This window comes from Micromonospora sp. NBC_00389 (assembly GCF_036059255.1).
GTDB lineage: Bacteria > Actinomycetota > Actinomycetes > Mycobacteriales > Micromonosporaceae > Micromonospora.
Map to the genome: position 1 here is coordinate 6,439,524 of NZ_CP107947.1, position 113,156 is coordinate 6,552,679.

At 69.8% G+C, this 113,156-nt stretch carries 109 protein-coding genes and 1 pseudogene (2 of these 110 cut by a window edge); 47 read left to right on the plus strand and 63 right to left on the minus strand.

Annotated elements, in window-relative coordinates:
* On the minus strand, positions 1–228 hold the start of the coding sequence (gene pdxR / locus OG470_RS30470; protein WP_328417843.1) for a MocR-like pyridoxine biosynthesis transcription factor PdxR. The gene continues 1,215 nt to the left of window position 1, outside the view; only the first 228 of its 1,443 coding nucleotides appear in the window; it begins with the start codon at positions 226–228; its stop codon lies off the left edge, out of view.
* A gap of 47 nt (positions 229–275) precedes the next feature.
* Here pdxR and OG470_RS30475 point away from each other — a divergent pair, with 47 nt between their 5' ends.
* From OG470_RS30475 to OG470_RS30490, 4 genes are all read left to right on the plus strand, one after another.
* Complete coding sequence (locus OG470_RS30475; RefSeq protein ID WP_328417845.1) at positions 276–1,628, plus strand: FAD-binding oxidoreductase; 1,353 nt, start codon at positions 276–278, stop codon at positions 1,626–1,628.
* 117 nt (positions 1,629–1,745) lie between these two features.
* Positions 1,746–2,747: an RNA polymerase subunit sigma-70 gene (locus OG470_RS30480; RefSeq protein ID WP_442931003.1), complete on the plus strand. Its 1,002-nt coding sequence runs from the start codon at positions 1,746–1,748 to the stop codon at positions 2,745–2,747.
* 5 nt (positions 2,748–2,752) lie between these two features.
* Positions 2,753–3,034 carry a hypothetical protein gene (locus tag OG470_RS30485; RefSeq protein WP_328417848.1) on the plus strand — a complete coding sequence of 94 codons (282 nt, stop codon included), beginning with the start codon at positions 2,753–2,755 and terminating at the stop codon, positions 3,032–3,034.
* 12 nt (positions 3,035–3,046) lie between these two features.
* Positions 3,047–3,502, plus strand: a complete 456-nt coding sequence (locus OG470_RS30490) for a DUF6069 family protein (RefSeq protein ID WP_328417850.1) — start codon at positions 3,047–3,049, stop codon at positions 3,500–3,502.
* A 167-nt stretch (positions 3,503–3,669) separates the two neighbouring features.
* Here OG470_RS30490 and OG470_RS30495 read toward each other — a convergent pair whose 3' ends face one another.
* Entirely contained in the window at positions 3,670–4,179 is a 510-nt protein-coding gene (locus OG470_RS30495) for a hypothetical protein (protein WP_328417852.1), read from the minus strand.
* A gap of 518 nt (positions 4,180–4,697) precedes the next feature.
* On the opposite strand from OG470_RS30495, the gene OG470_RS30500 reads away from it, so the two are divergent.
* Positions 4,698–5,939 carry an IS110 family transposase gene (locus OG470_RS30500; RefSeq protein WP_328414295.1) on the plus strand — a complete coding sequence of 414 codons (1,242 nt, stop codon included), beginning with the start codon at positions 4,698–4,700 and terminating at the stop codon, positions 5,937–5,939.
* A gap of 109 nt (positions 5,940–6,048) precedes the next feature.
* On the opposite strand, the gene OG470_RS30505 is transcribed toward OG470_RS30500, so the two are convergent.
* The 4 genes from OG470_RS30505 to OG470_RS30520 all read right to left on the minus strand — a co-directional run bounded on the left by OG470_RS30505 (position 6,049) and on the right by OG470_RS30520 (position 10,396).
* A complete protein-coding gene (locus OG470_RS30505) occupies positions 6,049–7,056 on the minus strand; it encodes an NAD(+)/NADH kinase (protein WP_328417854.1) in 1,008 nt (335 codons plus the stop codon).
* Between the two features lie 133 nt (positions 7,057–7,189).
* Entirely contained in the window at positions 7,190–7,819 is a 630-nt protein-coding gene (locus OG470_RS30510; protein ID WP_328417856.1) for a VOC family protein, read from the minus strand.
* A gap of 169 nt (positions 7,820–7,988) precedes the next feature.
* On the minus strand, positions 7,989–10,022 hold the full coding sequence (locus OG470_RS30515) for an amylo-alpha-1,6-glucosidase (RefSeq protein ID WP_328417857.1): 2,034 nt from the start codon (positions 10,020–10,022) through the stop codon (positions 7,989–7,991).
* Complete coding sequence (locus tag OG470_RS30520) at positions 10,019–10,396, minus strand: SCP2 sterol-binding domain-containing protein (protein WP_328417859.1); 378 nt, start codon at positions 10,394–10,396, stop codon at positions 10,019–10,021. The genes OG470_RS30515 and OG470_RS30520 overlap by 4 nt, the downstream gene beginning before the upstream one ends.
* Before the next feature lie 190 nt (positions 10,397–10,586).
* Between OG470_RS30520 and OG470_RS30525 the strand changes: the two genes are divergently transcribed.
* Positions 10,587–10,964: an SCP2 sterol-binding domain-containing protein gene (locus OG470_RS30525; RefSeq protein WP_328417861.1), complete on the plus strand. Its 378-nt coding sequence runs from the start codon at positions 10,587–10,589 to the stop codon at positions 10,962–10,964.
* Positions 10,961–12,994, plus strand: coding sequence for an amylo-alpha-1,6-glucosidase (locus tag OG470_RS30530; protein WP_328417863.1), 2,034 nt, complete (start codon positions 10,961–10,963; stop codon positions 12,992–12,994). Before OG470_RS30525 ends, OG470_RS30530 begins: the two co-directional genes overlap by 4 nt.
* A 198-nt stretch (positions 12,995–13,192) precedes the next feature.
* Here OG470_RS30530 and OG470_RS37400 read toward each other — a convergent pair.
* Positions 13,193–13,369 (minus strand): annotated as a pseudogene (locus OG470_RS37400) (transposase); the annotation flags it as partial.
* Between the two features lie 127 nt (positions 13,370–13,496).
* Here OG470_RS37400 and OG470_RS30535 point away from each other — a divergent pair.
* The 3 genes from OG470_RS30535 to OG470_RS30545 all read left to right on the plus strand — a co-directional run bounded on the left by OG470_RS30535 (position 13,497) and on the right by OG470_RS30545 (position 16,574).
* The gene (locus tag OG470_RS30535) at positions 13,497–14,087 is read left to right on the plus strand and encodes an RNA polymerase sigma factor (protein WP_328417865.1); all 591 of its coding nucleotides are present in this window, start codon (positions 13,497–13,499) and stop codon (positions 14,085–14,087) included.
* On the plus strand, positions 14,084–15,088 hold the full coding sequence (locus OG470_RS30540; protein WP_328417867.1) for a CU044_5270 family protein: 1,005 nt from the start codon (positions 14,084–14,086) through the stop codon (positions 15,086–15,088). The genes OG470_RS30535 and OG470_RS30540 overlap by 4 nt, the downstream gene beginning before the upstream one ends.
* Positions 15,089–15,284: 196 nt before the next feature.
* The gene (locus OG470_RS30545; RefSeq protein ID WP_328417868.1) at positions 15,285–16,574 is read left to right on the plus strand and encodes a D-alanyl-D-alanine carboxypeptidase family protein; all 1,290 of its coding nucleotides are present in this window, start codon (positions 15,285–15,287) and stop codon (positions 16,572–16,574) included.
* Positions 16,575–16,825: 251 nt separating this feature from the next.
* Here the strand turns inward: OG470_RS30545 and OG470_RS30550 are convergent, their stop codons facing one another.
* The gene (locus OG470_RS30550; RefSeq protein WP_328417869.1) at positions 16,826–17,908 is read right to left on the minus strand and encodes an FUSC family protein; all 1,083 of its coding nucleotides are present in this window, start codon (positions 17,906–17,908) and stop codon (positions 16,826–16,828) included.
* Positions 17,909–18,899: 991 nt separating this feature from the next.
* On the opposite strand from OG470_RS30550, the gene OG470_RS30555 reads away from it, so the two are divergent.
* From OG470_RS30555 to OG470_RS30565, 3 genes are all read left to right on the plus strand, one after another.
* Entirely contained in the window at positions 18,900–19,265 is a 366-nt protein-coding gene (locus OG470_RS30555) for an ArsR/SmtB family transcription factor (RefSeq protein ID WP_328417870.1), read from the plus strand.
* Between the two features lie 74 nt (positions 19,266–19,339).
* The gene (locus tag OG470_RS30560) at positions 19,340–20,980 is read left to right on the plus strand and encodes a SulP family inorganic anion transporter (RefSeq protein ID WP_328426696.1); all 1,641 of its coding nucleotides are present in this window, start codon (positions 19,340–19,342) and stop codon (positions 20,978–20,980) included.
* Positions 20,981–21,011: 31 nt separating this feature from the next.
* The gene (locus tag OG470_RS30565) at positions 21,012–21,329 is read left to right on the plus strand and encodes a hypothetical protein (RefSeq protein WP_328417872.1); all 318 of its coding nucleotides are present in this window, start codon (positions 21,012–21,014) and stop codon (positions 21,327–21,329) included.
* Positions 21,330–21,434: 105 nt separating this feature from the next.
* Here OG470_RS30565 and OG470_RS30570 read toward each other — a convergent pair whose 3' ends face one another.
* The gene (locus OG470_RS30570) at positions 21,435–21,644 is read right to left on the minus strand and encodes a DUF2795 domain-containing protein (protein WP_328417874.1); all 210 of its coding nucleotides are present in this window, start codon (positions 21,642–21,644) and stop codon (positions 21,435–21,437) included.
* A 526-nt stretch (positions 21,645–22,170) separates the two neighbouring features.
* On the opposite strand from OG470_RS30570, the gene OG470_RS30575 reads away from it, so the two are divergent.
* Together OG470_RS30575 and OG470_RS30580 are read left to right on the plus strand one after the other, a co-directional pair.
* Positions 22,171–23,244 carry an NAD(P)-dependent malic enzyme gene (locus tag OG470_RS30575; protein ID WP_328417876.1) on the plus strand — a complete coding sequence of 358 codons (1,074 nt, stop codon included), beginning with the start codon at positions 22,171–22,173 and terminating at the stop codon, positions 23,242–23,244.
* A complete protein-coding gene (locus tag OG470_RS30580) occupies positions 23,241–23,588 on the plus strand; it encodes an ArsR/SmtB family transcription factor (protein WP_328417878.1) in 348 nt (115 codons plus the stop codon). The genes OG470_RS30575 and OG470_RS30580 overlap by 4 nt, the downstream gene beginning before the upstream one ends.
* Positions 23,589–24,083: 495 nt before the next feature.
* On the opposite strand, the gene rraA is transcribed toward OG470_RS30580, so the two are convergent.
* From rraA to OG470_RS30605, 5 genes are all read right to left on the minus strand, one after another.
* Positions 24,084–24,566: a ribonuclease E activity regulator RraA gene (gene rraA, locus OG470_RS30585; RefSeq protein ID WP_328417880.1), complete on the minus strand. Its 483-nt coding sequence runs from the start codon at positions 24,564–24,566 to the stop codon at positions 24,084–24,086.
* Between the two features lie 163 nt (positions 24,567–24,729).
* Positions 24,730–25,122: a universal stress protein gene (locus OG470_RS30590; protein ID WP_328417882.1), complete on the minus strand. Its 393-nt coding sequence runs from the start codon at positions 25,120–25,122 to the stop codon at positions 24,730–24,732.
* A complete protein-coding gene (locus OG470_RS30595) occupies positions 25,119–26,621 on the minus strand; it encodes a tripartite tricarboxylate transporter permease (RefSeq protein ID WP_328417884.1) in 1,503 nt (500 codons plus the stop codon). The genes OG470_RS30590 and OG470_RS30595 overlap by 4 nt, the downstream gene beginning before the upstream one ends.
* On the minus strand, positions 26,621–27,349 hold the full coding sequence (locus OG470_RS30600; RefSeq protein WP_328417886.1) for a tripartite tricarboxylate transporter TctB family protein: 729 nt from the start codon (positions 27,347–27,349) through the stop codon (positions 26,621–26,623). The genes OG470_RS30595 and OG470_RS30600 overlap by 1 nt, the downstream gene beginning before the upstream one ends.
* A 5-nt stretch (positions 27,350–27,354) precedes the next feature.
* Positions 27,355–28,362, minus strand: a complete 1,008-nt coding sequence (locus OG470_RS30605) for a Bug family tripartite tricarboxylate transporter substrate binding protein (RefSeq protein WP_328417888.1) — start codon at positions 28,360–28,362, stop codon at positions 27,355–27,357.
* Between the two features lie 99 nt (positions 28,363–28,461).
* On the opposite strand from OG470_RS30605, the gene OG470_RS30610 reads away from it, so the two are divergent.
* A complete protein-coding gene (locus tag OG470_RS30610; RefSeq protein WP_328417890.1) occupies positions 28,462–30,129 on the plus strand; it encodes a sensor histidine kinase in 1,668 nt (555 codons plus the stop codon).
* Positions 30,126–30,797, plus strand: a complete 672-nt coding sequence (locus tag OG470_RS30615; RefSeq protein ID WP_328417892.1) for a response regulator — start codon at positions 30,126–30,128, stop codon at positions 30,795–30,797. The genes OG470_RS30610 and OG470_RS30615 overlap by 4 nt, the downstream gene beginning before the upstream one ends.
* A 229-nt stretch (positions 30,798–31,026) precedes the next feature.
* Here the strand turns inward: OG470_RS30615 and OG470_RS30620 are convergent, their stop codons facing one another.
* Genes OG470_RS30620 through OG470_RS30630 form a run of 3 tightly spaced genes read right to left on the minus strand, consistent with a single transcriptional unit; the run spans position 31,027 to position 34,747 of the window.
* The gene (locus OG470_RS30620; RefSeq protein WP_328417893.1) at positions 31,027–32,238 is read right to left on the minus strand and encodes an MFS transporter; all 1,212 of its coding nucleotides are present in this window, start codon (positions 32,236–32,238) and stop codon (positions 31,027–31,029) included.
* Positions 32,235–33,668, minus strand: coding sequence for a hypothetical protein (locus OG470_RS30625; protein WP_328417895.1), 1,434 nt, complete (start codon positions 33,666–33,668; stop codon positions 32,235–32,237). Before OG470_RS30625 ends, OG470_RS30620 begins: the two co-directional genes overlap by 4 nt.
* Positions 33,665–34,747, minus strand: a complete 1,083-nt coding sequence (locus OG470_RS30630; protein ID WP_328417897.1) for a substrate-binding periplasmic protein — start codon at positions 34,745–34,747, stop codon at positions 33,665–33,667. The genes OG470_RS30625 and OG470_RS30630 overlap by 4 nt, the downstream gene beginning before the upstream one ends.
* Before the next feature lie 379 nt (positions 34,748–35,126).
* On the opposite strand from OG470_RS30630, the gene OG470_RS30635 reads away from it, so the two are divergent.
* The gene (locus OG470_RS30635) at positions 35,127–35,339 is read left to right on the plus strand and encodes a hypothetical protein (protein WP_328417899.1); all 213 of its coding nucleotides are present in this window, start codon (positions 35,127–35,129) and stop codon (positions 35,337–35,339) included.
* A gap of 46 nt (positions 35,340–35,385) precedes the next feature.
* Here OG470_RS30635 and OG470_RS30640 read toward each other — a convergent pair whose 3' ends face one another.
* The 7 genes from OG470_RS30640 to OG470_RS30670 all read right to left on the minus strand — a co-directional run bounded on the left by OG470_RS30640 (position 35,386) and on the right by OG470_RS30670 (position 42,802).
* The gene (locus OG470_RS30640) at positions 35,386–37,041 is read right to left on the minus strand and encodes a thiamine pyrophosphate-binding protein (RefSeq protein WP_328417901.1); all 1,656 of its coding nucleotides are present in this window, start codon (positions 37,039–37,041) and stop codon (positions 35,386–35,388) included.
* 13 nt (positions 37,042–37,054) lie between these two features.
* The gene (locus tag OG470_RS30645; RefSeq protein ID WP_328417903.1) at positions 37,055–37,816 is read right to left on the minus strand and encodes a cyclase family protein; all 762 of its coding nucleotides are present in this window, start codon (positions 37,814–37,816) and stop codon (positions 37,055–37,057) included.
* 200 nt (positions 37,817–38,016) lie between these two features.
* Positions 38,017–38,460, minus strand: a complete 444-nt coding sequence (locus OG470_RS30650) for a DUF3995 domain-containing protein (protein WP_328417905.1) — start codon at positions 38,458–38,460, stop codon at positions 38,017–38,019.
* A 55-nt stretch (positions 38,461–38,515) separates the two neighbouring features.
* Complete coding sequence (locus tag OG470_RS30655) at positions 38,516–38,971, minus strand: hypothetical protein (protein WP_328417906.1); 456 nt, start codon at positions 38,969–38,971, stop codon at positions 38,516–38,518.
* A 164-nt stretch (positions 38,972–39,135) separates the two neighbouring features.
* Positions 39,136–39,312, minus strand: coding sequence for a hypothetical protein (locus tag OG470_RS30660; protein ID WP_328417907.1), 177 nt, complete (start codon positions 39,310–39,312; stop codon positions 39,136–39,138).
* Between the two features lie 973 nt (positions 39,313–40,285).
* The gene (locus tag OG470_RS30665) at positions 40,286–42,355 is read right to left on the minus strand and encodes a fibronectin type III domain-containing protein (RefSeq protein WP_328417908.1); all 2,070 of its coding nucleotides are present in this window, start codon (positions 42,353–42,355) and stop codon (positions 40,286–40,288) included.
* Between the two features lie 261 nt (positions 42,356–42,616).
* Positions 42,617–42,802 carry a hypothetical protein gene (locus OG470_RS30670; protein WP_328417910.1) on the minus strand — a complete coding sequence of 62 codons (186 nt, stop codon included), beginning with the start codon at positions 42,800–42,802 and terminating at the stop codon, positions 42,617–42,619.
* Between the two features lie 162 nt (positions 42,803–42,964).
* Here OG470_RS30670 and OG470_RS30675 point away from each other — a divergent pair, with 162 nt between their 5' ends.
* A complete protein-coding gene (locus OG470_RS30675) occupies positions 42,965–43,672 on the plus strand; it encodes a SanA/YdcF family protein (protein ID WP_328417912.1) in 708 nt (235 codons plus the stop codon).
* A 34-nt stretch (positions 43,673–43,706) separates the two neighbouring features.
* Here OG470_RS30675 and OG470_RS30680 read toward each other — a convergent pair whose 3' ends face one another.
* Positions 43,707–44,729, minus strand: coding sequence for a LacI family DNA-binding transcriptional regulator (locus OG470_RS30680; RefSeq protein WP_328417914.1), 1,023 nt, complete (start codon positions 44,727–44,729; stop codon positions 43,707–43,709).
* Positions 44,730–44,974: 245 nt separating this feature from the next.
* Here OG470_RS30680 and OG470_RS30685 point away from each other — a divergent pair, with 245 nt between their 5' ends.
* The gene (locus tag OG470_RS30685) at positions 44,975–45,805 is read left to right on the plus strand and encodes a PIG-L family deacetylase (protein ID WP_328417916.1); all 831 of its coding nucleotides are present in this window, start codon (positions 44,975–44,977) and stop codon (positions 45,803–45,805) included.
* 11 nt (positions 45,806–45,816) lie between these two features.
* Here OG470_RS30685 and OG470_RS30690 read toward each other — a convergent pair whose 3' ends face one another.
* Positions 45,817–46,068, minus strand: a complete 252-nt coding sequence (locus tag OG470_RS30690; protein WP_328417918.1) for a hypothetical protein — start codon at positions 46,066–46,068, stop codon at positions 45,817–45,819.
* A 126-nt stretch (positions 46,069–46,194) separates the two neighbouring features.
* On the opposite strand from OG470_RS30690, the gene OG470_RS30695 reads away from it, so the two are divergent.
* The 3 genes from OG470_RS30695 to OG470_RS30705 all read left to right on the plus strand — a co-directional run bounded on the left by OG470_RS30695 (position 46,195) and on the right by OG470_RS30705 (position 48,316).
* Complete coding sequence (locus OG470_RS30695; RefSeq protein WP_328417920.1) at positions 46,195–46,548, plus strand: VOC family protein; 354 nt, start codon at positions 46,195–46,197, stop codon at positions 46,546–46,548.
* Between the two features lie 157 nt (positions 46,549–46,705).
* The gene (locus OG470_RS30700; protein WP_328417922.1) at positions 46,706–47,692 is read left to right on the plus strand and encodes a LysR family transcriptional regulator; all 987 of its coding nucleotides are present in this window, start codon (positions 46,706–46,708) and stop codon (positions 47,690–47,692) included.
* A gap of 81 nt (positions 47,693–47,773) precedes the next feature.
* On the plus strand, positions 47,774–48,316 hold the full coding sequence (locus OG470_RS30705) for a sugar O-acetyltransferase (protein ID WP_328417924.1): 543 nt from the start codon (positions 47,774–47,776) through the stop codon (positions 48,314–48,316).
* A gap of 45 nt (positions 48,317–48,361) precedes the next feature.
* Here the strand turns inward: OG470_RS30705 and OG470_RS30710 are convergent, their stop codons facing one another.
* The 3 genes from OG470_RS30710 to OG470_RS30720 form a co-directional block, all read right to left on the minus strand.
* On the minus strand, positions 48,362–48,958 hold the full coding sequence (locus OG470_RS30710; RefSeq protein WP_328417926.1) for a hypothetical protein: 597 nt from the start codon (positions 48,956–48,958) through the stop codon (positions 48,362–48,364).
* Between the two features lie 290 nt (positions 48,959–49,248).
* Entirely contained in the window at positions 49,249–50,361 is a 1,113-nt protein-coding gene (locus OG470_RS30715) for an RNA-guided endonuclease InsQ/TnpB family protein (protein WP_328417928.1), read from the minus strand.
* Positions 50,362–50,392: 31 nt separating this feature from the next.
* The gene (locus OG470_RS30720) at positions 50,393–50,980 is read right to left on the minus strand and encodes a DUF5872 domain-containing protein (RefSeq protein ID WP_328417930.1); all 588 of its coding nucleotides are present in this window, start codon (positions 50,978–50,980) and stop codon (positions 50,393–50,395) included.
* 99 nt (positions 50,981–51,079) lie between these two features.
* Between OG470_RS30720 and OG470_RS30725 the strand changes: the two genes are divergently transcribed.
* Positions 51,080–52,975 (plus strand): ABC transporter ATP-binding protein, encoded by a 1,896-nt coding sequence (locus OG470_RS30725; RefSeq protein WP_328417932.1) that lies wholly within the window; start codon positions 51,080–51,082, stop codon positions 52,973–52,975.
* 60 nt (positions 52,976–53,035) lie between these two features.
* Here the strand turns inward: OG470_RS30725 and OG470_RS30730 are convergent, their stop codons facing one another.
* The 3 genes from OG470_RS30730 to OG470_RS30740 all read right to left on the minus strand — a co-directional run bounded on the left by OG470_RS30730 (position 53,036) and on the right by OG470_RS30740 (position 55,655).
* Positions 53,036–53,557 carry a PepSY domain-containing protein gene (locus OG470_RS30730; protein ID WP_328417934.1) on the minus strand — a complete coding sequence of 174 codons (522 nt, stop codon included), beginning with the start codon at positions 53,555–53,557 and terminating at the stop codon, positions 53,036–53,038.
* 74 nt (positions 53,558–53,631) lie between these two features.
* Entirely contained in the window at positions 53,632–54,963 is a 1,332-nt protein-coding gene (locus tag OG470_RS30735) for a sensor histidine kinase (protein WP_328417936.1), read from the minus strand.
* Complete coding sequence (locus OG470_RS30740) at positions 54,960–55,655, minus strand: response regulator transcription factor (protein ID WP_328417938.1); 696 nt, start codon at positions 55,653–55,655, stop codon at positions 54,960–54,962. Before OG470_RS30740 ends, OG470_RS30735 begins: the two co-directional genes overlap by 4 nt.
* A 102-nt stretch (positions 55,656–55,757) precedes the next feature.
* Here OG470_RS30740 and OG470_RS30745 point away from each other — a divergent pair, with 102 nt between their 5' ends.
* Complete coding sequence (locus tag OG470_RS30745) at positions 55,758–56,222, plus strand: septum formation initiator (protein WP_328417939.1); 465 nt, start codon at positions 55,758–55,760, stop codon at positions 56,220–56,222.
* 46 nt (positions 56,223–56,268) lie between these two features.
* Here the strand turns inward: OG470_RS30745 and OG470_RS30750 are convergent, their stop codons facing one another.
* The 3 genes from OG470_RS30750 to OG470_RS30760 all read right to left on the minus strand — a co-directional run bounded on the left by OG470_RS30750 (position 56,269) and on the right by OG470_RS30760 (position 61,883).
* Positions 56,269–57,342, minus strand: coding sequence for a hypothetical protein (locus OG470_RS30750; protein WP_328417941.1), 1,074 nt, complete (start codon positions 57,340–57,342; stop codon positions 56,269–56,271).
* The gene (locus tag OG470_RS30755; protein WP_328417943.1) at positions 57,339–57,686 is read right to left on the minus strand and encodes a PadR family transcriptional regulator; all 348 of its coding nucleotides are present in this window, start codon (positions 57,684–57,686) and stop codon (positions 57,339–57,341) included. The genes OG470_RS30750 and OG470_RS30755 overlap by 4 nt, the downstream gene beginning before the upstream one ends.
* 255 nt (positions 57,687–57,941) lie before the next feature.
* Positions 57,942–61,883, minus strand: a complete 3,942-nt coding sequence (locus OG470_RS30760) for a ThuA domain-containing protein (RefSeq protein WP_328417945.1) — start codon at positions 61,881–61,883, stop codon at positions 57,942–57,944.
* A gap of 396 nt (positions 61,884–62,279) precedes the next feature.
* Here OG470_RS30760 and katG point away from each other — a divergent pair, with 396 nt between their 5' ends.
* Complete coding sequence (katG, locus tag OG470_RS30765) at positions 62,280–64,463, plus strand: catalase/peroxidase HPI (RefSeq protein ID WP_328417947.1); 2,184 nt, start codon at positions 62,280–62,282, stop codon at positions 64,461–64,463.
* An 18-nt stretch (positions 64,464–64,481) separates the two neighbouring features.
* Here katG and OG470_RS30770 read toward each other — a convergent pair whose 3' ends face one another.
* Positions 64,482–65,261, minus strand: coding sequence for an ABC transporter permease (locus tag OG470_RS30770; protein WP_328417949.1), 780 nt, complete (start codon positions 65,259–65,261; stop codon positions 64,482–64,484).
* A gap of 58 nt (positions 65,262–65,319) precedes the next feature.
* Positions 65,320–66,552 (minus strand): MFS transporter, encoded by a 1,233-nt coding sequence (locus OG470_RS30775; RefSeq protein ID WP_328417951.1) that lies wholly within the window; start codon positions 66,550–66,552, stop codon positions 65,320–65,322.
* A 42-nt stretch (positions 66,553–66,594) separates the two neighbouring features.
* Between OG470_RS30775 and OG470_RS30780 the strand changes: the two genes are divergently transcribed.
* The 3 genes from OG470_RS30780 (at position 66,595) to OG470_RS30790 (ending at position 70,639) form a co-directional block, all read left to right on the plus strand.
* On the plus strand, positions 66,595–67,701 hold the full coding sequence (locus tag OG470_RS30780) for an ROK family transcriptional regulator (protein WP_328417953.1): 1,107 nt from the start codon (positions 66,595–66,597) through the stop codon (positions 67,699–67,701).
* 279 nt (positions 67,702–67,980) lie between these two features.
* Positions 67,981–68,529, plus strand: coding sequence for a DUF1062 domain-containing protein (locus tag OG470_RS30785; protein ID WP_328417955.1), 549 nt, complete (start codon positions 67,981–67,983; stop codon positions 68,527–68,529).
* Between the two features lie 193 nt (positions 68,530–68,722).
* The gene (locus OG470_RS30790) at positions 68,723–70,639 is read left to right on the plus strand and encodes a glycerophosphodiester phosphodiesterase (protein WP_328417957.1); all 1,917 of its coding nucleotides are present in this window, start codon (positions 68,723–68,725) and stop codon (positions 70,637–70,639) included.
* Positions 70,640–70,756: 117 nt separating this feature from the next.
* On the opposite strand, the gene OG470_RS30795 is transcribed toward OG470_RS30790, so the two are convergent.
* From OG470_RS30795 to OG470_RS30830, 8 genes are all read right to left on the minus strand, one after another.
* Positions 70,757–71,350 carry a hypothetical protein gene (locus OG470_RS30795; RefSeq protein ID WP_328417959.1) on the minus strand — a complete coding sequence of 198 codons (594 nt, stop codon included), beginning with the start codon at positions 71,348–71,350 and terminating at the stop codon, positions 70,757–70,759.
* A 5-nt stretch (positions 71,351–71,355) separates the two neighbouring features.
* Positions 71,356–72,135, minus strand: a complete 780-nt coding sequence (locus OG470_RS30800; protein WP_328417961.1) for an EndoU domain-containing protein — start codon at positions 72,133–72,135, stop codon at positions 71,356–71,358.
* Positions 72,136–72,142: 7 nt separating this feature from the next.
* Entirely contained in the window at positions 72,143–72,844 is a 702-nt protein-coding gene (locus OG470_RS30805; protein WP_328417963.1) for a WXG100 family type VII secretion target, read from the minus strand.
* Between the two features lie 10 nt (positions 72,845–72,854).
* Positions 72,855–73,175: a type VII secretion target gene (locus OG470_RS30810; RefSeq protein ID WP_328426698.1), complete on the minus strand. Its 321-nt coding sequence runs from the start codon at positions 73,173–73,175 to the stop codon at positions 72,855–72,857.
* 5 nt (positions 73,176–73,180) lie between these two features.
* Entirely contained in the window at positions 73,181–73,615 is a 435-nt protein-coding gene (locus OG470_RS30815) for a YbaB/EbfC family nucleoid-associated protein (RefSeq protein ID WP_328417965.1), read from the minus strand.
* A gap of 156 nt (positions 73,616–73,771) precedes the next feature.
* Entirely contained in the window at positions 73,772–74,335 is a 564-nt protein-coding gene (locus OG470_RS30820; RefSeq protein ID WP_328417967.1) for a GerMN domain-containing protein, read from the minus strand.
* A complete protein-coding gene (locus tag OG470_RS30825) occupies positions 74,332–75,687 on the minus strand; it encodes a sensor histidine kinase (protein WP_328417969.1) in 1,356 nt (451 codons plus the stop codon). The genes OG470_RS30820 and OG470_RS30825 overlap by 4 nt, the downstream gene beginning before the upstream one ends.
* Positions 75,684–76,370, minus strand: a complete 687-nt coding sequence (locus tag OG470_RS30830; protein ID WP_328417970.1) for a response regulator transcription factor — start codon at positions 76,368–76,370, stop codon at positions 75,684–75,686. The genes OG470_RS30825 and OG470_RS30830 overlap by 4 nt, the downstream gene beginning before the upstream one ends.
* Positions 76,371–76,522: 152 nt before the next feature.
* On the opposite strand from OG470_RS30830, the gene OG470_RS30835 reads away from it, so the two are divergent.
* The 4 genes from OG470_RS30835 to OG470_RS30850 all read left to right on the plus strand — a co-directional run bounded on the left by OG470_RS30835 (position 76,523) and on the right by OG470_RS30850 (position 78,331).
* Complete coding sequence (locus OG470_RS30835; RefSeq protein ID WP_328417971.1) at positions 76,523–76,909, plus strand: STAS domain-containing protein; 387 nt, start codon at positions 76,523–76,525, stop codon at positions 76,907–76,909.
* Entirely contained in the window at positions 76,906–77,529 is a 624-nt protein-coding gene (locus OG470_RS30840; RefSeq protein ID WP_328417972.1) for an STAS domain-containing protein, read from the plus strand. Before OG470_RS30835 ends, OG470_RS30840 begins: the two co-directional genes overlap by 4 nt.
* A 17-nt stretch (positions 77,530–77,546) precedes the next feature.
* On the plus strand, positions 77,547–77,855 hold the full coding sequence (locus OG470_RS30845) for a BON domain-containing protein (protein WP_328417973.1): 309 nt from the start codon (positions 77,547–77,549) through the stop codon (positions 77,853–77,855).
* Between the two features lie 95 nt (positions 77,856–77,950).
* Positions 77,951–78,331 carry a YccF domain-containing protein gene (locus OG470_RS30850; RefSeq protein WP_328426699.1) on the plus strand — a complete coding sequence of 127 codons (381 nt, stop codon included), beginning with the start codon at positions 77,951–77,953 and terminating at the stop codon, positions 78,329–78,331.
* 26 nt (positions 78,332–78,357) lie between these two features.
* Here OG470_RS30850 and OG470_RS30855 read toward each other — a convergent pair whose 3' ends face one another.
* Both OG470_RS30855 and OG470_RS30860 read right to left on the minus strand, forming a co-directional pair.
* Positions 78,358–78,765 (minus strand): MmcQ/YjbR family DNA-binding protein, encoded by a 408-nt coding sequence (locus OG470_RS30855; protein ID WP_328417974.1) that lies wholly within the window; start codon positions 78,763–78,765, stop codon positions 78,358–78,360.
* Between the two features lie 89 nt (positions 78,766–78,854).
* The gene (locus tag OG470_RS30860; protein WP_328417976.1) at positions 78,855–79,655 is read right to left on the minus strand and encodes a TIGR02452 family protein; all 801 of its coding nucleotides are present in this window, start codon (positions 79,653–79,655) and stop codon (positions 78,855–78,857) included.
* 527 nt (positions 79,656–80,182) lie between these two features.
* Between OG470_RS30860 and OG470_RS30865 the strand changes: the two genes are divergently transcribed.
* The 3 genes from OG470_RS30865 to OG470_RS30875 all read left to right on the plus strand — a co-directional run bounded on the left by OG470_RS30865 (position 80,183) and on the right by OG470_RS30875 (position 82,426).
* Positions 80,183–81,295: an RNA-guided endonuclease InsQ/TnpB family protein gene (locus OG470_RS30865; RefSeq protein WP_328417978.1), complete on the plus strand. Its 1,113-nt coding sequence runs from the start codon at positions 80,183–80,185 to the stop codon at positions 81,293–81,295.
* Between the two features lie 164 nt (positions 81,296–81,459).
* Positions 81,460–81,603, plus strand: a complete 144-nt coding sequence (locus tag OG470_RS30870) for a hypothetical protein (RefSeq protein ID WP_328417980.1) — start codon at positions 81,460–81,462, stop codon at positions 81,601–81,603.
* Positions 81,604–81,871: 268 nt separating this feature from the next.
* Positions 81,872–82,426 (plus strand): hypothetical protein, encoded by a 555-nt coding sequence (locus tag OG470_RS30875; protein WP_328417982.1) that lies wholly within the window; start codon positions 81,872–81,874, stop codon positions 82,424–82,426.
* A gap of 29 nt (positions 82,427–82,455) precedes the next feature.
* On the opposite strand, the gene OG470_RS30880 is transcribed toward OG470_RS30875, so the two are convergent.
* Positions 82,456–83,073, minus strand: coding sequence for a TIGR03086 family metal-binding protein (locus tag OG470_RS30880; RefSeq protein ID WP_328417984.1), 618 nt, complete (start codon positions 83,071–83,073; stop codon positions 82,456–82,458).
* Entirely contained in the window at positions 83,070–84,236 is a 1,167-nt protein-coding gene (locus tag OG470_RS30885) for a winged helix DNA-binding domain-containing protein (protein ID WP_328417985.1), read from the minus strand. The genes OG470_RS30880 and OG470_RS30885 overlap by 4 nt, the downstream gene beginning before the upstream one ends.
* A gap of 180 nt (positions 84,237–84,416) precedes the next feature.
* On the opposite strand from OG470_RS30885, the gene OG470_RS30890 reads away from it, so the two are divergent.
* The 3 genes from OG470_RS30890 to OG470_RS30900 all read left to right on the plus strand — a co-directional run bounded on the left by OG470_RS30890 (position 84,417) and on the right by OG470_RS30900 (position 92,011).
* Positions 84,417–85,397, plus strand: coding sequence for a helix-turn-helix transcriptional regulator (locus OG470_RS30890; RefSeq protein ID WP_328417987.1), 981 nt, complete (start codon positions 84,417–84,419; stop codon positions 85,395–85,397).
* A 209-nt stretch (positions 85,398–85,606) separates the two neighbouring features.
* Positions 85,607–91,066, plus strand: coding sequence for an ATP-binding protein (locus OG470_RS30895; protein ID WP_328417989.1), 5,460 nt, complete (start codon positions 85,607–85,609; stop codon positions 91,064–91,066).
* Positions 91,067–91,198: 132 nt separating this feature from the next.
* Positions 91,199–92,011 (plus strand): endonuclease/exonuclease/phosphatase family protein, encoded by an 813-nt coding sequence (locus OG470_RS30900; protein ID WP_328417991.1) that lies wholly within the window; start codon positions 91,199–91,201, stop codon positions 92,009–92,011.
* Positions 92,012–92,095: 84 nt separating this feature from the next.
* Here OG470_RS30900 and OG470_RS30905 read toward each other — a convergent pair whose 3' ends face one another.
* The 4 genes from OG470_RS30905 to OG470_RS30920 form a co-directional block, all read right to left on the minus strand.
* Positions 92,096–93,031, minus strand: coding sequence for a hypothetical protein (locus OG470_RS30905; RefSeq protein ID WP_328417993.1), 936 nt, complete (start codon positions 93,029–93,031; stop codon positions 92,096–92,098).
* A gap of 72 nt (positions 93,032–93,103) precedes the next feature.
* On the minus strand, positions 93,104–94,075 hold the full coding sequence (locus OG470_RS30910; protein WP_328417995.1) for a pyridoxal-phosphate dependent enzyme: 972 nt from the start codon (positions 94,073–94,075) through the stop codon (positions 93,104–93,106).
* Between the two features lie 252 nt (positions 94,076–94,327).
* Complete coding sequence (locus OG470_RS30915; protein WP_328417997.1) at positions 94,328–95,440, minus strand: RNA-guided endonuclease InsQ/TnpB family protein; 1,113 nt, start codon at positions 95,438–95,440, stop codon at positions 94,328–94,330.
* Between the two features lie 372 nt (positions 95,441–95,812).
* Complete coding sequence (locus tag OG470_RS30920; RefSeq protein ID WP_328417998.1) at positions 95,813–97,339, minus strand: glycerol-3-phosphate dehydrogenase/oxidase; 1,527 nt, start codon at positions 97,337–97,339, stop codon at positions 95,813–95,815.
* Between the two features lie 45 nt (positions 97,340–97,384).
* Here OG470_RS30920 and OG470_RS30925 point away from each other — a divergent pair, with 45 nt between their 5' ends.
* From OG470_RS30925 to OG470_RS30935, 3 genes are all read left to right on the plus strand, one after another.
* Positions 97,385–98,950, plus strand: a complete 1,566-nt coding sequence (locus tag OG470_RS30925; protein WP_328417999.1) for an FAD-binding oxidoreductase — start codon at positions 97,385–97,387, stop codon at positions 98,948–98,950.
* Positions 98,951–99,814, plus strand: a complete 864-nt coding sequence (locus OG470_RS30930) for a diacylglycerol/lipid kinase family protein (protein WP_328418000.1) — start codon at positions 98,951–98,953, stop codon at positions 99,812–99,814.
* A 63-nt stretch (positions 99,815–99,877) separates the two neighbouring features.
* Positions 99,878–100,378, plus strand: coding sequence for a GNAT family N-acetyltransferase (locus OG470_RS30935; RefSeq protein ID WP_328418002.1), 501 nt, complete (start codon positions 99,878–99,880; stop codon positions 100,376–100,378).
* On the opposite strand, the gene OG470_RS30940 is transcribed toward OG470_RS30935, so the two are convergent.
* The 3 genes from OG470_RS30940 to OG470_RS30950 form a co-directional block, all read right to left on the minus strand.
* Positions 100,375–100,965, minus strand: coding sequence for a TetR/AcrR family transcriptional regulator (locus OG470_RS30940; RefSeq protein WP_442931004.1), 591 nt, complete (start codon positions 100,963–100,965; stop codon positions 100,375–100,377). The two genes, OG470_RS30935 and OG470_RS30940, sit on opposite strands and share 4 nt — an antisense overlap.
* Positions 100,966–101,013: 48 nt before the next feature.
* Positions 101,014–101,565 carry a YciI family protein gene (locus OG470_RS30945; protein ID WP_328418006.1) on the minus strand — a complete coding sequence of 184 codons (552 nt, stop codon included), beginning with the start codon at positions 101,563–101,565 and terminating at the stop codon, positions 101,014–101,016.
* Positions 101,566–101,628: 63 nt separating this feature from the next.
* Entirely contained in the window at positions 101,629–102,672 is a 1,044-nt protein-coding gene (locus OG470_RS30950) for a fatty acid desaturase family protein (protein WP_328418008.1), read from the minus strand.
* A gap of 308 nt (positions 102,673–102,980) precedes the next feature.
* Between OG470_RS30950 and OG470_RS30955 the strand changes: the two genes are divergently transcribed.
* Together OG470_RS30955 and OG470_RS30960 are read left to right on the plus strand one after the other, a co-directional pair.
* Positions 102,981–103,943, plus strand: coding sequence for a helix-turn-helix domain-containing GNAT family N-acetyltransferase (locus OG470_RS30955; RefSeq protein WP_328418010.1), 963 nt, complete (start codon positions 102,981–102,983; stop codon positions 103,941–103,943).
* 110 nt (positions 103,944–104,053) lie between these two features.
* Positions 104,054–104,512, plus strand: a complete 459-nt coding sequence (locus OG470_RS30960) for a PPC domain-containing DNA-binding protein (protein ID WP_328418012.1) — start codon at positions 104,054–104,056, stop codon at positions 104,510–104,512.
* Positions 104,513–104,568: 56 nt separating this feature from the next.
* Here OG470_RS30960 and OG470_RS30965 read toward each other — a convergent pair whose 3' ends face one another.
* Entirely contained in the window at positions 104,569–105,477 is a 909-nt protein-coding gene (locus OG470_RS30965) for a hypothetical protein (RefSeq protein WP_328418014.1), read from the minus strand.
* 323 nt (positions 105,478–105,800) lie between these two features.
* Between OG470_RS30965 and OG470_RS30970 the strand changes: the two genes are divergently transcribed.
* Positions 105,801–106,598, plus strand: a complete 798-nt coding sequence (locus OG470_RS30970) for an SAM-dependent methyltransferase (RefSeq protein ID WP_328418016.1) — start codon at positions 105,801–105,803, stop codon at positions 106,596–106,598.
* Between the two features lie 82 nt (positions 106,599–106,680).
* On the opposite strand, the gene OG470_RS30975 is transcribed toward OG470_RS30970, so the two are convergent.
* The 4 genes from OG470_RS30975 to OG470_RS30990 all read right to left on the minus strand — a co-directional run bounded on the left by OG470_RS30975 (position 106,681) and on the right by OG470_RS30990 (position 109,218).
* Positions 106,681–107,289: a hypothetical protein gene (locus OG470_RS30975; protein WP_328418018.1), complete on the minus strand. Its 609-nt coding sequence runs from the start codon at positions 107,287–107,289 to the stop codon at positions 106,681–106,683.
* A gap of 143 nt (positions 107,290–107,432) precedes the next feature.
* The gene (gene lspA / locus OG470_RS30980) at positions 107,433–107,945 is read right to left on the minus strand and encodes a signal peptidase II (protein WP_328418020.1); all 513 of its coding nucleotides are present in this window, start codon (positions 107,943–107,945) and stop codon (positions 107,433–107,435) included.
* 46 nt (positions 107,946–107,991) lie between these two features.
* Entirely contained in the window at positions 107,992–108,582 is a 591-nt protein-coding gene (locus tag OG470_RS30985) for a dihydrofolate reductase family protein (RefSeq protein WP_328418022.1), read from the minus strand.
* Positions 108,583–108,768: 186 nt separating this feature from the next.
* Complete coding sequence (locus OG470_RS30990) at positions 108,769–109,218, minus strand: N-acetylmannosamine-6-phosphate 2-epimerase (RefSeq protein WP_328418024.1); 450 nt, start codon at positions 109,216–109,218, stop codon at positions 108,769–108,771.
* Positions 109,219–109,422: 204 nt separating this feature from the next.
* On the opposite strand from OG470_RS30990, the gene OG470_RS30995 reads away from it, so the two are divergent.
* Positions 109,423–110,088 carry a FadR/GntR family transcriptional regulator gene (locus OG470_RS30995; RefSeq protein WP_328418025.1) on the plus strand — a complete coding sequence of 222 codons (666 nt, stop codon included), beginning with the start codon at positions 109,423–109,425 and terminating at the stop codon, positions 110,086–110,088.
* A 183-nt stretch (positions 110,089–110,271) separates the two neighbouring features.
* Entirely contained in the window at positions 110,272–111,870 is a 1,599-nt protein-coding gene (locus OG470_RS31000; RefSeq protein ID WP_328426700.1) for an exo-alpha-sialidase, read from the plus strand.
* Positions 111,871–111,930: 60 nt separating this feature from the next.
* Here OG470_RS31000 and OG470_RS31005 read toward each other — a convergent pair whose 3' ends face one another.
* Together OG470_RS31005 and OG470_RS31010 are read right to left on the minus strand one after the other, a co-directional pair.
* On the minus strand, positions 111,931–112,437 hold the full coding sequence (locus OG470_RS31005) for a hypothetical protein (protein WP_328418027.1): 507 nt from the start codon (positions 112,435–112,437) through the stop codon (positions 111,931–111,933).
* A 37-nt stretch (positions 112,438–112,474) separates the two neighbouring features.
* Positions 112,475–113,156: the 3' portion of an RNA-guided endonuclease InsQ/TnpB family protein gene (locus OG470_RS31010; protein ID WP_328418029.1), read on the minus strand. 548 nt of this gene lie beyond the right edge of the window; only the last 682 of its 1,230 coding nucleotides appear in the window; its start codon lies beyond the right edge, outside the window — the gene reads right to left on this strand; it ends in the stop codon at positions 112,475–112,477.

Here is a 113,156-nt window from a genome sequence, read left to right on the forward strand (position 1 = left end):
CTCGGCGACGAGTTGCTGGTAGGCCTCGACCACGACGCCGCGTGACACTCCAAGATCGGCTGCGATGGTGCGGGTGGGTGGCAGGGACGTCCCAAGACGCAACCGGCCGGCCCGGATGCCGCCCCGGATCGAGGCGGCGATCTGCCGGTGCAGCGGTTCGGCCGCGGACCGGTCGACATCGATGAGCAGGTCCTCCGCCGTGCTCGAATTGGTCCTGGTTCGGCCCATGCAATCGGACCTTACCGGGTGTACCGATTTCCGTCAGGCTCAGACGTATGACGACAGCGACCAGCCGCCGCTTCGACGGCCGCCTTCTCACCCCGGGCGACCCGGGTTACGACGCGGCCCGCACCGTCTGGAACGCCATGATTGACCGCCGCCCGCGGATGATCGTGCGGGCCGCGAGCGTCACCGACGTGGTGACTGCGGTGCGCCTGGCCCGCGAACTCGACCTGGAGATCGGGGTGCGCTGCGGCGGGCACAACGTGGCCGGCCTCGCCGTCCCCGCGAACGGCCTGATGATCGACCTGACCCCGTTGAACGGCGTTCGGGTCGACCCGATCCGGCGGCGCGCCCGGGTCCAGGGCGGCGCGCTGCTCGGCGCACTCGACCGGGCGTCGCAGCCATACGGCCTCGCCACGACCGCGGGTAACGTCTCGCACACCGGAGTCGGCGGCCTGACCCTCGGCGGCGGCATGGGCTGGCTCGCCCGCCAACACGGGTTGGCCTGCGACAACGTCGTCTCCTACACGATGGTCACCGCCGACGGGGAGGTTGTGACCGCGAGCCGAACCGAGAACCCCGACCTCTACTGGGGCCTGCGCGGCGGGGGCGGCAACTTCGGCATCGTCACCGACTTCGATTTCCAACTGCACCACACCGGAACGCAGACCTTGGTCGCCGAGTTCGATTTCCGCGCCGAGGACGCCGTGCCGGTGCTCGAAGGCTGGCGGGACCTCAACGCCGTCGCGCCGCGGCAGGCGACCTTCACCGCCGATGTCCACAGCACGGCCAGCGGCCCTGTCGCCACCGTCGGCTTCGTATGGGTCGGCGAACCTGCACAGGGTCACCGGTTGCTGCCGGCGATGCGCGCACTCGGGCGCCCGGTCGCCGAGCGGGTCACCACCCCGTCATACCTCGAACTCCAGCAACGCGACGACACCACCGGCGGCCACGCCTACCGCCGGTACTCCAGCGCGCACTACCTGCGGCAGTTCCCCACCGCCGCGATCGAGGCGTTCCTGCTGCGCGGCGCGTCGGACCTGCAGGCCGGCACCTACCTGCCCGGCGTCGGCCTGCAGGCGCACGGCGGCGCCATTGCCGACGTCGCCGACGCCGACGCCGCGTTCAGCCACCGCGGCACCACGTTCGAGTTCGGCGCCGGCTCCCGCTGGACCGAGCCATCCGAAGACGACACCCGGATGGCAGCGGCTCGCACTGCCGGAGCCGCGCTCGACCCGTACGCCGACGGCGTCTACGTCAACTCGCTCGCCGCCGACGAGGGGCAACGCGGGGTACGCCGTGCGTACCCGGCCGCCAAGCTCGCCAGGCTCACCGCCCTCAAGACCATCTGGGACCCGCACAACGTCTTCCACCTCAACCACAACATCCGGCCCAGCCACGCCTGAGCGAACAAACACCCGAGACTGCCGACTGGATCAGCCACGCCGACCGACCCGAGTGATGAGTTGTCGCGCCCGCACCCGTCATATCTACGACGGGACACGACGAGACGGAAGGATGACGTGATGAGCGCGGACATGCGGCTGGAGGAGCTGGGCGTGAGCGGGTTGGGCGAGGTCGACGAGCCGGCGTTCTCGGGTCTGGCGGAGCGGCACCGGCGGGAGTTGCACGTGCACTGCTACCGGATGCTCGGATCGTTCGAGGATGCCGAGGACACCGTGCAGGAGACGTTCCTTCGTGCCTGGCGGCGGCGGGAGACCTTCGAGGGGCGGTCGACGTTCCGGGCCTGGCTGTACCGGATCGCCACCAACGCCTGCCTGGACCTGCTCGCCAAGTGCCGCCCGGAGCCTGCGACCGGCGGCGAGGTGCTGTGGCTGCAGCCCTACCCGGACCGGCTGCTCGACGAGCTGCCCGCGGGCGACGCGGACGAGCCGGAGACCGTCGCCGTCGCGCGAGAGACGATCGAGCTGGCGTACCTGGTCGCAGTCCAGCACCTCGCGCCGCGCCCGCGGGCCGTGCTGATCCTGCGGGACGTGCTCGGCTGGCCGGCGAAGGACGTCGCGGAGCTCCTCGGGGACTCAGTCAACTCCGTGAACAGCGCGCTGCAGCGGGCCCGCGCCGGCATGCGGAAGCACCTGCCCGCCGAGCGGCAGGACTGGACCGGCGGCGAGGAGGACGCCGGGACGCGCGAGCTGGTGCGCCGCTTCACCGACGCGAGCGTGGCCAAGGACATCGACGGGCTCGCCGCCATGCTGCGGGACGACGTCCGCTACTCGATGCCGCCCACGCCGGGCCTGCACGTTGGCCGCGACACGGTGGTGAACGACTGGGTCGAGGATGGCTTCGCAGACATGGGGCGCCTGCGGGGCGTTCTGACCGCCGTGAACCGGCAGCCCGCCGTCGCCTTCTACCTCTGGCGGGAGCAGGAGGGCGCGTACCTGCCGCTGACGATCGACGTCCTGCGCGTCACCGGCGGGGCGATCACCGAGATCGTCACGTTCCACGACGACCAGTTCCCGCGGCTCGGGCTGCCGGAGCGCCTGCCGGCGGACGGCACGGAGTAGTCCCGGTGTGGACGCTCGTGCTGCGCGGTGGCGCGCGTGTCGCGGTGGTCGCGGCGGAGTGGTGCGACGCGTTCGGCGTCGTCACCCGTGGGCGGGTGCAGCTGGAGCTGCGCGACGGCGAGCCCGGGCCGGTCCTCGGACGCGACGCCGGGTTCTGGCTCCGCGGCACCGGCGTCCGCGCCCTGCGGAACCCCGGCCGTCGCACGGCGAGGGTGCGCATCGTCACGCCCAGGGCCGGGACCGTCACATGCCAGGCAACACACCCCGTACGCCCAGTTACCGAATGATGGAGGAACGACATGAACAGCATGAATGACAACGGGGTCGTCGCAGGCCCGGCATCGGGCCAGACCAGCCACACCCACCGACTCCGCGGGCTCGCCGGCACCGGCTTCATTGCCACGCTCGCAGCGATGGTGGCCACCACTCTCGCCGCTGCGCTTGCCCAGGCCGTTGGCGTCGACTTCGAGATCCCCGATGGTGGCGAGACGATCCCGTTGTCCGGGTTCACCGTGGTGACCGGCTTCTTCTCGGTCGTGGGCATCGTCATTGCCGTCGCTCTTCTTCGTTGGAGCGCTCGCCCCGCCGAGCGATTCGTGTGGACGGCAGTGTCGCTGACCGCGATCTCGTTGGTCCCGCCTCTCGTCTCCGGGGCAAACACCGCCACCACCATCGCCCTCCTCGGGCTACACCTCGTCCCTGCGACGGTGATGATCCCCACCCTGGCGCGGAGCCTCCGCACCCGGACCGACTGACGATCCCGCAACGGGACAACGTGCGGCGCAAGGGCGTGCGCGAGCGCACTAACGTGGCCCCCGGTGCTGCCACCCTCCATTCCAGGCGCCGGTACCAGCGCTCGGCGGGCGAAACGCCAACGGGCCACCAAGGCGCCCGCACCTAACGGCGGGCCCTGGTGGACCGGTTATGGCGCAAACGCGGAGGGCAGGCCGAGTTCGGCCCGGGCCGCCTCGATGAATCGGCGCTCGGCCTCCCACAGCGCGTCGAACCGGTCGGCCGGCAACGCCTCGACGCCGCTATCCGCCCGCACGGCCGCCAGGAGCCGGGCATGGCGCACCAGCTCCGACGAGCCGCTCACCACCTCGGATCGCCCGGCCACCAGCCGGAGCGCGGTCTTGGTGCTCTCCAGCCGCTCCCGGTAGCGGCTGCCCTCGTCGTCGAAGAACGGCATGAGATCACCCGGATCACGTTGGCGCGGCACCGCGATGATGCGGGCGGCCGGGTTGAGGACGAAGGCCACGTACTCCCGGACCGCGCCGATGAAATCGGTGTACGCGTTCAGCCGGATGTCACACCACTGTCGGTCCTGGTCGCGCCGCCACAGCCGGTCCTGGGCCCGGACGGTGAGCCACCCGCCGATCAGGACCGCCAGCATCGTCGTCGTCGCGGTGACACACGCCTGGATCAGACTCACCGACACCACCGTTCGTGTTGATCTGCAAGGCACCTGACCGTCCATTGTCGCCCGCTCCGGAAGTCTCGCAACGACCCGGACCCGGCAGGTGCCGGAGGCGTGGCTCAGGGAGGGGCGGGGCGGACGTGCCCGTACCGGAGATGGGCAGGGTGAGCGAAATACCCACCCTGCCCGCCGGGGGGGAGAAAACGGAACCCGGCGAACGCCGACGTCGGAGGCAACCACGGGCGAGAGCGGGTCGATGGCTTCACTGCTCACTGGTGCAGCATCCCTGTATCCGAGTCGCCCGTTTGATCGCTGAGTGGGAGGGTTCGGGTGCACCCCTGGTCCCCGCCGTGCCATCGCCATCACTGCTCGACCTTCGAGGTCCAGCTTGAGTTCTGCGAGGCCCGGCGGCCCAGGACACCCCGACTGGCTACAGGGCTATGCGCCAATGAGCGCCGATCAGTGAGCGACCGGCTGCGGTGTCCCGGGACCACCGGGTGTCTTCCCACTGATGCAACAGCGAGGAGACAACTGTGAGTATCAACCCCAACCCCACTGCCATGCGCGTCACGGCGGGGGTGGACTGGGCCAAGGACGACCACGCCGTCTGCGTGCTCGGCGATCAAGGGGAGGTCCTGGACCGGTTCACCGTGCCGCACGACGCGGCCGGGTTGAAGCGGATGGCCGCCCGGCTGCTGCGCGCCGGTGTCGAGCAGGTCGGCATCGAACGCGGCGACGGACCGGTGGTCCAGACCCTGATGCGGGCCGGACTGACCGTGTACGTGATCCCGCCCGGTCAGGTGAAGAACCTGCGCAGCCGGTACGGATCGGCCGGGAACAAGGACGACCGATTCGACGCCTACGTCCTGGCCGACGTGGTCCGCACCGACGTCCGCCGGCTGCGACCCATGGTTGTCGACAGCGAGCAGACCACCGCGCTGCGCGGCAGCGTCCGCGCCCGCCGAGACCTCGTCACCCACCGGGTCGCCGCAGCCAACCAGCTGCGGGCACACCTGCAGATCGTGTTCCCCGCCGCCGCAACGCTGTTCGCCGACATCGACTCGCCGATCACTCTGACCTTCCTGGGCCGGTTCACCACCCAGCAGGCCGCGGACTGGCTCTCGCCCAAACGCCTCGCCGTCTGGCTGCGCTCCGTCTCATACAGCGGAGGCGTTGACCCGGCCGTGCTGCACGCCCGGCTGCTTGCCGCACCCCGCGGCGTCACCGGCGAGCCCGCCGGCATCCACGCGGGCACCACCACCGCGCTGGTCGCCGTCCTGCGAACCCTGACAGCCCAGATCCAGATCCTGGCCGCCAGCATCGGCGAACAACTCGACGCACATCCCGACGCGCCGATCTTCACGTCCCTGCCCCGCTCCGGCAGCGTCCGGGCCGCCCGGCTGCTCGCCGAAATCGGCGACGCCCGCGGACGGTTCCCCACCCGCGAATCGCTGACCTGCCTCGCCGGGGTCGCCCCCTCGACCCGACAATCGGGCAAGGTCAAGACCGTCATGCTCCGCTGGGGCGCCGACAAACAACTGCGCGACGCCCTCTGCGATTTCGCCGGCGACTCCCGCCGCGCCAACCCCTGGGCCGCCGATCTATACGCAAAAGCAACCGCCCGCGGCTGCGACCACCCCCACGCCGTCCGCATCCTCGCCCGCGCCTGGGCACACATCATCTGGCGCTGCTGGCAGGACAACGTCCCCTACAACCCAGCCACCCACGGCACCCTCCAAACCCTCCTCAACCAAAACCAACCAACAGCCGCCTGACCCAGGGGTTGACACAGGGCAACTCAAGCCTGCCACGATCTTGCCAACACTCAATGCAACGGCACCCGATGACGTGCCAAACGTTCACCCGAGCGAATCGCTGCGTCCATCACGGCTCAGTACGCCCGGCCTTGCGGGGCGTGCCCGAAACGGTCGGCGGTCGGCCGGGATGAGCCTGCTCGAGTCTGGCCTGCTCGGCCCTGAACTGTTCGGCCCGTTCCCGCAGCTCGGGCGGAACGAGCTCGAGCAGCTGGTCGGGGCGCAGCGGAAGGTCGAGCAGACTCAGCTGGACTCGTTTGCGCTGCTGGTGGATACCCGGATCGAACCGTACGACGTTGACCGCGTCTTCGTTGAGGCGCAACTTCAGCCCGCCGCCGGGCCTGAGCATACCGACAGGCGTCCCGTCGGCCGTTATGCGCAACGACGCATCCTCCGACGGGTTGTACAGCTCCACGCCGTCTTTGCCGCCTAGCACGACCGACCGACTGATGCCCGTCATGGGTGCAACCGGGGTTAGCGCGATCGACGGTGCAGACGGTGAGATGACCGGCCCGCCGGCGGCGTAGTTGTAGGCCGTCGAGCCCGTCGGGGTGCATGCGATGACAGCGTCGCCGCAGTAGTAGCCGTGCCGCGAGCCGTTGACGAGCAAGTCGACTGTCATGCTCACCAGCGGCTCGGACGCCGTTACCACGACGTCGTTGAAGGCGGTAACGCCGTCGTCGTTGGTGATGATTTCCAAACAACTGTGGGGTTCCAGCGTGTAGTCGCCGACTACGAGGCGGTCCAACGCCGCTTCCAGGCCGGCGGGAGAGACCTCAACGAGGAAGCCGACCTTGCCGTAGTTGACCCCGAGGACCGGCTTGTCCCGCCCCACGACCAAGCGCATGGCGCCAAGCATCGTCCCATCGCCGCCCAGGCTCACCACCGCGTCCAGGCGGTCGACGAACGCGGCGGCGGCGACCGCCTCGATATCTGGCCCGACCAGCGGCGCATCTGCCTCCCGCACAAGCAAGGTGCCGCCATACTGATGCACGAAGCGCTTGATGACATTTACCGAGTCGAGGACCGGCTTGGACGGGTGAACCACCAACCCAAACGTGACCTGCCGCTCCCCCATGCGGCCATCATCCCCGTAGCGGCGCTTCCGTGTTGCCGAAAGCCGGGCAGGGTGCCATACAGCTTGCCGGTACCGATGACCAGACTTGCTGGCCTTGGCCTCGTCCGCGGGAACGGGCGCCCGAGCAGGTCAGCTATTCGCGGCCGACCCAGGTGGCGACGCACACCTCATTGCCTTCGGCGTCGGCCAGTACCCACCACATCGGCGCGTGCGCATCGGAGACCAGGCGGCCGCCGGCGGCAAGGGCGGCGGCGATGCGAGCCTTGGCCTGATCGTGCGGGACAGCGACATCGAGGTGCATGCGGTTGCGTTGTGGGCGCGCCCCGTTCATTTGCTGCAACCCGAAGCCCGGGCCTCGGCGCGACGGGTCGAACAGGTAGTCGTCGCCGATCTGGCGATAGCCGAGCAGCGCACGCCAGAACGGCAGCACTTCCGCGCCGACGAGTGCGTCGAGGGTGACGTTGATGAGCTGAACGGCGGTCGGGTCGGCAGGGATGTCCAGTTTCTTGGCGGCCGCCGAGATCCGCCGGGCAAGCGCGATGTCGCGCAGACTCAGGGTCACTGTGACGCCGGCGTTGCGCAGGTCGATGTTGAGATACTGATGCTGTGCCTCGTCTGCGAGCCGGCCGATCTCATCGACGAGCGCGACGCCCCTGGCCAGCGAGCCGGTCGGGAAATGGGCCGAGACCACGTGGTAGAGGCAACGCCAGTCCTCGACACCGTCGGCCGCATGGAACTGCCCAGCCGTGATCTGCACAGTCATGCCGGCGAACCTAACATCGGCGGCGCGTCGGACGCCCACGCGAGCAGCCAACACTGAGTACCCCCTCCCCCGGCTCACGGTGGTCCGGAACTCACGAACCCAAGAACCGGCCGCCGAGGGACCGATTGGTGCACTCAGCTCTGCCTCATCTGCTCTTCTGAGCGTCGATTTAGACGTATCCAATGGCGTCGATCAGACCCCACCTGCCGGGAATGTCGAGCAGCTCGATCCGACTGAATTTCTCGGGCAGGGCCGGCGCCACCACCAGGTCATCCCCGTACGGCTCCAAGCCGAGCACGGTTCGCAACAACAGGAGTGGCGCACCGGTGGACCCGGCCTGAGGGCTGTCCGCCGTCGGGTACTGGACGGGGTTCCTCGTCAGCTCGCGGTCGTAACCGCCGAAGGCCTCTGGCAGTCGACCGTCGAAGAATTCGGCTGCGTCGATGATGCCCTGGGCGATGTGCGCGGCTTCCTGGGTGAAGCCGTAGCGGCGTAGTCCCCAGGCGATGAAGGAGTTGTCGAAGGGCCAGACGGTGCCGACGTGGTAGCCGAGGGGGTTGTATCGGGCCTCTCCCTTCGCGAGGGTGCGGACGCCCCAGCCGGAGAACAGTCGGGGGCCGAGGAGGTGTTCGGCGATCTTCGCGGCTCGGGACTGGTCGACGATGCCGCTCCACAGCAGGTGGCCGATGTTGGAGGACAGCGCGTCGACCTGGCCGCCGTCGGCGTCGAGAGCGAGTGCGTAGTATTCGCCGTCCTCCACCCAGAAGTCCCGGTTGAACCGTTCCTTGAGCTCGGCGGCTTCCCGTTCGAGGCGGTCGGCGTACGCCGGGTCGTTCCAGAACTCGCGGGCCAGGCGGGCGCCGCGGATCTTGGCGTCGTAGGCGTAGCCCTGCAACTCGCAGGTGGCGCGGGGCAGGCCGGGCAGCCTGCCGTCGCGGTAGGAGATCGCGTCCCAGGAGTCCTTCCAGCACTGGTTTTCCAGGCCATTGACCTCGTTGCGGCGCTGGTACCAGATGTAGCCGTTGCCCATGATGTCGCCGTACTCGCCGATCCAGTGCAGAGCCGCCCGCGCCTCGTCTTCGAACTCATGCACCAGGGCGGCATCTCCGGTCCACCGCTCGTACTCGTCGAGCAGGATCACGTAGAGCGGGGTGACGTCCGCGCTGCCGTAGTACGGCGACTGCGGGCGTTTTTCGAACGCGACCAGCTCGCCGTAGCGGAACTCGTGCAGGATCTTTCCCGGCTCCTCGTCGCGGAAGTCGTCCAGCACGGAGCCCTGATCGATCCCCAGCATGCGCAACGTGGCCATGGCGAGCTCCGGGGTGAAGGGCATCGCCTGCAGGCTGGCAAAGATGGGTTCACGCCCAGTGAGGGTCGCGGACCACGGCAGGCCGGCGGCGGGCATCGCCACCTTCGGGAGCGTCAGGGGCGAGTACCGCAACGCCGCAAGGTCGACGAGGCTACGCCGATACGTCCTCGTCAGCGGCTCCCAGTCACACGTCAGTTGCGGCGCCTTATCGAGCCACTGGTCGAGGTCCCGCTGGAGTTGCTGCTCGCTTCGCCTGGGGCGGCCGGGATACACATGTTCACGAACATCCTCGCCGTCCGGACGCAGCACCAGTCCTCGGACCTGCAGTGTTGTGGTCCACTGTCCGTGCGGTCCGACGAGGATCTTGTACGTCAGCCCGTGTTCGTCGATCTGCGCCGGCTCGGTCGTGGAGATGACCGTCTCGCGCCGGAACTTCTCACGCTCGTAGCCGAGATGCAGGAACCCGTCCTCGACACGCCGGTGGATCCTTCCCACTGGCTGCTGCGGCTGCGCGACCGCGATCAGAGGCGTGAAGTCGGAGTCCGCCTCGACGCGGACGGTGAACTCGGCCGGTTCTTCGGAGTGGTTGAGGATGCTCAACCGCTCCTTGAAGCTGCCAGCGATCGACCGTTCACGGATGACCGACACCTTGGCGTCCAGGTAATGGGTCGGAGCGCCCGGAACCAGGAAGAAACGCACTACGAAATACCGCGAGTCGTCCACCGCCAGCGCGTGCAGCCGCTCACCGTTGACGCTCAGCTGCCAGAGCGACAGGAATCGGGTGTCGAACGAGAAGAACCCGCACGGGACGGTGGGCGTCGCTTCGATGTCGCCACTGTCATAGCTCAACACGAAGATGTTGCCGTCCAGGATCCTGACGAGCTTCGCACTCATCTATGCCCCCCACGTTCGCGGGCAAAGGTCCGCGGATGGCGCGCGCCGGGCGACCCGGGAAAGAGCCGCTCCAGCAGGACTATGAACCGAAATTTGCCTTCGCTCGTGATCTCGTTCCGCAGCCACGCCGGCAACGGTTTCTCCTCGCCGCGGGCCATGCGGTCGAAGAACGCGTTGTCGGTACGGATGACGCAGTCGGCGTCGCGCTTCTCCCTCGACACCTGAACATCACCATTGATGATGGTGACGAGCCAATGGTCGATCCCGTGATCGTGTTCGAGGTCGAAGCGTATGGTGCCGTTGGTCTTCCTCAGCAGGCGTTCGGACCCGCGGTGGTCGAGTTCGTCGAAGAACTCACTGGTCGCATCCGACATCAGCGCCACCCCTTACAGGTCGACCGGCTCAACAGGCAGCGTCGCTCACCCAGTGGTGCCGCGGCATCACCCGCAGCGGGTGAGATTGGAACACCGGTGTCGGCCGCACCAATCTCATCCGATACGGGTGATGCCGAGGTGCCCCGGCCCGGGTGATGCTGTGCTGGTCAGAACTGACCGAGGGAGTCTGATGTCGGATCCTACGGCGGAGTTCTTCGACGGGCTCGACCACCGCGGCCACGAACCCCTGCTCCAGGAGGCCACCGGCACCATACGCTTCGATCTCGAACACGATCACGGGGTCGACCGTTGGTTCGTGGTGATCCAGCAGGGTGATGTCCGCGTTTCGAGAGAGGAGCGCGAGGCCGACTCGGTCGTCCGCGTCGACAAGGGGCTCTTCGACCGGATCGTCAGCGGCGAGGAGAACCTGTACGCGGCGTGGGTGCGTAACGAACTCAGGGCCGAGGGCGAGGTGCGGCTGGCCCGCCTCATTCAGCGAGCCTTCCCGGGGCCGCCTGGCGCGCACCACCCGCGGATGTTCGCCTGGGAGCGGAGACGGCAGGCATGACTGAGGATCTCGTCAGGCTTCTCGACGGCAACACTTTCGTGGTCAGTGAGGACACCGGCGACTTCGACGCGTCTCCCACCATCCCGACCGGCCTGTTCTCGTTTGATACCCGGTTCCTGTCGAAATGGCTGCTCAGCATCGACGGTGAACGACTCAGCGCGCTCACGGTCGACGACATCGAGTACTTCGAAACGCGGTTCTTTCTCGTCCCGGTTGCTCCGACTCCTCTTGTCGACCCCAAGATTTCGGCCATCCGCGAACGCTCGATCGGTAGCAGCTTCCACGAACGGTTGACGGTGGTCAACCACCAAGGTGAGCCGGTCGACCTCCGGATCCGGTTCGAGGTCGGCAGCGACTTCGCCGATCTGTTCGAGATCAAAGACGTGCGGGAGAAGAAGGGAGATTACTACACGCGGGTCGAAAACGGGTGCCTGCGCCTCGGCTACAAGCGCGAGCAGTTCCAGCGGGAGACAGTCATCTCCAGCACCGAGCCGGCCCGGATCGACGAGCACGGGCTGACGTACGACGTCAGGATCGGGCCACGTGCCGAATGGGTAACCGAGCTGCACGTGCAGACATTGGGCTTGAACGGCCGTGATATCCGGGAGAGCCTCCAGGGCAGTCCCGGTCGGGTCAAGAAGGAGATGCGCCTGGACCTGGACCGGTGGCTCGCTGAAAGACCCCGCCTGGTCTGCGACTCCGAATCACTGATGAGGACCTACCGGCGCAGCCTCGTCGACCTCGCCGCGCTGCGTTTCACGCCGCTCACGGCCGGCGGACAACGCCTGCCTGCCGCCGGGCTGCCGTGGTTCATGGCCATCTTCGGTCGTGACAGCATCTTCACCAGTCTGCAGGCGTTGCCGTTCGCACCGCATCTCGCCGCTACGACGCTGCGCCTTCTGACGCTGGTGCAGGGCGTCGTGTTGGACGATTTTCGCGAGGAGGAGCCGGGAAAGATCATGCACGAGTTGCGCTACGGGGAAACGGTCGGGTTCGAGGAGCAGCCGCACTCACCGTATTTCGGCAGCGCCGACGCGACGCCCCTTTACGTGATCCTCATCGACGAATATGAGCGGTGGACCGGAGACGACAATGCGGTGCGGCTTCTTGAGCGCTCTGCGCGGGCGGCTCTGCACTGGATCGGCGAGTACGGCGACATCATGGGCAACGGCTACATCTGGTACCAGCGCCGCAACGAGGTCAATGGCCTGGAAAACCAGTGCTGGAAGGACTCCTGGGACGCGATCTCCTACCGCGACGGCAGGCTGCCCGGCCTGCCCCGCGCCACCTGCGAGTTGCAGGGCTACGCCTACGACGCCAAGATCCGCGGCGCCCGCCTGGCCCGCGAGTTCTGGAACGACCCGGCGTACGCCGACCGCCTCGAACGGGAAGCCGCCGAGCTCAAGGAACGGTTCAACCGGGACTTCTGGGTGGAGGACGGCGAATACTACGCACTCGCTCTCGACGCCGACGGCGGCCAGGTCGACGCGCTGTCCTCCAACATCGGCCACCTGCTGTGGAGCGGCATCGTCGACCAGTCCCGAGCCGCGAAGATCGCCGAACACCTCCTCGGCCCCCGACTGTTCTCCGGCTGGGGCGTCCGCACCCTCGCGAAGGGAGAGGCCCGATACAACCCCCTCGGCTACCACGTCGGCACCGTCTGGCCCTTCGACAACTCCTTCATCGCCTGGGGACTACGCCGCTACGGCTTCACCCAGGAAGCCGCGCACATCGCCCAGGGCATCATCGACGCAGCCGAATTCTTCGACGGTCGACTGCCAGAGGCCTTCGCCGGACATGACCGGGAGCTGACCAGATATCCCGTGCGATATCCGACGGCTTGCAGTCCGCAGGCGTGGTCGACGGGCACCCCCTTGCTACTGCTGCGGACCATGCTCGGGTTGGAGCCGCGCGGGGAGCACATGGTGACCAGACCGGCGGTGTCCCGAGAGATCGGCCGGATCGAACTGCGGGACATCCCTGGCCGGTGGGGTCGCGCCGACGCCTTCGGACGCGGGCGCATCGACTGAGAGCCGACGGTGCTCAGGCGGCGTACCGCGCGGCCATGCCGACGACGCGGAAGGCGGCGGCCACGACCAAGACGAAGGCCACCGTCGCGACCACCACCTGCAGCGCGGCGAGCGCCACTGCTCACCGAAGGTGGTCAACCCAGCTCGACCATGCGTCAGTCTCCAAACCCGGGTCGGCTCGCAACCCAGCTAGGGCGTGATCCGCTGCGGGGAGGTGTGTAGCCTCCGGCCGAAGCCAACAGGTGATGACCACCGCCAGAATGAGGCGGCCGTCGGCTGCCCGTGGCAGCGGCACCGTCGCGAGGGCGGTGCGCAACCGGTTGATGTCCCGTCGCCGCAGGCGAGGGCGTCATAAAGCGCTCCGTGACCGCGGCGGTCGGCGACCCCGTCCACGCACACCCGTCGAGAACTCGATACGGCGCTGGAGGAGAGACAGGGTGTCAGATCGTCCGTGGACGGGAGGTCCATTCGTGAGTCCGCTCAAACAGAACCGTCCACCGTGGTGACCGCGGTGGTGGGCGGTGGCGTCAGCGATGCCACGGCCATCGCGGAGTCCCGGAGTGACGCCGAACAGTTCGGGGTGCTGTACGACCGGTACGCCGCCCAGCTCTACCGATACGCCCACCGGCGGATCGGGCCGGAACGCGCCGAGGACGTGGTCGCCGAGACCTTCCTCGCCGCGTTCCGGCGGCGGGGGGCCTACGACCTCACCCGCACTGACGCCCGACCGTGGTTCTACGGCATCCTCACCAAAGAGATCGCCCGGCACCGCCGGGCCGAGGAGGCCCGCTACCGGGCCATGGGACGGGCCGGGAGCGGCGACATCGCCGACGGGTTCGCCGACCGCGTCGCCGCCTCGGTCAGCGCCCAGGCGAACCGCCGCCCGCTGGTCGACGCGCTACGCCGACTCACTCCCGGCGACCGCGACGTGCTGCTGCTCGTCGCCTGGAGCGATCTCAGCTATGAGGAGGTCGCCGAGACCCTACACATCAAGATCGGCACGGTGCGCTCCCGGCTGCACCGCGCCCGCCGGAAGCTGCGCGACGCGCTCGGCGACACCAACCCCGCTGACTTCCTCGAGGTGGACCGATGAACGACCTGAAGACCCTGGACAAATTCGGCAGGACGCTCGACCCGGACACGGCCGTCCCGCCGGCCCGGCTGCGACACCGCGTGCTGACCGAGGCGAGGCATCCCCACGGCCGGTTCCGGGCGCCCCGGTTCACTGCGCCCCGGTTCGGTTGGCGCATGGCCGCGGTGGGCGGGATGGCGGCGGTGCTCACCGCCGGCGTCCTGGTCACCCAGGTAGTGCCGATGGACGGCCAGGCCCCGGCGTCCAGTGCGTCGGCCGCTGAGCGGATCCTGGCCGCCGCCGCCGCCCAGGCGCAACGCCAGCCCGCCGTCACCGTGCCAGGCAACCAGTTCGTCTACATCGAGTCGATTGCCACGGCGCTGAGCCGGAACGAGGCCGAGCCCGGGCCGGGGACGACCAGACCGACGCAGCGCCAGATCTGGCTCTCCGCCGACGGCAGCCGGGACGGGCTGCTCCGCGAGCGTCCGCGCGGCGGCGCCGGTGACTGGGACGAGACCCCGCTGCCCGGCTGCCGCGACGGCAAGAGTGTCGCCACCAAGTACGGAAAGACCGCCGAGGTGGAGTGCACGCCCACCCCCGGCCACCACGCGGACGTGCCGACCGACGCCGACGCCATGCTGGTGTACCTCTACGCCAAGGGAGCGGGCACCAAGAACCCGCGCGACCAACAGGCGTTCACCGCGGCCGGCGACCTGATCCGGGAGGCGTACCTGTCGCCGGCGTCGCTCGCCGCGGTCTTCACCGCGGTCGCCAAGATTCCCGGTGTACGGGTGGTCGGCGACGTCACAGACGAGGCCGGGCGGGCCGGGGTGGCGCTGGCTCTGAACGAGGTGCAGGGCTTCCGCACCGAGCTGATCTTCGACCGGCAGAGCTACGCGTACCTCGGTGAGCGGTCGGTGGTCGTCCGCGACCAGGACGGGATGAAGGCCGGACAGACGATCAACTCGACGGCGGTGCTGACCGTCGCAGTCGTCAGCAGCGCCGGGCAACTGCCGAAGTGACCGGTACGGGGCGAGCGGGCGCGCGGGGTCCCTGCCCGCCCCGTACATCGGCACTCGGAGTACAGCTGGTCACACGGGTCGTCCATGCCCGAGCCACGCGCTGCCGGTTCACCGGCAGCGCCCACGTCAGTGATACCAAGATCAGCGCGCCGGCGATGTTAGGTTCGCCGGCATGCCACACGGGGGAGATATCAGGATGCTCGACTCTGCCACGACCCAGGTGATCGAACCGGTCCCGCCACAACCGCCGAGTCGGCGTCACGCACGCGGCCTCTCGGTGCTGATCAGTGGCCTGCTGACCGTGCTCCTGGCCGGTACCGCGTTGGTCGCGGTCGAGCCGCTGCGCCGCCCGTTGCCCGCGCCGACCGTCACGCGGACCCTGCCGGCGTCGACGATCATCCCCGGCACGCCCCCGGCGGTGCCGTGGCCGAAGACCGGGCAGGCTGCCCTCTCGGTCGAAGGGCTGGGCTCGCTTGGCACGTCGGGCGGGAGTAACCCGGTGCCGATCGCGAGCGTGGCCAAGGTGATGACCGCGTACCTCATCCTGACCGAGCACCCGCTCAAGCGAGGCCAGCAGGGACCGAAGCTCACCGTCAGCGCAAAGCAGGCCGCCGCATACCCGAGAGAGCTGGCGCGCGGCGAGTCCCTCGTGCCGGTCGTCGCGGGCGCGGTCTTCACCGAACGCCAGGCACTCCAGGCGGTGCTGCTCCCGTCGGCGAACAACATGGCGCGGATCCTCGCCGCCTGGGACGCCGGCAGCGTCGAGGCCTTCGTCGCCAAGATGAACGACACCGCCGCCGCGCTCGGCATGACCCACACCCACTACACCGATCCGGCCGGGCTCGACCCGGACACCATGAGCACCGCCGTCGACCAGGTGATCCTGGCCCGCAAGGCGATGCAACTGCCGGCGTTCGCGGAGATCGTGGCGCAGAAGAAGGCCACCCTGCCCATCGCCGGCATCGTGCAGAACTACAACTCCCTGGTCGGCCAAGACGGCGTCGTGGGGATCAAGACCGGGTCCACCGACGAGGCCGGCGGCTGCCTCGTCTTCGCCGCCGTCGTCAAGGTCGGCGGCCGGAAAATCACCGTCGTGGGCGCCGTCCTGGGGCAGCCCGGCGCCAACACCCCTGTGCAGCTGGACCGGGTGTTCCGGGCGACCCGTCCGCTGGTCCGCACCGCCGCCGCCGCGATTACGGTGCACTCGATCGTCCAGGCCGGCGATCAGGTCGCCACCGTGCGGGGGCCGCTCGGCGCCAGCACGACGATCAACGCGTCGAAGGACCTGACCGTGGTGGGGTGGCCGGGCATGCGGGTAAGGCTGGACATCGACATCCCGGCCGTACCGGCACGGCTGCCGGCCAAGGCCGAACACGGCCGGGTCAGCGCGGTCGTCGGCGAGGGCACGCCGGTCGCCACCGCGCTACGCACCGGCGTACGGCTGGAGGCGCCCAGCACCTGGGATCGCATCCGACAGCACCGCTGAGCCGGCGGCGCTCTGGCCCGACGCCGCCGGCCAGGCGCTCGGGCGGCATGAGTCTCACGGAGTCGTAGCCCTGGGCTTGTCGAATGGATCGGGGTAGCGGATGCCGAGGGGCCGGAGCGACGTCGAGGCTGGCGTGCTGGTCGTCGGATGCGGACAGGTTGGTGGAGTGTTGGCAGGGCTTCTCGGTGTCCACGGAACCGGTGTGGTGGTGGTCGACCTGCGCCATATGACGACAGCAACAGGTTGTTTAGTCAGCTCGCGTCGGCCGTCAACCCCGCCTGCCGATTTGCCTCTGCCTTCAGCACTCCGGATGCTTGAAGCACCTCGCTGATGGCAAGACGTAGCCGCGAAGCGAGCACCTTCCCGCAGAACCCAATATCCTCGGCGCTTGCTTGGTTGACTTCCTCGATGGCCTGCTGTGCCCGTGCGCGCGCAAGGTCGGGCTCTCGGCCGGCGAGGAAGTCGCGATGCAGCAGCCTCACCGCCTGGCTGAGGTGCTCGATCGACGCTGGAAGGCTGGCCGGTATCGGCTCACGCTGCCGTAGCGTCGATACGACCCAATGCGACATCTCTCGGCTGTTGGAATAGGCGTATTGGAGGTGCTGGGAGGCATGCTGGTAGCGGCGCAGAATTCCTAATCGTCGCCACCGCCAGGGTGAGAGAACCGCGATCTCCGCCGCCGCAGCGACCATCTCGACCGTCTTGTTTCTCTCCTCCTCTGCCGCAACCAAGCGCTGCGAGGCGCCCTCGGCCTGTCGAACGTCACGCTGCTCCAATGCCTGAGCGGCAGCCGTGAGACTACGTGCGAAGACATCCAGCGTCGGGCCGGCAGAGCGATTGACGACGCGGACGGGGTTGGCCGGAATGATCAGCAGCGCCACGGCGATCGCGGTCGTCCCTCCGATCAGCCCGTTGACGGTCCGCGCCACAGCCAGCTGTGAATGTTCCGCAGACAGCGTTCCCAGCAGCAAGGCGGTGCTTCCTGCATGCACCATGACGGCGCCGCTCCCGTGGATCAACGCTGCCGACGAGATCGCAAACGCCACGATCAAGGCGGTTTGTACAGGTCCCGTCCCGATGATCTGGAGGATCAACTGTCCGATCAGCACCCCGACAATCACCCCGGCGATAAGTTCCGCCGCTCGCCTGATCCGATTGCCAAGAGCCGCTGCGATCGTGCCGATCGCGGCGGCAGGCGCAAACAACGGCTGCGGATTGTGCAGCACGTCGCGCGCGATGAACCAGGACAGACCGACCGCTGCACCCGCTTGAACCGCGATAATGAGGTAGGTGCGAAGCCGCTCGTAAGCCCCCCGGCTTTCTCGCCACACCATCTCCTCTCCCAGACCCCGATCTCGGCTACGCACGTTCAACCTCCGAGGAGCAACGGAGGCGCGGGGTCATGTCTGCGGTCACCGCTCGGGGTGGTGGTCCTGCGAGGTGTGGCCGGGCACGCTGATGCAGCGCTGGCCTGGTAGCGACTTGCGCATGGGGTAGGCCCGGAATTCCGGGCCCTCGGGGCACGGATGCCCCAGCTCACAGACCGCCTGGCTGATTTCGTGGGCCGCTGGAGTGCTTCTTGGTCCGAGGCCACGGCTCCATTCTCCTGGATCCCAGTCGCCTGGTCCCGGCATCAACGGAATGGATCTGGTAAGGAAGCCCGTGCAGTCAACCGAACCTTGACACGGGTTCTCGCGCTGCCCGCGATGGGACCGTGGTGTGCGACAAGGCCGGGGACGGGATGCGGCGCGTGCACCTCCGGGCGGGCCAGTGGCCTGCCGGCAATAGCCGGCCGGCCCGAGAGGTCGCAGAGGCTCCGGGGTCAAGGGCGGCCCGCAGGGGCCGCCGTACAGCGACTCCCCCGTGACCCTGCATGGGCGGCCCCGCACACTCCACGCCGCATCCCCGCGACGGCCGGTGGTGACTCGCGCTACGACGCTACGGCCGCCGCGCCCCGGCTGGCTGCCGGCCCACCGGTTTGCCACCCCGCCGGCCTGTCATTCTCCGGCGGCCCCGGGTTCCCCGGGCTTGCGCGCCAAGCCGCCGGGCACAGGCGGGGCGCAGCGGCCCCGGAGCGCGAGCCCGGCTGTCGAACTCACCGCAGCCGCGGTGACCCGCTAGGTGCGGCAAGTCGTTAGGCGATGCCGGGTGGTTGAAGGGTCGGTACTGGGGTTTCCCGCCGGACCATGTGCGCGGGTTTCCCGCCTGGACCATGTGCGCGGGTCGGCGCCGGAGTGTCGAGGATCACTTCGGGCGGGGCTGCAGTCACTCAACCATATGAAGAGGTCTTCAATTGCCTAATTGCTAGTCATGCTGGGAGGGCGTGTGGCGCTACCGCTGTACGAGAGAAAAGCGGAGTTCTTCCGCACGCTCGGGCATCCGGTGCGTATCCGGGTACTGGAGCTGCTTGGCGATGGGCCGATGCCGGTGCGGGATCTGCTGGCTGAGGTGGAGATCGAGGCGTCAAGCCTGTCTCAGCAGCTGTCGGTGCTGCGCCGGGCCGGGATCGTGACGTCCCGGCGGGACGGGTCGGCGGTCATCTACGCACTCGCAGGCCCGGACGTGGCCGATCTGATGCGGGCGGCCCGACGCTTCCTCACCGAGATGCTGACAGGTCAGGCTGAGCTGCTTGAGACGCTCCGCGAGGACCAGGACAACGCCGACGACCCGTCGCTCCCGGTGCCGCGGTGAGCGCCGCCGCCCTCGCCCGCTCAACCTGGCGCCGGGTGGCTGTCCTGCTGCCGACGAAGGCGGATGTCGCCGCGATGCGTCGGCAGCCCCGCCGCGACCTCATTGCTGGGCTCACGGTTGCGGTGGTCGCGCTGCCCTTGGCGCTGGGGTTCGGGGTGTCCTCCGGCCTGGGGGCGGCCGCCGGCCTGGCGACCGCCATCGTGGCCGGGATCCTCGCGGCACTGTTCGGCGGGTCCAATCTGCAGGTGTCTGGGCCTACCGGCGCGATGACGGTGGTGCTGGTGCCGATCGTGGCGACCTACGGACCCGGAGGTGTGCTCACCGTCGGTGTGCTGGCGGGCGTGATTCTGCTGGCTCTGGCCCTGCTCCGCGCCGGCCGATACGTGCGTTACGTGCCGGCTCCGGTGGTGGAGGGCTTCACCGTGGGAATCGCTGCGGTGATCTTCCTGCAACAGGTTCCCGCAGCGTTGGGGGTGCCGAACCCGGACGGCGAGAAGGTCGCCGCGGTGGCCTGGCGAGCGCTGGTCGAGTTCGCCAGCCACCCGAACTGGCCCGCGCTGATATTGGCGCTCGGGGTGGCGGCGGCGATGCTGGCCGGTGCGCGTTGGCGCCCCACGGTGCCGTTCTCGCTGATCGCGGTGGCCACGGCCACCGTACTCGGGCAACTGTTGTCGCTCAATGTCACCCGCATCGGTGTCCTGCCGGCCACCCTTCCCGTTCCCTCGCTGGGTTTTCTGGACCTGGCCGCGGTGCCGACGTTGTTCAGCTCGGCGTTGGCGGTCGCTGCCCTGGCTGCGTTGGAGAGCCTGCTGTCGGCGACCGTCGCCGACGGCATGACCGTCAACCAGCGCCACGACCCGGATCGGGAACTGTTCGGTCAGGGAGTGGCGAACTTGGTGACCCCGCTTTTCGGCGGTGTACCGGCGACGGCGGCGATCGCCCGCACCGCAGTCAACGTCCGCTCCGGAGCCCAGTCGCGGCTCGCCTCGCTGACCCACGCGATTGCCCTGGCGGTGATCATCTTGGTGGCCGCCCCGCTGGTGGCCTACATTCCGCTCGCCGCGCTGGCCGGGGTGCTGCTGGCCACGGCTGTGCGCATGGTCGAGGTGGGTTCGCTGGCCGCGCTGGCCCGCTCGACCCGCTCTGACGCTCTCATCATGGCTCTGACCGCGATCGCCACCCTCGCCCTGGACCTGATCGCCGCGGTGGGAATCGGCCTCGTCCTCGCTGCCGCCCTGGCCATCCGCAAGATCGCGCGTGCGGCTCGGCTGGAGGAGGTCCCGCTCGACATCACCGATCATCACGTCGAGGAGGCCGCCCTGCTCCGCGAGCACATCGTGGCCTACCGCTTCGACGGGCCGCTGTTCTTCGCCGCCGCCCACCGGTTCCTGCTCGAACTGTCCCAGGTGGCGGACGTGCGGGTGATCATCTTGCGCATGTCAAGGGTGTCGACGATCGACGGCACCGGCGCGCTCGTGCTGCGCGACGCGATCGAACGTCTCGAACACCGTGGCATCACGGTATACGTCTCCGGCGTCCCAGCGGGACACGAGAAGACCCTCGACGCGGTCGGCGTGCTCGACCGACTCCGCGCCGCAGACCGCGTTTTTCCCGGTACGCCAGAGGCGATCGCCGCAGCCCGAGCCCATCTGCATCACACCGGCGTCCTGGCCACCGCGCAGCGGAACGTACTCGACCCGCCCGGACGATCATGACGGCGGCGTTACCGCAGCTAGGAAGGCGGACATGGCGATGGAACCGGCCCGACGTGCGGCGTGGGACACCTATCTGACGTTGCGCGTCGGCCTGCTACCCGACCTTGACACGCTACCGGTGGGCGACCGAAGGGTCGCGGCGAAGCTGGCCGGGCTCGCGGTCCGCATCCACTGGCATGCCCCGCTGTGGGCCGACTACGGCAAAAGGCTCATCACCGTGGTCAGTCGTGCCCGCGAACTGCAGCGCGTCGGCGACCGTGCCGGCCTCACCGCCATGCTGCGGATCATGCTCCTGTGGCTGTTCAGACTCTCCCGAGGCGCAGTCCGGCTGCCGGGCGCCCAGCAATAGCCGACTGGGGTGTGGCGTTGGAAGCTTCTCCCTGCGCAGGTGGCCGCTGGAGACGACGCCGACGGACGGGCACGCCCCGGCATCCGGAGCGGGTGTGCGGCGAGATCAACCACCGATGGGTACGTCGGCCAGGTGGCGCCACAAGTCGCGGATGCTGCCGTATTCCTGGTCGGGCAGCCGCTGTAGCACCGCGATCACCTGCGGCCGGGCATGGCTGCTCGCGGCTGCGGCGAGCAGCTCAGCACGGCCGGCGCGGCCGGCGTCGAACGCCGTAGCGATGTGGCTGGCGAGTTCGGTGCGGGTGACTGAGAGCACGACTTCTCCTCGTTGATTGCCGGCCGCCCATCGGCGCCGAAGGGATGGTTGCCAACGCGAGGTAGTTCCGTTGCGGTAAGGCGGCATGGCCCGCCGTACGAGAGAAGGATCGGCGGGCCATGCCGGGTCAGCGCGCCGCTACGGCGCGGCGAGGTAACGGTGCACGGGGAGTCCGTTCCGCCTGACAGGGGTTGCGGGCGGAACGGACTCGGAGCTTTGCCATGAGCGGGGTCACCAGTCACGCCTTCACAGCATTGGCTTCTTGGCGCTCTGATGACTTGCTAACTTTAGCAAGTCATGAGATTCGTTTGGGTCGAAGGGTGGCCGGACCGGGAACTGGCTTACGCCGCACCGGTCCGGATGACCGACGCCTGGACGTCGCGGATCGCCGAGGAGTAGGCGGCGTCACCGGATGGATGCCAATAGTGGAGGCCCGGCACGGCTGCAACGGCGGCCGGACCAGTTGGGGGCCACGGGCGGAGCGCGGAACGAAAGCCAACGAGTTGACCCGGGCGCGGCTGGCGAGGTGACCGGGCGGCGTAACCGGGTGGCGGTGGTGACCGATGGCACGGCGGTGCTGGGCCTGGGTGATGTGGGGCCGGCGGCGGCATTGGCGGTGATGGAGGGCAAGGCGGCCCTATTCGTCCACCTGGCCGGGATTGACGCGGTCCCGGTCTGCCTGGGCACCAAGCACCCGGACGAGTTCGTGGCGGCGGTGCGGGCTCTGGCCCCCTCGTTCGGGGGGATCGACCTGGAGGCGATTGCCGCGCCGGCCTGTTTCGAGGTGGAGCGGCGGCTGCAGGAGGCGCTGGACATTCCGGTGTTCCACGACGACCAGCACGGCACAGCGATCGTGGTCCTGGCCGCGCTGCGCAACGCATTGCGGGTGGTGGGCAAGCGTGTGGAGTCGGCGCGGCTGGTCGTGGTCGGGGCCGGCCCGGCGGGTACGGCGACGGCGAAGTTGCTGGTGGCGGGCGGCGCCACCGATGTGGTGGTGGTGGTCCGGGGCGGGGTGCTGCACCGCGACGACATGCCCTGGTTGCCGCCGCACGAGGCACGGCTGGCCGAATTGACCAACCGGCGACGGGTCCGTGGCGGGCTGGCCGATGCCCTAGCGGGGGCGGACGCGGTGGTGGGATTGTCTCGGGCGGGGGTGCTAACCCGGGCATTGGTGGCGTCGATGGGCGAGGCGCCGGTGGTGTTCGCGTTGGCCGCCCCGGAGCCGGAGATTCGTCCTGAGCTGGTGAGTGACATCGCCGCAGTGGTAGCCACTGGGCACGGCGACTACCCGAACCGGGTCGACAACGCGCTGGCGTTCCCGGGCGTGTTCCGGGGTGCGTTGGATGCGCGGGCGCCGCGGATCACAATGCCGATGCGGCTGGCCGCCGCTGATGTGCTGGCCGGGCTGGTGCCGCGGGAGGCGCTGTCGACCACCCGGCTGCTACCCGAGGTGCTCGACGAACAGGTGGCGCCCACGGTGGCCGGGGCGGTGGCGGCGGTCGCGGCCGAGCGGCGGCGCCGTGTCGCTCCGGCGGCCGGTGGCGTGCTCCGGCAGGACACGGCTCGTAACGTATCCCCGCAGGAAGGGGTGGGCCCGTGAGCACGCCGTTGTATCAGGCTAAAGCTGAGTTTTTCAAGATTTTGGGGCATCCGGCGCGGATCCGGACCCTCGAACTCCTCGCCGAACGGGAGCACGCGGTCTCGGAGCTGCTGCCGCAGGTGGGTATCGAGGCGGCGCACCTGTCGCAGCAACTGGCGGTGCTACGCCGGGCGAACCTGGTGGTGACCCGCCGAGATGGTTCGACCGTGTACTACTCGCTGGTCAGCCCGCACGTAGCCGAGTTGCTGGCGGTGGCGCGGCGGATCCTGACCGAGGTGTTGACCAGTCAGGCCGAACTGCTGGGTGACCTGCGTGCCGCGACCGAGCGCGCTGAACCCTCGTGAACAAGCGGTCAAGGTCGGCAGCACGGTGGCCCTCATGAGCAGGAGCCGATGGCGTCGATGATCGGAGCGGACATTGGGGCTGATCGGCAAAATCCGCAGCGTAGGTCGGCCGGCCGAACCCGCGCCCGAGGCCCCGATGGGGCCGCTGCCGGCTCAGCCTGGTGTATGACCTCGAGCGGCATGGGGTACGGCTGGTGGCCTCGCTGCCGCACGCTGACGTGTTGACCGGTGTCCGACGTGATGGCGGTGGACGTGCAGGTGCCGGGCTGCCCGCCGGAACCCGCTGCGATCGTGTCCGCCCTGCGCGGCTCGACGGGCCGGTGAACCAGACTGCCGCCGCCGAGGGTTGGACGCTCGGGGAGGGGCTGCCGCCCGGCGGGAACTCTTCGTGCACCCGGCCCGGCTCGGGAAGCGCGCCCCCTCTCCGGGAGGGCGTCCCGCCGTCCCTCGTGGCCGTAGAGAACTCTCCGCCGGGAGGGAGCCCTCCTTCCATGCCTACGCGCGCCGGCCGAAGGGCAGGACGACGATGCCGTCGTCGTCGCTGTGAACCTCGGCGCCGGGATTGAAGGTGCAGTTTCCGAACGCCACCGGCACATTCCGCTCGCCGGCCCCGGTCTTGGCGCTCTTGCGGGGGTTGGAGCCGAGCGCCTTGATGCCGATCGGAAGGGCGCGCAGGGCGGCGACATCGCGGACGGCACCGTTGATCACCACACCCGCCCAGCCGTTCTCCGCCGCCATACCGGCGATCACGTCGCCCATCAGAGCCGTGTGCACGGACCCGCCACCGTCCACCACCAGCACCCGCCCCTCACCCGGTGCGGAGACGACCGACTTCAGCAGGGCGTTGTCCTCAAAGCAGCGCACGGTGACCGCCGGTCCGCTGAAGGCGTGGATTCCACCGAACTGGCGCAGCTGCGTGTCGCACGAGCCGAGTTCGTCCATGTACCGGTCGTAAAGGTCTGCGGTGGGGGCCTGCATGGTTCGTCCTTCTTCCACTTTGGGTGTCGGATCCAGGGACGGTGACGGGCGTAGTCCGGTGGCGGTGACGGCCGCTGGGTGCGGTTTGAGGCTGGCACAGGGATTCCCTTCCGCTCCGGCTGGTTCAGGAAAGGGTCCCCGCGGACGGCAGAAAGCGTCGCACTTAGTCAACCTTGACGGCGAGAACCGGGCAGCGGGCGCCGAGCAGGATCTCCTGCGCGGTGGAGCCCATGATCATCTTGCCCACCGGCGTCCGGTGCCGGATCCCGATCACCACCAGCGACACGTCCTCGGACTCGGCCAGCTCGAGGATCTCATCGGCCGCGTCACGGCCCCGCACCAACTGCCGGACGCTGTGCCGCACGCCCAGCCCGGTCAACTCCCGGCGGACACGTTCGAGGTCGTGGTCCTGAGCGAACCGCGGGTCGACGTACGCTTCCCCACGCGAGGTGTTGACCACGAGCACCGGCTCATCGCGGAACCGGGCCTGCTCAACCGCCGCGCACAGGACCGCCTCGCCCAACGCCGACGGCACGTACCCCACAAGCACGGTCATCCGGTCACCAACCTTTCCCGAAGCGGTCGTACGAGGAACCGGCCGAGCAGCGGCCAGAGCAGCACCACCAGCACGGTGGCGTAGATCAGCCAGGACACCCAGCCACCGAGCAGCCCGGAGAGCTCGCCACCGGAGAGCTGCAGCGCCCGCCGGCCCTGAAGTTCCGCCCGGGGGCCGAGGATCACCCCGACGATCAGCGGCAGGATCGGCAGCCCGAAGCGCCGCATCCCGAACCCGATCAGGCCGAGGGTGAGCAACAGGAACAGGTCGAACGGCTGGGCGTTGACCGCGTACGCGCCCATCGAGGCGAAGAAGATGATCCCGGCGTAGAGATACGGCCGCGGAACCCGCAGCAGCCGGGCCCAGGCGGGCGCGAGTGGCAGGTTGAGCACGAGCAACAGCAGGTTGCCGACAAAGAGGCTGGCGATCAGGGTCCAGACCAGGCCGGACTCCCGTTCGAAGAGCAGCGGGCCGGGCTGGATGCCGTACTGCTGAAAGGCCGCCAGCATGACCGCGGCCGTGGCGTTGGTCGGCAGGCCGATCGCCAGCATGGGCACCAGCGTTCCGGCGGCGGAGGCATTGTTTGCCGCCTCCGGCCCGGCGACACCCTCGATCGCGCCCTTGCCGAACTCCTCCGGGTGCTTCGACAGCTTCTTTTCGGTCGCGTACGACAGGAAGGTCGGGATCTCCGCCCCGCCCGCCGGCAGCGCCCCGAACGGGAACCCATACGCGGTGCCGCGCAGCCAGGGCTTCCAGGACCGCTTCCAGTCCTGCCGGCCCATCCAGGGGCGACCCACCGGGATCACCTCGGCGGCCTTGCGCCGCAGGTGCGCGGCGATCCAGAGCGCCTCGCCGACGGCGAAGATGCCCACCGCGACCACCACCACGTCGATACCGTCGGCGAGTTGCGGGATGCCGAAGGTGAGGCGCTGCTGGCCGGTCTGGTCGATCCCGATCACGCCGATGACCAGGCCGATCAGCAGCGAGGCGAAGCCACGCACCCGGGACGCGCCGAGAACCGCGGTCACCGCCACGAACGAGAGCAGCATCAGTGCGAAGTAGTCCGGCGCGCCGAGGCTGATCGCGAATGCCACCACCGGTGGGGTGACCACGACCAGCAGCAGGGTGGCGATGGTGCCGGCGACGAAGGAGCCGATCGCGGCGGTGGCCAGTGCCTGCGCGGCCCGACCCGCCTTCGCCATCTTGTTGCCCTCGATCGCGGTCACCACTGAGGACGACTCGCCGGGGGTGTTCAGCAGGATCGAGGTGGTCGAGCCGCCGTACATGCCGCCGTAGAAGATGCCGGCGAACATGATGAACGCCTGCGTCGGCTCCATCCCGTAGGTGACCGGCAGCAGCAGCGCGACCGTCATCGCCGGGCCGATGCCGGGCAGCACACCGACGGCGGTGCCGATGGTCACGCCGAGCAGCGCGATCAGCAGGTTCATCGGGGTCAGCACATTGGCGAACCCGTCGAGCAGGTGGCCGAAATTGTCCATCAGAGGATTCCCTGCAGGACGCCGGCGGGCAGGTTGACGCCCAGCCCGATGGCGAACGTGTAGAAGGTGATCAGCGACAGGGCGACGGCGATCAGCAGGTTGCGGATGTAGTGCCGGTTGCCCAGCGCGAACGCCGAACCCCAGAACAGCAGGGTGCCGCTGATCACCCATCCGAGCCGGTCGATCAGCACCGCGTTGACCAGGAAGGCGCCGATCAGCAGGAGAACCGTCCGCCAGTCGATCGGGCTGCTCAGGTCGACGTCCTCGCCGGCTTCGGGCTCACCCGCGCCGCCGCGCGCCACGTCCACTGCGTAGATCGCGGCGACCACCAGCAGCAGTGCGCCGAGCAGGATCGGCACCGGCTTCGGCCCGATTGGGTCGGCGCTGCTGATCGCGTGCCCGATCCGCATCGCGTCGACGATGACCAGTGCGCCGACCACGGCGAGGAATGCGCAGACGCCGTACTGCGCCGGGTCCGGCTTCGCTGTCCGAGGCGCGCCGTCCGGCGCATCCGCAACCGGCGGCCGGTCGTCGGCCGCTGTTGGCCGCGCCACCGGGGGCAGGTCCGGCGTACGCTCCGCGGCCGTCTCGGTCTCCGTCGTGGGGGGCATCGGATCGGCGGCCCCCGCGGTCGGCTGTGCCGGGATCGGCGGTACGACGGGAGCGGTCGCCCCCGGCGCCGCCGGGCGGGGCGGCGGGTCGCCGCCCCGGTCCGGTCGGGTCGTCATGCCGGTCACGCCAGCCCGAGCTGCTTGAGCAGGTCGGCCACGGACGCGTCCTGGTCGGTGAGGAAGGTGGCGAAGGCGTCACCGGTCACGAAGGCGTCGTTCCAGCCTCGCTTGGCCAGCTCGGCCTTCCACTCCGCGGACTCGTGCATCTTCGTCAGCGCATCGATCCAGACCTTCTTGTCGCCGTCACTGATGCCGGGCGGGGCGACGATGCCGCGCCAGTTCGTGAAGACCAGGTCGATCCCGGACGCCTTGAGGGTCGGCACCTCTTTGAGCGCCTCAATCGGCTCCTCGCTGGTCACCGCGAGGACCCGGAGCTGGCCCGCCTCGACCTGGTCGAGGAACTCGCCGAAGCCGCTGGCGCCGAAGGCCACCTTGCCGCCGAGCACCGCCGGCAGCAGTTCGCCGCCGCCGTCGTACGAGACGAAGTTGACCTGGCGCGGGTCGATGCCGACCGTCTTGGCGAGCTGCATGGGCAGCAGGTGGTCCGGCCCGCCTGGCGAGGAGCCGCCGCCGACGGCAATCTTCTTCGGGTCCTTCTTCCAGGCGGTGACCAGATCGCCGATCGTCTTGTACGGCGAATCCTTCGGCACCACGATGGCACCGGCTTCCTCGATCATCTTGGCCAGCGGGGTCGTCTGGGTGAGCGTCGCGGACGACTTGGAGGTATAGGAGGCACCGACCACGCCCAACCCCATCTGCATGGCGAGCTTGCCGTTGCCCTTCTCGTTCACCATCCGCTGGAGGCCAACGGTGCCGCCCGCGCCGGGCAGGTTGAACACCTGCACGCCGGTGGCGATCTTCGCGTCCTCCATCACCTTGGCGGCGGTGCGGGCCGTGGTGTCGTACCCGCCGCCGGGGGTGTTCGGCACCATGATCCGCAGGCCGGCCACCGGCTTCCCGTCATCGCCGGACCCGCCCTCGTCTTGTCCGGCGGTGGCGCCGCAGGCACCCAGCGCCAGCGCCGTCGCGGCGGCGACACCCATGACCAGCATGTTTCTCCGAGTTGCCATCATGTTTCTCTTCCGTTTCGAAGGAGTCCGGCGGCAAGATGATGGCCTCCTGGCGGACTCCGTGTCTGCCTTCTGTCACCAGCGGAAATTGAGGTCTTTGTGGTCGCGATCACGCCCCGACGCCGCACCCTGGCCGGGCAGCTGCTGGTCCTCCAGCTCGCGATCATCGTCGTGGTGCTGCTGGCCGTCGCCGCCGTGTCCCTGGCCCAGTCGGCAGCGACCTTCAACCGGGTGGAGGGCCGCCGCGTCGCCGCCCTCGGCGAGCAGCTCGCCGGCAACCGGCTTCTGCGCGACCGCCTCACCCAGCCGGCACCAGCGGAGACGATCGCGCCGCTGGTGCAGAACGTGCTGACCCAGGCCGGCGTGACCACGGTCAGCGTCGCCGACGCCCGCGGCCGGGTGGTCAGCTCCACCAACCCCACCCTGGTGGGCACCGCGGTAGTGCTAGGCGATCCCCGAGTAACCGACGGCCGTAGCTGGTTCGGCGAGCTGGAGGTCGACCGATCGCGGGAACTGGTGGCCCAGGTTCCGGTACTCGACGACCGCAAGGAAAACCTCGGCCGCTACCTGGGTGCCGTGGTGATCGGTGAGGCCTCGCCGACGTGGTCGCAGCGAATGGTCGGCGCCTCCTCGTACCTCTTGACCTATCTCGGCATCGCCAGCGCTCTCGGGGTGGTCGGGTCCTGGCTGCTGGCCCGGCGGATCAAGCGGCAGACCCTGGGCCTGGAGCCGCGGGAGATCGCCGGGCTGGCGGAGCACCGAGAGGCGTTGCTGCACGGCATCGCCGAGGGAGTCATCGCGCTGGACCCGCAACTGCGGGTCACCCTGGTGAACGCCGTCGGGCGGCGGCTGCTCGATTTGCCCGAGCAGTGCCTCGGGCTCAGCCTCGCCGACCTGCGCATCTCCGGCCGACTGCGGGATGTGCTGGCCGGCACCGGCGACGGTCCGGAGGCCCGCGACGAGGTCGTCGTCCGCGCCGGCCGGGTGCTGGTGATGAACCGGATGACGGTCAACAAGGACGGTCGCCGGCTCGGTTCGGTGACCACGCTGCGGGACCGCACCGAGCTGGCCCGGCTGGAACGGGAGATCGGGTCGTTCCGCAGCACCGCGGAGCTGCTCCGCGCGCAGACCCACGAGTTCGCCAATCAGTTGCACACCATCTCCGGGCTGATCCAGATCGGCGAACACGACGAGGTGGTCCGGTACGTGGACGCGCTGAGCCGGCACCGGGCGTCGCTCGACCTGACCGTGACCAGCCGGATCCACGACACCGCGGTCGCCGCGCTGCTGATGGCGAAGTCCGCGGTGGCCGCCGAGCGTCGCGTGGAGCTGCGGGTCTCCGAACGGACCAGCCTGGACCGGATGGAGCCGGAGATCACCGCGGACGTCGCCACGGTGCTGGGCAACCTGGTCGACAACGCCGTGGACGCCGTCGTCGACGGCCGGGACGCCGGCCCGGCCGCCGGCGGCACCGGCGCAGCGGACGGATCGGCCTGGGTGGAGGTTGAGCTGCGCCAGGACGCCTCGTCCGTGGAGATCATCGTCCGGGACTCGGGGCCGGGGATCGCCCCGGAGCTGGCTCAGGAAGTCTTCACCCAAGGCTTCACCACGAAGGCGGCGCAAGGCGGCGAGCGCGGTATCGGGCTGGCGCTCACTCGGCTGGTCTGCAACCGGCGCGGCGGGGAGATCACGGTGACGAACACCGAGGAGGGCGCGATGTTCACCGCACGGATGTCGGTGGCCACCATCCTGGAGGGAGTTCGTTGATCGACGTCCTGGTCGTCGACGATGACTTCATGGTCGCCCGGATCCACCGGGGGTTCGTCGAGCGGATGGACGGCTTCCGGGTCGTCGGCACCGCGGGCACCGGCGAGCAGGCCGTCGCCGCTGTCGACGAGTTCCGGCCCGACCTGGTGCTGCTCGACCTCTACCTGCCGGACATGTTCGGCCTCGACGTGGTGACCCGGCTGCGCGCCGCCCAGCACGACTGCGACATCCTGGTGATCAGCGCCGCCCGGGAGGCCGAGGCGATCCGCCGGGCGGTCCGCTACGGCGCGGTCAACTATCTGCTCAAGCCCTTCGGGTTCGACGAGCTGCGCACCCGGCTGGAGCAGTACGCCGCGCGCCGAAACACGCTGCGTGCGGCGGTGGTCAGCGACCAGGCCGACGTGGACCGGGTGTTGTCCCGTAGCAGCTCGCACGTCACATCCGCCCTGCCCCGGGGCCTTAGCACTGAGACCGCGGAGCTGGTGGAACGCGCACTCCGGGACAACTCCGGCACCCTCTCGGCAGCCGAATGCGGGGACCGGGTGGGAATCTCCCGGGTCAGCGCCCGTCGCTACCTGGAGCACTTCTCGGGTACCGGACGGGCGGCGGTGACCCTGCGCTACGGCGCAGCCGGCCGGCCGGAACGCCGCTACAGCTGGGTCGGGTGACGACTGCTGCGGGCGTGCCAGCGGACCGCCGGCGGGACAGTAGCCGGCTGCTGCCGTGGCTGGAAGAGACTGCACGCCCGGATCTCATGGTGGCCGCCGCAGGCATCACCCTGACGGTTGGCGGATTCCGCCAGCACGATGTCGGCTGTCGGGCGACGATCGCTCCTGTAGGGCCGGCCGTTTGGCTGTGAAGCAGGTCGGGAATCCCGGCCCAGCCTCGACCGGGCCATCACCTCGGTATGGGTCCAGCCGCTCGTTGGCGGGGCGTAGGTCGGCGCTCCGGGTGGACCCGACGGATCACCAGCACGCCCAGGCCCACCAAAACCGCACCGACGCCGGCCCACACTCCGAACGCGAACGCGGTGGAGTGGTCATTTGCCAGCACTCCGAGCGCGGGGCGGGCCACGGCGATGCCAACCCCACCTATGCAGGTCATCACCCCAAAGATCATGGCGCGCACCGCTTGTGGGGTGACTTCATTGGTGAAGACCTCCAGCACCGTCGTGCCCAGGGCGTAACCGAATCCCATCACCGGCAAAAACATGAACGGGCCGAGCCAGATCACCTGACTCGTGGCCACTAGAGCGGCAAGGATGAGGACGAACGCCGTGGTCAGGGCCAACCGCCGGTGCAGTTCGCCCGTGTACCCGGCCACCAACCCACCCAGCACTGAGGCAGCCGCGAACGCCGCATACATCCACCCGGCGACCCGCACGGACATGCCCAGTTCCAGCGCCAACGGCTGGAACAGAATGCGGGCGCTCCACCCGACCAACAGCAGCAGGGCGCCCAGCCACACGGCCCGGCGCACCCTCGCGTCAGCCGCCGCGCCACGAATGTCCGCCATCACCGAGGTGAGCGTGGAGACCACCCTCGGCCCGCTGACTTCCGGCAGCGTGAACGCGAGCACGAGCGCCACTCCAGCCAGGACAGAGGTGACGGCGAACGGCAGCCGCGGATCCACCTCATACAGGTACCCGGCAGTCAGGAGTGAGAGCAGTATGGACACATGGCCGGTGGCCCGGACCAGCCCGAAGGCTTTGGACGGGTTGACGTCGAGTTCGTCGTGGGCGCACAGTTCGTACAGGTAGGTGCTGGCCGCCCCAGATGTCAGCGCCCACAGCACACCCCACAGCACCCATGCCCCGAACAGCAACTGCACGGACTGGATCTGGGTGATCACCGCGAACGTCAGCACTGTCCCACCGGTCAGGGCCAGGTAGGTGCGCCGCCGCCCGATCAGGTCCGCGACCACTCCCACCGGGAACTCGCATACCACCGAGACGAGCCGGAATACCGCGTCGGCAAGCACTGCCGTTGTCAGCGGGAAGCCCAGGTCCAGCAGGTAGATAAGCCAGATCGGGAACCAGAATTGCACCTCGAGCAGGAATTGGGTGGCCGCAAAGGTGCGTATTGAACGGCTGCGAAGCGCTGTCCTCATGAGCCGTTGTCGCGACGGAAGAACAGGTACACCAGCACTAGCAGCACTGAGACCAGTCCAGAGGTAATGAGGATCGCGTCCGCTGGCTGTGCGGCGATCCACTCCATTGCGGAGGACTGGCCCAGGTCGTAGATTGCCGTGCCCGGATCGCTGGCTATCGACCGTCCGAACTCGGTCACCGCCAAGGCCGTGCCGAGGATCGACGTCACACCGATGCCCAACAGGATGAGGTCGGTGAACATCGTCGACCGAGCTGTGCGCCTCGAGGCAAGTTCGGCCAGGCGTCGGTCGCAAATCTCGATCTTGAACCGCACCGGCTGCTCCAGGACGTTCTCGTAGTCCCAGAACTCGAGGATCGCGTCCATCTCCACGCGTACGGCGCGCTTGAGGTATTTCGACAGGTCGCGGCGCTCCATGATGATCAGCTCGGCCCGCTTGCTCAGGCTCATCAGCTGCCCCTTGAGCTGCTCGAGGTCCCAGCGGGAAGCTGGCGCCGCTGAGTCCGCCACGATCTTCGACAGGCGGGTGTCGATGCGGTCCAGAACACCGTAGAACACCTGCGCGTAGCGCAACGCGTCCCACTGGTCCCGGAACGGGTCACCGGGCAACATCCGACCGCCCGCACCAGTTCGATCCATGAAGATGTAGTTCAGCCAGCGCACGAGGTGGTCGAGGTCGCCGTCCAACAATCGGTCCGCCGGGGTCGTCTCGCCGTCTCCGGCCGTCACCACGTCCTTGACCCAGTGCCGCACCACCCTCTCGATACCCGACTCTGACGGGTCCACCACGAGGCTGCGGGTGACCCACAGCGACTCGCCGAACTCCGCCGTCACCGGGTCGCCCGCAGGTGTGGCCGCGACGAGGATCTGCTCGTCGCGGTCGGCCTGGCGCAGTAGGTCGAGCACCGGATTCAAGTATCGCTGAACGGTCTCACGCGCCACCCGCTCACCCATCGTCACCGCGCGGGCCTGGAGGTCGTCGAGGTGGGCCTCGAGGCCGTCGTTGGGCTCGGTAAGCGACCGTTGCACGTCTGCCAGCAACTCCAGCAGCATCAGGCCGTGGTCGTAGAGTCGAAAGCCGATCTCGGTGACCCCAACGTGCAGGGCGTCGATGGCCCCGCCGAACTCGCCCGGCAGGTGCTCCGGGGCCAGCTTGCCGGTGAGGACGTGAAACGTGCGCTCCACTGCGTGGTCGCTGATGGTGCGGTAGAGGTTCAGTGAGCTGGTGGCCCTGGTGTGTTCCAGCACGACGGCTGGGGACGTCCCGGGGCCCTCGTTCACAGAATCGGGGACCAGGAGCTCCAGCAGCTCGTCTACGGCCGGCTGCTGCTTGGCCCAGAACTGGGCGTAAGCCCTGGGATCGCGCAGAGATGCTCCGGGCACGGCGTAATAATCCACCACCACTGGGGCGAGGATCCGCAGCTCGGTCATCGCCCTTCCGCCTCGATTTGCAGGGCACGGGCGTCCACGTAGAGGACGCGGCCCTTCGCCGGGCCATTAGTGACCTTCACCTCGACGAGGATGTTTTCGGAGGGTGTTCCGGCGGAGCCGACGAACTCCTTGGGCCAGGTGAGCACGCGTGCCCGCGTACCTCCCGGGGCAAGCAGCACCAGCTTCCCATCGGCGTTCAGCAGTTCCACCAAACCCGTCTTACCGGACGGGGTCAAGGTAACGTCCCCGACCGCGGACGGCTCGAGCTCCGAGACGATCTCCTCGTACGCCGGGCCCTGACGCATCTTCGCCAGTTCCTTGTTGAACTCCTTCATCACGGAGGTGGCCGCACTAGTGTCCGCCATCATGAAGTGCAGGCCCTGCACCGAGTGCACCAGCGGGCCGCCGTCCTGCAGGTAGGCAAAGTTCCCGGCGTCCCCGGCGAAGGACGGATCGGTCAGCACCGCGTGGCCGGAGAGCAGACCTTCGGCGAGTAGGTCGATCCTGCCATCGGCCAGAGCCCGGAAGCCATCCAACGCTGAGTCGAACTCAACGAAGTCGGTCACCGCCGACTCCAGTTCGTGCCAGTAGTCGTAGCCGGCGATCCTGCCCACCCGCAACGCGCTCAGGTTCGCAGCCGGGGAGATCTGCGGCTTGCCGACACGACGGTCGTAGAACAGGACGTACTCGAAGTCGATGAGTGGATCGGAAATCAGGAAATTGGCGTGCCGCGATCCGCTGCTCACCAGTGGAAACACCCCGACAGCGGAGCCCGAAGCGACCTGTTCCTCGGCAAGGGACCACGACGTGTAGCTGATCTCGGGGGAATACCCAGATCTGTTGAGGACCTCGACGACCAACTTCGTGACCGGTCCACCGTCGGGCAGCTCAGGCCCCACGAACGGAGCCCACGCTCCACTGGAGATCAGCACCGGCCGGGAGGGAGAGACGGGGGAAGAGCGCAGCTTGACGGCCACGATCGCCCCGGACACGACCACCGCCATCGACAGGACCAGGACCATGCCCCAATTCCGTAGCGGTTTCAGCAATGCGGATAGCGTGCGCGAGTGAGGGGACACGGCCGATCATCCTATCCGGACGACGCCGCCAGGGATGCCGGCGCCGATACGCCGTGCACCATCACGTCGCGCAATGTACGCCGCTACGGTCGCCGGGGCTGGACACATACATCCGCGCACACGACGATCCATCCGAAGTGGACGGGCACGTGGCCACCGCGCTCCCGCGGCGACGGGCCGGCGGCGGGTCGGGTGTTGGCCGCGCGCACGGCATGTTTCGCCGCCGCAGTGCCTCGGACGCCAGTGCGGCCACGGCCGATGCGACGACGAGGTGGTCGGCGTGGCCGCCGATCGCCTGTGGGGCGAGGACTAGCTAGATGCCGTTCGTTACACCGCAACAAACGCCACAGAACCGAAGAAACTACTAGACGACGTCACGGTGGAGGACGCCAACAGCAGGCTGGACGGGCCGGAGCCGTTCAGCGTCGTCTACTGCGGCACCACCGAGCAGCCGGAGACGAGCGCGCGCTACCGCCGAGTCCTGGAGCAGGCCGGCTACCAGGTCGACGCGGACCCGCTCGGCGAGAACATGCTCTTGAGAGCCCGTCTTGTGCTGGTTGGACTCCGCGCCCCGGTCGGGATCCCGCCCTGATTCCGGTTACGCCGCCCCGCGTCGCCGTAATATGCACGGCGGTGGCTCAGTGGCCACGGAACGCCTCCTCCAGCCACCACGAGCCGCGCTCGGCGCAGACCTTGGCGTCGACCACCAGCGGCCGGGTACGGGGACCAGCGAGCCAGCGGCGTACCGGCTCGAGATCGTCGACGGTCCGGACGGTCAACCCGTCGCAGCCGTAACCACGGGCGATCGCGGCCAGGTCGGTCTCGGGGAAGGTGACCGTCTCCAACGGGTGCCCGTCCGGGCCGAAGTGGTGCACCTCGGCGCCGTACGCCGCGTCGTCGTAGATCACCACGAGGAGGGGTAGCGCCAGCCGGACGGCGGTGACCAGTTCGGACGCGGACATGACGAAGCCACCGTCGCCGACCGCGGCGACGGTGAGCCGGTCCGGCCGGGCGACCGCCGCGCCGAGCGCACTGGCCAGGCCGAGCCCGATCGACTGGAACGCCTGGGTGAAACAGAAGCCGGCCACGTCCGGCACATCGAGCCACATCGACGGGTAGCCCATGAAGTTGCCGGAGTCGACCACCACCGTCCGGTCGGGCGGCAGCAGGTCGTCCAGGGCGGCCGAGAGCGTCCTCGGGTCGATCGTCGCCGCGCCGGCTCGCGCCGACCCACCCTCGTCCCGGTACGGGACCGCCCGCCACCGGCCGTGGTCGCGAATCCGTTGTGCCAGCTCCGGCGTACGCCAGCCGCCGGCCCCGGCGTCCACAGGCCCCGTGGAGCCGGCGCCCAGCCGACCGAGCACCGCCTCGGCGACCGCCGCTACCTCGCCGGCCACCGTCAGGTCAACCGGGCGGTTCACCCCGAACGCGGCCGGGTCGTGGTCTACCTGGACGACGACGGCGGAGGGCGGGATCAGCTCGCCGTGCCGGGTGGTCCACATGTTCAGCGTGCTGCCCCATGCGACGACCAGGTCCGCCGCGCCGATCAGCTCGGCGGCGAGCGGGGTGGCGAAGCCGCCGGCCACGTCGATGTTCCACGGATTCCCGGCGAACAGTCCCTTCGCCGCGGCCGAGACCGCGAGCAGCGCGCCGCACGCGTCGGCGAGCCGGGTCAGCGGTTCCCGGGCCGCCCGGGCGCCCCGACCCGCGATGAAGACCGGTCGACGTGCGGCCTGGAGCGCGGCCAGCAACGGCTCGACCTGCGGGGCGGTGGCCGGGGTCGGCGCGACCGCAGGGACCGGGCCGGACCATGGTTCGGTCACGGTGTGCTGCACCTCCAACGGGAGGCCCAGCACCACCGTCGCGCCCCGGGCGGCGGCTCGGTACGCCGCGCCCGCGTCCTCGGCCGCGTGCGTCGCGCGTACCCGGTGGAAGTCGGCCCCGACCGAGGTGGCGAGCGCCGGCAGGTCGATGAAGAAGTTCGACCGGGGCGCGGTCGCCTCCGGGGCCAGGACCACCATCGGGGTACGGCTCTTCGCGGCCTCGGTGAGGCCGGTCAGCGCGTTGGTGACGCCCGGACCCTGGTGCACCGAGAGCAGGCCCACCGTCCCGGAGGTGCGGGCGTACCCGTCCGCCATGCTCGCCGCGCCGCCCTCGTGGGCCGCCGCCACGAACCGGGCGCCGGCCGCCACAAGCGCGTTCGTGACATGGAAGTTGCCGCTGCCGACCACCCCGAAGACGTACCGTGCGCCGTGTCCGTACAGAACCCGCCCGACCACCTCGGCTACCCGCATCTGTGGCCCGGTCCTACCGTTCGACCAGCGCGAGGACCCGGCACGGGCTGCCGGACCCGGAGACGATCGGCAGTGGTCCGGCAATCACCACCGCGCCGGTCGCCGGCAACTGCGCCAGGTTACGTAGCTGGGTCAGGCCGTACTTATCCTGGCCGAGCAGGAACGAGTGGCACGGGAACGGCGGGTCGAATGAATGCGCAGCGCCCGCGTCGGTCCCGACCGTCTCCACCCCGACGCCCTGGATCGGCGACTCCTCGGCCAGCCAGCGGGCGCACTCGACGGAGATGCCCGGGGTACGCCCGGCGTTGGCGTACCGCTCCGGGTCGTCGCCGTACGCGTCCCAGCCGGTGCGGTAGAGCAGCCAGCCACCGGTGGGCAGGGCACCGTGTTCCGCCTCCCACACCTTGATGTGCTCGACCTCGAGCAGGAAGTCAGGGTCGTCGGCGGCGTCGGCGGCGTGGTCGATCACCACCGCCGGGGCGATCAACTGGCTCACCGGAACCTGCGACACGTCCGCGCCCTTTTGACCGGTGACCCAGTGCACCGGGGCGTCGAAGTGGGTACCGGTGTGCTCGCCGGTGGAGAAGTTGTTCCAGTACCAGGCCGGACCGCGGTCGTCGTACCGGCTGATCTCGCTGAGCCGGAACGGCCAGGTCTGGCCGAACTGCTCGGGCAGACCCAGGATCGGGGTCTGGTCCGAGAGCGGAGCGGTGAGGTCGACAACCTGGATCCGGCCGCTGGAAAGAGCGGCAACAAACTCCTGCAGCACCGTCATGCGGCGACGGTACACCGCGCCCCCGCTCCACGATGGACCCTCGAACGGGGGCGTGTCAGCGGCGCTGCCCCGTCCCCGCGGCTCGTGGGCCGGGGAGCGGCTCCCGGGCCCCGTCGTGCGGCGCGGTCGTCGTACGCCCCCGGCGGTGGCCGCCCATTCCGGACGGGGGCGGTGGCGACCTGTACCTGTCTCGCCTGTCGTCAGCGAGCCGGGCCGCGTCTGCCCAGCCGCCATCCCACCATCGTCCAACATGCACCCCAAACCAGGAAGAACGGCGACCACAGCAACAGATCCCAGCGCGCGAGGTCGCGAGCCAATGCGGCATGCTCGGCCGGTGGCGGGCGGACCCCGGCCAGCAGCAGCGCGTCGCCGACGAAGCCGAACCCCAGCACCCCGATCGACCGGGCGATCATCAAGACCCCCAGCGTCCAGGCGATCGCGAGTAGCAGACGGCGCGGGAGGGCCACGCCCCCGGGTCGGACGGTGGCTAGCGCAACGATCACGCCGGCCACCGCGGCACCGGCCAGCACCCAATGGCTCGCCACGAACAGCGGATCACGCGCCAGCAGCCGTTCGCGCAGTTGCGGAGGCAGCGGGTCCTTGTCGGCCAGCGCATTGGCCCCCAGCGCCTGCGCGAGCTTCATCGACCCGTAGGTCGCCGCGCACACCGCCGCCCCGTACGCGCCCACCCGCGCCCGATCAGCTGACGACACGTCGTCTCGTCGCCACAGCGTAGGACTGGATCATCGCCAGGAACAGCCCGGTCACAACGACCCCGAGGATCCCGTGGTACCACCGCCAGCCCACACCGATGCCGACGAACCCATCCACGATCATGATCGCTGCGCCGCCGCCGGCGGCAAGTAGCATCCCGACCAGCACCAGCAGCATCAAGATTCTCGGCACCCTGCGCCCCAGCTGCGTGACCGTGGCGACGGCGAGGCATGCACCCATCACGCCGGACGCGGTCGCAAACCACTGTGCTGTGGCCGCATCCATGAAATAACCTTCGGTCTCGGCAGCCGATACGGGCGGGCCGCCCGGAAACCCGAGCCGGGCCTGTAGGGCAAAGGCGGCCTTCCCTGCGGCGTAACCGAGGAACAGCACCGCCATCGCGTAGGCCGGCCAGCGTCGTGGGCGAACAGACTCAACCATGGCTGCGACCGTAGCCGCCACACACCGGGCGCCAACTCCCGCAAGCGAGGGAGGCGCCTACTCCGCAGGAGCGAGCACGGCAGCTCCTCGTGGATCGAGTCGACGTTCGCCACGGTGCGGCACCACACCAAGATCACTCGCGGGCGGCCGGATGGTTATCGGGTTCACGCCGCCCAGCACTGCCCGCGCGCCTGAACGTCCCACACCTCGTCTCCCTCGTCCGCGCCGGCCCGGTCTTCGAGGTCGGCAAACTGCCCTCCGACTCGCTCCACGGCGTTCTTCTCCTGCGGCATGACTTCGGCGACGACGTCGTTTGCGTCGATGCCGACCTGCTCGGCCACGGTCCGTGCCACGGTCGCGTTGTTGACGGTGAGGAGGGAGAACCGGCGTCAGGCCAGGACTCGCACGCTGACCGATCGGCGTCGGCCCTCTTCCCACCCGCGAGCGTCTCGACCTCCTAGCACGCGGAGGCCCCGGCTGCAGGTCTTCATCGACCTGCCAGACCCAGTGTGAACCGCCAATGCCCCGCGCCAGGCCCTACACCCTCAACTGTGAAGCGCCGCTTTCGTGCGTTCTGAGGTCGGTTACGGCCGGACGGCGACGTGGGCGACGAACGCCCGCCACGACGCCGGCCCGAAGGCCAGCCCGACGTGGCGCTGCGGGACGCGCGGCACTGGGCGACCGGCCGATAGCCGACCAAACACTCCACGCAACACCACCTCGACGCAGCTGCGCCGACGATTCCGCGCGGATCTTGGACAGTTTCCGTTACCCACTAACTGTTCAGTCCCATGACCTCTGTCGCAGTTCATGTCCCGGTTCCTGTGTCACAAGATCAGCTTTGTAGGTGGGGGTGCGTTGTCGGGCTTGACTGCAAGCCATGGCGACTCGGCGTCAGGTCATGAGCGCGGTGGATGCCCTGCTCACCGCAGGGGTGAAAATCGATAACGTGCAGCAGTGGTGTCGAGACAACGGGGTCAACCCGCGCACGTTCTACCGACACCGGGCGCGGATCGAGGCCGAGGGTGCGTGGCGACCCCGATCGAGCCGGCCGCACCACAGCCCGGGCCAGGCCCCGCCGGAACTGGACGCCTGGATCTGCAAGCTGCGCGCCGAGTTGGGCGTGGACAACGGCGCGGATCACATCCACGACGAACTGGTGCGCATCCACGCCGAGACCAGCCCCGCGTGGTCGGTGCCGTCACGATCCACGATCAACCGGGTGCTGTCGCGCCATGACCTGCTGCACCGCAACCCTGCCAAAAGGCCGCGCTGTTCCTGGCGCCGCTTCGCCTACGCCCAACCCCGCGACTGCTACCAGATCGACGCGACCATGATCACTCTCACCGACGGTCGTCTCGTCGCCGTGTTCGACGTCATCGACGACTGCACCCGCATGCTCGTGACCTGCCACGCCGCCACCGCCGAAACCGCCACCGCCGCGATCGCCGCCACCGGCCACGCCATCACCAACCACGGCGCACAGGTGGCGCTCCAGCCGCTGCTCACCTGCTGCCAGCCGGTGGGCCAGGTCCAGGTGAGCGTCCAGCCGTTGATCGGGCTCGTCCCGTTGTTGGTGATCTCGATGCCGCCGATGTAGCCGTTGCCCCAGTCGCTGTTGGTGGTGAAGCGGACGGTGCACGCGCTCGCGGCCGGGCTGCCGGTGGCGAAGGTGAGCGGCGGTGAGGCCCAGGACACCCGGCCGGCGGTGTCGCGGGCCAGCACGTTGACGGTGTACCTGGTGCCCGGCACCAGGTTGCCGACCGTGAACGAGGTGGCCGCCGTCTCGCCGAGTTGCTCGCCGATCGCACCGTTCTGCCGGTACACCTCGTACTTCGCGATCGGGCTGGCGCCCGGTGCGGCCGCCGGCCAGGAGATCGTCGCAGTCCGGTCGGCAACGCCGCTGGCGGTGGGCTGACCCGGCGCCGAGGGCCGCCCGGCGGTCGAGCCGGCTGGGCGAAGCACCAGCGTGGTCAGCGAGTACGGCGGCAGCGTCCGGCTGGTCGCGGAGCCGGACTGGCCGGTGGCGATGCCGGTGGCGCCGTTGGCGAGGGTGGACACCGTTGGCGCGTCGGCGGCCGGGGTGAACCCCGCGTAGTCGATGGTGACCGGATGCGCCGTGTCCGGGTCCTTGTTGACCAGCAGCAACGCGAGGTCACCATTGCCCCGGCGGACGGCGTGCGCGGTGACCAGCGGCTGGTCGGTGCCGGCGCGGACGAACTGGTCACCGGGCTGGGCGAAGCGCTTCATCATGGTCAGCCCGTGGTACGGCGCGAACGGCGTGTTCAGCGGCGGCTCGCAGACCGAGCCGTCCTCGGTGCAAGCGCCGCTGGAGAGCATGCCGAAGTCGCCGTAGTCGGTCTGGCCCGCCACCTCCGACACGGTGCCGATGCCGTTGTGCACGTTCCACCAGTGGGCGGTGAAGATGCCGTTCTCCAGCAGCCCGCTGTAGGCGTCGGCCAGGAAGTGCGCCGCCGGCTGGGTGGTCCGGCCGGCGTCGACGTTCAGCTCGGTGAAGCTGATGCCGATGCGTGCGGCGTTCGGGCCGGCGTACCGGGTGAGCTGCTCCCGGAGCAGGTGGGTTGCGTCGGGGATGTGGCTGGTCCGGGCCAGCGACTCCGCGGCGGTGCCAACCGGGTACCAGTGCACGTCCACGAAGTCGATCTTCGGGCCGGCGAGGGAGAGCACGGTCTGGTTCCAGGAGCCGGGGTCGCTGCCGGCGGTGATCCCGTCCGGCCAGTTGCCCGGCATCGTCAGCACCGCGCCGACCTTGATGCTCGAGTCGACGGCCTTCATCGCGTCGGCGTACTCGACGACCAGCCTCGCGTACTGGGTCGCGCTCTTGTCCGGGTGGTCGTCCGCCTCCCAGGCAGCTCCATAGTGGCCGTTGCCGTAGTTCTCGTTGCCGACCGTCCAGTACCTCGCGCCGTAGCCCTTGGTCACGTTGGCGTACCGCACCCAGTCTGCGGCCTCGGCCGGCGAGCCGGTGCCGTAGTTCGCGATGATCATCGGTTGCGCGCCGACCCGCCGGACCGCCGCCATGAAGGTGTCGAAGTCGGTCCCCGGTGCGACGTAACCGCCGGGCGCGGTGTGGTCCTTCCAGTGGTAGATGTCGGCGTACGAGCCGCCTGGGTAGCGCATCATCTGCACGCCGGCGTCGCGCAGCAGGTCCGACGTCTCGGCGCTGCCGAGATGCTGGTCCCAGATGGCGTGGTTGACGCCCAGTGCGGTGGCGGGCACCGTCGCCAGCCCCGCGCGGGCGTTCACGGTCACGGCGACCGGGTCGGGTGCCGCGCTGGCGGTCGGTGGGTTGATACCGGAGAGCGCGCCCACTGCGAGCAGCAGGCTCGCCAGGAGTGCCGCGCGGGCTTTCGGGTTCTGCATGGGCTGGGTTCCTTCGGCGGAAATGGGTCGCCCAGCCGGTCAGGGTGCAGCGCGGCGGCGGGCAGACTCGTGGACGGATGGCGCTCTTTGGTCCATCGCTCGTTTCACCCGTCCCCCGGAATCCGTGCTGGATCCCGGCTGCCCATTGGACGGACGTCACCCCCGCGCGCGCGGCATGTCATCGACGCACAAGAATCTCACGCTCGGTTCGCCGACCTCAAGGGAGTACGCGCCGGCCTGGTAGACCTGCGCCGTTGCGTCTCAAGGACGAGCGTCGTCATCGTCTCGCCCACCATGACCTGAGCGACGCCCGCGGACACTGACGGCGGCCAGCAGAGTGACGACCGCCGCCGTCAACTGCAGCACGCCACCGAGCAGATCGACCAGGCTGGAGATGGCGGTAGCGTCGGGAACAAAGTCCATGGCGGCCTCCGGGTTCGTGCCCACCGTCCGCTTCCTGCGGAAGGCCCTCCCCCAGGCCCAGCGGACAACCGCTTGAGCGCCGCCGTCATTGTGGCACCCTCCCGCATCCAAGCGGAAGGCGTGGACCGCGGGCCGCCACACCGCCCGGTCCCGGTCGTCGCGACGGAACCGGAATAATCCGGCGGCATGCGGGGACGATTCGGTGCGGTCAAGCGGTGGTACGGAAAGCGTCGGCGGTTCGTCCGCTACACGCTCCTCGCGCTGGTGGTTGGTGCGATCCTGCTGACCGGCGGCACGGTGGCCAGCGTGGCGTGGATCCGCGGTGACGCCGAGGGCCACCTCTACAGCGAGGCCGACGTACCGGATGCGCCGGTCGCCCTGGTACTGGGCACCAAGGTGGACGCGGATGGCACGCCGTCTCCGTTCCTCGCGGCCCGCTTGGAGATCGCGCGGCGGCTGTTCGACGGCGGCAAGGTCCGGGCGATCCTGGTGTCCGGCGACAACATGAACGCCGACTACAACGAACCCGCCGCGATGCGGCGCTGGCTGGTCGACCGGGGCGTGCCGGCGCGGAAGGTGGTGCTCGACCACGCCGGCTTCGACACGTACGACTCCTGCGCACGGGCGGAGCAGATCTTCGGAGTGACGCATGCGACGGTCGTGACCCAGTCCTTCCACCTCCCCCGCGCCGTGGCGCTGTGCAGGCGCCTCGGCATCGACGCCAACGGCGTGGGCGACGAGACCGCGAAGCGGTACGCCCAGACGTGGCGGGTCAGCTCCTCCCGCGAGCACGGCGCCTGCCTCAAGGCCGCGCTGGACCTGGTCTCCGGTCGGGACCCGGCCCACCTCGGCCGCCGAGAGACCGGCATCGACGACGCCCTCCGGAGCGGCTGAGAACGAACGCCGAACTGCGCGGAGAGTCCTTCCGTCAGTGGTGGCGGGGTGGTGCGGCGCTGTCGCGGAGGACGAGTTCGGTGGCGAGTTCGAGGCGCTGGATCTCGGTCTTCTCGCCGCCGGCGAGCCGCAGCACGGTGCGTGCGGCCAGCATGCCCATCTCGGCCAGCGGTTGGCGGACGGTGGTGAGCGGCGGGGAGCACCACCGGACCTCCGGCAGGTCGTCGAAGCCGACCACGCTGATGTCGTCGGGCACCCGGAGGCCGCGTTTGCGGACGGCCTCGTAGACCCCGAGTGCCATCTGGTCGCTGGAGGCGAAGATGGCGGTGGGCGGCTCGGGCAGGGCCAGCAACTGCGCACCGGCCGTGTAGCCGGCCTCGTGGTAGAAGTTGCCGGCGCGGATGAGGGAGTCGTCCACCGGGATTCCGGCCGCGCCGAGGGCGGCCCGGTAGCCGTCCAGCCGCGCCCGGCTGCACGTCAGGTGCGGTGGCCCGGCGATGAAACCGATGCGGCGGTGGCCGAGGCCGAGCAGGTACTGGTTGGCGCTCAGGCTGCCCGCCCAGTTGGTGGCGCCGATCGTGGGTGACTCCTGCGGATCGACCCCGGCGGGGTCGATGATGACCACCGGGAGGCGGAGCCGGCGCAGCTCTGCCTGGAGGGGCGGGTTCACCATCGAGGTCACGAAGATGACGCCCGAGGAGGTGCGGGTACGCATGTTGTCGAGCCACTGTTTGGCCGAGGAGATGCGCCAGTGGATGGCCGAGACGACGGTGCCGACGCCGCTGCTAAGCGCGACGTCCTCCACCCCACGGATGATCTCCACAGCCCACGGGCTGTCCAGGTCGTTGAAGACCAGGTCGATGAGGGCCGCGGCATTACGGCGGCCCGCCGAACGGCGGCGGTAACCGTACCGGTTGAGCAGTTCTTCGACCCGTTCCCGGGTCTGCGGGCTGACGTCGGAACGGCCGTTGACGACCCGGGAGACCGTGGGCACGGAGACGCCGGCCAGCCGCGCGATCATCGCGATGGTGACGTTTCGGGCGTTGTCGGAGGCCACGGTCCGTCCCTTCGTCTGGTTGGCAGCCTGTGGTCGGCTCGGTCACTCCCGGAACTTTCGGTTTCCTGCCGGAATTACCGATCGATGGCCGGACGCTACGAGCCGTTTGCACGCTGGTCAAGGTCTCGGGCCCTATTGCGAAAGACCGGCCGACGTACGCAGGGTTGGCGACGGTGCGGGTACCCAGGTTTCCGGAAGTTCCAGCCGCCGGACGGCGACTGCGACGGCCCTCGTAGGGTGAGGGCATGGCTGAGCGATCTCTGACCCTGATGGCGGTACACGCCCACCCCGACGACGAGGCGACGAGCACCGGTGGCATCCTTGCCCGCTACGCGGCGGAGGGGATCACGACAGTGCTTGTGACCTGCACCGACGGGCGATGCGGCGACGGCCCCGGTGGGGTCAAGCCCGGCGACCCGGGGCACGATCCGGCCGCCGTCGTGGCGATGCGCTCGGCCGAGCTGGAGGTGAGCTGCGCGGCGTTGAAGGTCACCCACCTGGAAACGCTCGGCTATGCCGATTCGGGGATGATGGGCTGGTCGAACAACGACCAGCCGGGCTCATTCTGGACGACGCCCGTGGACGAGGCGGCGGACCGGCTGGCGGACCTGATCCGGCAGTACCGACCGGACGTCGTCGTCACCTATGACGAGAACGGCTTCTACGGCCACCCGGACCACATCCAGGCCCACCGGATCACCATGGCCGCTGTCGCGAAGACGGACATCCCCGCGAAGGTCTACTGGACCACCGTGCCGCGCACGATGTTCGCGGAGTTCGGCCGGATCATGCAGGAACTCGGCGTCGAGTGGGCCGATCCGGACGCAGCGGACGAGCCGGGGCCGCAGCTCGGCCTGCCCGACGACGAGATCGACACCTGGGTGGACACGAGCAGCTACGGCTCGCAGAAGTTCGACGCGTTGGCCGCGCACGCCAGCCAGACCGAGAACATCTTCTTCCTGCAACTGGGCCGGGAGCGGTTCACCGAACTGATGGGCGTCGAGACCTTCGTCCGCGTCCAGGACACCACTGGCGCGCCGCTACCCGAGGACGACCTCTTCGCCGGACTGCGCTGACCGGGCAGGTGCTACTCGTCGCCCGCTCGATGACCCACCTCGGTGGCCACCACGCCGTTTGCCGTCTCGCCGCGTAGGTCACGCCTACGGAGTACGTCACCCAACGCTCGAAGGAAGAACCACAGCACGCCGACGAGAACCGGGACGACCGTCCATGAGCGCCAGCTACCCTCGGCCAGGATGTCGGGGGTACGGATGCCGGAACAGAGGACCATCAGACCCGCGACGAACAGCTTGCCCCACGAAGCGCCAGACCTCACCATGCCACCTCCACATCCAGAGCCAGCCTGTCAAGGAAGCGGCCGGCCGTCACCACGACCGACCCGGCCCCGACCTGCGTGCCTCATTGACGGCGCGAACGAGAAGACCCTGGCTTTTAGCATGACCCCATGACCATAGATCTCTTCGCGGGCATACCCGTCCGCGACTACACGACGGCAGCGGCCTGGTACGAGCAACTCCTCGGCGCCCCGCCGTCGTTCCTGCCCAACGACACCGAGGCGGTATGGGAACTGGCCGACCATCGGTACGTGTTCATCGAGGTACGGCCCGAGCATGCCGGGCACGCCATGAACACCGTCTTCGTCAGTGACTTCGACGCCCGCCTCGCCCAGATCGCCGAACGCGGCCTGGAGCCGGCCGAACGCGAGACCTACGGCAACGGCGTTCGCAAGGCCACCTTCCGCGACCCGGACGGCAACGAGATCGGCCTCGGCGGCGCGCCGACCGCCGCCACCGTTTGACACCGAATAGACGTGCTGCTATCTGTTAACGCGCACGTGGCTCCTCGCGACAACCGACGGTTGGATGTGTGAATCACATCAGCCACGCCGGCGTGTGATCAAACAACCGATCCACGGCGAGCCACAACGATCAGTTGTGCGCGCCTAAGGTGAACCAGTGGACACCGAGGCATTGCGATCGTTCGTCCGGGCGGCCGAGCTCGGACAGGTGCAACATGCGGCCGATGAGCTGGGCGTGACGCAGCAGGCAGTCTCCAAGCGGATCGCCGCCCTGGAACGCGAGCTGGAAGTCCGTCTGTTCAAACGTACGGCCCGAGGAGTTGAGCTGACGCTCGATGGTCAGGCATTTCTCCCCCACGCGCGGAGCATCGTCGCGGGTGTCGAGCGCGCCATCACCGCGGTCAGGCCGGGCTTCCGGGCCCTTCGGATCGACGTTCTCGGCCTGCGAAGCGCGCAGGCCGTTGTTCTGCACGACTATTGGCGGTCGCATCCCGAAACCAACCTCGACGTGGTGACCCTCCGGGTCAACGACCCACGCGTGGCCGTCGCCGCCGTCGAAGCGGGCGATATCGACGCCTCGTTCCGTACCGTCACTGCCCCGGACACGCTGCCATCCGACGTGCAAATGATTCACGCGTTCGACTCTCCGCTGGAGCTTCTCGTCGGCCCGAGACATCCGCTCGCCTCCGCGCGCAGACTGACGCCACCGCAGTTGCGTAAGCACCGGATATGGGTGCCGGGTATCGCGCCCCGAAGCGAATGGGCAGATTTCTACGATCAGCTCGCCACCGAATTCGACCTACGCATCGATGCGGCAGGCCCGCACTTTGGAGACGAAGTACTCCTGGACACCCTCGCGGACTCCGCGGACGTGGCCACCCTCGTTGGGGCACGCGACCGGTACATCTGGCCGACGAACTACGACCTACGCCGCATCCCTATCGTGAATCCGACCCTCGCATACCCACTCTCTCTCGTCCTGCCCAGAACGAACCCCCATCCAGGACTCCGGGCAATCATCACCCACCTCGGAAGCCTGCCAAGGCTCCCTGAGACGGTCTGGCTCCCGTCCTGGGCAACGACGCCACGGCGCGGCGACAGCGACATCGCAAATGCTCGCAGGTCCCAGCCCCGACAAGGGTGACTCGGCCGGCTGCCGATAGCAGCCTCCAGCAGCGCCTAGTGAGTCTTATCCAGTCACCGGTACACCAGAAAGGATCGTGGCATGTCCAGCGACCGTCTCATGCGCATCCACAGCGCCGGGTTCCAGGCCATGGCCGAGAGGGTCCTGCGGGTCACCGAGCTCACCTCCCGCCTGAACGTCCTGCCCTTCGAGGACGAAGCGGGCAAGGCGGAACTGTTCGAACAGATCCTCGGCAGGCCGCTGTCGACGAGAGTCACGATCTATCCGCCCTTCTACACGGACCACGGCCTTCACTTGGACCTCGCGGAGCGCGTGTTCATCAACCAGAACTGCACGTTCCTGGACTACGCCGGCATCAGGCTCGGCGAGCGCGTGATGGTCGGGCCGAAGGCCACATTCATCACCGTCGGTCACCCGGTCGATCCTGAGGAGCGACGGGGGTGGCTGAGCGGCGCGCCCATCGATGTGGCAGAGAACGTGTGGATCGGCGCCGGTGCCACGATCCTTCCTGGCGTCAGCATTGGCCGTGATGCCGTGGTCGCCGCTGGCGCGGTCGTGACCGATGACGTTCCGCCGGCAAGCCTGGTGACCGGCAATAAGGCAACCGTGCACCGACGGTGGTGACGACCTCTCCGAGGCCACACAACGGCTAGGGTCCGCCAGGGCTGCTCAGTGGACGACGGCGGGCGCCGTGGCCTGCTCGACCTGCTGCCGCAGGGTCGGTAGGGCCGGCGCCAACGCCACGAGCATGCACAGACCACTGAGCGGGAGGAGGTCAAGGGTGGCTACCGGCAGGACGATCCCGACGAACAGCAGTGGCGCACTCCACCACCGCAGCCGCCGCTTGGCGGCCAGCATGCCCGCAAGGATGACCAGGCCGAGGAAGAAGAACTGGGGTACGACGTCGTAGAAGGCCACCTCGACCCCAGGAATGTCCTTGAAGTCCGCGGCGAGCGCCGACATCTCCGCCCGGTCCGCGGCCATCAGCCCTTCCACGATGTCGGCGCCGAACTGCACCATCGTGGCGGCGAGCCCGACCAGCGTCAGGACGACCACCCCGCTTCGCCAAGGGCTGCGCGGCAGCAGGCGGGAGAGCGCGAGGACAGCCGGGACGAAGAACACCATGCCCGCGAGGCCGAGCAGATGCGCGGCCTGCCAGTCGAACCCCGGGCCGTACACCCCGTCGGACCTTCCCCACAGTCGTACCAGTCCGTAGGCGGCGATACACACGGGTCCAGCGATCACAAAGAATGCAGCGCGTCTCATGCCGGGAATCATCTGCCCGCCGAGGCCGCACCAGCCTCCGGGCAGAGCCCCGGTACGGCCCTTGATTCTGTCTCAGGTCTTCCACTGAGCGACCCTGAACAGGACCCGACCCGGTACCCGGACAAGCGGCGCTCAGCGCCGGTTGAGTTCCGCCTGAAGCCGCTGGTTGACATCCTCCACCGCCCTGAAGGGCGGGGATTCCCTCGGTCACCCGGGGGGGGTTCCTGTTTCACCGGGCCGCGCCTTCACCGCTTGCGCGGGTCGGGTCTTATCGTCCCTCCACAGGCGTTTCACCTCTCCGCCAGCCCGGCGGCGAGGATGTTGCGGGCGGCGTTGACGTCCCGGTCGTGCACGGCATCACAGCCGGGACACGTCCAGACGCGGACGCCGAGAGTCATGGCGGTGTTGATCCGCCCGCACGCCGAACAGGTCTTCGTGCTCGGGTGCCAGCGGTCGACGGCGATAACGGTCCGCCCGTACCAGGCGGCCTTGTACTCGATCATGCTGCGCAGGTGTGTCCACGCCGCGTCGGAGATGGCGCGGGCCAGGCTGTGGTTGCGCAGCATGGTGCGCACACTGAGATCCTCGATCACGACCGTTTGATTCTCACGGACGAGTCGAGTCGACAACTTGTGCAGGTGATCCCGCCGCCGGTCGGCGATGCGGGCATGGATGCGGGCCACCGCAAGCCGGGCTTTGGCCCGGTTCTTGGTGTCCTTGCCCTTACGGGACAGGTCGCGCTGCGCCTTGGCCAGCTTGCGCCGGTCAGCGCGCTCGTGCCGAGGGTTGGTGACCTTCTCCCCGGTGGACAGAGTCAGCAGACTGGTGATGCCCGCGTCTATCCCCACCGCAGCGCCCACCGGCGGCAGGACCGCGACGGACGGGTCTTCCACCAGCAGGGACACGAACCAGCGGCCGGCCGCGTCACGGGACACCGTAACCGTGGACGGTTGCGCGCCCTCGGGCAGAGGCCGGGACCACACGATGGTCAGCGGCGCGTCCATCTTGGCCAGGGTGAGCTGCCCGTCACGCCAGCGGAACGCCGAGCGGGTGTACTCCGCCGACGCCCGAGACTTCCGCTTGGCCTTGAAACGCGGGTACCGCGACCGCTTACCCCAAAAAGCCGCGAACCCGGCTTGCAGGTGCCGCAGCGCCTGCTGCAACGGCACCGAGCTGACCTCGGTGAGGTAGGCCAGCTCCTCGGTGCGCTTCCACTCGGTCAACCACGCCGACGACTGCACATAGGTGCTGCGCTGCCGGTCAACCGCCCACGCACGGGTGCGCGCATCCAAGGCCAGGTTGTAGACCTTGCGCACACACCCGAAGGTGCGGTTGAGCTGATCGGCCTGCCCTGGGGTCGGATAGAAGCGGTACTTGTACGCCCGCTTCACCACCTCACCCATACCTCGCATTTTACCAGTAGTTCATGTACGTCTATCCCTGAGGGGAGGGAGCGGCGTTTCCTCCCCCGCCTGAAGGCAGGGGTATCCACGCCGCGACACCGATGAGCGTCTTGCGAGCCTTGCCGGCGTGCTCGTTGCGCAGGGCAGCCTTGAGCTGTCGAGTGTCGAGGCCACGGACGAGTTTGGCCGCCTCGACGACCGGTAGCTCCGACAGCCGTCCGGTCGACGTGGCATCCCTGCGCGCCCGCTTGGCCGGCCCGGTGTTCGCGACGTACTGCTTGCCGGATCGCGACGCCTCGCGCTTCATGGTGTCGGTCGCGCGCTTCTGGTCATCCGACAGCTGCTCCCAGGCACGCTTGGGCAGGTACCGACTCGTCGTGCCGCCGCGACGTGCTCGGGTGTCGCCCTGTCTGGTCTGCCAGTTCTCGTGTCCCCACCGCTGCAGGGACTTCTGCCGCTCGTCCTTGGGGCCCTCGAATCCCCCGCCGCGCCTCTTGTACTCCTGCGTGAGCAGCTGCGACTTACGTGCCGACCACTGTCCCTGCCTGCCGCCCTTGTCGGAAGCCTTGATCTCTTCCTTGATCTGCTCTCTGAGTTCGGGCTTCGTGTAGCGCGCCATGAACGGCAGCTACCCGGGGACCGCACCGCCTATGCCTCCCGCGCGCCGGGCTTGACCTCAACCTCACACGAGGTTCTAGCCTGCTCGCGGAGGTACGGCATGAGCATGGAAGTTACCGCGTGGACGTCCCTGCACCACGCGATGAACGCGCAGGACGAACGACCACTGTCCCGGGCCACCCTGAAGCGCATCGCGCGGTTCGCGCGGCCGCACCGTTCCCTGATCATCAGGTTCCTGCTGTTGAGCGTGGTGACGGCGGTCCTCACTGTGGCGGCACCGGTCCTCGCCGGTCGGGTGGTGGACGCGATCGTCGACGGCGCCGACAGCAGCATCGTGATCCGGTTGGCGGTGCTGATCGCCGTGATCGCCCTGGCCGAAGCCGGCCTGGGTCTGGTGACGCGGTTCCTGTCCGCCAGCATCGGTGAGGGGCTGATCGTCCAGCTGCGGACAGCCGTCTTCGACCACGTCCAGCGCATGCCGGTGGCGTTCTTCACCCGGACCCGTACCGGTGCGCTGGTCAGCCGTTTGAACAACGATGTGATCGGCGCGCAGCGGGCCTTCAGCGACACTCTGTCGGGTGTGGTCGGCAACGCCGTCACACTGGTCCTGACGCTGGCGGTGATGCTCAGCTTCTCCTGGCAGATCACGCTGCTGGCGCTCGTACTGCTGCCCATCTTCGTCCTTCCGGCCCGGCGGATGGGTTCGCGGCTCGCCCAGTTGCAGCGCGAGGCCGCCGAGCACAACGCGGCCATGAGCACCCGGATGACCGAACGCTTCTCGGCACCCGGCGCGACACTGGTCAAGCTGTACGGGCGTCCGGCCGAGGAGTCGGCCGAGTTCGCGGCGCGGGCGCGGCGGGTGCGCGACATCGGCGTCCGCGCCGCCATGCTCCAGTGGGTCTTCATCACCGCGCTCACCGTCGTCGGCTCGCTGGCGCTGGCCCTGGTCTACGGGCTGGGCGGTCTCTACGCCCTCCGGGGCAGCCTCGACGCCGGCACAGTGGTCGCGCTCGCGCTGCTGCTGTCGCGCCTCTACGCGCCGTTGACGTCGCTGGCCAGCGCCCGGGTCGAGGTGATGAGCGCGCTGGTGAGCTTCGAGCGGGTGTTCGAGATCCTCGACCTCAAGCCGCTGATCCTCGACAGGTCCGATGCCCGGCCGCTCCCTGACGGACCGGTCGCGGTGGAGTTCGACGCGGTACGGTTCGGCTACCCGTCGGCCGACAAGGTGTCGCTGGCGTCCCTTGAGGATGTGACGAAGCTCGATACGCGCGGCGGCGAGGAGGTGCTGCACGGCGTGTCGTTCCGCGCCGAAGCGGGGCAGATGGTCGCCCTCGTCGGCTCCTCCGGAGCGGGCAAGTCGACGATCGCCCAACTCGTGCCGCGCCTGTACGACGTCGAGGATGGCGCGGTGAAGCTCGCCGACGTCGACGTACGCGACCTGTCGGCCGAGTCGGTCCGAACGGCACTCGGCGTGGTGACCCAGGACGGGCATCTATTTCACGAGAGCATCCGCGCCAACCTGGTGTTCGCCCGGCCGGACGCGACCGAGGAGGAGATGTGGGAGGTACTGCGGCGGGCCCGGCTCGACGCCCTGATCCGCTCACTTCCGGATGGGCTCGACACCGTCGTCGGTGAGCGCGGGTACCGCCTGTCGGGCGGCGAACGGCAACGGCTCACCATCGCGCGGTTACTGCTGGCCCGCCCCCGGGTGGTCATCCTCGACGAGGCCACGGCGCATCTGGACTCCACGTCGGAAGCCGCCGTACAGGAAGCCCTCGCCGAGGCCCTGACCGGCCGGACCAGTGTGGTCATCGCGCACCGGCTGTCCACCATCCGCGCGGCCGACCAGATCCTCGTCGTCGAGGACGGACGCATCGTCGAACGCGGGCGACACAGCGAGCTACTCGCCGCCGGTGGCCGGTACCAGGAGTTGTACCGCACCCAGTTCGACCAGGACGAGCCGGCGGCCCAGGAGGATCGGGTCGCGGCCGTCTAGGAACGCCTTCGTACCGCCGCCCACCACGGTGAGCCCGTGGTGGGCGGCGGCAACACGGCGTCAGTCGTCGTCGCCGGACCTGTCGTCATCGTCGTCGTCGGACTGGTCGTCATCGTCGTCGTCATGGTCGTCGTCGACCGGCTCCTGCTCGGCCTTGACCACCGTGCCGTTGTCCCGGTCGACGTCCACCTCGTGCTCGGTGTCACCGGCGACGATCTCGACGCTCCAGACCGGGCGGCCGTGCTCCTGCTCGGCCTCGATCTCGACGATCTGGCCGCCGCCGGCCCTGGCGAGCGCGATCTCGCCGGCGCGCTGCGCGTTGACCGCCCCGCCCCCCGGCGAACTGCCGCTCGACGGCGTACCGCTGGTCGGCGTACCGCTGGCCCCTGGTGCGGCGGGCGTAGCGCTGGTGGCGCTGTCGTCCGGTTCGTCGGTGGCCGTCGGGTCGGCGGTAGCGGCGGCGAGTGCCGCGCCACCGACCGGCCGAGAGTCGTCTGCGGCGCTGACGCCGAGCGCGACCCCGGCCACAGCGAGCACCGCCGCCCCGCCGACCGACGCCAGGAGCAGAGAGTTGCGCTTCATCGTGGTGTCCACCTTTCCTCGGTTGTCGACATTGAGGATCGGCCGGATCGGGATAGTGCCGCGCTGTCCAGAGGCTAAGGCCGGGTTAAGCCGTTCTCGTCCGGCCCGGACCCGCTGTCTGTCGGCCGCTGCTGCGGCAGCGGCGGTCCGAGCCGGAGCAGCACCTGAGCCCCGCCTCCCGGCCCGGTACGCAGCTCCAGCCGTCCGCCGCCGGCCTGCGCAGCGCGCCGGGCGATGTCCAGGCCGAGGCCGGTCGACCCGGCCGCGCTGGCGCCCCGCCGGACCGCCCCGGCCGGCATCCCCTGGCCCTCGTCGGTGATGGTGAGCAGCACCTGACCGGCCTCCGGGGCCAGCCGGACGGCGAAGGGCGTGCCGTCGGGGGTGTGCGCGAAGACGTTGCCGAGCAGGGCGTCCACGGCCGCTGCCAGGTCGTCGGGGGGCACACCGACGGGAAGCGGGCCGGGCGCCAGGTCGAGGGTGACGGCACGGCCGGTGTCCTCGGCCAGCACCGACCAGAACGCCACCCGGTCACCCACGATCGTCGCGGCGTCCGCGGTGACCGCTCCCGCCGGCGGGCGGCGCCACCGGGCCTGCCGGATCAGTCCGGTGACCGCCCGTTCGAGCCCGTCGGCGGCAGCGGTGATCCGGGCCGCGTCGTCCGGGTCGCGCAGCGACTCCGCCTCCAGCCGCAACGCCGTCAACGGTGTACGCAGCCGGTGCGACAGGTCGGCGACCTGCTCACGTTCCTGTAGCAGGAGCACCTGGATCCGGCCGGCCAGGTGGTTGAGCGCGCCGGCCACCTCGCGCAGCTCCGCCGGGCCGGCCGGCACCACCCGGGCGTCCAGCTCGGCGTTCGCCAGGCGGTTCGACACCGCGGAGAGTTCGCTGATCGGCCGGACCAAGGTGCGCGCCAGCCGGTCAGCGACGGCCAACCCGATCAGCACCAGGACCACTCCGAGCAGGGCCAGCACCAGCCAGGCCCGGGTCACCCCGCTGGTCAGCTCGTCGCGCGGGACCACGGTCCGGATCACCCCGGTGCCGTCCGCCCTGCCCTGCACCGCGATGACCACCTCCCGGCCGGCCGCCGACTCGCCGGTGAGGCTCTGCCCTCGCTCGGCGAGCGCCACGGCGGGCGTACGGGGTATCTGGGCGCCGAGCACCGTGCCGTCCGGCAGGAAGACGCTCACCGGCCGGCCGGACTCCGCGGCGAGCTGCTCGACGGTGAGCCGGATGGTCGCCGCGTCGGCGGTGCCGACCACCGGCACCAGGCTCTGCGCGTCGGCGGTGGCCCGGACCGTGGCACGGTCTTCGGCGACGGTGCGGACCAGCAGTGCCAGCGGCACCAGGAACGCGATCAGGGTGAGCACGCTGACCGCGGCGACCAGCAGCGCGAGGCGCGCCCTCACCGCTGCTCCCCCGGTGCCTCCAGCCGCACCCCGACGCCGCGTACGGTGTGCAGGTAGCGGGGCTGCACGGCGCTCTCGCCCAGCTTGCGGCGCAGCCAGGACAAATGCACGTCGACCGTCTTGTCGGCGCCGCCGTACGGGATCTGCCACACCTCGGTGAGCAGTTCACGCTTGGTGACCACCTGACCCGGCCGACCGGCGAGATGGTGCAGCAGGTCGAATTCGCGCGGAGTCAACTCCACCGCCGCCCCCTCCAGCGTGACCTGCCGGGCGCGTGGGTCGATCCGTAGCCCTCCCACGACGAGCGACGGGTCCGCCGCATCGGCTCCGGAAGGGGCCCGCCGGAGCACCGCCCGGACGCGGGCGTCGAGCTGTGCCGCGGTGAACGGCTTGACCACGTAGTCATCGGCGCCCGCGTCGAGGACCCGAACGATCTCGGTCTCGTCGTCGCGGGCCGTGGCCACGATGACCGGCACCGAGCTGACCGCGCGCAGCATCCGCAGCAGCTCCCGCCCGTCCAGATCCGGCAGGCCCAGGTCGAGCACGACGAGGTCGGGCCGGTCGTCCAGCGCGTCGCGGAGCCCGGCCATCGCGGTCGAGGCGGCGGCAACCGCGTGCCCGCGTTCCCGTAATGCCCGGATCAGCGGCGTACGGATCGTCAGGTCGTCCTCGATGAGCAGCAGGCGGGCCACAGGTGGCAGGCTAGCCGCTGCGGCCAGGGCCGGGGCGCGCGTTAACCCTGCCTTAGCGTCCGGATGTGCCGGCCACAACCATGGATCGGGGATAGTCAGGGGATGGGCCGTCGTTCGATCCTCGTCGCCACCGGGTGGGTGGCCACCGCCGCCGTGGCCACCCTGATCGGGTTGGGCGCGATCCGTCTGGTGGGTGAGAGCATCACCGGAACCCCAGGCGGGGTGCGCAGCGAGGCGGAAATCGAACGGGCACTCGCCTCGCCGGAGCCGGCGCCCGCCAGCACGACAGACGCCGCACCGTCCACGCCGGGCACGGCGAGCGCCGCGCCGACCGCCAGCTCCGGGGTCCGCCGGGGGTTCGCCACCACGGGCGGCACGGCCGTGGCCGAGTGCGGCGCCGGCGGGGTACGCCTCGTCTCCTGGGCTCCCGCGCAGGGCTACCGGGTCCGCGACGTGGATCGGGGCCCGGACGACGACGTCGAGGTCAAGTTCGAGGGGTCGGCCGGCGAGTACGAGCTGAAGGTGCGCTGCATCGGCTCGGAGCCGGTGGCCGTCGCCGACGACTGACGTCGCCGCAGGTCGGCGCCCTGAAAGGTTGGGGCCACCGCGCCTACTAACCCGCCGGCCACTCGCGATCTGCGGCCCTGCCCAGGGCGACCATGCGCAGCGTCTCCTCTCGACGGCGGACGAGCAGTGCCCCGGCCAGGAAGGTCGCCGGTGGGACGAGAACCAGCATCGCCCACTGCGCTGGCACCAGGGGGATGACGTGTCCCATGTGCATCGTGGAGGTGGCCCAGCCGGCGAGAGCGCCGTCGATCACCAGGGCGAGTGCCGCCACCGGCAGGAGCATGACGACGATCCGTCGGCGTACCCCGGGGGCGAGCGTGGCCAGCGCGACAAGCATGGCCAGCGCGGCGACCCCCAGACCAGCGACGTAGAGCCAGAGGACCAGTTCGCTGCTGGCCTCGATGCCGTAGAAGACCTGGTAGGACGCCCCGTCGACCGGGTCGAACGTGGGACTGGTCACCCGGTTGATCTCCAACAGCGCGACAATCGCGGCCGGCGCGAGCAGCAGTGCCACCAACCGGCGTACGCCCAGGAGCGCGAACAACCGGTAACGCGGCACTGGCACGGTCAGCGCGGCGGCCGCCACCACGGCGAGCGCGAACTGCGGCAGGGTGTCCACCACGTACGTCGGATTGCCGCCGGCCTGCGGGGCGACCAGCACGCCCCAGCCGATCACGCCAACCCAGGCCAGAGCGGCGGCAATCCAGCGCAACCCGACCAGCGCGGCCACGCAGACACCCGCCCAGCCGACCACCTGCAGCCAGTCGACCAGGTCGGGGCTGCCCGGCCGGAACCCCGGCGGCAGATTCGGATCCCGGATGCTCTGGTCGAGCAGCGATCTCCCGGCAAGAGCGAGCAGGACAAGCCCGATCAGCAGGCCCGTTACCGCCGCCGCGTCCGCCCAAGCCGACTCGGTGAACCCCCGTGCGCCCACCCGCAGCCGAGCCCGAAGCCCGGCGCCGACCAGATTCAGCACGTCACCGGCGGAGGGCCGTCGCTGGCCCGGTCGAGCGCCGGCGACGAGCACAGCCAGCATCTCGTCCTCGTACGCTCGACGGTGCTCCCACGGATAGACGGCCAGCAGCCGCCGGTATCGACGCTCCAGGTCGTCGCTGCTCACGCCGTGCCCCCCTCGATCCGCAGGCCACCACGGCGCAGCCGCACGCTGGCGGCGTCAGCGTTGTGTCGCAGGCGGGCGACCTCATCCGCGAGCCGACGCGCCCCCAGGGCGGTGAGCCGGTAGTAACGGCGCAACCGGGACTGCACCACCTCTTCGCGCTCGACCTCGATGAGGCCGTCAGCCCGGAGCCGGTCGAGAACGGCGTAGAGGGTGCCCGCACGCAGTCGCACCCGACCATCGGAGATATGTAGAACGTCCTCGATGACGGCATAGCCGTGCTTGGGTGACTCAGCCAACGCGGTGAGCACCAGGAACGTCGGCTCCCGGAGTGGACTCTCGGTCATACCGAGGAGAATATACCGGCTATCGGTATATACAAAGTCAAAGTCTTGCTTCCAGGACCCTGCCCGAGGATCTGCGGCCTGAACTACAGCGTGAGGTGTCACCAGCCGCTACGCGCCGCCGACCGCGTGTACCGGCTGCGCGACACCGGTCGGACCGCCTTCCACGACTCGGGCGGCGTGCACAACGACTTCCCCAGCAGCTGAACGGTGGCCGGCACGGGGATGCTCCGTGCCGGCCACGTCATCGGTGGTGGTTCAGCTGGCGTACGCCTCCAACTCCCAGAGCGAGTGTCCGTACGGGGTGCCCCGGGCGGTGCCGTAGATCCGCAGGTAGCGACCGTTGGCGCCGAGCGCGGTGTGCTCGTCCACGCCGCCGTCGGCCCCGGTCACCGTCTTCACGTTGCTCCAGGTGGTGCCGTCGTTCGAGGTCTGGATGATGTACGAGCTGCTGTACGCCGTCTCCCAGCTCAGCTTGACCCGGCCGATCGCGGTGGGGCTGCCGAGGTCGACCCGGATCCACTGCGGGTCGGAGAACGCGCTCGACCAGCGGGTGGTGAGGCTGCCGTCCACCGCCTGAGCGCCGGGCACGTCGGCCCCCTCGTTGCTGGAGGTCAGCGCCGGCTTGTTCAACAGCAGATTGGTACCGGGGCCGGTCGGGCCGCCGGTGCCGCCGTACACCTCGAACTCGAACAGGGAGTAGCCCCAGGCGGTGCCCCGGGTGGTGCCGGTGAGCCGGACGTACCGGCCGGAGCCGCTCAGCCCGGTCAGGTCGTCCACCCCGCCGTCGCCGCCGGTCACCGTCCGGATCGGGGTGAAGTTGACCCCGTCCGACGAGGTCTGGATCTGGTACCCACTGCCGTACGCCGCCTCCCAGGTCAGCTTGACCCGGTTGATGTTGTACGTGGCGCCCAGGTCCACGTCGATCCACTGCGGATCGCTGAAGGCGCTGCCCCAGCGGGTGCCGAGCACGCCGTCGAACGCGTTGGCCGCGACGAAGGCACCCTCGAAACTGGAGGCCCGAGCCGGTTTGCCCTGGGCCAGGTTGGTGCCCGGATCAGGATCCGGGTCCGGGTCGGGTCCGGGACCGCCGGGGCTGGTGGAGAGGGTGAACTCGTCCAGGTCGTACATCCCACCTCCGCCCTTGAACACCAGGAACAGGGTGCGGGTGCCGGTCGGGGCGGTGACCCCGCCGGTGACCGTGGCGAACGTGCCGTGCCCGCCGGTCGGTACCACGGTGGCCGAGCCGACCAGCGGCCCGGTGGGCGAGTCGACCCGCAGTTCCAGCGTGCCGCCGGCACCGGCCGGGGCGCCGGCCCGCGCGCTGAAGGACTGGATGCCGGTCAGGTTGTACGGCTGGAACGATATCCAGTCGTTGTTGTCGATGTAACCGATCGCGGAACCGCCGTGCGCGCTGCCCGGGGTGACGACCTGGATGCCGGACGAGTCGCCGAAGTGCTCGGCCTGGCGCACGCGCGGTTGCAGGACCGCCTGGGTGTGGGTGGTCAGCGGTGGCTGGCCGCCGCCGCCCAGGTCGGTGTACTCGGCGTCGATGATGCCGAAGATGTTCGCCGCGGTGTCGTGCTCGCCGTCGGCCGAGGTCTGGATGACCCCGGTGCAGCCCTGCACGCTGCCGAGTTGGTGGCCGTGCGAGTCATGACCGAGGACGTAGTTCACCTTCACCCGGGCGCAGTTGATCGCACCGTCCTGGGCGTCGGTGACGGTGACGTTGAACGGCACCGCGTCCCCGAAGGTGAACGTCTGCCCGTTCAACGGTGTGTTCACTCTGACCACCGGGGCGCTGTTGCCGACCGTGATGACCACGCTCGCGGTGGCCGTCTTGCCGGTGGTGTCCCGGACGGTCAGCGTCGGGCTGCGGGTCCCGTTGGTGGTGTACGTGAAGCTCGGGTTCGCCGCCGTCGAGTCGGTGGTGCCGTTGTTGTCGAAGTCCCAGGCGTAGGTGAACGGGTCACCGTCCGGGTCGAGTGTGCCGGCCGACGAGAACGCCACCGTCAGCGGCGCCGTACCGCTGGTCGGGGTGGCCGAGACCACCGCAACCGGCGCCCTGCCCTCGCGGGCGTACTCGATCCGGTACAGCGCCGAGTTGGCGTCGCCGTTGAACCAGCCGGTGCCGTAGTCGAGCACGTAGAGCGCCCCGTCCGGGCCGAACTCCATGTCCATGACCTGGGTGCCGGTCCACGGGAACGGGTTGATCTTCAGCGGTTGGCCGGCCGGGTCGAGCTTGATGTTCTTGATCCAGCGGCGGCCGAACTCGCCGGCGAAGTAGGTCCCGTCGTAGTACTGCGGGAACGCCACGTCGGAGGTGTTGTTCGGGTCGTACCGGTAGACCGGGCCGCCCATCGGGGACAGGCCGCCGCCGGTGAACTCCGGCGGGGAGCCGGAACCGCCGTACGGGAGCCACGCTGGGACGGCCGGCGGTAGCTGGGTGATGCCGGTGTTGTTGGGCGAGTTGTTCACCGGCCCGCCCGCGCAGTCGAACTTCGGCCCGGACGGGCCGGACGGGAAGGTGTAGTCGTTGTAGGCGTCGTTGCGGGCGGTGCAGTACGGCCAGCCGTAGAAGCCGGGCCGGTCGATCCGGGCGAACTCCACGTTGCCCGCCGGTCCCCGGTTCGGGTCGGCGGTGCCCGCGTCGGGACCGTAGTCACCGAGGTAGACGATGCCGGTGGCCCGGTCCACGCTCATCCGGAACGGGTTCCGGAAGCCCATCGCGTAGACCTCGGGGCGGGTCCGCGCGGTTCCCGGGGCGAACATGTTGCCGGCCGGGATGGTGTAGCCGCCCGCCGCGCTCGGCTTGATCCGGAGCACCTTGCCGCGGAGGTCGTTGCTGTTCGCCGAGGTGCGCTGGGCGTCGAAGGCCGGGTTGCGGCCGGCCCGCTCGTCGATCGGGGTGAACCCGGCCGAGTCGAACGGGTTGGTGTCGTCGCCGGTGGACAGGTACAGGTTGCCGGCCGCGTCGAAGTCCATGTCACCGCCGACGTGGCAGCACATGCCCCGGCTGGTCGGGACGTCCAGGACCAGCGTCTCGCTGGCCAGGTTGATGGTGTTGTCCGCGTTCACGGTGAACCGGGACAGCCGGTTGACGCCGTTCCAGACGGCGAAGTCGGCCGGCGTGCCGGTGGCCGGGGCACCGCCACCGGGAGTGCTCAATGGTGGCGCATAGTACGCGTACACCCAACGGTTGGTGGCGAAGTTCGGGTCGACCTTGATGCCCTGCAGGCCCTCCTCGTCCCCGGTGTAGACCGGCAGGGTGGCGGCGACCTTGGTGTTGCCGGCCGCGTCGGTGTGTCGGATCACGCCGTTGCGCGAGGTGTGCAGCACGCCCCGGTCGGGCAGCACGGTGAGGCTCATCGGCTCGCCGGTCTCGGCTGCGCCCTTGGCCAGCTCCACCTGCTGGAAGTTGCTGTTGACGGTGGGGCCGCAGTCGGCGTCGACCGCGCCGGCCGCGGTCATGATGCCGCCGAGCAGGTGCTGCCGGAAGTTCGCTTCGGTGTACGACGAGTCGGTGTGGCCGAGGCCGGTGTACCAGGACCGGCCGCCGGAGTAGTTCTGGCACCAGGAGATCGGGTGGTCGGACCCCATGCTCCCGCCGGTGTAGGTGCTCTCGTCCAGGGTTGCCAGCACGTGCACGTTGCCCCGGGGGTTGGCGCGGTAGTTGTACCACTCGTCCAGCCGGGTCCACCGCTGCGGCAGCGTCGCGGTGGACGGGTGTACCTGGTCGGCGACCTTGATGGTGGCGGTCTGGTCGGCCGGGTGCGAGGCGAAGTACGCCCCGACCAGCCCGCCGTACCAGGGCCAGTCGTACTCGGTGTCGGAGGCGGCGTGCACGCCCACGTACCCGCCACCGCCCTGGATGTAGCGCTCGAACGCGGCCTGCTGGGCGGCGTTGAGCACGTCGCCGGTGGTGGACAGCCAGATCACCGCGCCGAACCGGTCCAGGTTGGCGTCGGTGAACTGGGCCGAGTCCTCGGTGGTCTCGACGGTGAACCCGTTGGCGGCGCCGAGCTGCTGGATGGCGGTGATGCCGGGCGTGATGGATCCGTGCCGGAATCCGGCGGTCTTGCTGAACACCAGCACGGTGAACGGTGCGGCGCTGGCCGTGGGTGGCACGGCGACTATGCCGCCCACCACGAGGATCGTGCTCAGCACGGCGCCGAGCCACGATCTCAGGGATCTGCGCACGGTAGGTCCTTTCGCGGTGCGGGGGGACGGCGTGCGCCGATCACGCCTGGCGGTGGGAAGGGGGTGATGCGTGTCAATGCATCGTTGCGGCTGGATCACGGCCGCGTCAAGCACTCTCCCACCATCCGTGAGAGCGTTATCTCCGCAGCTCAGGGCCGACTGCGGCGGGCATGATCAGATTACGTTTTTCGGGCCTGTGATCCGTCCTGCGTGGGCCGACGCCTCGCCTGGTATCGATCGCCACTCGCGGATCTACTCCCGACACTTCACTCCGGCGCGCCATTGGATTCTTCATGTGTTGGAGAACAAAATGGGCGATACTACCCGTCATGCGTTCCGCCAGGCCGTCCACGTACGACGTGCTGCAGGTCGGAGATCGACAGGAGAAGGACCGACGTGTCTGAGAGCGAGAACCCCGCAATCCCCGCCCCGACTCCGAAGCCGAGTCGGCCGAGGGGCAACCAGGACTGGTGGCCGAATCAGCTGAACCTGCAGGTTCTCCATCAGCACTCACCCCGGGCCGACCCCATGGGCGAGTCCTTCAACTATGCCGAAGAGTTCAAGACCCTCGACGTCGACGCGCTGAAGCGGGACATCATCGAGGTGATGACGACGTCGCAGGACTGGTGGCCGGCCGACTACGGCCACTACGGGCCGCTCTTCATCCGGATGAGCTGGCACTCCGCCGGCACCTACCGCATCGAGGACGGTCGCGGCGGTGGTGGCGATGGCGCTCAACGCTTCGCCCCGCTGAACAGTTGGCCCGACAACGTGAACCTCGACAAGGCGCGCAGACTGCTCTGGCCGGTCAAGCAGAAGTACGGCCGGAAGATCTCCTGGGCCGACCTCCTGGTCTTCACCGGCAACTGTGCGCTGGAGTCGATGGGGTTCAAGACGTTCGGCTTCGGCTTCGGGCGCCACGACATCTGGGAGCCCGAGGAGATTTTCTGGGGGCCCGAGGACACCTGGCTCGGCGACGAGCGCTACAGCGGCGACCGGGAGCTCGCCGGTCGTCTCGGCGCCGTACAGATGGGGCTGATCTACGTGAACCCGGAGGGGCCGAACGGCACTCCGGACCCCCGGGCCTCGGCACGGGACATCCGCGAGACCTTCCGCCGGATGGCGATGAACGACGAGGAGACCGTCGCCCTCATCGCCGGGGGGCACACGTTCGGCAAGACCCACGGCGCCGCCCCCGCCGAGTACCTCGGTCCCGAGCCAGAGGGCTGCCCGGTCGAGGCCAACGGCCTCGGCTGGCGGAACACCTTCGGCAGCGGCAAGGGCAAGGACACGATCACCAGCGGGCTCGAGGGCGCGTGGACACCCACCCCGATCACCTGGGACAACAGCTTCTTCGAGACCCTGTTCGGCTTCGAGTGGGAGGTCACCGAGAGCCCCGCCGGCGCGAAGCAGTGGCGTCCGAAGGACGGCGCCGGTGCGCAGGCCGTGCCCGCCGCCCACGACCCCTCGGTCAGGTACGCGCCGATGATGGCGACGACGGACCTCGCGCTGCGCGTCGATCCCACGTACGAGCAGATCTCCCGGCGTTTCCTGGAGAACCCGGATCAGCTCGCGGACGCGTTCGCCAGGGCCTGGTACAAGCTGTTGCATCGCGACATGGGACCGGTTTCGCGCTACCTGGGCCCGTGGGTCCCGGAGCCGCAACTGTGGCAGGACCCCGTCCCGCCGGTCGATCACGAGCTGATCGGGGACGGGGACATCGCGGCCCTCAAGGACACGCTCCTCGCATCGGGACTGACCATCTCCCAGCTCGCCCAGACGGCGTGGGCGTCGGCCGCGAGCTTCCGGGGCACCGACCTGCGTGGCGGGGCCAACGGGGCGCGGATCCGCCTGGAGCCGCAGAAGAACTGGGAGGTCAACGAGCCGGCCCAGCTCGCCACGGTGCTGCAGACGCTGGCGCGGATCCAGCAGGAATTCAACACGTCGCAGTCCGGTGGGAAGAAGGTCTCGCTTGCCGACCTGATCGTCCTCGGCGGGTGCGCGGCCGTCGAGCAGGCCGCCAGGACCGCAGGGCACGACGTCACGGTCCCGTTCGCACCGGGGCGCACGGACGCCTCCCAGGAGCAGACCGACGTGGAGTCGTTCACCGTGCTCGAGCCGACGGCGGACGGCTTCCGCAACTACCTGCGAGCCGGACAGAAACTGTCGCCGGAGACCCTGCTGCTGGACCGGGCCAACCTGCTGGCGCTGACCGCCCCGGAGATGACGGTCCTGATCGGCGGCATGCGGGCCCTGAACGCCAACGTGGGACAGACAGGCCACGGCGTCCTCACCCACCGGCCCCAGACGTTGACGAACGACTTCTTCGTGAACCTGCTCGACATTGGCACGGAGTGGCAGGCAGCCACCTCGACCGAGAACGTCTACGAGGGTCGGGATCGCACCACGGGCGAGGTCAGGTGGACGGCCACCGCCGTCGACCTCGTCTTCGGGGCGAACTCCCAGCTTCGCGCCATCGCGGAGGTCTACGGCAGTGGCGACGGGCAGGACAAGTTCGTCCGCGACTTCGTCGCGGCGTGGGCCAAGGTCATGAACCTGGACCGGTACGACATCGCCTGACGGAATGGGCCCCGGCTCCTACGAGCGAGACCGGGGCCCTCGCCCCTGCCGTGGCGCGGTGGGTCGGGGCAGGCCGTGGGCGACCAGTTCGACGGTGAGGACGACGGCGACGGCCTCCACGGCGAGCAGTCCGACGAGCACGACCAGCTGCGTCACCCCGGCGGCGAGCGGGCTCGCCCCGCCGAGCAGCATCCCGACGAACGCGCCGGGCAGGGTCACCAGGCCCACCGTCCGGGTCTGGTCCAGTGCCGGGACCAGTGCCTGGCCGGCCGCCGGACGGCACACCAGCAACACCGCGTCCCGGGGCAGCAGACCCAGAGCCAGGCCGGCCTCCACCTCACCGCGCCGACTGGTCAGCTCGTCCAGCGCCCGGCGGCCGGCCAGCGAGGTCGCCGTCATCGCCCCGCCGATCAGGATTCCCGCGATTGGAATGATCGCGATACCGCGCAGCGGCACCAGACCCGCCAACAGCAGCCCCACCACCACCAGCATGCTGCCCACGACGATCGGCGCACCGGCCCACCAACCCCGCCGGCCGCCCGTGACACGTCGGCCGGAGGTGGCCGTGGCCACCGCGCACATCAGGGCCACGAACGCGGCCGTGGCCCACAGTGACGCCACGATGGCCGCGATCAGCAGCGACACCGCGCCCAGCTGGATCGCGGCACGGACGGCGGCGACCATGATCTGCCGGCCGTGACCCAACTCCCCCACCGTCACGACGACCGCCGCCACGAGGGTCAACACCACCAGCGCCACGCCAAGCTTCGGGCCGACCACCAGCATCGTCGAGGACATGAAAGCAGTCTTCCGCCGTTGATCGGCGATCACCATGCCGTGCTGTCCGTTGCATGGTTCAGCTCGCGACGGCGACCGGCTCCGGCTTCGGGTCCCGTGAACGTCGCTCGGCCGCGAAGCTGGCGGCGGCCAGGCCCAGCCCGAGGACCGCCAGGACCACGCCCACCCGGGCCGGGGCGAGGTAGCCGAGCCCGGCGGCGATGGCGACGCTGCCCAGGGCAGCGCCCAGGCTGTTCGCGATGTTCATGGCCGACTGGTTCATGGCCGCACCCATCAGCTGGGCTCCGGGGGCGACCGTGATCAGGCGCGCCTGCAGGACCGGGCCGAGGAAGAGACTGGTCGCGCCGACCAGGAACGCACCCACGAACAGGCCGACCTGCGTCGATGCCATGAGGCTGAACGCGGCAATGCTCACGATCATCGCGATGAAGCCGACCATCATGCTCCGGCGCAGGTCCCGGTCGGCGAGCCAGCCGCCCAGGGCGTTGCCGACGGTCATGCCGAGGCCCACCGCCACCAGCGCCCACGGCACCGTCGTGGTCGAGAGGCCGGCAACGTCGGTGGTGACCGGGGCGATGTAGGTGTTGACCGCGAAGAATCCGGCGAAGCCGACCGCCCCCGTGGCCGCGACCAGCCAGACCTGCGAGGTCCGCAGCGCCCTGAGTTCGGCGGCCGGCGAGCCGTCCACCGCGGCGGCGATCTCTGGGACGACCGCCACCACTGCCAGCAGGGTGAGCAGGAAGACTCCGGCGATCACCAGATAGGCCGTGCGCCAACCGGCCGCCTGCCCGAGCCGGGTGATCAGCGGTACGCCGACCACGTTGGCCGCGGTCAAGCCGCTGAGCACCGTGGCGAAGCCACGGGCCTCTCTGCCGGGGCCCATCAGGGCCGCCGCGAGCAGGCCGGCCGCTCCGAAGTACGCGCCGTGCGGCAGCGCCGCGACGAATCGCGCCACCAGCACCAGGCCGAACGTCGGGGCGATCGCGGACGCGATCGTGCCGACGGTGAAGAGGACGAGCAGTCCGAGCACGAGCTTCTTGCGGGGTACGCGCGCGCTCAGCACGGCGATCAGGGGAGCGCCGACGACCACGCCGAGCGCGTACGCGGTGATCATCCAGCCACCCCGGGCCACCGCGCCCGACGACGACTGGGCGTACTGCTCGGGGAGCAGGCCGCGCGCGATCTCGGGCAGCAGGCCCATCGCCACGAACTCCGTCAAGCCGACCGCGACGCCACCCAGCGCCAGGGCCGCCACCGCCGCCAGGCGCCGACCTCTGCTCAATCCGTTCATGGGAGAGAATTTAGCAACAGCGTTGCGTAATATGGTGGTGAGATGATTCGCACCACTGCCGACGTGACGTTCCTTCGCGGCTACAACCAGGCGCTCGTCATGGCGGTGGGGCGCACCGTGCGCACGTTCGAACGGTCGACCATCGTCAACGCCACCGGCCTGACACCGCAGGCGGTCTCCAAGGTCATCGCCCGCCTGGTCGCCGACGGCCTGATCCGTTCCGCCGGCGTCCGCCGCCCGGGCATCGGCAAGCCCGCGGTCGTCTACGAGTTGGTCCCCGACAGCCGGTACGCGATCGGTGCCCACGTCGCCCGGCGGACCCTGCGGCTGGTCCTGGTCGACCTTGCCGGCACCGTGCACCACTCGGCGGTCAGACCGCTGCCCAGCGACTTCACCCCGGCGCAGCTTCTGGACGCCCTGAAGTCCGGCATCGACGCGATCACCGGCATCGACGGTCTCCGTGACCGGCTGACCGGCGTGGGCATCGGCATGATCGGCCCACTGGACCACGAGAATGGCCTGGTCCGGGACGCGCACGGCCTGCGGCACTGGCACGACGTACCGCTGCGCGAGATCGCGGAGGCGCACCTCGGCCTACCGGTGCATCTCGACAAGGAGGTCACCGCGGGAATCACGGCGGAGGCATGGCGGCACGGCGGAAAGTTCGGCGACGCAGCCCTCATCATGATCGAGTCAGGCATCGGCGGAGGCTTCTGGCTGGGCGGCGCCGCCCACCGCGGCGCCCACACCAACGCCGGAGAGTTCGGCCACACCGTCGTCGATCTGGACGGGCCGCTCTGCGTCTGCGGACGCCACGGATGCCTGGAGATCGTCCACAGCCACGCCGCCGAGGCTGGCGACATCCCACGCGCGGCCCGCGTCCTGGCCGTCGGCGTCGTCAACCTGCTCCAGACACTCGACCTCGCCCACGTGGTGCTGGCGGGCGCAGACCTGCTGCGGCACGCGGAGGTCTACCTCGCCGCGGTCGAGAAGGCCGTCCATGCGGACGTGCGACGCGCGGACTGGCTCACCACGGACGTCACACTGTCGAGCCTGGGCGCGGACGTGATGGCCGCGGGCGCTGCCATGCAGGTCCTCGACGAGCACTACGGCATTCCGGGTCTCGCCCAACTCCAGCCGCACGCCTAGGGCCCACGTCTTCCACGGCACCGTCACCGTCGCCGCGATCTGGCTCTGGCTCTGGCTTCGTCCATGTTCCGCCGGATGCAAGCCGGCGGTGAGGCGCTCGAAATACCAGTGGTGCAACGCCGCTGTGCGCCATTACCGTGCTGCGCAACCAAGCCGTCTAGGCAAGGACGTGCCGTTGTACACCCTGTGAGACCTCCCGAGCGCTGATTTGTCGCGCGTCGCGCATGCGCGCCGCGCTCCTTTTTGCTGCGGACTTCTCACTGAAACCGGTGTACTTCTGTGCTCAAAAACTGGGTGGTCGTGCCCACCTGCCTGCCGCTCGTTCGCCGCCGTTGCCACGCGTGCGCGTCCGAGCTCTTCCGGGCAAGCGGTAAATTTCGCGTCAACGCCAACCACAAACTCATCGACGTCTGGCTCCTCGCGCTCTGTACCGGTTGCGGGGCAACGGCAAAGCTCACGGTCCTGGAGCGGTCGACTGTGCGCTCCATACGACCTGAACTGCTGGACCGGCTGCACGACAACGACCCTGGCCTGGCAGCTGAGCTGCTCCAGGATCCGGTCGTGCAGCGCCGTAATCGCATCGCCCTCGACTGGGACAATGCCTGGCGCCTCGACACCGGCGGATCGGATCACCTGGACCGCGAGGTGATCGACGTCTCGGTCCGCTTTGCGGCGCGGATCCCTGTCCGGCCGGTGCGACTGATCGCTGAAGGGTGCGGTCTTTCGAGGGCCGAGGTCGAGAGACTGATCAAGGACGAAAGACTCGTCTCGGCAGTCCGGCTGAGCGGCAAGCTCTCCGGCGACTTCACCTTCACGCTCAAGCGCTGACCCCTCCTCGGGACCACGGGCCTGTCCGGCATATCCGCCGGACAGGCCCGTGCAGCAGCGGGCCTTCGCGCGTCGACGCGTGGCTGGCAGCTCCGTCCCTCGTGGACGCGTCGGAGGGCCGTACACCCAGCGTTCCGGCGGTGGCCACGCTCAATCGATCATGAGTTCGGGTGTGCTTCCTACCGTTCCGAGCATGACTGTCCTTCCCGCATCATCGCCGCTCGGCCGTGCCGCGACGAGGTTCGTCGCGACACGTACCCGGGCCGCCGCCGTCATCGCCGCACTCGCCGTCACCGGCGCGGCCGTCGCGGTGGCCGTCGCCACCTCCTCGCCCGCCACCGCCGAACCGGGCAACGTCGTCGTCTCGGACAACTTCAACTCCGGGTCGCTTCCCGCCGGTTGGAAGGCGATCGACGGCGCCTGGAAGGTCGAGAACGGCCGCCTGTACGGAACCTCCGCAAGCTCGGGCGAGAACAACAAGATCACTTTTGGTCGGCACCTGAACGACTTCCGGCTCGAGGCGACCATGCGTTTCGAGTCGGTCTCCGCCGCCACCCGCTGGGCCTCGCTCGGCATCGACGTCCCGGCCGACGGCGCCACCCCGTGGTGGATCGCCACCATGCGCAGTGGCACGACCGCCGCCAACGGTCTCGAGTTCGCCCAGCGGACCACGGCCAACGCCTGGGTGGTGACGAACACCGCCTCCGCCCCGTACGCCGCCGGCACCGGTCGGGACGTCCGCGTCGCCGTCGAGGTGCACGGCAACCAGGCCCGCTGGATCTTCGACGGGCGAGAGGCGATGCGCACGAACAGCCTCCAGCGCTCCACCGACGGCGTTCAGGCGCTCTTCGTCAACGGCGCCACCGTCTCGTACGACGACGTCATCGTCACCGAACTGCCCCCGAACGGCTACATCCGCCCCGAGGGCAGCCCGTTCACCGTGATCGCGCACCGCGGCGCGTCCGCCGCCGCACCGGAGAACACCCTGGTCGCGCAGGAGATCGCGCGCAGGGGCGGCGCCGACTGGATCGAGAACGACGTCCAGCCGAGCAAGGACGGCGTCCCGTTCATCCTGCACGACGGGACGGTCGACCGGACCACCGACGGGACCGGCGCCATCCGCGACCTGACTGCCGCGCAGATCAAGGCGCTCGACGCCGGTTCGTGGTTCGGCCCGCACTACCTTGGTGAGCGGGTGCCCACCCTGGCCGAGCAGCTCGCCGACCTGCGTACCCGGGGCGGCAACCTGCTCGTGGAGATCAAGGGCAAGCACACGAAGGACGAGGTCGCGACGATCATCCAGGTGATCCGGGACGAGCAGATGATGGGCCGGGTCTTCATCCAGAGCTTCGAGGTCGACGCGCTCCGGTACACCTACGAACTCGCCCCCGAACTGCCGCTCGGCCTGCTGCGCAGCAGCCTCGACGCCGACCCGGTGGCGATCTCGAAGGAGCTGCACCTGACCGCGTACAACCCGGACGGCAACGCGCTGCTGGCCAAGCCGGAGATCGTCGCGCCGTTGCACGCCGCCGGGGTGGCAGTGATGGCCTGGACGATGGACTCCGCCGGCCTGTGGCAGCGGTTGGAGCGGATCGGCACCGATGCGGTCATCACCAACCGCGCATCCGAACTGGTCGGCTGGAACTCGGCGTTCATGCAGCGGCCTTCCGCCGACCCGACCGTGGAGATCACGTCGCCGGCCGACGGGGCACGGCTCGACCGGGCCCAGTCCCCCGTGATCGCGGTCGCCGCGACCAACGCGGACACCGTCACCGTCACGGTCGACGGCGGGCAGTCGGCCGCCGGGCGCACGCTCGACCTGGTCAAGCTGACCGCGGGTAGGCACACCGTCCGCACCGAGGTGACCGGGCCCGAGGGCACCGCGACCGCGACCAGCACGTTCACCGTGACGGTGAGCCAGGCCGGGCTCGGCTACCTGATCCTCACCTCCGGCGCGGAGCCGGCTGCCATCACCGCGATGACGACCAAGCTGGCCCACGCCCAGTACGCCCAGTTGGCCACCTACGTCGACCGGCAGGCCGGCAAGCTGGTACCGGCCGAGGTGGCCAGTGTCATCGCCGCCGACGCTCGGACCCTCGCCCTGAAGTAGCCCGTCGCCACACTGTGAAGTCCCCGCCGTCGATGTCGACGGCGGGGATTTTCGTCGGGCCACTGCTACTCCCCCGCCTCGGCCTCGTCACGAGCGGATGGTGAACCGTGTCGCGCCTCAGGCGCGCCAGACTGCGGGCGCGCTGGCCAGGGCGGCCTCCTGGTAGGGCGTCCGCGGCGAGTTGCCGACGAGGACCTCCACCGGCCACTTCTGCTTCAGCGAGACCCACAGCTGCGTCATCACGCCCGAGTACGTCGCAAGCTCATCCGTGCCCTCGGCCACCTGCAACACGTACAACCACGCCGCCGCGTCGGGTGCGCCGTCGAGCGGGGCCCGCCAGGCGCGGTGCAGGCTGCGGCCGTGTCGGCGCGGGGCATCGGCGGACAGGAGGGTGTCGGCCGGAGTCGGGTCGGGGGCGTCCGCGGGGCCGATCGGGCTGAACCGGTACGGCGGTGCAGGCACCTCGGCGATGAGCGGCACGTCGGCCAGGTCGGAGCCGTCGGGGTCGCCGACGAAGGAACGCATCAGCGTCTGTTCCTCAAGGGTGATGCCGACCCCGTAGTAGGCGAGGCTGAGCAGGAGCGTGTTGTCGGCCAGGTCGAACTCACCCGCGGCATAGTTCTCGCGCACGGTGCCGAGGATGTCGTCGGACAGCCGGCCCGCGAGCCGCCGGCACACCTCGGTGACCGTCGCGTAGGTCTTCGCATCCATCGTGTTCATCTCTTCTTGTACTCGCCGAGATCGGTCGTCGTGACGTTGCCCTGGGCATCCTGGACCACCCTGATGATCCTGTTCCCCTTCGGGCCCTCCCACGTCCAACTGCCGTTGCCGCCGACATCGGGATTACTGTAACGAGGCGGGACGGCATTCGGGATTCCCTGCGGAGCGGGGTTCGGCGCCGCCGGATTGCTGATGACGCCCGGATTGGTCTTGTCCGGGGGGTAGGCGGTGCGGATCTCGCCGTCGGCGAGCACGGTCGTCTTGACCTCGACACCGTCGACCACACCGACGTAGTCGTAGGCCCACACCGGATTGCCGTCCGCGTCCTTGGTCGGGTAGGGCCCCTTCGCCGGCGGCCCCTGCTGCGTCACCCTGTGCGCGGCGTCGAGGATCTTCGCCTCATCCCAGCTCTTCGGGAACTCCGTCTTGTTGGAGAAGCCGGTGCCCGCGAGATGGCCGCCCTGCCGCCCGCCGTCGCCCTCGATGATGTGTTTCTTCGAGGCGTCGCTGTGGTGGATGTCGCCAGCCGTCGGCGGCGTCGTCGGCGCGGGAGGCCGGGTGGGCCTCGCCGGATTGGAGTTGGTGGAACCCTGGCCGGCGACGCCGGGTGCGTGTCCCTGCGTCGCCGCATGGGCGGTGGCCTGCTGCGCGCTGGTGATGCCCTTGCCCGCGTTGATGCCGCCGTAGTTCTTCGGGGGCTTTCCGGAGCCACCACCGCCACCTCCGGGGCCACCACCACCCGGACCGCCACTGCCGGGATTTCCGGGCTTCGACATGGACGCCTTATCCGTTCAGGAGGCGGGTGAGGTTGGTCAGGCTGGTGATCAGTGCGCCGATGTACATGAGAATGCGGCCGGCCCACTTCACGACGGCCGTCACGATCTGCGCGGCGACCACGGGGATCGTGACGACGAAGATGGCCTCGACCGCCCAGACGATCACGCGCGCCACGAGGTCGGCGATGAGGTCGCGCACGATGTCGCGGGTGAAGGCCACCAGGTTGCCGGCACCCTCGGTCGCCGCTGCCATCGCGGCGGAGACCGCACCGAGACCGCCGAGGGCCTCGACGTTGTGGTCCATCAACCCGTGGTACGCCATTGCGGCCTGCCCATACCACTCGGGCAGGTCGGCATCGAGACGCGACCGCAGGTCGGCGGCCATGCTGTGCAGCTCGACGGCCATGTTGTTCCAGGTGGCGGCGTGCGAGGCGACCACGTCGGGCATTCCGGTGAGCTCGTCGAGCATCTCCCGCAGCGGCTCGAAGTACTCCATCGCCCAACCCAGGCCGTTGGCCAGCAGCGCACTGAACGGATCCATCACGCTCGCGGCGACATCGAGCCCGAACGCGGCACCCGCCAGCAGGTCGTCGACCCAGCCCTCACTTCTGATCGCGTCGACCAGACCCTCGACGCTGTCGGCGAGGGAGGCGCCGGTCCAGACCTCCCGAGTCGACGTGACGTCAGCGACCAGCGACAGGTCGGTCATCGCGCCGTCCTCACGGGGTCAACTGGCTTCCCACCCCGTTGATCAGGGTGGCGTTGTCGTCGTCGACCGCGTCGTAGCCGTCGGCGGTCTGGCGCAGGCCCGCAGCGGCCAGCCTCAGATTCTCCTCGACGTCGGCGAACAGCTCGTCCTGCCGAGTGTGCTTGCCCTCCAGGACCCCGGAGATCCAGCCGCACAGCAGCCCGTACGCCGAATCGTCCTGGGTGATGTGCGCGCTGGCGGCCTTCACCGCCGCGAAGCGCTCCGCCAGTGCCTCGATGTTGTGCGCGTGCGTGCGGATCTCCTCCGCCTCGACTGCGAACCCGTCGTCCATCAGACTCACCGCCAACTACGGTCGTCGTCGCCGCTCTCCGCGACCGGGGCCGGGCGCAACTGTTGCCCGACCCGCTCGGCGATCTCGCGCGCCGCCGCCGACTCGGTCCCCACGGTCTCCGCGATGATCTCCTGCGAACGGTCGGCCAGCTTCTCCCGGGCCGCACGAATCGTGTTCATGATCGTCCTGGCGACGACGTCGGGCTCGACCCGCTGAATCTGTCGGCTCAGGTGCAGATCCACCAACGCACCGGCGGGATCGATGGTGACCTCGACCATCCTGTTGCTGTCGGCCTCAGTGATCCGCAGTTGCTGGAAGCGGTCGCTCATGGCTTTGGTGTCGGCCGCCAACTCGCCGATCCGCCCCTTCCACGCCGCGATCCGCTCCATCGCGCCGTCCGGGTCCAGCACACCACCACCGCCTGGATCGCCGGCCCTCATGGCTGCCCCCCTGTCATGATCATCGATGGCGGAGTTTAACAAGCATCCGCCGTCGCGGGGACCCCGGCTCCGGGCCTGCTCCCCGCCTTTCGCCCCTCCTCAACTCGCGCCGGTGCCGTGGGCCGGGGTCCGCCTGCGGCGTACCGGTCAGCGAGGTCAACGTACGTTGATCAGTGGGGTGTAGTCGGCGCGGGTGAGCGGTTCGGTGGACAGGGAGCCATCGGCCCGGGGTACTCCCAGAGGCCTGCCGTCGCGCAGGAAGGCAACGGTGTTGACGTCGTCGCGACTGGTGAGAGTGCAGACGATCTGGCCGAAGGCGAGAACCTCGTCGCTGCGGCCGGTGTCGGCGCCGGGCCCCACCACGACGATGCGGGCTTGCGTGCCGGTCACCGTCGCACCCGCGGCGTTGACTGCTCCCGGCAGCGCGCTGGCGAGGTCGTCGTTGCGTTCGCCCGCCGTTGGCCCGGCGAGTAGGTGCCGCAACTGCTCCTCGGGCGTGAATGGGCGGTCGACACGACGGACCACCGGGACGATGTGATTGTCACGGACAAGGCAGAGCGTCTCGTCGAAGCGCCCGGCCGGTGCGGTGGTCGCGGCCGGGACCGGCGCGGGGAACGGGCCTGGCGGGGGATGGACCCTCCGGGGGGTGTCTTCGGCGGGCACACCGCAGCCAGCCAGCAAGGTGGCGAGCACCAACGGGGCGAGGTGACGACGTTTCATGGCAGGCTTCCCGGCAGGTCCACGCGGAAACGGGCGCCTCCGCCCGGGCGGTCGGCAACGGTGGCGTGCCCGGCGTGGGCGGCAGCGTGTTGGGCGACCAGGGCGAGGCCGAGGCCGGTGCCGTCGCCGGTGCCACGAGTGTGGGCGGCCCGCCCTCGAACGAAACGGTCGAAGATCGCCTCACGATCCTCGACGGGCACGCCCGGGCCAGCGTCGTCGACCTCGATGACGCCGGTGCTGCCATCGCGGCCAAGGCGCACAGCCACGAGGCCGCCGCCGTAGGTGACGGCGTTCTCGAGCAGGTTCGCCAGCACCTGTGCGATGCGCCGCCGCTCGACCCGCCACGTCGGGGGCGCATCCGGCGCGAGGTGGACAAGGGTGGGGTGCAGGTCGTACGCGGAGCAGGCTTCTCGGGCGAGCGCCACCACGTCCACGGGGGCGCGGTGGGCGGGCTGGTCGCTGCGGGCCAGGTCGATCAGGTCGTTGACCAACCGTTGAAAACGGTCGATCTCGTCAGCGACGAGCCCGGCGGCGGTGACCGTTCGTTCATCCTGGTGTTCCCGGCGACGGGCCAGGACGCTGGCCGCTGCGGCAAGGGTCTGCAACGGTGAGCGCAGTTCGTGGCTGACGTCGGCGGCGAAGCGGCGATCCCGCTCGATACGACGGGCGAGTTGGTCGACCATCTGGTTGAACGACGAGGAGAGACGGGTCAGGTCGGGGTCGGTGGCCGGGTCGAGGCGGGCGGTGAAGTCACCGGCCGCGATCTTCTCGGCGGCGTCGGCGACCGCCGTCAACGGGCGTAACCCGTGCCGAGTGGCATACCAGCCGAGGGCGGCGCCGGACCCGGCGATCACGACCGCGACGGTGGTCAGTGCGAGCGCCAGAACCTGGAACGTGTGCTCCAGCTCGCGCAGGGAGTTGACCTCGAAGTACGCCGCCGACATGGACAAGGGCACCCCGACCACTAGGGCGGGTTGACCGTCGATGCGTACCCGCTGCACCGCCGGCTCCCCGGCGGTGACGACCCGTCGCAGGTCGCCGGGTATGGCGGCGGTGGTGCCCGGGTCGGCGGTCCGGGCATACCACTCGCCGTTGAGGTGCAGCACGGGCCGCCGGGCGCCGCCTGTGTCCAGCGATCGGAGCACCGCCACCACGTCGGGGGTCTCGGTGTCGAGGCCGGCACGCACGACGGCAGCATCGAAGTAGGCGGCCCGCAGGGCGGTGCGTTCCCGCTCGTCGATCAGAGAACGGCGGGTCAACTCGTAGGAGACCAGGGCCATCGACGCGGCGAGCAGGAGCGCGCCGACGGCGAACGCGGCGGTGACCCGGGTACGCAGTCCGAGGCGCCTCATCGCTGCAACTTGTAGCCCAGACCCCGCAGGGTCACCAGGTGCCGGGGGTTTGCCGGGTCGGGCTCGATCTTCTGCCGCAGCCGGCCGACATGCACGTCGACCAGCCGCTCGTCACCGCTGTCGTACCCCCAGACCCGTTGCAGCAATTGCTGGCGGGACAGCACCCGGCCGGCGTGTTCGGCCAGCTCACACAGCAGCCGGAACTCCGTGCGGGTGACCGTGACGGGCTGGCCGGCGCAGCGCACCTCCCCCGCCTCCGGGCTGATCTCCAACTCTCCGAAGGCGACCACCGGCACGGGATTCGGCGCCGGCGCCACCACCGGGCGGGCTCGGCGGCGCAGTGCCCGAAGTCGAGCGGTCAGTTCCTTGATCGCTACGGGCTTGACGACATAGTCGTCGGCTCCGGCCTCGAGGGCGGCGACGATGTCGTGGGTGTCGTCGCGGGCGCTGACCACCACGATCGGCACATCGTCGTCACGGCGCAGTTGCCGGATGCACTCGAAGCCGTCGAGGCCGGGCAGCATCAGGTCGACCAGGACGTAGTCAGCCGGGTGGCGGCGCTGGGCACGCAGGCCTTCCTCGGCCGTGGCCGCGCCGAGAGCGTCGTAGCCCTCGTCCTCGAGTGCGAGCAGCAGCGCCAGGCGGATGCGGTCGTCGTCCTCGATCACCAGTACGGCCGTCATGCCGGCATCATCCCCGGGCAGCCCACCAGGCTGCCAACCGCGCTCGTCGGCTGGCGGTTTTGTCACGCAACTGTCATAGATCCGCGCAGTGACCGCCAAAGCTGCCAAGCACGGTGGTAGCGGACCAGGACCATGAGGGAAGGGGTACGGCCATGACGACGCCGCTGGCGCCCGCGCCGTGCACGCTGCCGCTAGTCGAGGTCCGCGTCACCGAACTCGAACTGGCCTGCCTGCCGGAGGCAGGCGCCGTGTTCGACCGACTCCTGGCCCTGCACCCCGCGCAGGTCGTGGTCGATCTGTCCGACTGCTGGCACATCGACGCCGCCGCCATCGGCCTGCTACTCGACGTACACCGGCGGCTGGCCCGCGCCGACGCGGTCCTCACCGTCCGCAACCCGAGCCCACGGGTCGGACGCATCCTGCGGATCGCCCGCCTGGACCATGTTCTGTCGATCGTCACCGATTCCGCACCGGTGCCGCCCGGCGTCACGGGAGCCACCCGGCACCAACCGGACGCCGAGGAAGGACCACCAGAATGACCGTCGTCCCGGACGACCACCTGATGACCCTGATCTGCGACACCTGCGGCGACACCATCCGGGGCACCGCCTGCGTGCTTCCCGACGCCGAGGTCGTCTGGACCCTGGTGGCCGAACACGGCTGGAGCGGCTCCCCGTTCGCCACCGGGCCACACCAATGCCCGCACTGCAGCCTCCTGCCAACCTCCGGCGGCGGGCACGCGTCGTGCGCAGACCACGGTCCCGGCGGCATCCTCGGAATCGACCATCTTGATGATGTGACCGTCATCGCCGCCACCGGCGACATCGACCTCGAAAGCGGCGACACCCTGCGCACCGCCCTGCGCCACGCGGCCGACGTCGGCGGAAACGTCGTGGTCGACCTGGCCCGGGTGCACGTCATCGACTCCACCGGTCTCGGTCTGCTCGTCCGCGCCCACTGCGACGCCCGGGACCGGGGCGTCACGCTCTGCCTCGCCGCACCGTCGCGGTTCATCCGCACCGTCCTGCACACCATGCGCCTGGACGGGGCCTTCCTGATCTTCGAGAGCCGCGACGAAGCCCTCACTCACCTCTCCCGTCGCGGGGTGTCCGCCGCCACGGCCTCGACTGCTGAGACAGCCGGGTCATCCGCCCGTTAACGAAAGGACACTCCCTCATGGTCACGCCCTGGCCGTACCCCGACGAACACGCCCGGCCGGTCCAGCCGCCGCCACCCGGGCAGGGTGGGCCAGCCGACGAGGACACCCGCATCGCCGCGGCGGTCGCCCAACGAATCAGCAGCGACGGCACCACCCGACGCCAGCAGATCGCCGTGAGCGTGCAGAACCGAGTGGTGATCCTCACCGGCATCGTCACCGACCCAGCTACCCGGCAGGTGGCCGGGGACATCGCCTGGGACGTCACTGACGTCTTCGACGTCTGCAACGCACTGCGGCTGGCGCGCCCACGGCGACTGGCCCGCTGACCCGGGGTACCGATCAGGAACGGATGGTGGGCCCGGACGGCTGCGGACCCCGGTGCGGACGCTGACAGTTGGCGAACATCGCTCATGCTGGAGGGGTGATTCGCTTCGTACTGAACGTGCTGTGGCTCATCTTCGGTGGTGGCATCGTGCTGGCGGTCGGCTACGGCTTCGCCGCGCTGATCTGCTTCGTCCTCGTCATCACCATTCCGTTCGGCGTCGCGTCGCTGCGCCTCGCCGTCTACTCGCTGTGGCCCTTCGGCCGCACCCTGGTGCCCAAGCCTGGCGCCGGCGCCGCCTCCGGGCTGGCGAACATCCTGTGGGTGGTGCTGGCGGGCTGGTGGCTCGCGCTGTCCCACATCGTCGCGGGCATCGCCCTCTGCGTCACGATCATCGGCATTCCGTTCGGCATCGCCAACTTCAAACTCGTTCCGGCCGCGTTCTGGCCCCTCGGCCGCGAGGTCGTCGACATACCTTGAACGGTCCTGTTCGAACAGTCCCCCGGTTACTGGTCGGCGCTGCTCAGATCCGGTCTCAACGAGTCGCCTCCGTCATCGAGGTCGCCGACGAGCGAATCCGGCACACGCATGCGCCACGCGTCGGTGACGAGTTCCGTCAGACGATCGACGTCCACCCGCTCCAACCGCAGCATCACCAGGGGCAACCCGTCGTACGCGGGCGTGGTGAAGAAGACGTCGGGCTCGCCCAGGAGCAGGGCCTGCTTCTCCGCTTCGTCACCGACGTACAGCACCGCGATGTCGGTCCGGATGACGCGCGGGACACCTGGCCTCCGCTCGGGGTAGGACCAGATGAACCCCTTGTCGGCGACCCGGAAGTCGAAGCCGGCACTGTCGATCTCGACCACGTGAGGCAGTGCCAGTGCCAGGTGACGGACATCGCCAGCGTCAGCCATCGAGGTTGCTCCAGGGCACCGCGTCCTGCATAGGCACAGGCTAACCGCTACGCCGGACATGGTCCTCGGCCGGCTGAGGGTCGCGGCAGCTAACCGGCGAAACGAGTGAGGAAGGCGTCGTACACGGGTGCGCCCGGCAGGGTGTCGTGGATGGCGAACACCACGTGATCGAACCGGTCGACCGTTCGCAGCGCGTCGGCGAAGGCGCCCGCCACTGTGGCGGGATCGTTGCGGAACACCCCGCACCCCCACGCGCCCAGCACGATGGTTCGATGCCCGTGCGCGGCGGCCACCTCGAGGACCCGCTGTGCGCGCCGGGACAGCACCGCCGGCACCTCGGCGGCGTGCTCGGGCTGGTTGCGGATGATCGCACCCAGGTTCGGCGCCGCAGCGGTCAGAAACGAGGTGAGATGCGACTGGTCGAGCAGGTCACCCTTGTCGTTCCGGAAGACCGGCACGCGTGGGGAGTAGATGACCCGGTCGCTGTAGCGCAGATCCCGCTGCGCGCGGTGGAACGCATAGAAGCCAGGTGCGGCAAGCAGGCATGGGTACAGCGCCGACGAGCGCGCGATGCTCTCCTCCTGCGCCTTCGCCCCACCGAGAAACCCGCCGCCCGGATTCTTGGCCGACGCGAACACCAGACACACCGCGGCGGGCCCGAGCCGGCGGGCTGCCTGCAACGTCGACTCGTGTGTCACCTCGACGACGCCGGCCCCGGCATCGACGCCGCCCACCTCGAACATGTCGTCCGGCAGGTGGTGCCGGGTGCCGGCGACCGCACTGCGCACCGCCTCGTCGATGACGACCTCATCGCCGGCGCCGTTGCGGTACCGGCCGGACTCGGCGATCGCCACGGTCTGGCGCGCTATCTCGCGGAGGCGACTGCTCACCGGTACGCCCGGCGAGAACGAGAATATGAATGGAGGGCCTGCACAGCCAGCAGGTTAAGCAGCGGGCGCCACACCAACAACTGGTTTCCGCTACTGCCGCCGACGACCGGAGGCGACCGCAGCCTGGTCCTGCACACACCCAGCGCGAACCCGACCTCAGCGCCGGCTTCCTTGCTCAGACCTGCAAAACCTCCCCGAACCGGCGTCGGTTGCGGGCAAGATGAGATGGATTCGCCCAGCGACACGGTGAGCGGGGGTCGGCCGTGAACGACGGATTGGTGACCAGGCGGAGCGCCCATGATGTCGGAGAGACAATCTCTGCGCTACGGGCTGAGGCGGAACGCGTGGGCGCTGCGGTGGCGGCGGTGGTCGACCATGCGGCGGCCGCTCGCAAGGCCGGGCTGGATATGCCCGACACACAGGTAATCATCGGTGTCGCGGCGTGGATACCCCTGCCTTCAGGCGGGGGAGGAAACGCCGCTCCCCTCAGGGATAGACTTACATGAACTACTGGTAGGAAGTGAGGCATGGGTGAGGTGGTGAAGCGGGCGTACAAGTACCGCTTCTATCCGACCCCGCAGCAGGCTGAGCAGTTGAACCGCACCTTCGGGTGTGTGCGCAAGGTTTATAACCTGGCGCTGGATGCGCGGACCCGTGCGTGGGGGGTGCTTGGGCAGCGCAGCACCTATGTGCAGTCGTCGGCGTGGTTGACCGAGTGGAAACGCACCGAGGAGTTGGCGTTCCTTAACGAGGTCAGCTCGGTGCCGTTGCAGCAAGCCCTGCGGCACCTGCAAGCCGGGTTCGCCGCGTTTTGGGGCAAGCGGTCGCGGTACCCGAGGTTCAAGTCCAAGCGCAAGTCTCGGGCGTCGGCGGAGTACACCCGCTCGGCGTTCCGCTGGCGCGACGGGCAGCTCACCCTGGCCAAGATGGACGCCCCGCTGACCATCGTGTGGTCCCGGGCCCTGCCCGACGGCGCCGAACCGTCCACGGTCACGGTGTCCCGTGACCCGGCCGGTCGGTGGTTCGTGTCCCTGCTGGTCGAGGATCCCACCGTCACGCCTTTTCCTCCGCTGGGCACGGCGGTGGGGGTGGACGCGGGCATCACCAGTCTGCTCACCTTGTCCACCGGGGAGAAGGTCACCAACCCGCGTCATGAGCGCGTTGACCGGCGCAAGTTGGCCAAGGCGCAACGGAACCTGTCCCGTAAGGGCAAGGACTCCGCCAACCGGGCCAAAGCCCGGCTTGCGGTGGCCGGCATCCACGCCCGCATCGCCGACCGGCGGCGGGATCACCTGCACAAGCTGTCGACTCGACTCGTCCGCGAGAACCAAACGGTCGTGATCGAGGATCTCAGTGTGCGCAACATGCTGCGCAACCACTCGCTGGCCCGCGCCATTTCCGACGCGGCGTGGACACAACTGCGCAGCATGATCGAGTACAAGGCCGCCTGGTACGGGCGGCAGGTTATCGCCGTCGACCGCTGGCATCCGAGCACGAAGACCTGCTCGGCGTGCAGGCGGATCAACACGGCCATGGCTCTTGGCGTTCGTGTCTGGACGTGTCCCGGCTGCGGCGCCGTGCATGACCGGGACGTCAACGCCGCGAAGAACATTCTCGCCGCCGGGCTGGCGGAGAGGTAAAACGCCTGTGGAGGGCCGGTGAGACCCGACCCGCGCAAGCGGTGAAGGCGCGGCCCGGTGAAACAGGAAACCCCCCGGGTGACCGAGGGAATCCCCGCCCTTCAGGGCGGTGGAGGATGTCAAGCAGGCCCGTCCCGAGAGCCATCGACCTGCCAATGCGACTCATGGTGCGAGACGACGGCCAGCCGGGCTCGCTGGTCACCTGGCAGGACCCCGCGTACCTCGCTCAGCGGTACGGACTGAGCGAGAATCAGCTTCCACCCCTGAACGCCCCGGCCAAGATTGCCTCCGCGGTCGACGGCCGCTGAGCACGGCCCGAATCGGCCGCCCACACAGCCCGCCGGGCCGGGTCAGCTACCCCGGTCCAGCCGCTCCAGCGTCGCGGCAGCGACCAGGCCATACGCGACGTACGGTAAGGCATCCTCGGGCCAGCCCTCAGTGCCCCAGCGACGCGGGTCCGTCACCCCGAGCGCGGTCATCGACCCGTCGGCGACCAGATTGCTGAACAATTCGCGGGCGGACAGGCCGTTCCGTACGTGGAGTCTCCCGCTTTGCTGGACACGCTTGACTGAGCATATGGACGTCACCAGAGATCGGCGGAGCTGGCGGATCGGCACGGCCGACGACGTCGCCTGGCTCGCTGGCCAGACCACCCACGGCCTCTCGATCACCACAGCGATCCCGCCGGTGTTCCGCGCCTACGCCACGTTCTACCCGCCCGACGGCGTCAGCGTCGACGCCCATGAACGGGCCGTGGTCGACGAGCTCACCTGGAACACCCCTGCGCAGCCCTGGTGGCTGGGCTACCTCGACACCGGCGCCCACGACATCGTCTTCCCTTTCGCTCCGACGGTGTCCCTCTACGCGGGCTGGCCCTACGTGCTCGTCGAAGCCGGCCCCGAACAAGCTCTCACCTGGCGGACCGGGCACATGCGCGGCGACGGACCCCTGCCCGATCTGTTCTTCCCCGCGGATCACTCCTGGCTCGTCTCCGCTCTCTGGGACGACGCCTGGACCGACATCGGCGGGACCACCGCCTTGATCACCGCCCTGCACCGGAACCCGCTGGTCAGCGCCCGCCCGGTCGGGCCGGACGAAGACGCCCTCCCGCCCGGGCTCACGCGCGAATAGGCGCCGGCCCGATGCCCTCAGGCACCTGGTCAGCCTCGTGCGTCTCCGATCGCCACAGCGGAGGTCCAGGCCGGGTCGCGGCCGGTGAGCCCGATGACCCGATCGAGCAGCGCGGCCTCGGCCGGCAGGGTGATCGACGGCCCGAACAGGCCCGGGGTGCCCTCACTGCTCCCTTGCTGCGACACCAGACCGTGGACCCACTCGACGGTCTGCGGGTCGACGTCGTACGTCTGACCGGTCGCTCGTGCGAGATCCCAGGCGTGAATCACCACCTCGTTCAGCGCGACGACGCCCATGATCTGCGCCGGCAGCACGACCCCACCGGCAGCGGTGTCGCCCGTCCAGGCGCTCGGTACGCGCCACGCGGCGACCAGGTCATCGAGCTGTGCGGGCAGAATCGTGCGCCACTCGGGATCGAGGTTGGCCACGGTGGGATTGCCCGGACCGCCCGGTGCGGCGTCGGGCGCCTTCTCCGCAGCGATCCGGAACGCGATGGTGAGCCCGACGAGGTGGTCGAGCAGATCACCCACGACCCATCCCGCACACGGGGTAGGGAGGGTGAGCTGATGGTCGGTCACCCCGAGCAGCACCGAGGTCAACGCGCGGGACGCGGGCTCGAGGTCCGGGGAGGTGTTGAGGTCGCTCATCCAGTTGCTCCGTCCGGTTGATTGCCCGGCACGCTAGCCGAGGGGACCGACAAAGTCGCCGCATCGCCAGGAGGCGGGGCCACCTGTGCCTGGCTGCTCTCCTGGTCCGACAGGAACGACGCCAGCGCCCGACCCTGCTCGGCGACCTCGGTGCGGTCGGCGCGGGAGAGGCGGCCCAACGGAGTGACGATCACCGTGCCGGCCTCGACGCTCCAGGTCGCGGCGACCCGGCCGTCGACCAGCACGGCGCGTTCCCCGGCGACCGACAGGCCGCGGTGAGCGTCGTCGACGATCCGGCTGCGGTCGTGGTAGCCGAGTATCGCGTTGTCGAACGCCGGCAGGAACCGTACCGGGGCGGGTGTGTCGGGGTCGGGACGCGGCGCGTCGGGGAGGTCGATCAACTGACGGCCACGCTCGTCACGGAAGGTGACCAACTCCTCGCGCATCGCGGACACCGCGGTCGGCAGTCCGGCGAGGCCGCACCAGGCGCGCAGGTCGGCCGTGGCTGCGGGGCCGAACGCGGCCAGATAGCGCCGTACCAGCATCTGGCCGACCGGATCGGAGCCCTCGACGGCCGGCGGGTCGATTTCCCGGCCCAGCCAGGAGGAAAGCGGGACGTTGCGTACTCCTGCCCGGGTGCGCCACAGTCCGCGCGGCGGCAGTTGCACCATCGGGACGAGGGCGGCGACCACCATTTCGCCCAGCGCCCGCGGTCCCGGCGTCGGCCAGCGTTTGGCGAGCGCCCGCGCGATCTCGGTCATCGAGCGTGGCTCGTCGTCGGCCATCACCGCCCGGGCTGCCGCGGCGAGTTCGTCGAGGTCCACACCGTCGAGCTCGGCGCGGTAGACCCCGAGCACCCGTTGGCGGAGCATGGTGTCGTGACGCGCCCGCCAGGCCACGGTGTCGTCGGCGGTGAGGAGGTGGACGGTGCGGCGCATGAGGTGTGTCCGCACCACGCGTCGCTGGGTCAGCAGGTCCGAGAGCACCGCCGGGTCGAACGCGCGCAGCCGCGACCAGAGCCCGACGAACGGTTCCTGCGGTTCCTGCGCCTGCAGGCCGCCGAGGTGTGCGACGGCGTCGAGGACCGGTAGGTCGGCGCGATCGAGCAGGAACTGCCGGGCGAGTGTCGCGCGGTTGAGCGCCCGGGTGCCGAGAACGGTCATCGGGTCAGGTCGCGGCGAACTGGCCGGCCGATCGGCGGCGTAGTGAACATGCTCGTTTCCTCATCGCTGGTCGTTGGCGATCGATCGCGTGGCCGGGCGTGCGTCTCCCGGTCGGGTTGCCGTAACACTCGCAGGTGAAGCGGACAGGGTGTGACCGCTTCTCATGGCAACATCGGGCTCATGCCGAAGACCTCAGCGCGACTGCTCTCGCTGCTCTCGCTGCTCCAGGCCCGTCGGGACTGGCCCGGGGCGTTGCTGGCCGAGCGGCTGGCCGTCAGCCCGCGCACCGTGCGCCGCGATGTCGATCGCCTGCGCGAGCTCGGCTATCCCATCCACGCCACCAAGGGCCCCGACGGGGGGTACCGGCTCGACGCAGGTACGGCACTGCCGCCGCTGCTGTTCGACGACGAGCAGGCCGTTGCCCTCGCCGTCGCACTCCAGATCGCCACCACCGCCGGCGCCGGCATCGAGGAAGCCGCGGTGCGCGCGCTGAACACCGTCCGGCAGGTCATGCCCGCACGGCTGCGCCGCCGCATCGACACGCTCCAGGTCACCGCCGTCGAGCGGCCCGGGATCCGGTCGAACCCCCGGGCCGACACCGGCGTACTCGTGGCGCTCAGCGCCGCCGTCCAAGCCCGCGAAGTGCTGCGCTTCGACTACGCCCCCGCTTCCCCGGTTGGAGCCGGCGACGACCGCGCCGACACTCCCCCGCGCCGGGTGCAGCCTCACCACGTCGTCACCTGGGGCGGGCGCTGGTACCTCATCGCCTGGGATCTCGACCGCGACGACTGGCGCACCTTCCGCGCTGACCGGATCACGCCGCGCACCCCCACGGGCCCCCGCTTCACCCCGCGTGAACTGCCCGGAGGGGAGGTGGCCGCCTTCGTCGTCAGCAGGTTCCAGGGCTCTGGCGGCTGGCCCTGCCGCGGGGAGGTGATCCTCGACCTCCCCGCCGAGGACGTGTCCCGCTACACCAGCGACGGGCTCGTCGAGGCCCTCGGCCCGGACCGCTGCCGGCTCGTCCTGGGCTCGTGGTCGTGGCCCGGCCTGGCCGCCAGCATCGGCAGGTTCGACGCCGACATCGAGGTCGTCGGGCCGACCGAGCTCAAGGACGCCTTCGCGCACCTGGCCCGCCGGTACGCCGACGCCGCAGCCGGCTGACCCACCGACCTCCGCCCCCACCCTCGACCACGGCCTGGGCGGCCGGGCACCCGACGACCAAAAACTTTTGGTGGTTTCCTACAACTGAGGGGCGATTGGTTCGGTGATTGCACCATGGCGCTGCCCGCCGGGAGGGGGAAGGGTGCTTACTGCCGGGGGCCGTCGTCTCGCGGTGCGCTGATCATGGATCTACCAAAGGGGTCATTCGGGTGTTCAACCGTGTCGCCATCGTCAACCGTGGTGAGGCCGCGATGCGGCTCATCCACGCGGTCCGAGAGTTGGCTGCGGAAACCGGCATCCCGATCGAGACCGTCGCCCTGTACACCGACGTCGACCGCACCGCCACCTTCGTGCGTGAGGCGGACATCGCCTACGACCTCGGTCCGGCGTCCGCCCGCCCGTACCTCAATCTGGTGGCGCTGGAGCGCGCCCTGACCGAGACCGGCGCCGACGCGGCGTGGGTCGGCTGGGGTTTCGTCGCCGAGGACCCGGCGTTCGCGGAGCTGTGCGAGAAGATCGGCGTCACGTTTGTCGGTCCGAGCGCGGAGGCCATGCGCCAGCTCGGCGACAAGATCGGCTCGAAGCTGATCGCCGAGGAGGTCGGCGTACCGGTCGCGCCGTGGAGCCGCGGTGCTGTCGAGACCCTGGATGCCGCTCGGACGGCGGCGGCCGAGATCGGCTACCCGCTGATGCTGAAGGCGACCGCGGGCGGCGGCGGGCGCGGCATCCGCGTGGTCAGGAACGAGGCCGAGCTCACCGACGCGTACGACCGCACCAGCCAGGAGGCGGCGCGGGCGTTCGGCAGCGGCATCGTGTTCCTGGAGCGCCTGGTCACCGGTGCCCGGCACGTCGAGGTCCAGGTGATTGCCGACGGGCAGGGCACCGCCTGGGCGCTCGGTGTCCGCGACTGCTCGGTGCAGCGACGCAACCAGAAGGTCATCGAGGAGTCGGCGTCGCCGGTGCTGAGCCCGGCGCAGGCGGCCGAGCTCAAGACGTCGGCCGAACGGTTGGCCGTGGCGGTCGGTTACCGCGGTGCGGCCACCGTCGAGTTCCTCTACCACCCCGGCGACCAGCTGTTCGCGTTCCTCGAGGTCAACACCCGCCTGCAGGTCGAGCACCCGATCACTGAGTTGACCACCGGGTTCGACCTGGTCAAGGCGCAGCTGCACGTCGCCTCGGGCGGTCGGCTCGACGGCGCGCCGCCGGCGGAGCGCGGGCACGCCATCGAGGCGCGGCTGAACGCCGAGGACCCCGACCGCGATTTCGCGCCGTCACCGGGCCGTATCGCCCGGCTGGACCTGCCCGCCGGCCCGGGCATCCGGGTCGACACCGGTGTCAGCGAGGGTGACACCATCCCGGCCGACTTCGACTCGATGATCGCGAAGATCATCGCGTACGGCCGTGATCGCGACGAGGCGCTCGGCAGGCTGCGCCGCGCGATGGCGAACACCACGGTGATCATCGAGGGCGGTGCGACGAACAAGAGCTTCGTGCTCGACCTGCTCGACCAGCCCGAGGTGATCGACGCCAGCGCGGACACCGGCTGGATCGACCGCGTCCGTGGCGAGGGCCGGCTCGTGGCGCACCGGCACTCCGCGGTCGCGCTGGCGGCCGCCGCCATCGAGACGTACGAGGAGGAGGAGCGCGTCGAGCGGCAGCGGCTGCTGTCAACGGCGTCCGGCGGGCGCCCGCAGGTGCAGCACAAGAGCGGCCGGCCTCTGGACCTCAAGCTGCGCGGCGTCGGCTACCGCATGCGCGTGGCGCGGGTCGGCGCGCACCGGTTCCGCGTCGGCATCGAAGCGGCCGGCGCGGTGCGCACCGCTGACGTCGAGCTCGACCGCTTCGACCGGCACACCGGCCAGATCGTCGTCAACGGCATCCGGTACCGCCTGCTCACCGGCACGTACGGGCCGACCCACCTGGTCGAGGTCGACGGCGTGACGCACCGGGTCAGCCGCGACGAGGGCGGCGTCGTCCGCTCCCCCATGCCCGCGCTGGTCGTCGCCACGCCGCTGGAGGTCGGCGCCGAGGTCGAGGCGGGCGCGCCGGTGCTGGTGTTGGAAGCCATGAAGATGGAGACGGTGCTGCGGGCGCCGTTCAAGGCCCGGCTGAAGGAGTGCGCCGTCTCGGTGGGCAGCCAGGTGGAGGCAGGTGCGCCGCTGCTGCGGTTGGAGCCGCTCGCCGACGAGGCCGCCGAGACCGTGGACGATCCGGCCGCCGCCTCCGTGGAGCTGGACCTGCCCGCCGCCACCGAGGAGATTCCGGCGTACCAGCGCAGCCGGCGCGGCCAGGAGGACCTGCGCGGCCTGCTGCTCGGCTTCGACGTCGATCCGCACGACGACCGGCGGGTGCTCGACGACTACCTCACCGCGCGGCGGGCGGCCACCGAGGAAGGCCACCGGCCGCTGGCCGCGGAACTCGACCTGGTCACCGTGTTCGCCGACCTCACCGAGCTGAGCCGCAACCGCCCGACGGGCGAGGACGGCGACGGCCACGTCTACAGCGCCCGCGAGTACTTCCACACCTATCTGCAGAGCCTCGACATCGAGCGGGCCGGTCTGCCGAGTTCGTTCCAGGCCAGGCTCGGCAAGGCGCTCGGACACTACGGCGTCATCGACCTGGAGCGCTCCCCCGCACTCGAAGCCGCCGTGTTCCGGATCTTCCTCGCCCAGCAACGCGCGTCCGCCGACGCCACGGTCGTCGCGACGCTGCTGCGCGCGTGGCTGCGGGAGTCCCCGCCGGACGAGACGCTGCGTGAGCCGGCCGGCCTCGCGCTGGAGCGGCTGGTGGCCGCGACGCAGGTCCGCTTCCCCGCGGTCGCCGACCTCGCCCGTGGTGTGGTGTTCGCCTGGTTCGCCCAGCCGCTGCTGCGCCGCAACCGCGCCCGCGTCTACGCCGAGGTCCGCGGGCACCTGCGTCACCTGGACGCGCACCCGGACGCGGCGGACCGCACCGAGCGCGTCGCGAAGATGGTACGCAGCACCGAGCCACTGGTACGGCTGCTCGGCCAGCGGCTCGTCCGCGACCACCTCGACAACGCGGTCATGTTGGAGGTGCTGACCCGGCGGTACTACGGCAACAAGACGCTCACCAGCGTGCGCACCCGCGAGGTCGCAGACTGCACGTTCGTGGTCGCCGAGCGCGCGGACTCGAGCGTGGTGTCCGCCGCGGTGAGTTTCGACGCGCTGGGTGGCGCGCTGCGCGGGCTCGCCGGGCTGGCGAGCGAGGAGGATGCCGTCGACGCCGACATCTACCTCGGCTGGGAGAACCAGCCGGAGGACTTCGACGCGATGGCGGCCGCGCTGCTGGAGGTCATCACCGCGCACCCGCTGCCGCCCCAGGTCCGCCGGCTCACCGCCACCGTCGCGGGTCGCGGTGGCGCCGTGATGCACCACCACTTCACCTTCCGCCCGTCCGAGTCGGGGACGACCGAGGATCGGTTGATCCGCGGCCTGCACCCGTACATCGCGCAGCGGATGCAGTTGGAGCGGCTGCACAAGTTCGACCTGACCCGGCTGCCGTCGTCGGACGAGGAGGTCTACCTCTTCCAGTGCGTGGCCCGGGAGAACCCGTCCGACGAGCGCCTCGTCGCGTTCGCGCAGGTGCGTGACCTGACCGAGCTGCGCGAGCAGGACGGCCGGCTGGTCGCGCTGCCGACGACCGAGGCTGCCATCGCCGCGTGCCTCGACTCGATCCGCCGCGCCCAGTCGCGGCGACCGTCGAAGACGCGCTTCAACACCAACCGGATCGTGGTCTACGTCTGGCCGCCGAGCGAGCTCACCCGCGAGGAGATGGAGATGATCGCCGGGCGTGTGCGCCCGACGACCGCGGGCGCCGGGCTGGAGGAGATCCTCTTCATCGCGCGGCAGCGCGACCGCCGGACCGGCGAGCTGACCAAGATCGCCGTACGGATCTCCTTCGGGGCCACCGGCGGCGCCGAGTTGACCGTCGGCGAGCCGCCGGTCGAGCCGGTCGAGCCGCTCGACGAGTACCGGCTGAAGGTGCTGCGGGCGAGCAGCCGCAACACGGTGTACCCGTACGAGCTGACCGGGCTGCTCGGCGACTTCGTGGAGCACGACCTCGACGACGACCACGCGCTGGTGCCGGTGGAGCGGCCGAAGGGGCGCAACCGTGCCGCGATCGTCGCCGGCGTGGTCACCACGCCGACCACGCGGCATCCGCAGGGTGTCAGCCGGGTCGTGCTGCTCGGTGACCCGACGAAGTCACTGGGCGCCCTGTCCGAGCCGGAGTGCCGCCGCGTGATCGCCGCGCTGAACCTGGCGGAGCAGATGCGGGTGCCGCTGGAGTGGTGGGCGCTGTCCGCCGGGGCACGGATCTCCATGACCTCGGGCACGGAGAACATGGACTGGGTGGCCGCGGCGCTCAAGCGGATCGTCGAGTTCACCCAGGCCGGCGGTGAGATCAACATTGTCGTCGCGGGCATCAACGTCGGCGCGCAGCCGTACTGGAACGCCGAGGCGACGATGCTCATGCACACCAAGGGCATCCTGGTGATGACGCCGGACTCGGCGATGGTCCTCACCGGCAAGCAGTCGCTCGACTTCTCCGGTGGTGTGTCCGCCGAGGACAACTTCGGCATCGGCGGCTACGACCGGGTGATGGGGCCGAACGGGCAGGCGCAGTACTGGGCGCCGAACCTGACCGCCGCGCGGGACGTGGTGATGTCGCACTACGACCACTCGTACGTCGCGCCCGGCGAGGACGCGCCACGGCGGGCGCCCAGCACGGACCCCGTGGACCGCGACATCTCCGCCTTCCCGCACACCCTGGCTGGCAGCACCTTCAGCACCGTCGGGGATATCTTCTCCGCGGCGGCCAACCCGGACCGCAAGAAGCCCTTCGACATCCGGACGGTGATGCGGGCGCTCTCCGACCAGGACCACCCCGTGCTGGAACGCTGGGCGGGCATGGCCGACGCGGAGACCGCGGTCGTGCAGGACGTACACCTGGGTGGCATCCCGGTGTGCCTGCTCGGCATCGAGTCACGGGCGGTGCCGCGGCGCGGCTTCCCGCCCACCGACGGCCCGGACACCTACACCGCGGGCACGCTGTTCCCACGGTCGTCGAAGAAGGCCGCGCGGGCGATCAACGCGGCCAGCGGCAACCGGCCGCTGGTGGTGCTGGCGAATCTGTCGGGCTTCGACGGCTCACCCGAGTCGATGCGCAAGCTGCAGTTGGAGTACGGCGCCGAGATCGGCCGGGCGATCGTGAACTTCCGCGGGCCCATCGTCTTCTGCGTGATCTCGCGGTACCACGGCGGCGCGTTCGTGGTGTTCTCCAAGGCACTGAACCCCAACATGACGGTGCTGGCGCTGGAGGGCTCGTTCGCCTCGGTGCTCGGTGGCGCCCCCGCCGCCGCGGTGGTGTTCTCCGCCGACGTCAACGCCCGTACGGCGGCCGACCCGCGCGTGCGCGACCTGGAGGCCCGCGTCGCCGCTGCGGCTGGCACCGAGCGCGCCGCGTTGACCGCGGAACTCGACGAACTGCGCTCGTCGGTCCGGGCGGAGAAGCTCGGCGAGGTGGCCACGGAGTTCGACCGCGTGCACAACATCCAGCGCGCCGTCGAGGTCGGCTCGGTGGACGCTGTCGTCCGCGCCGCCGACCTGCGACCACGCATCATCGATGCCATCGAATCCCGTCTGGGCTAGGTGGCGGGAGGTGCGGGCAGAGCGCCAATGATCACCCACCGGAGCATCAGGTGGGGTCGTCCCCGCGCGGGGACGAACCCACCTGCCGGGCGGGATCGTTCGTACGGAAGTCTCCGCCGAGTCCTGGCCATCTTGTGCCTGATCGCCGCCGCCACGGTGCCGGCCGGTTCGTCGGTGACCGGCTCGTCGGCGGCCGACACCCCCGCACCCACGGTCCTGCGGGTACTGCAGATGAACCTCTGCAACAGCGGCCGCGCCGGCTGCTACACGGGCCGATCGGTGACCGAAGCCGCCACGGTCATGAGCGCAGAGGTGCCCGATCTGGTCACCCTCAACGAGATCTGCCAGGACGACGTGACAACCCTCGAGCGCACGTTCTCGCAGGTCCACAGTGGTGACACGGTCTCGTCCGCCTTCAGGGCCGCCGGAGACCGCCCTTCCGGCGCCGTCACCCGCTGCCGCAACGGCCAGCCGTACGGCATCGGACTACTGACTCGCCTTGAGGCGCCGGACACGCGGCACACGGTGCACAGCGGAATCTACCCGACGCAGGATTTCACGGACCCTGAGGAACGAGCCTGGCTCTGCGTCGATGTCGCCGACGTGCTGCACGCCTGCACCACACACCTGGCCGCCACGAGTTTCACCGTCGCGCTCGCCCAGTGCGGTCACCTGCTCGACACGGTGGTACCGACGATACGCAGGAGTGCCGGATACGCGCCCACCGTGCTGCTTGGCGACCTCAACCTCCGACGCGGCGGCTCCCCCGACGTGCGGTCCTGCGTACCACCGGACTACCTGCGGATCGACGACGGCGCGCTGCAACACGTCATGGCGACAACTGACGTCAGGATCTGCTGCGGCCGGTCGGTGGGCATGCACGGGGCGACCGACCATCCGGGGCTGCTGGCCACACTCACGATCGACGGAGACCTCCCGCCGTGACGGCCCCGTACCCACGCGCTGCACCGGCGGCGCGTTCGTGGTGTTCCCCAAGGCACTGACGCGCCGCCGACCTGCGACCACGCATCATCGATGCCATCGAGTCCCGCCTGCGGTAGGGACCCCAGGCCCACCATCCCGGGCCGGTGCCGCAAGCACCAGCAGCACGATCGCGAGGACCGGCACGAGCGCCAGCAGCGGTTCCGTGACCAGGCCTGGCGAGAAGAGGTCGTCGAGCGCCGTCATGCCCTCCACATCGGAGCGGAAGCCCGCCTGGAGGAACACCGCCTGGTGGCTGAACAAGCCCAGCTCCTGCCGGTTGACCGGCCGGACCGGCCCCGCGGCCGCCAGGTCAGCGGCGAGTACGGCAGCGGTCAGCAGCAACGCGCCCAGCATGGCCGGGACGCCGAACCGCCACTGCCGACCGGCGGCCACCACGAGCACCGCAAGCCCGGCGGCGACCACCACCATGGTTGGTAACTGGACGCCGAGCGTGACCAACAGCCGGGCCAGTCTCCCTCCGCCCAGGTCGGCGACCAGCATGACGGCCACCCCCGCGACGGCGGTCCAGGCGATCCACCGTAGCCATCGTGCGTCGGTCCGCGGCCGGTCGGCCAGCGTCACCACCGTTCCCACGCAGATCAGCGGTATGCCCAGCAGTGCCGACCAATGCTGCGTGACCTGCGCCGACATCGCCTCACCCAGCCACGCGAGATCGTCGCCGACCGAATACGGGCGCGGCGCGCTCAGCGGCGCGTAGAACGGTGACAGGTACCGTGGCCCGCCCGAGTCCGCCGCCGACGTCACGGCGTCGACGGCGAGCAGGCCGATACCACCAGCGACGGCGAGGCGGCCGCGCCCGGCGCCGAGCAGCACGATCGCCGCGAGAGCGGTCAGCGCCACGCCGGTCGCCTGCCCCGCGAGGACCGACGCGTCCGACAGCACGCCAAGGACATGCACCACTGCGGCGCCGGCGACCACCGACCAACACACCGATCCGGGAGACAGCCACACGGCGCACATCCAACCACGGTGCCGCCCCCGCCGTCAGGGACCGGCCCCGGCGATGGGAGGCCCCGTGGCGTTCCCTCCCGGTCAGGTGACCTTTTGGACGCTCTCGGCGAACGCCGGAACGTCGGCGTGGCCGAACAGCCCGGGAACCCCGCCGGTGTGGATGAAGACGGTCGTGTTGCCCGGTTCGATCTCGCCGCGCCGAGTTGCCGCGATGAGTGCCGCCATCGCGCGCCCGGTGTACGTGGGATCGAGGATGATCCCCTCCAGCCGGGCGACGAGGGTCAGCGCCTCCTCGACCGTGTCGGTGAGGCTCGGGTAGCCGCTCCCGATGTGGTCACGGTCGATGCGCAGGTCGTCGGCGCGAACATCCGGCGAGAGTGCGGCGACGAAGGCCGCCACGCGCTGTCGGGAGTCGTCGACCGCCCCGACATCGACGCCGAGCGTGCGGTCCGGGCCGAGGCTCGCAACGAGCCCGGCCATCGTGGCGCCCGAGCCGAGGGCCACCACGGCGGTACGCAGGTCGGGCACCTGGGACATCAACTCCTCGCCGCACCGTGCGTAGCCGCGGGTCGCCAACTCGCTGGACCCGCCGAACGGGATGAGGGCCGGACGCGCCCCTTCGGCACGCAGCCGGTCGCACACCCGCGTGGCGGCGTCTGCGAGTGCCTGCTGACCCGTCACCCCGGTGAAGACGATTTCGGCACCGAGGAACGCATCGAGAACGAGGTTGCCGGATCGCGCCACCCCGGGTTCACCCGGGAACACCAGCACGGCGCGTAGGCCGAGGCGCGCGGCGGTCGCGGCGGTGAGCCGAGCATGGTTGCTCTGTGGTCCGCCGGTGGTGACGAGCGTGTCGGCGTCATTCGCGAGTGCTTCGGCGGCCGTCCATTCCAGCTTCCGGATCTTGTTGCCGCCGCCGCCGAGGCCGGTGAGGTCGTCCCTCTTGATCAGAAGGTCACCGCGACCGAGCCCGAGAGCGGCGGCCAGTCGGGGCATCGGCTCCACCGGTGTGGGCCACGTGCCGAGCGTGAGCGGAACGATGGGTTCGGACATGCTGCCATCTTGGCAGGACCATCCGGTCGACAGCCGCCGAAGGATGCGGCAGCCATCAGGCGCGGCCATCAGGCGCTACTTCAGGAAATCCAGCAGCTGCCGTGTGGTCTCTCGGGAGCCTCCTCCGGATTGACATCCTCCACCGCCCTGAAGGGCGGGGATTCCCTCGGTCACCCAAGGGGGTTCCTGTTTCACCGGGCCGCGCCTTCACCGCTCGCGCGGGTCGGGTCTCACCGGCCCTCCACAGGCGTTTTACCTCTCCGCCAGCCCGGCGGCGAGAATGTTCTTCGCGGCGTTGACGTCCCGGTCATGCACGGCATCACAGCCGGGACACGTCCAGGCGCGAACGCCGAGAGTCATCGCGGTGTTGATCCGCCCGCACGCCGAGCAGGTCTTCGTGCTCGGATACCAGCGGTCGACGGCGATAACCTGCCGCCCGTACCAGGCGGCCTTGTACTCGATCATGCTGCGCAGTTGCGTCCACGCCGCGTCGGAAATGGCGCGGGCCAGCGAGTGGTTGCGCAGCATGGTGCGCACACTGAGATCCTCGATCACGACCGTTTGATTCTCACGGACGAGTCGAGTCGACAGCTTGTGCAGGTGATCCCGCCGCCGGTCGGCGATGCGGGCATGGATGCGGGCCACCGCCACGCGGGCTTTGGCCCGGTTGGCGGAGTCCTTGCCCTTGCGGGACAGGTTCCGTTGCGCCTTGGCCAACTTGCGCCGGTCAGCGCGCTCGTGCCGAGGGTTGCTGATTTTCTCCCCGGTGGACAGGGTGAGCAGACTGGTGATGCCCGCGTCCACCCCCACCGCCGTGCCCAGCGGAGGAAAAGGTGTGACGGTGGGATCCTCGACCAGCAGGGACACGAACCACCGACCGGCCGCGTCGCGGGACACCGTGACCGTGGACGGCTCGGCGCCGTCGGGCAGAGGCCGGGACCACACGATGGTCAGCGGGGCGTCCATCTTGGCCAGGGTGAGCTGCCCCTCGCGCCAGCGGAACGCCGAGCGGGTGTACTCCGCCGACGCCCGAGACCTGCGCTTGGACTTGAAACGCGGATACCGCGACCGCTTACCCCAAAACCCGGCGAACCCGGCTTGCAGATGCCGCAGGGCTTGCTGCAACGGCACGGAACTGACCTCGTTAAGGAACGCCAACTCCTCGGTGCGCTTCCACTCGGTCAGCCACGCCGACGACTGCACATAGGTGCTGCGTTGCCGGTCAACCGCCCACGCACGGGTCCGCGCTTCCAGGGCGAGGTTGTAAACCTTGCGGACGCATCCGAAGGTGCGGTTCAACTGCTCAGCCTGCGCCGGGGTCGGATAGAAGCGGTACTTGTATGCCCGCTTCACCACCTCACCCATGCCTCACTTCCTACCAGTAGTTCATGTAAGTCTATCCCTGAGGGGAGGGAGCGGCGTTTCCTCCCCCGCCTGAAGGCAGGGGTATCCACGCCGCGACACCGATGAAGTGCCCGACCGGAACCGGCCCGCCGCGAACATCATCGGACCACTGCCTCCAGATCCCGAGCGGGTCGTCGTAGAGCTTCGCGACCCGACCCCGGTGGCTCAAGAGAAACAGCACGGGGCACGCAATCTTCCGGCTGCCTCGGTCCGCCTCGTCCTGCTGGTAGTCCAACGTCGCGGCCGCGCGGAACTCCTCAGTGCCTGACCACAACGCTATCGACAGTCGGCCCACCCCCTGAGCAGATCGCGGGAACGACCAGCCGGGTTCGGTCACCCCTCGGCGGCCAGCGCGAGGACGTCTCGCGCGGTGGGCAGCGCGGCCTCACGGTGTGCTGGGACGAGACCGATCCGGGTGCGTCGGTCGAGCAGGTCGTCGACGGTGAGGGCGAGTTCGTGCCGGGTGGCCCAGAGGAGCTCTGCGCCGGTGACCGGGATGTCGGGGCTGATCGGCTGGCGGAGTTCGGCGGGCGCCTCGGCCAGGACGTCGACCGCCTCGGTGCCGTACCGGTGGACGAGCCGGCGTGGTGCGGGGACTCGGGCCAGTTGCGCTCTGCTCGCGGCGCCGGGTAGGGGGAGGTCGCGGGTGCGGCAGGGGCCGGCACGGAGGCGGCGCTGACGGACGGCGGTGTCGACGGCGTCCTCGGCCATCCGGCGGTAGGTGGTGAGCTTGCCGCCGATCACGCTGATGATCCCGTCGGGGTCGTCGATGACAGCGTGTCGGCGGGAGAGGTCGGCGGTTCGGGTGTCGGCGTTGGCGAGCAGCGGCCGTAGCCCGGCGTACGCACCGAGGACGTCGGCGGGTTGGAGGGGCTGGTCGAGGACGCTGTTGAGGACGTCGAGCAGGAACGCGATGTCGGCGTCGGTGGGTTGCGGCACGTCGGGGACGGGGCCGGTCACCGGCTCGTCGGTCAGTCCGGCGTACACCAGGCCGTCGGTCTGGGGCAGCGCGAAGACGTAGCGGGTGAACTCACCGGGGACCGGGATGGTCAGGCCGGCCCAGAGTCCGCCCAGGCGGGCGGCGGACAGGACGATGTGGGTTCCTCGCGATGGACGCAGACGTACGTGTGGGGTCAGGCTGCTGGCCCACACGCCTGTGGCGTTGATGACCGCGCGGGCGGCGACGTGCATCCGCGTCCCGGTGCGGGTGTCCTCGATGGTGGCGCCTTCGCGGTGCAGGCTGATCGCCCGGCAGCGGGGCAGGATGCGGGCGGACCGCGCTGCGGCCGCGCGCGCCAGACCGACGACAAGTCGCGCGTCGTCGCAGAGTTGCCCGTCCCAGGACAGGTGTGCTCCGCGCAGGCCCGCCGGCCGCAGCGCGGGCGCGATCGCGCCCGCCTCGGCCGAGCCGAGCCTGCGCGTTCCCGGAAGGGTCCGTCGGGAGGTTCCGGCGCAGGTACGCAGCACGTCTCCGGCGCGAAGGCCGACCGCCGCAGCGCGCGCCTGCCAACGGCTGGTGTACGCCGTCGCCGGTAGCAGCATCGGCAAGGGGCGCGTCAGGTGCGGCGCAGTGCGGGTCAGCAGCAGGTGGCGCTCGGCGGCACTCTCGTAGGCGATGCCCACCTGGCCGTGTGCGAGATATCGCAGGCCACCGTGGACCAGCTTGGAGCTCCAGCGGGACGTGCCGTTGGCCAGGTCATGGGCGTCGACGGCGACCACGGACAGTCCACGGCTCGCGGCGTCGAGCGCCACTCCGGCGCCGGTGACGCCCAGCCCGACGACCAGGACGTCGACGGGCGTGCCGGCGACCAGTTCGGTGAGGTCACGTTCCCGGCGGGAGACGGTCAGCGAGGTGTTCACACGCCTCCTTGCGATGTAGTGACATTGAATGTCACTCTGTCACACATGAATATGGAAGGGGAAGCATCGCCCGTCGGATGGGCCCGCTGGGGCACCACGAAGAACGCGCAGGTGCTGCCGGAATCCGCTTCGACGCTGTTGGCGCAGGTCCTCGAGCTGGCACCCCCGCCGCCGGTCGTACCGCTGGCCGAGGTGGCGGTGCCGGACTGCGAGCTGGACGGCGCGGTCCTGGGCGCGTTGCGGCAGGCGCTGGGCGTCGGGCACGTGGTCACCACCCGTGACGCCCGGGCACGTCACGCGTCGGGCATGTCGACGCCGGACCTGCTCCGCCATCGACAGGGCCTGGTACGGATGGCCCCGCAGGCCGTGCTGCGCCCGGCCGACCACGCCGAGGTGGTGTCCATCCTCGACATCTGCTCGCGGTTCGGGGTAACCGTGGTCCCCTTCGGTGGTGGCACCTCGGTCGTGGGCGGGCTGACGCCGTCCGCGGAACGGCACGTCGCCGTCGACCTGAGTCGGCTGAGCGACGTCGTCGCCGTCGACCCGACGTCGCGGACCGCCACGCTGCAGGCAGGGCTACGCGCCCCTCGGGCCGCCGAGCTGCTCGCCGAGCGCGGGTTCACCCTCGGCCACGTCCCGCAGTCCTACGAGTACGCCACGATCGGTGGGTTCGCCGCCACCCGGTCATCCGGCCAGGCGTCGGCTGGCTACGGCCGCTTCGACGACATGGTCATGGCGCTGACGGTCGCCACGCCCCGGGGCACCGTACGGGTCGGGCGCGCCCCCGCCTCGGCCGCCGGTCCGGATCTGCGGCAACTGTTCCTGGGCAGCGAGGGGACGCTCGGCGTCATCACCGACGTGACCGTCCGGATCCGCCCCCTCCCAGCCGAGTCGCACTACGAGGGCTGGCGGTTCGAATCGTTCGCCGAGGGCCTGCATGCCGTGCGGCGGCTGGCACAGGACGGGCCACGGCCCACGGTGCTGCGGCTGTCCGACGAGGTCGAGACGATGATCGGGGCGACCGGCGCCGGCCGCTCCGACGGCGGCTGCCAGCTGATCGCCGGGTACGAGGGCGCGGATGTCCGTTCCACCGTCGAAGCGACCGCCGCCGTGCTGGCGGCGCACGGCGGCGTTCCACTGGGCGAGGAGGCGGGCCAACAGTGGGCGCGGCACCGCTTCGACGCCCCGTACCTGCGGGACGCGCTGCTCGACGCGGGGGCGTTCGCGGAGACTCTGGAGACCGCGGCGTACTGGTCGGCGCTGCCGGAGGTACACGACCGGGTCCGGCAGGCGATCCTCGCGGCCTTGCCGGACGGGGCGCTGGTGCTGGCACACGTGTCCCACGTCTACGAGACCGGCGCGTCTCTGTACTTCACGGTGATCTGCTCCCCCGGACCGGATCCGGTCGACCGGTGGCGGAAGGCGAAGGCTGCGGCCAGCGACGCGATCGCGGCCGCGGGTGCCACGATCAGCCACCACCACGGTGTCGGCGCGGACCACCGGGCCTGGTACGCCGCCGAGATCGGCGACGTCGCCGTCGACCTGCTCCGGGCGGTCAAGCAGCAACTGGACCCGGCCGGCATCCTCAATCCCGGCATCCTGGTGCCGTAGGTGCGGTCCTTCGCAGTGATCCTCGGGCCCACCGCGCGCCGAGGACTGTCCCGCCTGATGCCGGTGGCCCATCTGCTCCGCGGCGCCGGCGCCCGGATCCGGGTCGAATACACGCAGACGGCCGAGCAGGCCCGCCAGCGCGCCACGGCGGCGCTGCACGGCGGCGAGGTCGTCGTCGCCGCCGGGGGCGACGGCACCATCGGCCTGCTCGCCGGAGCGGTCGCCGACACCGGCGGTCTGCTCGGCGTCATCCCCGCCGGTCGCGGTAACGACTTCGCCCGCCAGCTCGGGTTGCCGCACTCCCCCGAGGCGGTCGCGGACCTGCTGCTGCACGGACGACCACGGCACCTCGACGTCCTCCAGGTCGCGGGGCAGATCATCGTCGGCAGCGTCTATGTCGGCGTCGACGCGGCGGCCAACGAACTGGCCAACCGGTCACGTCTGCCCGCAGCGCTGGTGTATCCCACCGCCGGGCTGCGGGCACTGCTGCGCTGGCCGCGCACCCGGTACACGATCAGCGTCGACGGCCGGACCGAGCACCGGCACGCCTACACGGTGGTGATCGCCAACTGCGGGTACTACGGCGGTGGCCTGCACGTCGCCCCGGCGGCGCAGCCCGACGACGGGACCCTGGACGTCGTGGTGATCGGCCACGCCCCGAAGGTGCTGTTCCCGATCGCGCTGCGGCAGATGCGCACCGGCCGGCACGTACGGCGCGGGCACGTCTTCTCCTACCGGGGTACGTCGGTCACCGTGCGCGCCGACCGTCCGTTGACCGTGTACGGCGACGGTGATCCCGTCGGTCGCGCCGACGAGGTAACCGTCGAGGTCCGCCCGCAGGCACTGCACGTCATCGCCGGCTAGGTCCCGTCCGGTCGCGGCTTCGGCATCCGGATCATGTCGGTGGTGAGCACCAGAATGGGTGGCATGAGTGACCAGGTGCAGTTGAGGGATGTCGAAGAAGCCGATCTGGAGGCGTTCCACCAACAGGAAAACGATCCCGAGTCGGTCCGTCGGTCGAGGTTCACCCCACGCGACCGGGAGACCTTCGTGAAGCACTGGGCGACGAAGGTCCGCGGCGATCCCGGCGTCTTCGTGCAGACGGTGACCGTCGACGGTGCCACGGCCGGCAGCATCGTGGCCTGGTGGATCCAGGACCAGCGGTTCATCGGCTACTGGCTCGACCGCCAGTACTGGGGTCGGGGTGTGGGGACCAAGGCGTTGCGGCTGTTCCTGGGCCGGGAGAAGACCCGGCCGCTCTACGCGGACCCGGTCGGCACGAACACCGGCTCGGTCCGCCTGCTGGAGAAGCTCGGCTTCCAGCAGATCGACACCGTGCGTCACGGAGAAGACGAGCACGTCCTGCTTATGCTGGCCAGTCACACCAGTGCGCCGATCGGACCTCAGGACCCGCGAGACAACCCCTAGCCCGGCTCCAGGTAGCCGTCGACCAACAGCGCCAACTCCCGGTCGAACTCGGCAACCGGCACGTCGTCCGCGACCGTGCGCACGGACAGCACGAAGGACTGCGTGGTCAGGAAGACCGCGCGTGCCATGACCTCGGGCCGGCCGGGCCGGACGGAGCCGTCCTCGTGCCCGGCGACCAGCGCCGCCGTGAGGAACCGCAGCATCTCGTCCTGGCCGTTGCCCCGCCGGTCGAGAAGGTACGGGAGCAGCACCTCCGGATCGACGTCACGGATCTTGCACAGCAGCGGGTGTTCCCGTAGCTCCCGCGCCACCGCCACCACCCGCGACACCAGGCGGGACCGGCCCGAGCCGTCTGTCTCGGCGGCCGCGGCGGCCATCAGCACCTGATGCCACTCCCGGCTCATCAGGTCCCCGATCAGGGACTGCACGTCCGGCCAACGCCGGTAGACGGTCATCCGCGACACGCTGGCGCGCCGCGCCACATCCGTCATCGTCGTGCGACGTACGCCGTAGGCCAGCACGCAGTCACGGGCAGCGTCGAGAACCGTGTCGTCGACGCTGCGCTCGCCGGACTGGCTCACATCCACCACGCGGATTGTCTATCACAGGGGCGATGTGTCCAGAGCATCCGTGCGTCATGACGGCCGCCCGCCGAACGCCCAGTTGTGCACCTCGATCTCGGCGTACCGGCCCGGGGTCAGGACGGCACGCGCCCTATCCGGGTCCGACGCCCGGACCAGCGCCGCCGTACCCAGCCAGGTGGTGTCGTCGTCAGACAGCAGCGGCCCGTACGCGATCAGCTCGTCCCGGTCGGGCGACACGGCGAGATCGGCGGCCTGCCCCGCTCCGAGCCCGAGCACCAGGTACCGGCTGCCACCCGTCCGGCCTCCGGAGAAGTCCCACATGGTGCGGCCCAGCGTGTTGCGCCACCGGCGCAGCAGCACATCCCGGTACACGCCCGCCTGGTAGTTGGGCTCGTCGAAGGCGAACGCGCGGGCGGCGGCGGCATCGGGGAGGTCAACGATGTGCACGCTGCCGGTGGGCGTGTCACCGTCGTCGGCGAAGGTCGGGCCGCGCGCGATCATCTCTTCCGCGTACCGATCCATGTACGACCAGTGCTCCGCTAGCAGTTCGTCGCGCAGTGCCAGGGAGTCGTGCCGGTCGCGGTGGTAACAGAAGAACTCCATGCCCCAAGTCTTGACCAGTGCCCGACAGCGATGCGTGTCGGGCCGCGATGACGCTGTGGCGGCTCAGCGCACTGCGGCATCGGTACGAGGTTCGGGGCTGCCGATGTCCTGCAGATGGCGCAGCCCCTCCGCCCAGGAGCGGCCCAGACTGGTTTCGTGGTAGCTGATGTCGTGCTCGGCGCAGAACCGTTGGATCAATGGCCGGGCGCGGGCCAGGTTGGGGCACGGCATGCTCGGGAACAGGTGATGTTCGATCTGGTAGTTCAAGCCACCCAGAGCGGCGTCGAGGAGCCGCCCGCCGCGGACGTTGCGGGAGGTGAGTACCTGCCGCCGCAGGTAGTCGAGGTTGTCGTCGGCGCCGAGGATCGGCATGCCCTTGTGGTTGGGGGCGAAGGAGCAGCCGAGGTAGAGGCCCAGCAGGCCCTGGTTGACGACGATGAACACGACCGCCTGCGCGGGGCTCAGGACCAGGAACACGGCGGCGAGGTAGCCGCCCAGGTGCAGGGCCAGCAGCCCGGCTTCGGCGGGTCGACGCGCGAGGCGACGTGGGCTGAAGACGGCGCGGAGGCTGATGGCGTGCAGGTGTAGGCCCTCCAGCAGGAGCAGCGGGAAGAAGAGAAACGCCTGGTGACGGACGATCAGTGCGGCCAGGCCACGCCGTCGCCGGGCCTGGTCGGTGGTGAACGACAACGGCGCCACGGAGATGTCCGGGTCCTTGCCTTCGGTGTTCGGGTGGGCGTGGTGCCGGTTGTGCTTGTCCACCCACCAGCCGTAGCTGATCCCGGTCAGGAGGTTGCCGTGCACGATGCCGATCAGGTCGTTCGCCCGGCGCGAGCGGGCTATCTGCCGGTGTCCGGCATCGTGGCCGATGAACCCGGCCTGCGCGATGACCACCGCGAGTGCTACTGCCACTGCGAGCTGCCACCACGATTCGCCCAGTCGAGCGAACAGGACCCACAAGCCGGCGAAGGAGCCGACGACGAGGCCGATCCGCAGCGCGTAGTAGCCTGGCCGCCGATCGAGCAGACCCGCTGCGCGGACCTGCCGGGAAAGGTCTGCGTAGTCGCTGCCCCGCTGGCGGTCGACGCCGAGACTGATGTCGCTCACTTTGCAGCTCCCGCTGGTCGCTGTCCGCCGGATCTCTCAGCGGCGTCGGCTCGACCAGCCGGTCAGGCGGGCCATGAGCTGTTGACTCTTCTGCTGCGTGCTGGGTTTGGCCGCCTGGCGGCCGGCTCCCGCTGGATCAGATTACGCCTCCGTGGGTCGTTGAGCAGGCCGTTGAACGGCTTGCGCCGGAAGGGATTACGCGGATTACGCGGGACCGCGGGCCGGGCGTCGACGGCGAAGATCGATCTCCGCTTCGGGCTGAGCATTTGTCTAGCGCCGACCCTACATGCCTGACTAAAGTCAGCTATATGAGATCGGAGTTCGTCGCCGCGGTGCGGCGTTTCAACCGGACGGTCACCCAGCGAGTGGGGGCACTGGACGACGAATACATGGCCTCCGGACGCCCCCTCGCGCAGGCCCGGCTGCTGTGGGAGATCAGCCCCGACGGCGCCGAGGTGGCCGCGCTACGGGCCCGACTCGGGCTGGACTCGGGTTACCTCAGCCGGCTGCTGCGTGCCCTGGAAAACGACGGGCTCGTCACCGTCGGACCGGCCGACCAGCCCGGCGGCGACGCACGGGTACGGGTCGCCGCGCTCACCGGAGCCGGGCAGGCGGAGTGGGCCAAGCTCGACGAGCGCTCCGACGAGTTCGCCTCGGCTATCCTCGCACCGCTCACCGAGCCACACCGCGAACGGCTCGTCGCGGCGATGGCCCAGGTCGAGCGGCTGCTCATCGCGTCGATGGTGGTCATCGAGCCCTGCCCGCCAGGCGACCCCCGCGCCCGGGCATGCGTGCGCGCCTACGCCCGGGACATCAACCGGCGGTTCGACGGCGGGTTCGATCCGGCACTCAGCAACCCCGTCCACGACGAGGAGCTCATCCCGCCCGCCGGCGTGTTCCTACTCGCCACCCTCAACTCCGAGCCCGTCGGCTGCGGCGCGGTCAAACTCCACCCCGACGCACCCGCCGAGATCAAACGGGTCTGGGTGGCAGACACCGTGCGCGGGCTCGGCATCGGCCGGCGGATACTGCGCGACCTGGAGCGGTACGCCGGCGAGCGGGGCTGGACCACCACCCGGCTGGACACGAATCGAAATCTCACCGAAGCGATCGCGATGTACCACGCCGCCGGGTACCAGGAGATCGAGCCGTACAACAACGAGCACTTCGCGCACCACTGGTTCGAAAAGAAGCTTGATGGGCCAGGGCTGCCGGGAGAACAACCACCTCAGCGGACGAACTCGAGGCGGGAATCACGCCGCGATCCGTGAACGTGCGCCGGCAACGGGTATCGCAGGTGACGCGACACCGGGACGCGGGCGCCGTCCGACGCCGTATGCGTCACCCGGTGCCGCCCGCTATCGGACCGGGAGGAACGATCATGAGAAAGACCGAGCTGGCCGACGGTGGCCGGCGGGTCGTGGTGGTCGCTGTGGACAAGGGCGAGGACGCGGTGGCCGCCATCCACCAGGCGGCAACCCAGAGCGATATCCGCGGCGCGCGGGTCACCGCTGTCGGCGGGTTCCACTCGGCCGAGGTGGGCTACTTCGACCGCGAGAGGCGTGACTACGTCCGCATCCCCGTGGACGAACAGGTCGAGGTCCTGTCTCTGCTGGGCGACATCGCGGATGACCGGGGCAAGATCGCCCTGCACGTGCACACCGTCCTCGGCCGCCGGGACGGCACGACCGTCGGCGGGCACCTCATGCGGGGTGAGGTCTGGCCGACGCTGGAGGTCATCCTCACCGAGGTCGGCGCCAGCCTCACCAAACAGGTTGATCCAGAGACCGGCCTCGCCCTGCTCCCGGCAACCACCTACGGGCCACCATCCGCTGCATGAAATCGCACTGCCCGGTGCGGCGGCAGTTGCAGCGGTGGGGCGTCATGCCTCCGGCCTCAGCGCGCGGCGCCGCCCGGTCGACCCAGGGCGGTCCCGGAGGGCCGGTGACCGACGCGTGGAGCCCGTACCACCGAAGAGTTGCCCGATCCTGGGCGGAATTCCCGTGCCGCACTGGCCACCGTGTCGTCGGGATCACGCTCAAGTGCGTGCCGGATGTGCGCCGGGATGACCTCGGACTTCGCCATCGCCAGGCGGACCTGCACCGAACGGTCGTCAACCAGGAGTTCCAGATCCGCCTCGTCCAGCTCGACCGCGCGGACCAGCGCGGCACGGACGTCGACCACGGGGTCCTGGGCGAGCGCGCGGCGCTGCTCGGCCGTGGTCCGCGGGTTGCGGGCGACCCCCTTGCGTACGCGTACGGTGCGATCGGCCAGCAGAGCGGTGATCACATCCGGATCGTGGCTGTGGGTGGCGAGTCGTTCCCGTACCTCGGGTGAGACGTCGTCGATCAGCTTGGCGGCCAGATCAGGCTCCAGCTCCCGCGTCTCCGCGAGGAGACCACGAAGCTCCTTGTCGGGTGCCTCTGACATCACACGGCGAACGGACTCGTCGCAAGCCGGGTTGCCGGCGACCGCCCAGCGGACCCACCGGTCGGCGTCCTTGACCAGTCGCAGGAGATTGGCGATCGAGGTCGAGGGGTTTCTCGCCACGGCCTCCCGGACGTCACGATCGGGGTCCCGGGTCAGCGGGCGCAGTGCCTGCGCGGGTGCGTCAATCCGGACCGCGACCGCCTTACGGACCACGGGCGACGGGTCGGACGCCAGGTCGAAAAGGGTCATCTGTGGCGTTGCGGGGTCCTGTGCGAGGGCGAGCCGCGCGTCGGCGCCACCACCGATCTCCCGGTAGGCGGTGGAACCTGACCCGTTGTGACGGTCGGGCCCGCCGACGTCCTGCTGCTTTGCCATGGGTCCAATCATGTCACGGGCTGACCGGGGGCAACGCGAGCCTGACCAGCGCCTCGATCTGGCCGAGAGAGTGCGTCAGCCGGTGGTGGGCTGGTCAGACCGCCGAGCATGACCTTGATCGCCTTCGCTCGGGCTACGTCGCTGTCGGCGCTGAGGGTCATCCTGCCGAAGGCGGCGATGTCCCCGGCGGTGATGCCGGGTCGGGCGGCCGAGACACCGGCGTGCCGACGACCGACCGACCCAGCCGGGCAGTACGTCGACAGTGGACGTGGGTACGATGCCAGCGATCCACACAGGATGACATTTCTCGAGGGGAGCCTCGCATGGCTAGCCTGGAATCCGAACTCGCCGCGAAGCTTCAGCCCGACGTGCCGCACGCGGCACGGATCTGGAACTACTGGATGGGCGGCAAGGACAACTTCCAGTCCGACCGGGCGGCCGGTGACGGTGTGGCCGAGGTCTACCCGGAGATCGTCCTCATGGCGCAGCAGTCCCGCCGGTTCCTGGTGCGAGCCGTACGATTCCTGGCCGCCGAGGCCGGCATCCGCCAGTTCCTGGACATCGGCACCGGCCTGCCCACCATGCAGAACACCCACGCGGTCGCCCAGGAGGTCGCGCCCGAGTCGCGGATCGTCTACGTGGACAACGACCCGATGGTGCTCGTGCACGCCCGGGCACTGCTGGCCAACACGACCTCCGAGGGCGTCACCAACTACGTGCCCGCCGACTACCACGACCCCGAGAAGATTCTCACCGAGGCGGCGGCGACGCTGGACTTCAGCCAGCCCATCGCCGTGATGTACATGGGCGTGATGGGCTACGAGCCCGACATCAACGTCGTGCGATCGATCGTCCAGCAGACGATGAACGCCACCGCCTCCGGCAGCCACCTGGTGCTGTGGGACGGCACCGACACCAGCCCGGCGGTGGTCTCCGGCGCTGCGCGGCTGGCCGAGAGCGGGGGTGTCCCGTACATCCTGCGCAGCCCCCAGGAGCTGGCGAGCTGCTTCGAAGGGCTGACAATGGTAAGGCCCGGCCTGGTGCCGATCCCGCTGTGGCGGCCGGACGAGCCCGACGCACAGGCAATCGACGCGTACGGCGCAGTGGCCCGCAAGCCCTGACCGTTCGCCTTCGGTCCGGGAGCCCGGGCCGGTCTCGCACCGGCCTGGGCCCGCCGGCAGGGTTTCCGTCAGGTCGATCTCCCTACCCGGGCAGGGAGATCGACCTGCGATTGATGTAGACGACCTGGGCGGCGAAGGCCAGCAGAGCCAACACGCTGCCGACGCCGATCGCGAGCCCGGACGACAACCCGGCAAGTCCGACCAACAGCGTGACCACGAGCCCCGCCAGCAGTGCGTTCACGGCACCGACCAACGCCGCCGTCGTCAGCAGCATCTGCGCTCGCCCGGGCGCGCTGCCAACCGCCGCCCAGGTCGCCTGCGTGGAAACCTCGCCCTGCACCGCGTCGGCGAAGAACTTGTGATCGCCGGCCAGTCGACGGTGGTAGTAGGCCCGGATGCGTTGGATCCGCGCGAGATCCAGCTCGTTCTCCACCATGTTCTGCACGAGCCGCAGGAATGTGAGCATTCCGGTGATCACCAGCGTCGGCAGCACCGCCCCGAGGTACGGCCGGACGAGCGCGGCGTTACTGGCAACGAAGCCGAGCCCGATCAGCGCGGCAGAGAGCATGGACAGGAAGATCGTCGCCCGGCCCACCGACTCGGTGATGGTCGCGCTGCGCGAGGTCTGCAGCACGAAATGCTCGGTGGTGAGGGCGCTGAGCAACGCCTGTTCGCGTTCGCCGTCGTCCATGCACCTCACCGTCCGTGACTGACCGGGGTCATCGTCACGATACGAGCTTCGGGAAACGCCCGGACGGAAAACCGACGGTCATGCGCGGGACATTGAGCGTCGCCACCGCGACGCCGCCCGGCCGACCGAGACGCTGGGCCGACTCAGGAACTGGGCAACACCTGGTCAGTGGTGCTGGCCCCGGCGGAAGCGGTCGGCTCGCGCAGCGGAATGCCTCGCAGGTTGAGCACCATGACGAGGCCGACGCCGACGACCAGGGCGATATCAGCGACATTGCCGACAAAGAATCCGGCGTAGTCGATGAAGTCCACAACGTGTCCCCGGGCGAAACCCGGCTCGCGGAAGAGGCGGTCCAGCAGATGCGTCGCCGCACCGCCGAGCACCAACCCCAACGCCACCGCCCAGGGCCGCGAGGTGACCCGCCGCGCCACGACCGTCACCCCGACCACCGCCGCAGCCGCGGTGATCGAGAAGATCCAGGTGGACCCGGAGCCGATGGAGAAGGCGGCACCGGGGTTGTAAACCAGTCGCAGTTGCAGCAGGTCACCGACGACGGAGATGGTCTGGCCGGCGGACAGCGTGGACTGGACCCAGTACTTGGTGGCCTGGTCGGAGACGAGCACCAGGGCAGCGATCATCACAACGGCGCGGAACACACCGGAACCCTAACGGGTCGCCTCCAGAGCACACCAACGATGACCATCAGGCGGTGGGACGGTAGGTAGCGATGATCACGCCGGTTGTCGTCGGTACGGCCTCGACCAGTTCCAACGTGCCGTACGCGTCCTCACCCTCGGCGAACAGCTTCATCCCGGTGCCGAGCGTGAGTGGGTGGATCGACAGCGTGTAGACGTCGACCAGGCCGGCTCGGGCCAGCGACCGCACCAACTCGCCGCTGCCGAGCACGATCAGGTCGCCCTCGACGTCGCGCTTGAGCGTGGCCACGGCGTCGGCCGCGTCGCCTTCGAGCAGGGACGAGTTCTCCCAGGGCAGCGGCTCCGCCAGTGCGCGCGAGGCGACGTACTTGCGCCTCCGGTTGAGGACCTCGGTGTACGGGTTACCGTCGGTCTGCTTCGACCAGAAGCCGTAGAACTGCTCGTAGGTGCGGCGCCCGAAGAGCATCCCGCCGCCCTCGCTCATGCCCTTGCCCATCGTCTCGGCCATGACCTGGTCGGCATACGGGCGGGCCCAGCCGCCATACGGGAAGCCTCCCCGCGTGTCCTCGTCGGCCCCGCCCGGCGCCTGCATGACCCCGTCGAGCGTCACGTTCTGGACCACGACGACCTTGCCCATGATGCTCTCCTCGCGTAAGCGGCCGGCCCTTCGCCGGCCTCTCACCAGCTACACGAACGACCCGCCCCCGGATCGACAACACCGGGAAAAGCCACCTTGCCCGCGGCTGTTGCGTCGCTTCGACGGATCCTCCGCCCGGCCAGCCTTCTCCCGCTCCTGGCAGCGCAGCAGGTCGTGCCTCGCGCCCTACCTGGCGTCGGCCATCGCCGACGCGAACCAGCCGGTGATGGTGGTGGGGTGGGTGATCGCAGTGCCCACCACCACCGCCCACGCGCCGGCCCGCAACGCCTGCGCCGCCTGCGCCGGTGTGTGGATCCGGCCTTCCGCGATCACCGGCACGTCGATCGCGGTGGCGAGCTGGGCCACCAGATCCAGGTCCGGGCCGGGCTGCTTGCTGGTGTACGACGTGTAGCCGGCCAGGGTGGTGCCCACCAGGTCGGCACCCGCCGCGACGGCGGCGATTCCCTCGTCGAGGGTGGAGCAGTCGGCCATCACCATGGCTCCGGTCTGCTCGTGCACGGCGGCGACGGTCTCGGTGAGGGACCGGCCGTCGGCCGCGCCAGCCGCCATGGCTAGCGAGCGAACTCGGCGCGGGGCCCCGAGTTGCCTCCTCAACGGCTTGTCGGTGGTGCTCACGTAAATGCCTCCATAGGCTCTGCATGCGCTCCGTGACAGCTCAGCGCTGCGGGGGGTAGAGGGTATGGGGTCTGACGTCTGACGTCTGATGCCGCTAGGCTGAGCGTGACAGATCCGTAAAGGAAGGGCAAGGGGCAGATGACGACGATTGACGCGAGCCCGCTACGCGGGCAGGAGCGCCCGGGTCCCCGTCGACAGGAGGTCGTGACAGGGATCAAGGAGTACATCCTGCGCAATCGCCTCAAGCCGGGAGACCTTCTCCCCACCGAGACGGAACTGTGCGAGGCCATCGGAGCCAGCCGGTCCAGCGTCCGTGAGGCGGTCAAGATCCTCTCCACTCTCGACATTGTCGAAGTGCGACACGGCCACGGCACGTTCGTCGGCCACATGTCCCTCAACGCCCTCGTCGAAAGTCTGGCTTTCCGCGGCCTGCTGAGCGCCGAGGAAGACCACCAGGTGCTGGGCCAGGTCGTGGATGTCCGGCAGACCCTTGAGCAGGGCCTCGCCGCGGACATCATCAAGGTCCTCGACGCGGAACACCTCGCAGACCTCTCCGCGCTCGCCGACCAGATGGCGGATCTCGCCGCCCAGGACAAGGACTTCCTCGAGGTCGACAGGGCCTTCCACCTGAAGCTGATGGAGCCCCTGGGCAACGACCTGATCCTCCAACTGACCGAGGCGTTCTGGCAGGTACAGGCCATCGTCGCCCCCACCCTGCGCACCCAGCCAGAAGACCGGGTGATCACCGCACAGCGGCACCGGGCGATCGTCGACGCGATCACCGGAGGCGATCCGGCGGTCTTGCGGTCCGCCATCGCCGACCACTACGCGCCCGTCCGCGCGAGCCTCGCACGCTCCGTCCAGTCCTGAGCCAACCGATCGCCGAGCAGCATCGCCCTGCCGTCCGCCGCCCCTAGCCGTCGGACGGCGGACGGCGTGACTGCGCACCCATCGCCAGCGGTGGCCTACGCCGCCAGAAGCAGCCGGTCCTGAGCTCAGGGTGAGCCGGTTTCACCGTGCTCCCAGCTTGGCGGCCATCCCGGCCGACTGAACCTGCTGCTCGACAACCGCAGCACCACGTCACAGGCCTTCACCGTCACCTGGGCCGGGCGCTCCGGCTCGCCGTGGACCAGGACGGTCCCCGCCAACAGCAGCACCCAGTTGTACTGGACCCTGACGGCCGGCGCGGCGTACACGCTGCGAACGACCACCCCGACCGGGCTGGACGACACCTCCGCCGGCATATTCCACTGCGGCACCGGCATGTCCGCGCTCACCAGCTTCGACTGCACGGCCAGTCGCCTTCAGCTCACGCTGGAGAACCGCACCACGACCGCCCGGGACTTCACCGTCACCTGGCCCGGACGCACCGGCTCACCGTGGACCCGCACGGTCGCCGCCGGCGGCAACTTCCTGCACTACTGGACGGTCGACGCCGGCACCCCGTACAGCCTGCGGGTCACCGCTCCGGGCTTCGACAGCACACAGCGAGGCACCGCCACGTGCGGCATGGCCGCCGGAACCCCGCAGATGAACACGACCACGCTGCTGACCACGCAGACCGTCATCCGCAACCTCAACGGTGCCAACGGTCGCTACGACGGCACCGCGGCCTCGGTCCGCATCCCGGGCATGGCCGTCACCAACAACGGCACCGTCGTCGCCGTCGCCGACGCGCGGGTCGACGGCTCGTACGACCTGGGCGGCGGCACCAACAACATCCAGATCGCCATGATCCGCAGCACCGACGGCGGCCGCACCTTCGAGCAGCCACGCGTCATCCACGCCCCCGCCACCACCCGCGAGGGGGTGGGCGATCCCAGCGTGCTGGTGGACCGCGCGACCGGCACCGTCTACTGCTTCTTCACCTACTCCCCCAGGCCCGGCATCAGCTTCTGGTCGGGCTCCTCCGGGGTCAACACGGCGGATGACCCCAACAGCATGCACCTGCCGTATATCACGAGCAGGGACAACGGCGCCACCTGGAGCGCCGCCGTGGAGCTGAACCCGGCGGTCAAGGACCCGGCGTGGCAGCAAGTGTTCTTCTCCTCCGGCCACGGGATCCACACCAGCACCGGCCGCCTGGTCCAGCCGATCGCGTACCGGGACGCGGCGGGCACCAGCCATGCCGCCAACATCTACAGCGACGATCACGGTGTGACGTGGCGACGCGGTGGGTCCGCCGGTGGGACCATCAACGAGAGCAAGGCAATCGAGCGCAACACCGGGACCGTCGTGCAGAACATGCGCCACAACGGCACCCGCAGCCGGTTCTACGCGACGTCCACCAACGGAGGCGCAACGTTCGGCCCGGCCACGGCCAGTGCCGTGCTGACCGATCCGCTGTGCAACGCCGACGAACTGTCCTACCTGCGCCCGTCGGAGGTGGGCACGAACGGTGCGCCGATCCGCACCCGCACCGCTCTGTTCAGCAACAACGCCCACCCGACCGCGCGCAATGACCTCACCGTCCGGCTGTCCACCGACGACGGCGTCAGCTGGCCGGCCCGGGCGCTGATCAAACCGGGCGGCGCGGGCTACTCCACGATGGCCGTGCTGGCCAACGGACAGATCGGCAACCTGTACGAGGTCGGCAACACCGGCGGCATCTACTTCGCCCGCTTCAGCCTCGACTGGGTCAAGGGGGCCTGAAAGTTGTGAATTCTCGGCGTGGTCTTCACCGGCAGTGTCAGCGAAGACCACGTCCTGGTGTCACCGGGTGGCCGACCGGCCCTGAGCGGCCGACCGGCTCTGCAGACGCGAGCGGCCGTACGCGGCAAGGGCGTGGAAGGCGGCCTTCGGCGTCCACGAGCCGTCCGGCAGCACCCGCACGATCCCGCGCGCGGCCAGGTCGAAGTCGCGCTCCGGGTCGTCGGTGGTCGGCAGGTGCCGGTTCGCGAACGTGTACACGAACGCCGCCTCCACCCCGCCGGCCTCGTAGTCGCGCAACAGGTCCACGACGTAGCGGGCCTGGCCCTCCTCGTCGCGCTCCAGCCCCGTGGTGAGCTTCGCGGCGCGGCCGTACTCGTCGTACGTCACCGGCTCCGCCCCGCCCGCGACGTCGGCCGCGCCGCGGAACGTGCAGCAGCCGAACTCGGTGGCGGCGTACGGCTTGCCCTGCCCCACCGCGGCCGCCAGGGTCTGCGGGAACGCTGCGGCGTTGGTCGCGTCGCGGTACCCGGCGTCGCTGGCGATGATGTCGAACGGCGCCCAGTTCACGGCCTCCAGCGGGATCGAGGCTTGACGATCTCTCGGCCTAAAGGACGGAGATTCCCTCCACGCTGCGTGTGGAACACGCGGCGTGCGGGTGGATTCCTGCTTCGCGGCGCGGTGCCGGCACGGGTGCCGGTCTTACCTGCGCTCCACAGGCGTTTAGGCTCTCGGCGCGTCCCGCCGCGAGTATGTTGATGGCCGCGTTGACGTCCCGGTCGTGGGTGCTGCCGCATGGGCAGGTCCACGATCGGACGTTGAGCGTCATCTTGTTGATCCGGCCGCAGTCGGAGCACATCCGGGTGGATGGAAAGAACCGGTCCACCCGGCCGAAGGTCCGCCCGTACCGGGCGGCTTTGTACTGCAACATGTCGGTAAAGCTGGCCCAGCCCGCATCGTGCACGGACTTCGCGAGTCTGGTTCGGCCGAGTCCGGTCACGCACAGGTCCTCGACGTATACCGCTTGGTTGTCGCGGATGATCGTCGTGGACAGTTTGTGCTGCCAGTCCCGCCGGGTGTCGGCCACCCGGGCGTGCGCCCTGGCGACTTTCACGACGGCTTTCCTGCGGTTCTGACTGCCTCGCTGCTTGCGGGACAGGTCCTGCTGCAACCGCTTGAGCTTGCGGGCCGCGCGGCGCAGGAACTTCGGTGCGGCGACCTTCGTGCCGTCGGAAAGGACGGCGAAGTGGGTCAACCCGAGGTCGATGCCCATCTCGGACTCGAGCGGC

Coding starts and splice junctions, on each gene's coding strand:
- OG470_RS30965 (WP_328418014.1), bottom strand. CDS start 105,477: ATGGCAAAGCAGCAGGACGTCGGCGGGCCCGACCGTCACAACGGGTCA.
- OG470_RS30545 (WP_328417868.1), top strand. CDS start 15,285: ATGCTCGACTCTGCCACGACCCAGGTGATCGAACCGGTCCCGCCACAA.
- OG470_RS30695 (WP_328417920.1), top strand. CDS start 46,195: ATGACCATAGATCTCTTCGCGGGCATACCCGTCCGCGACTACACGACG.
- OG470_RS30720 (WP_328417930.1), bottom strand. CDS start 50,980: ATGGCGCGCTACACGAAGCCCGAACTCAGAGAGCAGATCAAGGAAGAG.
- OG470_RS30725 (WP_328417932.1), top strand. CDS start 51,080: ATGAGCATGGAAGTTACCGCGTGGACGTCCCTGCACCACGCGATGAAC.
- OG470_RS30650 (WP_328417905.1), bottom strand. CDS start 38,460: ATGAAGCTCGCGCAGGCGCTGGGGGCCAATGCGCTGGCCGACAAGGAC.
- OG470_RS30600 (WP_328417886.1), bottom strand. CDS start 27,349: ATGACGACCCGACCGGACCGGGGCGGCGACCCGCCGCCCCGCCCGGCG.
- OG470_RS30845 (WP_328417973.1), top strand. CDS start 77,547: ATGGTCACGCCCTGGCCGTACCCCGACGAACACGCCCGGCCGGTCCAG.
- OG470_RS30775 (WP_328417951.1), bottom strand. CDS start 66,552: ATGAACGGATTGAGCAGAGGTCGGCGCCTGGCGGCGGTGGCGGCCCTG.
- OG470_RS30625 (WP_328417895.1), bottom strand. CDS start 33,668: ATGACCGAGCTGCGGATCCTCGCCCCAGTGGTGGTGGATTATTACGCC.
- OG470_RS30875 (WP_328417982.1), top strand. CDS start 81,872: ATGGACGTCACCAGAGATCGGCGGAGCTGGCGGATCGGCACGGCCGAC.
- OG470_RS30690 (WP_328417918.1), bottom strand. CDS start 46,068: ATGGTGAGGTCTGGCGCTTCGTGGGGCAAGCTGTTCGTCGCGGGTCTG.
- OG470_RS30595 (WP_328417884.1), bottom strand. CDS start 26,621: ATGGACAATTTCGGCCACCTGCTCGACGGGTTCGCCAATGTGCTGACC.
- OG470_RS30590 (WP_328417882.1), bottom strand. CDS start 25,122: ATGACCGTGCTTGTGGGGTACGTGCCGTCGGCGTTGGGCGAGGCGGTC.
- OG470_RS30665 (WP_328417908.1), bottom strand. CDS start 42,355: ATGCAGAACCCGAAAGCCCGCGCGGCACTCCTGGCGAGCCTGCTGCTC.
- OG470_RS30910 (WP_328417995.1), bottom strand. CDS start 94,075: ATGTCCGAACCCATCGTTCCGCTCACGCTCGGCACGTGGCCCACACCG.
- OG470_RS30970 (WP_328418016.1), top strand. CDS start 105,801: ATGGCTAGCCTGGAATCCGAACTCGCCGCGAAGCTTCAGCCCGACGTG.
- OG470_RS30675 (WP_328417912.1), top strand. CDS start 42,965: ATGCGGGGACGATTCGGTGCGGTCAAGCGGTGGTACGGAAAGCGTCGG.
- OG470_RS30645 (WP_328417903.1), bottom strand. CDS start 37,816: ATGACGGTGCTGCAGGAGTTTGTTGCCGCTCTTTCCAGCGGCCGGATC.
- OG470_RS30565 (WP_328417872.1), top strand. CDS start 21,012: ATGGCGATGGAACCGGCCCGACGTGCGGCGTGGGACACCTATCTGACG.
- OG470_RS30960 (WP_328418012.1), top strand. CDS start 104,054: ATGAGAAAGACCGAGCTGGCCGACGGTGGCCGGCGGGTCGTGGTGGTC.
- OG470_RS30955 (WP_328418010.1), top strand. CDS start 102,981: ATGAGATCGGAGTTCGTCGCCGCGGTGCGGCGTTTCAACCGGACGGTC.
- OG470_RS30880 (WP_328417984.1), bottom strand. CDS start 83,073: ATGAGCGACCTCAACACCTCCCCGGACCTCGAGCCCGCGTCCCGCGCG.
- OG470_RS30730 (WP_328417934.1), bottom strand. CDS start 53,557: ATGAAGCGCAACTCTCTGCTCCTGGCGTCGGTCGGCGGGGCGGCGGTG.
- OG470_RS30925 (WP_328417999.1), top strand. CDS start 97,385: ATGAATATGGAAGGGGAAGCATCGCCCGTCGGATGGGCCCGCTGGGGC.
- OG470_RS30805 (WP_328417963.1), bottom strand. CDS start 72,844: ATGACCGACCTGTCGCTGGTCGCTGACGTCACGTCGACTCGGGAGGTC.
- OG470_RS30715 (WP_328417928.1), bottom strand. CDS start 50,361: ATGGGTGAGGTGGTGAAGCGGGCGTACAAGTACCGCTTCTATCCGACC.
- OG470_RS30795 (WP_328417959.1), bottom strand. CDS start 71,350: ATGGATGCGAAGACCTACGCGACGGTCACCGAGGTGTGCCGGCGGCTC.
- OG470_RS30705 (WP_328417924.1), top strand. CDS start 47,774: ATGTCCAGCGACCGTCTCATGCGCATCCACAGCGCCGGGTTCCAGGCC.
- OG470_RS30525 (WP_328417861.1), top strand. CDS start 10,587: ATGTCGGATCCTACGGCGGAGTTCTTCGACGGGCTCGACCACCGCGGC.
- OG470_RS30810 (WP_328426698.1), bottom strand. CDS start 73,175: ATGGACGACGGGTTCGCAGTCGAGGCGGAGGAGATCCGCACGCACGCG.
- OG470_RS30865 (WP_328417978.1), top strand. CDS start 80,183: ATGGGTGAGGTGGTGAAGCGGGCGTACAAGTACCGCTTCTATCCGACC.
- OG470_RS30655 (WP_328417906.1), bottom strand. CDS start 38,971: ATGGTTGAGTCTGTTCGCCCACGACGCTGGCCGGCCTACGCGATGGCG.
- OG470_RS30915 (WP_328417997.1), bottom strand. CDS start 95,440: ATGGGTGAGGTGGTGAAGCGGGCATACAAGTACCGCTTCTATCCGACC.
- OG470_RS30710 (WP_328417926.1), bottom strand. CDS start 48,958: ATGAGACGCGCTGCATTCTTTGTGATCGCTGGACCCGTGTGTATCGCC.
- OG470_RS30855 (WP_328417974.1), bottom strand. CDS start 78,765: ATGGCTGACGCTGGCGATGTCCGTCACCTGGCACTGGCACTGCCTCAC.
- OG470_RS30490 (WP_328417850.1), top strand. CDS start 3,047: ATGAACAGCATGAATGACAACGGGGTCGTCGCAGGCCCGGCATCGGGC.
- OG470_RS30550 (WP_328417869.1), bottom strand. CDS start 17,908: ATGGTGTGGCGAGAAAGCCGGGGGGCTTACGAGCGGCTTCGCACCTAC.
- OG470_RS30905 (WP_328417993.1), bottom strand. CDS start 93,031: ATGTGCGCCGTGTGGCTGTCTCCCGGATCGGTGTGTTGGTCGGTGGTC.
- OG470_RS30560 (WP_328426696.1), top strand. CDS start 19,340: ATGCGTCGGCAGCCCCGCCGCGACCTCATTGCTGGGCTCACGGTTGCG.
- OG470_RS30475 (WP_328417845.1), top strand. CDS start 276: ATGACGACAGCGACCAGCCGCCGCTTCGACGGCCGCCTTCTCACCCCG.
- rraA (WP_328417880.1), bottom strand. CDS start 24,566: ATGCAGGCCCCCACCGCAGACCTTTACGACCGGTACATGGACGAACTC.
- OG470_RS30825 (WP_328417969.1), bottom strand. CDS start 75,687: ATGAGGCGCCTCGGACTGCGTACCCGGGTCACCGCCGCGTTCGCCGTC.
- OG470_RS30620 (WP_328417893.1), bottom strand. CDS start 32,238: ATGAGGACAGCGCTTCGCAGCCGTTCAATACGCACCTTTGCGGCCACC.
- OG470_RS30975 (WP_328418018.1), bottom strand. CDS start 107,289: ATGGACGACGGCGAACGCGAACAGGCGTTGCTCAGCGCCCTCACCACC.
- OG470_RS30530 (WP_328417863.1), top strand. CDS start 10,961: ATGACTGAGGATCTCGTCAGGCTTCTCGACGGCAACACTTTCGTGGTC.
- OG470_RS30790 (WP_328417957.1), top strand. CDS start 68,723: ATGACTGTCCTTCCCGCATCATCGCCGCTCGGCCGTGCCGCGACGAGG.
- OG470_RS30890 (WP_328417987.1), top strand. CDS start 84,417: ATGCCGAAGACCTCAGCGCGACTGCTCTCGCTGCTCTCGCTGCTCCAG.
- OG470_RS30815 (WP_328417965.1), bottom strand. CDS start 73,615: ATGAGGGCCGGCGATCCAGGCGGTGGTGGTGTGCTGGACCCGGACGGC.
- OG470_RS30745 (WP_328417939.1), top strand. CDS start 55,758: ATGGGCCGTCGTTCGATCCTCGTCGCCACCGGGTGGGTGGCCACCGCC.
- OG470_RS30835 (WP_328417971.1), top strand. CDS start 76,523: ATGACGACGCCGCTGGCGCCCGCGCCGTGCACGCTGCCGCTAGTCGAG.
- OG470_RS30800 (WP_328417961.1), bottom strand. CDS start 72,135: ATGTCGAAGCCCGGAAATCCCGGCAGTGGCGGTCCGGGTGGTGGTGGC.
- OG470_RS30945 (WP_328418006.1), bottom strand. CDS start 101,565: ATGGAGTTCTTCTGTTACCACCGCGACCGGCACGACTCCCTGGCACTG.
- OG470_RS30510 (WP_328417856.1), bottom strand. CDS start 7,819: ATGACTGTGCAGATCACGGCTGGGCAGTTCCATGCGGCCGACGGTGTC.
- OG470_RS30840 (WP_328417972.1), top strand. CDS start 76,906: ATGACCGTCGTCCCGGACGACCACCTGATGACCCTGATCTGCGACACC.
- OG470_RS30820 (WP_328417967.1), bottom strand. CDS start 74,335: ATGAAACGTCGTCACCTCGCCCCGTTGGTGCTCGCCACCTTGCTGGCT.
- OG470_RS30540 (WP_328417867.1), top strand. CDS start 14,084: ATGAACGACCTGAAGACCCTGGACAAATTCGGCAGGACGCTCGACCCG.
- OG470_RS30520 (WP_328417859.1), bottom strand. CDS start 10,396: ATGTCGGATGCGACCAGTGAGTTCTTCGACGAACTCGACCACCGCGGG.
- OG470_RS30640 (WP_328417901.1), bottom strand. CDS start 37,041: ATGCGGGTAGCCGAGGTGGTCGGGCGGGTTCTGTACGGACACGGCGCA.
- OG470_RS30770 (WP_328417949.1), bottom strand. CDS start 65,261: ATGTCCTCGACGATGCTGGTGGTCGGCCCGAAGCTTGGCGTGGCGCTG.
- OG470_RS30780 (WP_328417953.1), top strand. CDS start 66,595: ATGATTCGCACCACTGCCGACGTGACGTTCCTTCGCGGCTACAACCAG.
- OG470_RS30685 (WP_328417916.1), top strand. CDS start 44,975: ATGGCTGAGCGATCTCTGACCCTGATGGCGGTACACGCCCACCCCGAC.
- OG470_RS30985 (WP_328418022.1), bottom strand. CDS start 108,582: ATGGGCAAGGTCGTCGTGGTCCAGAACGTGACGCTCGACGGGGTCATG.
- OG470_RS30885 (WP_328417985.1), bottom strand. CDS start 84,236: ATGACCGTTCTCGGCACCCGGGCGCTCAACCGCGCGACACTCGCCCGG.
- OG470_RS30605 (WP_328417888.1), bottom strand. CDS start 28,362: ATGGCAACTCGGAGAAACATGCTGGTCATGGGTGTCGCCGCCGCGACG.
- OG470_RS30505 (WP_328417854.1), bottom strand. CDS start 7,056: ATGGGGGAGCGGCAGGTCACGTTTGGGTTGGTGGTTCACCCGTCCAAG.
- OG470_RS30830 (WP_328417970.1), bottom strand. CDS start 76,370: ATGACGGCCGTACTGGTGATCGAGGACGACGACCGCATCCGCCTGGCG.
- OG470_RS30935 (WP_328418002.1), top strand. CDS start 99,878: ATGAGTGACCAGGTGCAGTTGAGGGATGTCGAAGAAGCCGATCTGGAG.
- OG470_RS30755 (WP_328417943.1), bottom strand. CDS start 57,686: ATGACCGAGAGTCCACTCCGGGAGCCGACGTTCCTGGTGCTCACCGCG.
- OG470_RS30515 (WP_328417857.1), bottom strand. CDS start 10,022: ATGAGTGCGAAGCTCGTCAGGATCCTGGACGGCAACATCTTCGTGTTG.
- OG470_RS30870 (WP_328417980.1), top strand. CDS start 81,460: ATGGTGCGAGACGACGGCCAGCCGGGCTCGCTGGTCACCTGGCAGGAC.